This window comes from Stenotrophomonas thermophila (assembly GCF_001499715.1).
GTDB classification, from domain to species: Bacteria; Pseudomonadota; Gammaproteobacteria; order Xanthomonadales; family Xanthomonadaceae; genus Stenotrophomonas; species Stenotrophomonas hibiscicola.
Genome location: NZ_CVIW01000001.1, coordinates 56,358 through 169,887, shown reverse-complemented (window position 1 = coordinate 169,887; position 113,530 = coordinate 56,358). Strand labels below are relative to the sequence as shown.

99 protein-coding genes, 2 pseudogenes and 2 riboswitches (2 of these 103 only partly in view) are annotated in these 113,530 nt (G+C 67.2%); of the genes and pseudogenes, 55 read left to right on the top strand and 46 right to left on the bottom strand.

Features of this window, described 5'->3' with window-relative positions; genetic code table 11:
- Both BN1263_RS00750 and BN1263_RS00745 read right to left on the bottom strand, forming a co-directional pair.
- Positions 1–1,747, bottom strand: the 5' portion of a protein-coding gene (locus tag BN1263_RS00750) for an EAL domain-containing protein (protein ID WP_058978871.1). The gene continues 140 nt to the left of window position 1, outside the view; the window shows 1,747 of its 1,887 coding nt (coding positions 1–1,747); its start codon is at positions 1,745–1,747; its stop codon lies beyond the left edge, outside the window.
- 44 nt (positions 1,748–1,791) lie between these two features.
- Positions 1,792–2,409 carry a DUF4126 domain-containing protein gene (locus BN1263_RS00745; protein WP_058978870.1) on the bottom strand — a complete coding sequence of 206 codons (618 nt, stop codon included), beginning with the start codon at positions 2,407–2,409 and terminating at the stop codon, positions 1,792–1,794.
- A 179-nt stretch (positions 2,410–2,588) separates the two neighbouring features.
- On the opposite strand from BN1263_RS00745, the gene BN1263_RS00740 reads away from it, so the two are divergent.
- The 5 genes and pseudogenes from BN1263_RS00740 to ampE all read left to right on the top strand — a co-directional run bounded on the left by BN1263_RS00740 (position 2,589) and on the right by ampE (position 6,324).
- On the top strand, positions 2,589–3,332 hold the full coding sequence (locus tag BN1263_RS00740) for a DUF6776 family protein (RefSeq protein ID WP_058978868.1): 744 nt from the start codon (positions 2,589–2,591) through the stop codon (positions 3,330–3,332).
- A gap of 4 nt (positions 3,333–3,336) precedes the next feature.
- Entirely contained in the window at positions 3,337–3,801 is a 465-nt protein-coding gene (locus tag BN1263_RS00735) for a bactofilin family protein (protein WP_006398829.1), read from the top strand.
- A gap of 31 nt (positions 3,802–3,832) precedes the next feature.
- Positions 3,833–4,225 carry an iron-sulfur cluster insertion protein ErpA gene (erpA, locus tag BN1263_RS00730; protein ID WP_005419789.1) on the top strand — a complete coding sequence of 131 codons (393 nt, stop codon included), beginning with the start codon at positions 3,833–3,835 and terminating at the stop codon, positions 4,223–4,225.
- A 160-nt stretch (positions 4,226–4,385) separates the two neighbouring features.
- Positions 4,386–5,290 (top strand): annotated as a pseudogene (gene nudC / locus BN1263_RS00725) (NAD(+) diphosphatase).
- Positions 5,291–5,436: 146 nt separating this feature from the next.
- Positions 5,437–6,324: a regulatory signaling modulator protein AmpE gene (gene ampE, locus BN1263_RS00720; protein ID WP_058978866.1), complete on the top strand. Its 888-nt coding sequence runs from the start codon at positions 5,437–5,439 to the stop codon at positions 6,322–6,324.
- A 692-nt stretch (positions 6,325–7,016) separates the two neighbouring features.
- Here the strand turns inward: ampE and BN1263_RS00715 are convergent.
- From BN1263_RS00715 to BN1263_RS00670, 10 genes are all read right to left on the bottom strand, one after another.
- Positions 7,017–7,442 carry a DUF2752 domain-containing protein gene (locus BN1263_RS00715; protein ID WP_049468614.1) on the bottom strand — a complete coding sequence of 142 codons (426 nt, stop codon included), beginning with the start codon at positions 7,440–7,442 and terminating at the stop codon, positions 7,017–7,019.
- A 43-nt stretch (positions 7,443–7,485) separates the two neighbouring features.
- The gene (locus BN1263_RS00710; RefSeq protein ID WP_005419785.1) at positions 7,486–7,764 is read right to left on the bottom strand and encodes a CD225/dispanin family protein; all 279 of its coding nucleotides are present in this window, start codon (positions 7,762–7,764) and stop codon (positions 7,486–7,488) included.
- Between the two features lie 34 nt (positions 7,765–7,798).
- Positions 7,799–8,086, bottom strand: coding sequence for a CD225/dispanin family protein (locus tag BN1263_RS00705; RefSeq protein WP_005411297.1), 288 nt, complete (start codon positions 8,084–8,086; stop codon positions 7,799–7,801).
- A gap of 182 nt (positions 8,087–8,268) precedes the next feature.
- Positions 8,269–10,158, bottom strand: coding sequence for an MFS transporter (locus BN1263_RS00700; RefSeq protein ID WP_058978864.1), 1,890 nt, complete (start codon positions 10,156–10,158; stop codon positions 8,269–8,271).
- A 98-nt stretch (positions 10,159–10,256) separates the two neighbouring features.
- The gene (locus BN1263_RS00695) at positions 10,257–11,051 is read right to left on the bottom strand and encodes an SDR family NAD(P)-dependent oxidoreductase (protein ID WP_058978863.1); all 795 of its coding nucleotides are present in this window, start codon (positions 11,049–11,051) and stop codon (positions 10,257–10,259) included.
- Positions 11,052–11,192: 141 nt separating this feature from the next.
- Positions 11,193–13,370, bottom strand: a complete 2,178-nt coding sequence (gene yccS, locus BN1263_RS00690) for a YccS family putative transporter (protein ID WP_058978861.1) — start codon at positions 13,368–13,370, stop codon at positions 11,193–11,195.
- A gap of 183 nt (positions 13,371–13,553) precedes the next feature.
- Positions 13,554–15,611 carry a TonB-dependent siderophore receptor gene (locus tag BN1263_RS00685; protein ID WP_058978859.1) on the bottom strand — a complete coding sequence of 686 codons (2,058 nt, stop codon included), beginning with the start codon at positions 15,609–15,611 and terminating at the stop codon, positions 13,554–13,556.
- A 299-nt stretch (positions 15,612–15,910) separates the two neighbouring features.
- Positions 15,911–19,033 carry an efflux RND transporter permease subunit gene (locus BN1263_RS00680; RefSeq protein WP_058978856.1) on the bottom strand — a complete coding sequence of 1,041 codons (3,123 nt, stop codon included), beginning with the start codon at positions 19,031–19,033 and terminating at the stop codon, positions 15,911–15,913.
- A gap of 31 nt (positions 19,034–19,064) precedes the next feature.
- Positions 19,065–22,298 (bottom strand): efflux RND transporter permease subunit, encoded by a 3,234-nt coding sequence (locus BN1263_RS00675; protein WP_058978855.1) that lies wholly within the window; start codon positions 22,296–22,298, stop codon positions 19,065–19,067.
- 74 nt (positions 22,299–22,372) lie between these two features.
- Positions 22,373–23,617, bottom strand: coding sequence for an efflux RND transporter periplasmic adaptor subunit (locus BN1263_RS00670; protein WP_019661485.1), 1,245 nt, complete (start codon positions 23,615–23,617; stop codon positions 22,373–22,375).
- A 186-nt stretch (positions 23,618–23,803) separates the two neighbouring features.
- Here BN1263_RS00670 and BN1263_RS00665 point away from each other — a divergent pair, with 186 nt between their 5' ends.
- The 8 genes and pseudogenes from BN1263_RS00665 to BN1263_RS00630 all read left to right on the top strand — a co-directional run bounded on the left by BN1263_RS00665 (position 23,804) and on the right by BN1263_RS00630 (position 33,916).
- The gene (locus BN1263_RS00665; protein WP_005414678.1) at positions 23,804–25,123 is read left to right on the top strand and encodes a M20 family metallopeptidase; all 1,320 of its coding nucleotides are present in this window, start codon (positions 23,804–23,806) and stop codon (positions 25,121–25,123) included.
- A gap of 551 nt (positions 25,124–25,674) precedes the next feature.
- Positions 25,675–26,493: an NADPH-dependent 7-cyano-7-deazaguanine reductase QueF gene (queF, locus tag BN1263_RS00660; RefSeq protein ID WP_058978852.1), complete on the top strand. Its 819-nt coding sequence runs from the start codon at positions 25,675–25,677 to the stop codon at positions 26,491–26,493.
- Positions 26,494–26,707: 214 nt separating this feature from the next.
- Positions 26,708–27,001, top strand: coding sequence for a LysM peptidoglycan-binding domain-containing protein (locus tag BN1263_RS00655; protein WP_005419771.1), 294 nt, complete (start codon positions 26,708–26,710; stop codon positions 26,999–27,001).
- A 43-nt stretch (positions 27,002–27,044) separates the two neighbouring features.
- Positions 27,045–27,557 (top strand): hypothetical protein, encoded by a 513-nt coding sequence (locus tag BN1263_RS00650; RefSeq protein ID WP_019660848.1) that lies wholly within the window; start codon positions 27,045–27,047, stop codon positions 27,555–27,557.
- Positions 27,558–28,473: 916 nt separating this feature from the next.
- Complete coding sequence (locus tag BN1263_RS00645; protein WP_058978850.1) at positions 28,474–30,696, top strand: NADP-dependent isocitrate dehydrogenase; 2,223 nt, start codon at positions 28,474–28,476, stop codon at positions 30,694–30,696.
- A 152-nt stretch (positions 30,697–30,848) separates the two neighbouring features.
- Positions 30,849–31,076, top strand: a pseudogene (locus BN1263_RS00640) (hypothetical protein); the annotation flags it as partial.
- Positions 31,077–31,233: 157 nt separating this feature from the next.
- The gene (gene aceK, locus BN1263_RS00635) at positions 31,234–32,964 is read left to right on the top strand and encodes a bifunctional isocitrate dehydrogenase kinase/phosphatase (protein ID WP_058978848.1); all 1,731 of its coding nucleotides are present in this window, start codon (positions 31,234–31,236) and stop codon (positions 32,962–32,964) included.
- A 61-nt stretch (positions 32,965–33,025) separates the two neighbouring features.
- Positions 33,026–33,916, top strand: a complete 891-nt coding sequence (locus BN1263_RS00630) for an energy transducer TonB (RefSeq protein ID WP_058978846.1) — start codon at positions 33,026–33,028, stop codon at positions 33,914–33,916.
- A gap of 33 nt (positions 33,917–33,949) precedes the next feature.
- On the opposite strand, the gene BN1263_RS00625 is transcribed toward BN1263_RS00630, so the two are convergent.
- The 3 genes from BN1263_RS00625 to trxA form a co-directional block, all read right to left on the bottom strand.
- Positions 33,950–35,524, bottom strand: a complete 1,575-nt coding sequence (locus BN1263_RS00625) for a sensor domain-containing diguanylate cyclase (RefSeq protein WP_058978843.1) — start codon at positions 35,522–35,524, stop codon at positions 33,950–33,952.
- A gap of 206 nt (positions 35,525–35,730) precedes the next feature.
- Positions 35,731–37,494 carry a transcription termination factor Rho gene (gene rho / locus BN1263_RS00620; protein WP_058978841.1) on the bottom strand — a complete coding sequence of 588 codons (1,764 nt, stop codon included), beginning with the start codon at positions 37,492–37,494 and terminating at the stop codon, positions 35,731–35,733.
- Positions 37,495–37,722: 228 nt separating this feature from the next.
- Entirely contained in the window at positions 37,723–38,052 is a 330-nt protein-coding gene (gene trxA / locus BN1263_RS00615; RefSeq protein ID WP_005411275.1) for a thioredoxin, read from the bottom strand.
- Between the two features lie 509 nt (positions 38,053–38,561).
- On the opposite strand from trxA, the gene rhlB reads away from it, so the two are divergent.
- From rhlB to BN1263_RS00580, 8 genes are all read left to right on the top strand, one after another.
- Positions 38,562–40,286 (top strand): ATP-dependent RNA helicase RhlB, encoded by a 1,725-nt coding sequence (rhlB, locus tag BN1263_RS00610; protein ID WP_058978839.1) that lies wholly within the window; start codon positions 38,562–38,564, stop codon positions 40,284–40,286.
- Between the two features lie 145 nt (positions 40,287–40,431).
- Positions 40,432–41,118 carry a cell division ATP-binding protein FtsE gene (gene ftsE / locus BN1263_RS00605; protein WP_058978837.1) on the top strand — a complete coding sequence of 229 codons (687 nt, stop codon included), beginning with the start codon at positions 40,432–40,434 and terminating at the stop codon, positions 41,116–41,118.
- 2 nt (positions 41,119–41,120) lie between these two features.
- A complete protein-coding gene (ftsX, locus tag BN1263_RS00600; RefSeq protein ID WP_005414664.1) occupies positions 41,121–42,068 on the top strand; it encodes a permease-like cell division protein FtsX in 948 nt (315 codons plus the stop codon).
- A gap of 7 nt (positions 42,069–42,075) precedes the next feature.
- On the top strand, positions 42,076–42,918 hold the full coding sequence (locus BN1263_RS00595; RefSeq protein ID WP_043034539.1) for a response regulator: 843 nt from the start codon (positions 42,076–42,078) through the stop codon (positions 42,916–42,918).
- Between the two features lie 9 nt (positions 42,919–42,927).
- The gene (gene ung / locus BN1263_RS00590) at positions 42,928–43,641 is read left to right on the top strand and encodes a uracil-DNA glycosylase (protein ID WP_058978835.1); all 714 of its coding nucleotides are present in this window, start codon (positions 42,928–42,930) and stop codon (positions 43,639–43,641) included.
- Positions 43,642–43,918: 277 nt separating this feature from the next.
- Positions 43,919–44,794, top strand: a complete 876-nt coding sequence (gene rpoH, locus BN1263_RS00585; protein ID WP_005411269.1) for an RNA polymerase sigma factor RpoH — start codon at positions 43,919–43,921, stop codon at positions 44,792–44,794.
- A gap of 253 nt (positions 44,795–45,047) precedes the next feature.
- Positions 45,048–46,115 (top strand): RHS repeat domain-containing protein, encoded by a 1,068-nt coding sequence (locus BN1263_RS20810; protein WP_251101979.1) that lies wholly within the window; start codon positions 45,048–45,050, stop codon positions 46,113–46,115.
- Between the two features lie 8 nt (positions 46,116–46,123).
- Entirely contained in the window at positions 46,124–46,606 is a 483-nt protein-coding gene (locus BN1263_RS00580; RefSeq protein WP_053090762.1) for a DUF2247 family protein, read from the top strand.
- Between the two features lie 149 nt (positions 46,607–46,755).
- Here BN1263_RS00580 and purD read toward each other — a convergent pair whose 3' ends face one another.
- Both purD and purH read right to left on the bottom strand, forming a co-directional pair.
- The gene (gene purD, locus BN1263_RS00575) at positions 46,756–48,039 is read right to left on the bottom strand and encodes a phosphoribosylamine--glycine ligase (RefSeq protein ID WP_058978833.1); all 1,284 of its coding nucleotides are present in this window, start codon (positions 48,037–48,039) and stop codon (positions 46,756–46,758) included.
- Positions 48,040–48,100: 61 nt separating this feature from the next.
- A complete protein-coding gene (gene purH / locus BN1263_RS00570) occupies positions 48,101–49,684 on the bottom strand; it encodes a bifunctional phosphoribosylaminoimidazolecarboxamide formyltransferase/IMP cyclohydrolase (protein WP_058978831.1) in 1,584 nt (527 codons plus the stop codon).
- A 224-nt stretch (positions 49,685–49,908) separates the two neighbouring features.
- Here purH and BN1263_RS00565 point away from each other — a divergent pair, with 224 nt between their 5' ends.
- The 6 genes from BN1263_RS00565 to BN1263_RS00540 are packed head-to-tail and all read left to right on the top strand — an operon-like array spanning position 49,909 to position 55,709.
- The gene (locus tag BN1263_RS00565) at positions 49,909–50,526 is read left to right on the top strand and encodes a CDP-alcohol phosphatidyltransferase family protein (RefSeq protein WP_058978828.1); all 618 of its coding nucleotides are present in this window, start codon (positions 49,909–49,911) and stop codon (positions 50,524–50,526) included.
- Positions 50,527–50,560: 34 nt separating this feature from the next.
- Entirely contained in the window at positions 50,561–52,312 is a 1,752-nt protein-coding gene (locus BN1263_RS00560; protein ID WP_058978826.1) for a bifunctional alpha/beta hydrolase/class I SAM-dependent methyltransferase, read from the top strand.
- Positions 52,312–53,640 (top strand): phosphatase PAP2/dual specificity phosphatase family protein, encoded by a 1,329-nt coding sequence (locus BN1263_RS00555; protein WP_058978824.1) that lies wholly within the window; start codon positions 52,312–52,314, stop codon positions 53,638–53,640. Before BN1263_RS00560 ends, BN1263_RS00555 begins: the two co-directional genes overlap by 1 nt.
- A complete protein-coding gene (locus BN1263_RS00550; protein WP_058978822.1) occupies positions 53,637–54,074 on the top strand; it encodes a hypothetical protein in 438 nt (145 codons plus the stop codon). Before BN1263_RS00555 ends, BN1263_RS00550 begins: the two co-directional genes overlap by 4 nt.
- A 13-nt stretch (positions 54,075–54,087) precedes the next feature.
- The gene (locus BN1263_RS00545) at positions 54,088–54,717 is read left to right on the top strand and encodes a lysophospholipid acyltransferase family protein (RefSeq protein WP_021203255.1); all 630 of its coding nucleotides are present in this window, start codon (positions 54,088–54,090) and stop codon (positions 54,715–54,717) included.
- Positions 54,714–55,709 carry a phosphatidate cytidylyltransferase gene (locus BN1263_RS00540; RefSeq protein WP_010481069.1) on the top strand — a complete coding sequence of 332 codons (996 nt, stop codon included), beginning with the start codon at positions 54,714–54,716 and terminating at the stop codon, positions 55,707–55,709. Before BN1263_RS00545 ends, BN1263_RS00540 begins: the two co-directional genes overlap by 4 nt.
- Positions 55,710–55,839: 130 nt before the next feature.
- On the opposite strand, the gene fis is transcribed toward BN1263_RS00540, so the two are convergent.
- From fis to prmA, 3 genes are all read right to left on the bottom strand, one after another.
- The gene (fis, locus tag BN1263_RS00535; RefSeq protein ID WP_005419706.1) at positions 55,840–56,115 is read right to left on the bottom strand and encodes a DNA-binding transcriptional regulator Fis; all 276 of its coding nucleotides are present in this window, start codon (positions 56,113–56,115) and stop codon (positions 55,840–55,842) included.
- 114 nt (positions 56,116–56,229) lie between these two features.
- The gene (locus tag BN1263_RS00530; protein ID WP_058978820.1) at positions 56,230–57,000 is read right to left on the bottom strand and encodes a DUF3426 domain-containing protein; all 771 of its coding nucleotides are present in this window, start codon (positions 56,998–57,000) and stop codon (positions 56,230–56,232) included.
- A 42-nt stretch (positions 57,001–57,042) separates the two neighbouring features.
- Entirely contained in the window at positions 57,043–57,963 is a 921-nt protein-coding gene (gene prmA, locus BN1263_RS00525) for a 50S ribosomal protein L11 methyltransferase (RefSeq protein ID WP_058979295.1), read from the bottom strand.
- 163 nt (positions 57,964–58,126) lie between these two features.
- On the opposite strand from prmA, the gene BN1263_RS00520 reads away from it, so the two are divergent.
- Positions 58,127–59,092, top strand: coding sequence for a hypothetical protein (locus tag BN1263_RS00520; protein ID WP_058978818.1), 966 nt, complete (start codon positions 58,127–58,129; stop codon positions 59,090–59,092).
- Positions 59,089–59,463 carry a hypothetical protein gene (locus BN1263_RS00515; RefSeq protein ID WP_010481078.1) on the top strand — a complete coding sequence of 125 codons (375 nt, stop codon included), beginning with the start codon at positions 59,089–59,091 and terminating at the stop codon, positions 59,461–59,463. The genes BN1263_RS00520 and BN1263_RS00515 overlap by 4 nt, the downstream gene beginning before the upstream one ends.
- A 96-nt stretch (positions 59,464–59,559) precedes the next feature.
- Here BN1263_RS00515 and accC read toward each other — a convergent pair whose 3' ends face one another.
- The 4 genes from accC to BN1263_RS00495 form a co-directional block, all read right to left on the bottom strand.
- The gene (gene accC, locus BN1263_RS00510; RefSeq protein ID WP_019660825.1) at positions 59,560–60,927 is read right to left on the bottom strand and encodes an acetyl-CoA carboxylase biotin carboxylase subunit; all 1,368 of its coding nucleotides are present in this window, start codon (positions 60,925–60,927) and stop codon (positions 59,560–59,562) included.
- Between the two features lie 10 nt (positions 60,928–60,937).
- Positions 60,938–61,417 carry an acetyl-CoA carboxylase biotin carboxyl carrier protein gene (accB, locus tag BN1263_RS00505; protein ID WP_019660824.1) on the bottom strand — a complete coding sequence of 160 codons (480 nt, stop codon included), beginning with the start codon at positions 61,415–61,417 and terminating at the stop codon, positions 60,938–60,940.
- Between the two features lie 59 nt (positions 61,418–61,476).
- On the bottom strand, positions 61,477–61,920 hold the full coding sequence (gene aroQ, locus BN1263_RS00500; RefSeq protein ID WP_005411251.1) for a type II 3-dehydroquinate dehydratase: 444 nt from the start codon (positions 61,918–61,920) through the stop codon (positions 61,477–61,479).
- 360 nt (positions 61,921–62,280) lie between these two features.
- Positions 62,281–63,009 carry a DOPA 4,5-dioxygenase family protein gene (locus tag BN1263_RS00495; RefSeq protein WP_033834056.1) on the bottom strand — a complete coding sequence of 243 codons (729 nt, stop codon included), beginning with the start codon at positions 63,007–63,009 and terminating at the stop codon, positions 62,281–62,283.
- Between the two features lie 166 nt (positions 63,010–63,175).
- On the opposite strand from BN1263_RS00495, the gene BN1263_RS00490 reads away from it, so the two are divergent.
- Positions 63,176–64,003 (top strand): isocitrate lyase/PEP mutase family protein, encoded by an 828-nt coding sequence (locus tag BN1263_RS00490; protein WP_058978812.1) that lies wholly within the window; start codon positions 63,176–63,178, stop codon positions 64,001–64,003.
- Positions 64,004–64,036: 33 nt separating this feature from the next.
- Here the strand turns inward: BN1263_RS00490 and BN1263_RS00485 are convergent, their stop codons facing one another.
- Positions 64,037–64,585: a hypothetical protein gene (locus tag BN1263_RS00485; RefSeq protein ID WP_058978810.1), complete on the bottom strand. Its 549-nt coding sequence runs from the start codon at positions 64,583–64,585 to the stop codon at positions 64,037–64,039.
- Between the two features lie 125 nt (positions 64,586–64,710).
- Between BN1263_RS00485 and BN1263_RS00480 the strand changes: the two genes are divergently transcribed.
- Together BN1263_RS00480 and BN1263_RS00475 are read left to right on the top strand one after the other, a co-directional pair.
- Positions 64,711–65,307, top strand: a complete 597-nt coding sequence (locus BN1263_RS00480) for an NAD(P)H-dependent oxidoreductase (protein ID WP_058978808.1) — start codon at positions 64,711–64,713, stop codon at positions 65,305–65,307.
- Between the two features lie 16 nt (positions 65,308–65,323).
- Positions 65,324–65,917, top strand: coding sequence for a TetR/AcrR family transcriptional regulator (locus tag BN1263_RS00475; protein ID WP_049448495.1), 594 nt, complete (start codon positions 65,324–65,326; stop codon positions 65,915–65,917).
- 13 nt (positions 65,918–65,930) lie between these two features.
- On the opposite strand, the gene BN1263_RS00470 is transcribed toward BN1263_RS00475, so the two are convergent.
- Positions 65,931–66,725: a D-alanyl-D-alanine carboxypeptidase family protein gene (locus tag BN1263_RS00470; RefSeq protein ID WP_058978807.1), complete on the bottom strand. Its 795-nt coding sequence runs from the start codon at positions 66,723–66,725 to the stop codon at positions 65,931–65,933.
- Positions 66,726–66,846: 121 nt separating this feature from the next.
- Between BN1263_RS00470 and BN1263_RS00465 the strand changes: the two genes are divergently transcribed.
- Both BN1263_RS00465 and BN1263_RS00460 read left to right on the top strand, forming a co-directional pair.
- A complete protein-coding gene (locus BN1263_RS00465) occupies positions 66,847–68,400 on the top strand; it encodes an alkaline phosphatase (RefSeq protein ID WP_058979293.1) in 1,554 nt (517 codons plus the stop codon).
- Between the two features lie 42 nt (positions 68,401–68,442).
- Positions 68,443–69,009 (top strand): GIY-YIG nuclease family protein, encoded by a 567-nt coding sequence (locus BN1263_RS00460; RefSeq protein ID WP_058978805.1) that lies wholly within the window; start codon positions 68,443–68,445, stop codon positions 69,007–69,009.
- A gap of 7 nt (positions 69,010–69,016) precedes the next feature.
- On the opposite strand, the gene BN1263_RS20645 is transcribed toward BN1263_RS00460, so the two are convergent.
- Positions 69,017–69,160, bottom strand: a complete 144-nt coding sequence (locus BN1263_RS20645; RefSeq protein WP_172958424.1) for a hypothetical protein — start codon at positions 69,158–69,160, stop codon at positions 69,017–69,019.
- 98 nt (positions 69,161–69,258) lie between these two features.
- Between BN1263_RS20645 and BN1263_RS00455 the strand changes: the two genes are divergently transcribed.
- Positions 69,259–70,158, top strand: coding sequence for a LysR substrate-binding domain-containing protein (locus BN1263_RS00455; protein WP_058978803.1), 900 nt, complete (start codon positions 69,259–69,261; stop codon positions 70,156–70,158).
- Positions 70,159–70,189: 31 nt separating this feature from the next.
- Here the strand turns inward: BN1263_RS00455 and BN1263_RS00450 are convergent, their stop codons facing one another.
- The 3 genes from BN1263_RS00450 to BN1263_RS00440 all read right to left on the bottom strand — a co-directional run bounded on the left by BN1263_RS00450 (position 70,190) and on the right by BN1263_RS00440 (position 72,941).
- On the bottom strand, positions 70,190–70,906 hold the full coding sequence (locus BN1263_RS00450; protein ID WP_058978801.1) for an ABC transporter substrate-binding protein: 717 nt from the start codon (positions 70,904–70,906) through the stop codon (positions 70,190–70,192).
- Between the two features lie 62 nt (positions 70,907–70,968).
- Positions 70,969–72,492, bottom strand: coding sequence for a carotenoid oxygenase family protein (locus BN1263_RS00445; protein ID WP_058978798.1), 1,524 nt, complete (start codon positions 72,490–72,492; stop codon positions 70,969–70,971).
- Positions 72,493–72,518: 26 nt separating this feature from the next.
- The gene (locus tag BN1263_RS00440) at positions 72,519–72,941 is read right to left on the bottom strand and encodes a DUF2141 domain-containing protein (RefSeq protein WP_058979291.1); all 423 of its coding nucleotides are present in this window, start codon (positions 72,939–72,941) and stop codon (positions 72,519–72,521) included.
- A 156-nt stretch (positions 72,942–73,097) separates the two neighbouring features.
- Between BN1263_RS00440 and BN1263_RS00435 the strand changes: the two genes are divergently transcribed.
- From BN1263_RS00435 to BN1263_RS00425, 3 genes are read left to right on the top strand one after another with little or no spacing between them, the layout of a single operon-like run.
- Positions 73,098–74,198, top strand: a complete 1,101-nt coding sequence (locus BN1263_RS00435; RefSeq protein WP_058978797.1) for a sensor histidine kinase — start codon at positions 73,098–73,100, stop codon at positions 74,196–74,198.
- The gene (locus tag BN1263_RS00430; RefSeq protein ID WP_058978796.1) at positions 74,195–74,833 is read left to right on the top strand and encodes a response regulator transcription factor; all 639 of its coding nucleotides are present in this window, start codon (positions 74,195–74,197) and stop codon (positions 74,831–74,833) included. Before BN1263_RS00435 ends, BN1263_RS00430 begins: the two co-directional genes overlap by 4 nt.
- Before the next feature lie 22 nt (positions 74,834–74,855).
- The gene (locus BN1263_RS00425; RefSeq protein ID WP_058978795.1) at positions 74,856–75,227 is read left to right on the top strand and encodes a VOC family protein; all 372 of its coding nucleotides are present in this window, start codon (positions 74,856–74,858) and stop codon (positions 75,225–75,227) included.
- Between the two features lie 65 nt (positions 75,228–75,292).
- On the opposite strand, the gene BN1263_RS00420 is transcribed toward BN1263_RS00425, so the two are convergent.
- Positions 75,293–76,132 (bottom strand): arylamine N-acetyltransferase family protein, encoded by an 840-nt coding sequence (locus BN1263_RS00420; protein ID WP_058978793.1) that lies wholly within the window; start codon positions 76,130–76,132, stop codon positions 75,293–75,295.
- Between the two features lie 203 nt (positions 76,133–76,335).
- Between BN1263_RS00420 and BN1263_RS00415 the strand changes: the two genes are divergently transcribed.
- Positions 76,336–78,873 (top strand): methyl-accepting chemotaxis protein, encoded by a 2,538-nt coding sequence (locus tag BN1263_RS00415; RefSeq protein WP_058978792.1) that lies wholly within the window; start codon positions 76,336–76,338, stop codon positions 78,871–78,873.
- Positions 78,874–78,949: 76 nt separating this feature from the next.
- On the opposite strand, the gene BN1263_RS00410 is transcribed toward BN1263_RS00415, so the two are convergent.
- The 5 genes from BN1263_RS00410 to BN1263_RS00390 all read right to left on the bottom strand — a co-directional run bounded on the left by BN1263_RS00410 (position 78,950) and on the right by BN1263_RS00390 (position 87,317).
- Positions 78,950–81,472, bottom strand: coding sequence for a PepSY domain-containing protein (locus tag BN1263_RS00410; RefSeq protein ID WP_058978790.1), 2,523 nt, complete (start codon positions 81,470–81,472; stop codon positions 78,950–78,952).
- Positions 81,473–82,178: 706 nt separating this feature from the next.
- Entirely contained in the window at positions 82,179–82,742 is a 564-nt protein-coding gene (locus BN1263_RS00405; RefSeq protein ID WP_058978788.1) for a TlpA family protein disulfide reductase, read from the bottom strand.
- Entirely contained in the window at positions 82,739–85,123 is a 2,385-nt protein-coding gene (locus BN1263_RS00400) for a protein-disulfide reductase DsbD family protein (RefSeq protein WP_058978786.1), read from the bottom strand. Before BN1263_RS00400 ends, BN1263_RS00405 begins: the two co-directional genes overlap by 4 nt.
- Positions 85,120–85,458, bottom strand: coding sequence for a divalent-cation tolerance protein CutA (gene cutA, locus BN1263_RS00395; RefSeq protein ID WP_058978783.1), 339 nt, complete (start codon positions 85,456–85,458; stop codon positions 85,120–85,122). Before cutA ends, BN1263_RS00400 begins: the two co-directional genes overlap by 4 nt.
- Positions 85,459–85,526: 68 nt before the next feature.
- Positions 85,527–87,317, bottom strand: a complete 1,791-nt coding sequence (locus BN1263_RS00390) for an endonuclease (protein ID WP_058978780.1) — start codon at positions 87,315–87,317, stop codon at positions 85,527–85,529.
- A gap of 311 nt (positions 87,318–87,628) precedes the next feature.
- Here BN1263_RS00390 and BN1263_RS00385 point away from each other — a divergent pair, with 311 nt between their 5' ends.
- From BN1263_RS00385 to BN1263_RS00355, 7 genes are all read left to right on the top strand, one after another.
- Positions 87,629–87,916: a co-chaperone GroES gene (locus tag BN1263_RS00385; RefSeq protein ID WP_005411227.1), complete on the top strand. Its 288-nt coding sequence runs from the start codon at positions 87,629–87,631 to the stop codon at positions 87,914–87,916.
- Between the two features lie 84 nt (positions 87,917–88,000).
- Entirely contained in the window at positions 88,001–89,650 is a 1,650-nt protein-coding gene (groL, locus tag BN1263_RS00380) for a chaperonin GroEL (RefSeq protein WP_005411226.1), read from the top strand.
- Positions 89,651–89,849: 199 nt separating this feature from the next.
- Entirely contained in the window at positions 89,850–90,350 is a 501-nt protein-coding gene (locus BN1263_RS00375; protein ID WP_058979289.1) for a MarR family winged helix-turn-helix transcriptional regulator, read from the top strand.
- A complete protein-coding gene (locus tag BN1263_RS00370) occupies positions 90,347–91,087 on the top strand; it encodes a DNA alkylation repair protein (RefSeq protein ID WP_058978778.1) in 741 nt (246 codons plus the stop codon). The genes BN1263_RS00375 and BN1263_RS00370 overlap by 4 nt, the downstream gene beginning before the upstream one ends.
- Positions 91,088–91,134: 47 nt before the next feature.
- Positions 91,135–91,473, top strand: coding sequence for a DUF6616 family protein (locus tag BN1263_RS00365; RefSeq protein ID WP_058978777.1), 339 nt, complete (start codon positions 91,135–91,137; stop codon positions 91,471–91,473).
- Positions 91,474–91,578: 105 nt separating this feature from the next.
- The gene (locus tag BN1263_RS00360; protein ID WP_058978775.1) at positions 91,579–91,839 is read left to right on the top strand and encodes a hypothetical protein; all 261 of its coding nucleotides are present in this window, start codon (positions 91,579–91,581) and stop codon (positions 91,837–91,839) included.
- A 258-nt stretch (positions 91,840–92,097) separates the two neighbouring features.
- Positions 92,098–93,171, top strand: coding sequence for a 3-deoxy-7-phosphoheptulonate synthase (locus BN1263_RS00355; protein WP_058978773.1), 1,074 nt, complete (start codon positions 92,098–92,100; stop codon positions 93,169–93,171).
- A 182-nt stretch (positions 93,172–93,353) separates the two neighbouring features.
- On the opposite strand, the gene BN1263_RS00350 is transcribed toward BN1263_RS00355, so the two are convergent.
- Positions 93,354–93,971, bottom strand: coding sequence for a trimeric intracellular cation channel family protein (locus tag BN1263_RS00350; protein WP_058978771.1), 618 nt, complete (start codon positions 93,969–93,971; stop codon positions 93,354–93,356).
- Between the two features lie 84 nt (positions 93,972–94,055).
- Positions 94,056–94,159: riboswitch (glycine riboswitch) on the bottom strand.
- A 13-nt stretch (positions 94,160–94,172) separates the two neighbouring features.
- Positions 94,173–94,262, bottom strand: a riboswitch (glycine riboswitch).
- Between the two features lie 40 nt (positions 94,263–94,302).
- Between BN1263_RS00350 and BN1263_RS00345 the strand changes: the two genes are divergently transcribed.
- Both BN1263_RS00345 and BN1263_RS00340 read left to right on the top strand, forming a co-directional pair.
- Entirely contained in the window at positions 94,303–94,578 is a 276-nt protein-coding gene (locus tag BN1263_RS00345; protein ID WP_019660799.1) for a GIY-YIG nuclease family protein, read from the top strand.
- Positions 94,579–94,759: 181 nt separating this feature from the next.
- On the top strand, positions 94,760–95,215 hold the full coding sequence (locus BN1263_RS00340; protein WP_058978769.1) for a hypothetical protein: 456 nt from the start codon (positions 94,760–94,762) through the stop codon (positions 95,213–95,215).
- Between the two features lie 100 nt (positions 95,216–95,315).
- Here the strand turns inward: BN1263_RS00340 and BN1263_RS00335 are convergent, their stop codons facing one another.
- Positions 95,316–96,596 (bottom strand): NAD(P)/FAD-dependent oxidoreductase, encoded by a 1,281-nt coding sequence (locus tag BN1263_RS00335; protein WP_058978767.1) that lies wholly within the window; start codon positions 96,594–96,596, stop codon positions 95,316–95,318.
- A 123-nt stretch (positions 96,597–96,719) separates the two neighbouring features.
- Between BN1263_RS00335 and BN1263_RS00330 the strand changes: the two genes are divergently transcribed.
- Together BN1263_RS00330 and BN1263_RS00325 are read left to right on the top strand one after the other, a co-directional pair.
- Positions 96,720–97,499, top strand: a complete 780-nt coding sequence (locus BN1263_RS00330; RefSeq protein ID WP_010481148.1) for an NYN domain-containing protein — start codon at positions 96,720–96,722, stop codon at positions 97,497–97,499.
- Positions 97,500–97,611: 112 nt separating this feature from the next.
- Entirely contained in the window at positions 97,612–98,232 is a 621-nt protein-coding gene (locus tag BN1263_RS00325) for a glutathione S-transferase family protein (RefSeq protein ID WP_058978763.1), read from the top strand.
- 82 nt (positions 98,233–98,314) lie between these two features.
- Here the strand turns inward: BN1263_RS00325 and BN1263_RS00320 are convergent, their stop codons facing one another.
- Complete coding sequence (locus BN1263_RS00320; RefSeq protein ID WP_058978761.1) at positions 98,315–100,492, bottom strand: primosomal protein N'; 2,178 nt, start codon at positions 100,490–100,492, stop codon at positions 98,315–98,317.
- A gap of 412 nt (positions 100,493–100,904) precedes the next feature.
- Between BN1263_RS00320 and BN1263_RS00315 the strand changes: the two genes are divergently transcribed.
- The 4 genes from BN1263_RS00315 (at position 100,905) to sppA (ending at position 106,086) form a co-directional block, all read left to right on the top strand.
- A complete protein-coding gene (locus tag BN1263_RS00315) occupies positions 100,905–101,909 on the top strand; it encodes a hypothetical protein (protein ID WP_058978758.1) in 1,005 nt (334 codons plus the stop codon).
- On the top strand, positions 101,902–102,477 hold the full coding sequence (locus tag BN1263_RS00310; RefSeq protein ID WP_058978756.1) for a DUF3106 domain-containing protein: 576 nt from the start codon (positions 101,902–101,904) through the stop codon (positions 102,475–102,477). The genes BN1263_RS00315 and BN1263_RS00310 overlap by 8 nt, the downstream gene beginning before the upstream one ends.
- Before the next feature lie 206 nt (positions 102,478–102,683).
- Positions 102,684–104,048: an MATE family efflux transporter gene (locus BN1263_RS00305; protein ID WP_058978754.1), complete on the top strand. Its 1,365-nt coding sequence runs from the start codon at positions 102,684–102,686 to the stop codon at positions 104,046–104,048.
- Between the two features lie 115 nt (positions 104,049–104,163).
- Positions 104,164–106,086, top strand: coding sequence for a signal peptide peptidase SppA (sppA, locus tag BN1263_RS00300; RefSeq protein ID WP_058978752.1), 1,923 nt, complete (start codon positions 104,164–104,166; stop codon positions 106,084–106,086).
- 112 nt (positions 106,087–106,198) lie between these two features.
- Here sppA and BN1263_RS00295 read toward each other — a convergent pair whose 3' ends face one another.
- The gene (locus BN1263_RS00295; RefSeq protein WP_058978748.1) at positions 106,199–106,411 is read right to left on the bottom strand and encodes a hypothetical protein; all 213 of its coding nucleotides are present in this window, start codon (positions 106,409–106,411) and stop codon (positions 106,199–106,201) included.
- A gap of 111 nt (positions 106,412–106,522) precedes the next feature.
- Here BN1263_RS00295 and BN1263_RS00290 point away from each other — a divergent pair, with 111 nt between their 5' ends.
- The gene (locus tag BN1263_RS00290; protein WP_021203230.1) at positions 106,523–107,299 is read left to right on the top strand and encodes an SDR family oxidoreductase; all 777 of its coding nucleotides are present in this window, start codon (positions 106,523–106,525) and stop codon (positions 107,297–107,299) included.
- A 94-nt stretch (positions 107,300–107,393) separates the two neighbouring features.
- Here the strand turns inward: BN1263_RS00290 and BN1263_RS00285 are convergent, their stop codons facing one another.
- The 6 genes from BN1263_RS00285 to BN1263_RS20980 all read right to left on the bottom strand — a co-directional run.
- On the bottom strand, positions 107,394–108,140 hold the full coding sequence (locus BN1263_RS00285) for a hypothetical protein (RefSeq protein ID WP_058978746.1): 747 nt from the start codon (positions 108,138–108,140) through the stop codon (positions 107,394–107,396).
- Positions 108,141–108,175: 35 nt separating this feature from the next.
- A complete protein-coding gene (locus BN1263_RS00280; RefSeq protein WP_021203232.1) occupies positions 108,176–108,853 on the bottom strand; it encodes a DUF4124 domain-containing protein in 678 nt (225 codons plus the stop codon).
- Positions 108,854–108,896: 43 nt separating this feature from the next.
- Positions 108,897–109,487, bottom strand: a complete 591-nt coding sequence (gene tsaC, locus BN1263_RS00275; protein WP_080398748.1) for an L-threonylcarbamoyladenylate synthase type 1 TsaC — start codon at positions 109,485–109,487, stop codon at positions 108,897–108,899.
- A 97-nt stretch (positions 109,488–109,584) separates the two neighbouring features.
- Positions 109,585–112,068 carry a DNA topoisomerase I gene (locus BN1263_RS00270; RefSeq protein WP_058978744.1) on the bottom strand — a complete coding sequence of 828 codons (2,484 nt, stop codon included), beginning with the start codon at positions 112,066–112,068 and terminating at the stop codon, positions 109,585–109,587.
- Between the two features lie 192 nt (positions 112,069–112,260).
- Positions 112,261–113,193, bottom strand: a complete 933-nt coding sequence (locus BN1263_RS00265; RefSeq protein WP_019660784.1) for an RDD family protein — start codon at positions 113,191–113,193, stop codon at positions 112,261–112,263.
- Between the two features lie 49 nt (positions 113,194–113,242).
- Positions 113,243–113,530, bottom strand: the end of a protein-coding gene (locus BN1263_RS20980; RefSeq protein ID WP_021203235.1) for a pilin. The gene runs 465 nt beyond the window's last position; only the last 288 of its 753 coding nucleotides appear in the window; its start codon lies beyond the right edge, outside the window; the stop codon is at positions 113,243–113,245.

Below are 113,530 nucleotides of genomic sequence, written 5' to 3'. Positions count from 1 at the left end.
GCCCGGCCGCATGTGCCTGTTCGATCGCCTTGCGCAGTTCCTCGCGCGTGGCCGGGTTGGCATGGCTGCTTGAGAAGCGCGCGGCCATGCGCACGAACGACAGCGGCAGCTGGGTCAGCAGGGCGTCGGCTTCGCCGCTGGGCTCGAACTGGCTCAGGCAGAAGCGCACCCCGGCGCCGGCCATGCGCTGGCAGAACTGTTGCAGCGGCACGGTGTGGATCAGTGCGTCGGGCAGGCGCACGTCGATCACCAGCGCACTGCCCGGCAGGTCACGCTGCTGCAGCGATTCCAGCAGCCAGTCGGCGAAGGCGTCGCGCTGCAGGGTGCGCAGCGACTGCGAGACGAACAGGTTCAGCGGCGGCGTGGCGTGCCGGTAGAGATCCAGCAGGCCCAGCGCGTGGTCCATCACCTGCTGGTCGAGGTCGGCGATACGGCCTGCCGCTTCGGCGGCCGGAATAACCTGGCCGGCCGCCAGCACCGTGCCATCGGCCTGGCGCAGGCGCAGCAGCAGCTGGTACTGCGCGGTGTTGCCACCGGCGACGGCGACGATCGGCTGATAGGCCAGCTCCAGCTGGCCTTCCAGCAGTGCCAGGTGCTCCTGTTCGGTGACGGCCTGGCGGTGCACATGGCCCGCCACACCGGCGCTGAGCAGGCGTGCCTGCAGGGTGGTGCGCTCGATCGCTTCCAGTGCAGCGTTGGCATCGTCGAAGCCCGGCGACAGCGGCGCATAACCCACCACGCCGCGCAGGTGCACCGATTCGTCGTCGCGGATCACGAAGGCACGCGCCGACAGCTGCTCGCGCAGGGAAGCGGCGATGCCTTCCAGGGCATCTTCGTCGGCGTTGCGGGCCAGCAGCAGGAAACTGTTGTCGTTCAGGCGTGCCAGCAGGTGTGGATGGCCGGCCTCGGCCAGGCGCTGCCCGGCCTGTACCATCAGGCGCTCGAAGGCGGCATAACCATAGCGTTCGCGCAGCCCCAGCGCGCTGGCCACTTCGATGAAGAACACACCGCCCCGGTCGTGGTGGGCGAGTGCGGTGTTGAGCTGCTGCAGCACGTGATGGCGCGTCGGCAGGCCGGTTTCCGGATTGCTGGTGGCCGGTACGCCGCTGGCACCGGGCAGGGTCGCGGCCTGCGCACGTGCGCGGCGGATGCGGTTGGCCACGGCGGCGATCAGGTGGCGCGGCCGGATCGGCTTGCTCAGGTAATCGTCGGCGCCGCTGTCGAGCACTTCGAACTGGCGCTCTGGATCCGGATCGCCGCTGAGGAACACGATCGGCAGCAGCTGCAGGCCGGGCTGCTGGCGGATCAGTGCGGTCAGCCGCATGCCATCCAGTCCGGGCAGGTGCAGATCCATCAGGATCAGGTCGGGACGGTGTTCCTTGATCGCCTGCAGCGCGCCATCGGCGTCGCTGTGCACGATTGCCTGCATGCCGGCGCCGTGCAGCACGCTCTGCGCGAACAGGGCCTGGGCGCGGTCGTCCTCGACGATCAGCACGCGGTAGGGCGAATCGGAGGCCAACGGCGCCTGGTCGTTGTTGCCAGCCTCGGCCAGGAAGGCCGGGCCCGGCAGAGGCGGTGGCGCGCTGCCGATCGATGCGGGCATGTCGGAGCTGGCCAGCGGCGGAACCACTGCGGGTACTGCGGCGACCGCGCTCGCCGGCTCCGCGGCCCAGCGTTGCCAATGATCGGCCGGAGGGGATTCAGCGCGTCCCGGGCGGGCGCCCGCGGGGGATTCGTTTGCGGCCATCGGTGCTCCTGGTGTTCGCGTCCATTATGCGACAAGCCCGTGGTTCAACCGGTACCTGGCTGGCGCGGACCGTCCGGCGACGCACTGCGTGCCAGCCAGCGCACGCCCTTCCACAAGGCGCGCCAGACCAGCCACACCAGCAGCGCGCCCGCCAGGCTGCAGGCCAGCACCACGATCAGCGCGATCCACGGGTGTGCCAGGGCCAGGGCCAGGCCCCCGACCACCACGGTGTCCTCGGCGGTGGAGGCCACCCAGTTGCTGGCGGGCTCGGGCGAGGTATTGAGCAGGGCACGGGTGCCGGCTTTCAGGCCATGGCTGGCCAGCGCGACTCCGGCACCGGCAGCAAGTGCGCCGGTACCCAGCTGCCCATCCGGCGACAGCGTGGCTGCGGCAAGGAAGGCACCTGCGGGTACACGTGCCAGGGTCTGCACCAGGTCCCACGCCGAGTCCACGCCGGGAATCTTGTCGGCGAAGAATTCGGTCACCGCCAGCGCCGCCGAAGTGCCCAGCACCCACCACGATTCAGTAGCCTGCAGGGCCGGTGGCAGGTCGACCCAGCCGAGCAGGCCGGCCAGGCCGACACCGAACACGGTGAGGTAGACGCGGATGCCGGCCAGCCAGGCCAGCAGGATGCCGATCACGAACAGGTGGGCTTCGGTCATGGCGATGCTCCGGCGACGGAACTGTGCAAGGGACCACACTATCGACGATGGCATGCCTGAACGCCACAGACCGTGGCTCGCTACTGCGCAGGAAACCCACCCGTCCTGTCATACACTAGCCCGTCGTTTGCCACAGGGGCCGTACCGGTGTCGCCCTTGCGATACCCCGGAAACCACCCATGACCAACCGTCCTCCCATGCGCGTGCAGGTCCGCCTGCCCGGCGCGCCGCAACCGCCTGCCGACCGTGGCCGCCTGCTGGTGATCGGCGGCATCTGGCTGCTCAGCCTGGTGCTGGCGGTGCTCGGCGGCTGCTGGATGGCCACCCCGCGCGATGCCCAGGGCCAGCGCCTGCAGGCCGCCGAGAAGCGTGCCGAGACGCTGCAGGCGCAGCTGACCGAACTGCGCCAGAAGCAGGCCACGCTGGAAGCCTCCGACCGCATCAGCCGCGCCGCCAACACCGAGGTGCAGTCCTCGCTGGCCGAGCGCGATGAGGAAATCGCCGGCCTGCGTGCCGACGTTGCCTTCTATGAGCGCCTGGTGGGTTCGACCAGCCAGCGCAAGGGCCTGAACACCCATTCGATCGAGTTCAGCCCGGAAGCGGCCGGCACGTGGCAATACACCGCCGTGCTGACCCAGAACCTCAACCGCGGCGCCATCAGCCAGGGGCAGATGCGCTTCACCGTGGAAGGCGTCAGGAACGGCAAGCTGGCCACGATCAGCTGGGATGATCTGCACCAGCGCAGCAAGGTACCGGGACAGGATTACTCGTTCCGGTACTTCCAGCAGCTCACCGGCAGCGTGATGCTGCCGGCTGACTTTACCCCGCAACGCGTGCGGGTGACATTGGGGAGTGGTACGGGGGGTACCACCCAGGTATTCGACTGGAAACAGGCCGGTGCGCCGGCCGCCAAAGGGGAGTAGGCAGATGTTCGGAAGCAGCAAATCCAACCGTGAAGGCCAGCTGGTGGTGGATGCCCTGATCGGCAACCAGGTGGTGATCCGCGGTGATGTGGAATTCAGTGGTGGCCTGTACGTGGAAGGCCGCATCCATGGCAAGGTGATCGCCGCCGAAGGCGCCAGTGGCGCGACCCTGACGGTCGCCGAGCACGGCGTGATCGAGGGCGAAATCCGGGCCCAGGTGGTGGTCATCAGCGGTCGCCTGGACGGCGATGTACACGCCACCGAGAAGGTCGAGTTGACCCCGAGCGCACGGGTCAATGGCAACGTCCATTACCAGGTGGTGGAGATGAATGCGGGCGCCCAGCTGAACGGCCGCCTGATCCATGCCAGCGCCCCGATGGCGGCCCTGCCGGCGCCGGAAGGCGATGAGGCCAATGGCGGCAAGGGCGACACTGCTGCACGCCGCAAGCTGGCCGAGGCGATGGCTTGAAAGCCATCCCCGGCACCCCCATGCTGGCATCATGAGCACGCTAGTCTCCCTGCCCGGCGCCACTCCGGTTGCCGCGCCCGATTACCAATCGCTGGAGCGCCCGCTGAACTTCACCGAGTCGGCGGCCGCCAAGGTCAAATCCCTGATCCAGGAAGAGGGCAACCCCGACCTGGCCCTGCGTGTGTACATCGAGGGCGGCGGCTGTTCGGGCTTCCAGTACGGGTTCGAGTTCGACGAGAACCGTGCCGAGGATGACTTGGCGGTACAGACCAGCGGGGTGACCCTGCTGGTCGATCCGCTGAGCCTGCAGTACCTGATGGGCGCCGAGGTGGACTACACCGAGAGCCTGACCGGTGCCCAGTTCGTGATCCGCAACCCGAACGCAAAGACCACCTGCGGCTGCGGCAGCAGCTTCAGCATGTAAGAGCCCTGTGGCCAGGATGTGCCAACCACGGTTGGCACCCACCAGAGCGGATCAGTAGATCCACGCCGTGCGTGGATGCTCTGTGCCTCCATGCACACAACAGCAGATTGCGCACAGCGCCGACCTTGCCACCCGCATCGATTGGCGGCACGCTTGCCGGATGCCCAATACTTCTTCGCCGCTTTCCGGTTTCGCCTTCGTTGGCGAACCGCTGGAGCGCGCCGATGCCCTGCGCGACGATGCCGATGCACTGGCGCGCCTGTGGCCGGGCGCGCGCATTCTCGTGCTCGATCAGGACGGCAGCGCCTTTACCGGCGATGACGGCCAGCCGCTGGCGCTGACCGGCGCCGACATCGGGGGGGGCCCGGCTCCGCGATCTTCCTCGGCCTGCGCGGGGAACAAGCATGGTTCTCGGTTGAAGCCGCCAGCGTCACCGTCACCGCACCACGTCGCCTCGACCTGCGCCAGGCCGCGCTGCTGTGGTCGATGGCCGATGCGACCGCCTTCAGCTATGCCCGCGGCATGTCTTACTGGCACTCGCGCACCCGCTTCTGCGGTGTGTGCGGCGGCGCCGTGGCGTTTGCCCGAGGCGGCTTCGTCGGCCGTTGCGCGCAGTGTTCCACCGAGCACTACCCGCGTGTCGATCCCGCCGTGATCGTCGCCGTGGAGAACCAGGGCCGGCTGCTGCTGGGCCGGCAGTCGAACTGGGCCCCGCGTCGTTACTCGGTGCTGGCCGGCTTCGTCGAACCCGGCGAGACGTTCGAGCAGACCGTGGTGCGTGAAGTGCACGAGGAGAGCAAGGTGCGGGTGACCGCCTGTCAGTACCTCGGTTCGCAGCCGTGGCCGTTCCCCGGCGCGCTGATGATCGGTTTCCGTGCACAGGCGCAGGATGACCTGCCGACTGTGGATGGCGAACTGGAAGACGCGCGCTGGTTCACTGCCGATGAGGTTGGCGCAGCATTGGCACGCGATGTGGACGACGATGGCCAGGGCATCCGCCTGTCGCCGCCGATCTCGATTTCGCGCGGCCTGATCGAACACTGGTACCGCGAGCAGCAGGGCTGAACCGGGCTGCGGCCGGGCCGGTTGTGGCCGCTGTATTGCCGCCACCTGAACACGGCCCGGGTTACAGTCCGGTTCACCGCTGAGGGGCGCCGCTGCGACAGGTAAGGTAACGGCGCCGAGCGTTCCGTTTCGTAGGGAGACCTGCCATGTTCACCACTCTGGCCGCCGTGCTGGTGGCACTGGCCCTGGGCCATGTTGCCCCGGCCGCTGCCGCCTCGCTGCGCCGTTTCGACGGCTTCCGGCGCTGGCTGGGCTGGCTGGACGCGCATGGCGGAAAGGCGTGGCAGGGACCGGCCGGTGTTGCACTGGCACTGCTGCCGCCGCTGCTGCTGATGGCGCTGCTGGCATGGCTGCTGCGCGGGGTGCTGTTCGGGCTGCCGTCGCTGATGCTGGGCGTGGCGGTGCTGGCCTGGTGCTGGGGGCCGCGTGATCTGGATCGTGATATCGAAGCGATCATCGATGCGGACGACGCCGCAACGCGTCAGGCCGCCGTGCGCAGCCTGCAGGCGGCCGGTGGCAGCCTGCGCGAAGACGTGCCGTCGCTGGTCGAGGCCACCGTGCTCAACGCGCTGCGGCGCTGGTTCGCGGTGCTGTTCTGGTTCCTGCTGCTGGGCCCGGCCGGTGCGCTGGGGTACCGGCTGCTGGCGCTGATGGCGGAAAGCCCGATGCGTGCCCGCGTGCCGGTGGAGCCGCTGGCGCTGGCGCAGCGCCTGCTGGGCTGGATCGAGTGGCCGGTGGCGCAGCTGATGGCGTTTTCGATGGCGCTGGTGGGCAACTTCGATACGGCGTGGAAGGCGTGGCGCCAGGCGCATGGCGAGCGGCTGGGCGGCACCATCGGGTTCCTGGGCGCGGGGGCGCGGGCCAGCGTCAACGCCGAGCTGCGCGAAGATGCGCACGATTACACCGAGGCCGGGCTGTTGCCGGTGTGGCAGCGGCTGCCGGACCTGCGTGATGCGATGAGCCTGGTGTGGCGGATGCTGCTGCTGTGGCTGGCGATCCTGGCGTTGCTGGTGATAGCAGGCTGGGTGACGTAGGTGTTCTGGCAGGGCTTGCAGCCCTGCACCTGCAGAGGCAAACGCCAAAGCCAAAGCCAAAGCCAAAGCCAAAGCCAAAGCGGCTCTGGGTTGCTGAGGGTTGGGCGGGGCGGTGTGGGGCTGCAGGACACGCCGTAAACCCCCAGGCCGGCCCAGCCGCTGGCGGCTGGGCGTTCGGGCGCTTGCGACGCAGTGCCTCGCAAGCAAAGCGCCCTCACCCCTGGGGGCTCGATGGCGCCATCCATGGCGCCAACGGTCCTGCAGCCCCACACCGCCCCACCCCCGACAGTTCCCGGTGACGGTGGGTCAACTGCGACTGCCGGTGGGTGTCGACCTTGGTCGACACGGTAGATCCACGCCATGCGTGGATGCGGAGCGAAGCGATCCGCTTTCGCTTCTGATCTTCTTCTTCTTTTCCGTGGTGGACGCGCACGGAAAATGTCCGTGGCCGGGCGGGATGGGTTTGAGGGGGTGTCCGCGGCATGGGTCCGAGGCATGCCTCGGGCGGGTTGGGCAGGACGCCCAACCCTGGTCTTGCCGTGCGCGCAGGACAGCGCACACGAGCAAGCCGCGGCCACGCCTCCACGGACGGATTCACGGCGTCCCCCGCAAACCCGTCCCGCCCGGCCAACCCCAAGGCTTCTGCCTTCAAACGCCGCCCACCACGAGGGGCTGCGCCGTTGGCTGGAATCCTAGACCGGTGCCAGTGCGGTGAACGGTGCCCACGGCAGGTTGCGCAGCAGCGCATACCCGGGCAGCAGCCAGAGCCAGAACGTGGGATTGGCCAGTACCCGCATCAACGGGTCGAGCACGCGCGGGCGGATGCCGGCGGTATTCAGCAGCATCAGCAACAGGAACGGCAGGCTGATGACCAGCAGCGGGTTCATCGCCATCGCGCCGGGAAGGTCGAAGTGGACCAGCGAATACAGGCAGCGCGTGCTGCCACATCCCGGGCAGTACAGGCCCGTCAGCGCGTACAGCGGGCAGCTCGGCAACGGATTGCCGGCGACATAGGGATTGACGTTGCGCAGCACCAGCGCGGCACCGGCGGCCAGTCCGGTGGCGGCCAGCAGCGGTGCCCAGCGGGCCAGTCGGGATCGGGAGGGCAGTGCGGACATGCAGCAACGGATCCGGCGCAGGCGCCGGATCCGTCCACGCGGATCAGTAGCCGCTGTTGCTCATCGCACCCATGCCGCCGAGAGCGACGATCAGGATGCCGTACAGCACGCCGACCACGACGGCGGCGATGGCCGACCAGATGGCCCACTTCTTGGCCTTGGCCGAGGATTCCTGAGCACCGGCGATATCGCCAGCGGCCAGCTTGCCGTTGACCTGGGCGGCGTAGACGATCGAGACGATGCCGGCCGGCAGGCAGCAGAACAGGGTGCTCAGGATGGCCCAGACCAGGTTGTTCGGGACCTGCGGAGTGGCGGTATTCATGGGTTCAAGCTCCTTGATGGGTGGTGGTGGTAGATCATTGGTCGGAAAGAGCGCCCAGTACGGCCAAGCCGCCGAACAGCCCGAGCCACAACAGCAACAGGACCGGCAGGGCCACGGCCGAAGCCACTGCCCACCAGCCCGCCTTGCGCGACGCGCTGTAGGCCCCCGGCAGATCGCCAGCCGCGCGGCGGCCATCGACCTGGGAGGCATAGACGATCGACACCACGCCCAACGGCAGGCAGCAGAACAGCGTCGTCAGGATCGCCCAGACCAGATGGTTGGGGATGTAGACCGGACGGCTGAGCGGTGGTGGTTGATTCAAAGCGAGACTCCATTCCTTGGTGGCCGGCCTTGGTGAATCGGCCGAACCTCCCCCCTGTGGGTGCGTAATCTACCGCAACCGGCGTTGCATGTATGCGTTTACACGCACGGCATGTCGTGTTCGCCACTGGACGGTGGCGTATGCGGGGGAGGTTGCCGGGCCTGCCTGTCAGTCCGATTCTGTCAGGCGTGATCGCCGCGCAGGCCCCGCACCTGGGCTTCCAGCGCCTGGGCGTTGGTGGTGTGGCCGTCCATGGACGGTGCCGCCACTACCTCGACGGTGGCTCGGAAACGGCGCGGCACCCGCATGCGGCCGAGGCGGCTGTCGCGCCGGCTCCACATGCTCGACCACATGCCGCGCAGGGCCATCGGCACCACCGGCACCGGCCGCCGTTCGAGGATCTTCTCGACGCCGGACTTGAACGGGGCGATTGCACCATCCTTGGTCAGTGCGCCTTCCGGGAAGATGCAGACCAGCTCGCCTTCGGCCAACGCGGCGTCGATGTCATCGAACGCGCGTTGCATCAGCGCCGGGTCTTCGCGCGCACCGGCGATCGGGATCGCCTTGGCGGTACGGAAGATCCAGCGCATCACCGGGATGTTGAAGATCCTGTAGTACATGACGAAGCGCACCGGACGCGGAATCGTCGCCGACAGGATCAGTGCGTCCATGTAGCTGACATGGTTGCAGACCAGCAGCGCGGCACCTTCGTCGGGCACGTTGGCTTCGATGCCGTGCGGGCGCAGCCGGTACAGGGTGCGCACCATCAGCCAGCTGAGGAAGCGCATCAGGAATTCGGGGACGATGGTGAAGATGTAGATCGCTACCAGCGCGTTGGCGATGGCCAGCGCCAGGAACTGCTGCGGGATGCTCCAGTGCAGCAGCGTGTGCGCGGCCAGCGACAACAGGGCTGCGCCGACGATGAAGCCGGAATTCTGGATGTTCAGTGCGGCGAACACGCGCGACATCTGCGCCTTCGGCGTGCGGCTCTGGATCAGCGCGAACAATGGCACCACGAAGATACCGGTGAACAGGCCGATGCCGATCAGGTCGATGACGATGCGGATGCTACCGGGCTGCTGCAGGAAGGTGCCGATGGTCAACCCGTGCGCCGTGGCCTCGCCGCTGCGCGCGAAGTACAGGTCGAGCAGGAACGCGGTCATGCCGAACGCGCCCAACGGCACCAGGCCGATTTCCACCGTGCGTGCCGACAGCTTTTCGCACAGCAGCGAGCCGACGCCGGTGCCGACCGAGAACAGGGCCAGCGCAAAGATGTACAGGGTTGGTTCGCCGCCGAGGTTGGTCACCGCATAGGCCGGCAGCTGCGAGGTCAGCACGGTGCCGACGAACCAGAACCAGGACACGCCCAGGATTGAATTGCGCACCGCCTTCTGCTGGCGCGCCATGCGCAGCACCGCCAGCGATTCCGGCAGCGGGTTCCAGTTGATCTTCAGGTCCGGGTCGCCGGCATCGACCTTGGGAATCAGGCGGGCGGCGATGTTGCCGCAGATCGCCAGCGCGATGATCGCGCACGCGGCCACCACCGTGCCATGGCTGCCGGCCACGGTGAACACCAGGCCGCCGACGATCATGCCGGACAGGATCGACATCGAGGTGCCCATCTCGACCAGGCCGTTGCCGCCGGTCAGCTCTTCGGGCTTGAGCACCGAGGGCAGCACCGAGTACTTCACCGGGCCGAACAGGGTTGACTGCATGCCGGTGCAGAACAAGGCGACCAGCAGCACCGGCAGGCTCTGGGTGAGGAAGCCGATGGCCGCCAGCGACATGATCACGATCTCCATGGTCGTGGTGATCACGATCAGTCGCGATTTCTCCAGTTTGTCGGCGATCTGCCCGGCCAGTGCCGAGAACAGGAAGTACGGCAGGATGAAGATGGCCGGTGCCAGCGTGGCGTACAGCCCCAGTTCTTCCTCCGGCACGGCCATGAACAGCAACATGCTGATGATCGCCTGCCGGTACACGTTGTCGTTGAACGCACCGAGCGCCTGGACGACGAAGAACGGCAGGAAACGGCGCTGGCGCAGCAGGGCGAACTGGTTGTGACCGGACATGGAACCTCCTTGACCGGCGCAGCCTAGCATTCCTGCCTATCCGCTGTGGGTGCGGACCTGTGGGTGAGGACCGTTGGTCCGCACACCTGTCGATGGTCTCAGACGATATCGTCGACCACGCCGCCATCCACGCGCAGTGCTGCACCGGAGGTGGCCGAAGCCTGCGGCGAGGCCAGGTACACCACCATGTTGGCTACTTCCTCGACCGTGGCGGTGCGCTGGATCACCGAAGACGGCCGGTGTGCCATCACGAACTCGCGGCCGATCTGCTCCAGCGGCTTGCCGCTGCGCTGGCGTTCATCTTCGAACATCGCCGCGAAACCGTCGGACAGGGTCGGGCCGGGCAGCACCGCGTTGACGGTGACGCCACTGCCGGCCACGCGCTTGGCCAGGCCGCGCGACAGCGACAGCTGCGCGGTCTTGCTGACCCCGTAGTGGATCATGTCGGCGGGAATGTTGCGTGCCGATTCGGAGGAGATGAACAGCACGCGACCCCAGCCGGCATCGACCATCGCCGGCAGCAGTGCCCGCGACAGGCGCACACCGGACATCACGTTGGTCTGCCAGTAGCGCTCCCAGGTGGCATCTTCGGTCTCGAAGAAGTCCTCGGGGCCGAAGACGCCGGCGTTGTTGACCAGGATGTCGACCTTGGGCAGGCCGGCCAGCAGCACATCGACGCCGGCCGCATCGGAGAGATCGGCGGCCACGCCGATCACCTCGGCACCCGGAACGGTGGCGAGCAGGCGCTGGCGGGCGCGTTCGACACTGTCGGTGCTGCGGCCGTTGAGAATGACCCGCGCACCCGCCGCGGCAAGACCCTGGGCGATCGCCAGGCCGATGCCGGCGGTGGAGGCGGTGACCAGCGCGGTGCGGCCGGCGAGTTCGATCTTCATGGGGGATTCCAGTACCAGGGGATCACCCAGTATCCGCGCGGGAACGTGATCGGGACGCATCGCAAGGCGCAACACACGGTTGCACACGGTGCAGTAGATCCACGCCACGCGCGGATGGGATGCCCGACCAGCGACAAGGAATCAGGTCAGGTTGGTCACTGCCTCATTGGCCGCTGCACGCACCTTCGGCAGCATCCGCAGCACCAGCGCCATCTGGGTACGGATCAGCTGCAGTTTCGGCGGCATCGCCTCGTCGATCTGCTCCAGCTCGGCGGCCACCGCGCGGTCTGAGTCGTTGTCATCTTCCGCAACGGGTTGCCGCGCGGTCAGCGCCGTCGCCAGCTGCTGAAGTGCCTTGCGCACGCGATCGCCCGCGGCCAGCGCCAGTGGATCGCCAGCATAGCTGTCCACCTGGTCGCGGTGCGCACCCAGCGCCGACAGATGCCCCAGCAGCGTGTTGGACAGCGCCAGGAAGCGGAAGCCGGCATCCAGATTGCGGCGCACATGGCCGGGTTCGCGCAGCATGTTCGACAATGCGGTGGAGAGCGCGGCGTCGGCGTTGTGCATGTCGCGGCGGGCGATGCGGTAGGCCAGGTCATCGCGCATGCCGCTGCGGTACTGGCCCAGGACCGAATCGAGGTAGCGCGCAGCGGTATCCAGAACCCGCGCCAGCACGAGGTGCAGCTGGCGGCCCTGCCAGTCGGGCAGGATCAGGAATGCGGCGACGGCGGCGATCGCGCAGCCCAGCAGCGTATCGACCATGCGCGGCACGATCAGCACGAAGCCGTCGCCGATAAGGTTGAAGCAGGTCAGCGCCATCACCGTGATCGCCGCCGATGCCACCAGGTAGCGATCGGTACGGGTGAAGAAGAACAGCAGCGCCGACAGCAGTGCGATCAGCAGCTGCACGTGCAGCTGTGGGAACAGCTGCAACAGCGCCCAGGTCAGTACCAGGCCGGCCACGGTGCCGACGATGCGTTGCGCCAGGCGCTGGCGGGGGGCACCGAAGTTGGGCCGGCACACGAACACGATGGTCAGCAGCACCCACGAGCCGTTCTGTGCATTGAACAGGCGTATCGCGGCAAAGCCGGCGATCAGCGCCAGCGCCATGCGCAGGCCATGGCGGAACAGGACCGAGCCGGGCGTGAGCTGCTGGCGCAGGCGCACGCCCATCTCGCGCAGGGTGTGCGGGTTGCTGTCGCGCAGGCGGGTGTCGACGTTGTCCAGACTGGCCTCGGATCGCTCCGCGTCCAGCAGGCGGCGCTCGATGCTGCGCAGGTTGTGCACCAGCAGGTCCAGAGAACCAAGCAGGCGCTGCCACTGTGGGCGCTGCTGGTCACGCAGGTAGGCCAGCGCATCGGCCAGGTCGCGCCCGGCCTGCTGGTTGCTTTCGCCGTACACGAACGGACGGCGCAGGCGGATCGCTTCGCCCAGGCGCGCGCAGGCCTGGCCCTGCAGGTCGAGCAGGCGCTGGCAGCGGTACAGCACATCGCTGTGGAAGAAGGCGTCGACCAGCGCGCCATAGGGGTAGTGCGAGGAACTGGCGCGCTCGTGGAAATCCTGTGCCATGTAATAGAGACGCAGGTACAGACCGGAGTTCACGCCCGGCCGCCCGGAACGGCCGAAGCGGGCCAGGATCGCGGTCTTGGCCTCGTTCAACGCGCCGACCACGCGCCGGTTCTGCTCGGCCAGGTCGAGTTGGCGACGTTGCAGGTCTGCTTCCCTCACCGGCTCGAACAGCGCGGCCTTCAGCTGCAGGTAGCGGCCCAGTTCCTGATACAGCCGCGCCACGCGTTCGCGCACCGGACGGTTGGCGAACAGCGCGGTCCACAGGATCGACAGCAGGCCATACCAGACCGCACCGGCCAGCAGGTGGCTGACCGCGTCCAGCGCGCTGTGCAGGTCGCCGGCGCCATGCTGCTCCAGGCCGATCATGGTGTAGATCGCCAGCGTCACCGTCGCTTGGGCGATCGACGCATAGCGCTCGCCGAGCGCACCGAGCAGGGTCAGGCCGAAGGTGGACAGCGCCAGCGCGCCAATGAAGATCCACGGCCACGGGAACAGCCAGATCACCGATGCTGCGGCAAGGCAGAAACACAGCAGCGACAGCAGTACCGCCTTGGTGCGGCCCCACCAGTTGTCGTCGGTCTCGGCGATGGCGCTTGCGATGATGCCGAGAAACACGCCGGGCAGGGCGGTGAGCGCATCCAGCTGCCAGCACACGGCAAGCGCTGCGGCCAGGGCGATGAACACGCGCAGGCCGTAACTGGCCTTTTCGTGGGCCCACAGGCGGCTGAGGCGGGATTGGCGGGCGGACATGCAGGCTCGGTGGAAGGGTCTTCCACCATTATTGCGGGCCACGCGTGAAATGGTAGATCCACGCCACGCGTGGATGATTTTCCGCTCGATACGCGGTAGTGCCGGCCGTTGCCCGGCTCTTCATGTGCGCGGACGAAGGTGCGAGGAGCCGGCCGGCGGCCGGCACTACGGGGTTGCCGGGGGTTACATGTCGAACCGAACGCTCACCGCGAACGTACGCGGCAGGCCGGCGCCAGCGTTGGACCAGTACTTCCGGTTGGCCAGGTTCTCGACGCTGGCACGCAGGGTCACCAGGTGGCCCGAGGCAAGCAGCCGGTAGCCGACGCCGGCATTCACCAGCGTGTAGTCGGGCAGCTTCAGGGTGTTGTCGGCGTCGTACCAGACATCGCCGTAGTAGCGCACGGCCGCATACGTTTCCAGGCCGTCCACCCACGGCAGCTGGTAGGTGGCATGCATGACGCCGCTCCAGCGCGCGGCACCGGCGGTACGGTTGCCTTCCTGTGCGGCGCTGGCCGGCGACAGCCTGTCGTAGGTCGGGTCCAGCCAGGTGACGCCACCGCCGACCGTCAGGGCATCGTTGAGGTGCAGGTCGGCACTGGCTTCGATGCCTTCGTACAGCGTGATGCCGTCCTGCACCAGGCGCTTGCCGGCAGGCGTGAGCTCATCGATGTTGGCGCCACGCTCCAGCCGGAACGCCGCGAGGTTCGCATTCCAGCGTGCCCCCTCGACCTTCGCGCCGATCTCGTACTGCTTGCTGATGGTCGGGTCGAGCACGTCGCCGGCGTTGACGTAGCTGTTGCCTACGCGGCTACCGGCTTCCAGCGATTCGATGTAGCTGGCATACAGCGTTACCGCCTCGCGGGGCTTGAACATCACCGCGTAGGTCGGTGTGACCGGGTAGGTGTGGTAGCGGCCCCTGGCCTCGTAGTCGTTGTAACGCCAGCCTGCCAATACCGACCAGCCACTGCCGAGATCGACGGTATCGCTTGCGAACACGGCCTGCTGCACGGTCTCGTCGCCGCGGGTCATCACCCGTGAACCGACGGCGTCATGACGGAGGGCGGGGCGCTGGTACAGGTTGCCGCGGCCGATCAGGTTCCATTCGTAGGGGCGGTCCCATCCCAGCCCGGTCTGGTGGCTGATGCCCGCAACCACCTGATGCTGCAGCGGGCCGGTGCGGAAGCTGCCCTGCAGCATCGCCTGGGCCAGCTTCCACTCGCTCTTTCCGCCCAGTTCGTAGACGTTGACGTCATAGTCGCCGTTGGGATTGTCGATGTAGGCGAAGATCTTGTTGACGTCGTTCCACGAGGTGGTGACGCCGTAACTCAGGCTGGCTTTCCAGTCGCTGTTGATCTGCCAGTTCAAGCCGGTCGACAGCAGGCTGGATCGGGTGTCGTAGTAGGTGCCGGGCACGCTGTTGTCGGTACCCCCGGCAATCGGTCGCGGCAGCGATGTCAGGCCACGGAAGTAGTACTGCGGCGATTCTTCGCGCAGATCGCGTGACTGGAATACGCCGTCGAGGGTCCAGGTCAGTACATCGCTCAGGCGGGCATCCAGCGAGAGTGCGCCAACCTTGCGATCGACGTGCCCACCATTGAAGGTCTCGCCCTTTTCCTGGAAGGCGTTGAAACGGTAGCCGAACATCTGCTCGTTGCCGAAACGTCCGCCAACGTCGATGCCGCCGCTGACGATGCCCTGTTCACGCCAACCCAGCTGGGCGGAGAAGGTCGGCGTGTCCGTCGGCTTCTTGGTGATGTAGTTGACGATGCCGCCGGGTGCACCGAACCCGTACAGGAAGCCGCCCGGGCCTTTCAGCAGATCGACCTGTTCCATCACTTCCAGCGGCCATTCGGTACCCCAGGAAGAGACCTGCAGGCCATTGACGCGATAGCTGTCAAAATTCAGTTCGATACCGCGATTGCGGATGGGTGAGCTCCAGCCGCTAGCGTAGGCGCTGACCTGGGTGGTGACCGAAGGGTCGAGCAGGAAGGCTTCGCCCAGCGAGACCACCTGGCGCTGCTCGATCTGCTCGCGGCCCACCGCGGTGATTGCAAACGGAGTGTCGCGCAGGGCGCGGTCGCCCAGTGCGCCGGCGTCGGTATGGGTGCGTTCGGCGGTGACATTCACCGCATCCAGATCGGTGGCGTTGCGGCTGACGGCCGGCGCTTCGGCATGGGCAGCGCCGGCGGCGGACAGGGCGGAGGCCAGCAGGGCCAGGCGGGGGAGACGGGAAGGCAGCATCGATGGTGGTCCTCGACGGACGGCCACAGGCCATCCGCCCACGGGTGGGGGAAGGGGCAGTGGCTGGGATCACGCAGGCTGGCCGGGGAAGGCAGCGGGGCGCCGCAACGGGGCGCAGGACCGTAGCTGGATGAGAATTGTTCTCTTTTCGTTACGGCACGTCAAACCTGGAGGCGTGCGGACCAACGGTCCGCACCCACGGTCCGTACCCACCATTCGCATCCACGGTAGTGCCGGCCGCTGGCCGGCAGATTCGCAGTACCGAGAAGTAGATCCACGCCATGCGTGGATGGGCTCTACTACGCCCGCTGCGCGCGCTTGAGCAGCTTCGCTTCGCGCCTGCGCGCGCGACGTGCGCGCCAGCGTTCGGCCAGGCACGAGAAGATCACGTACAGCGCCGGCGTGCTGAGCAGGGTCAGGCTCTGCGAGAACAGCAGGCCGCCGATCATCGCGATGCCCAGCGGACGACGCAGCTCGGACCCTTCGCCCAGGCCGATCGCCAGCGGAACCGCCGCAAGGATCGCCACCATCGTGGTCATCATGATCGGGCGGAAGCGCACGATGCTGGCCTCGCGTGCCGCATCGCGCGGCGCCAGCCCATGCTCGCGCTGCGCCACCAGCGCGAAGTCGATCATCATGATCGCGTTCTTCTTGACGATGCCGATCAGCAGCACCAGCGCGATCATCGAGATCACCGACAGCTCGGTGTTGGTGCCGAACAACGCCAGCAGCGCACCCACGCCCGCCGCCGGCAGCGTGGACAGGATGGTGACCGGGTGGATCAGGCTCTCATAGAGCATGCCCAGTACCAGATATACGGTCAGGATCGCGGCGAACACCAGGATCAGCATGTCGCTGGGATCGGAGTTGAAGCCGAAGCCCGCGTCGTCGGCCAGGCGGATGTCACCGGGCATGCGCATGCCGGCTACGGTGGCGTCGATGATCGCCTTGGCTTCGCCCATGCTCACGTTCGGAGCAAGGTTGTAGCTGAGGTCCATCGTCGTGTACTGGTTTTCATGGGTGATCTGCGACGGTGCCAGGCCGGGCACCTGGGTGGCCACCGCGGTGATCGGTACCATGTCGCCGTTGCCCGCACGCACGTAAACCTCATCCAGCGCCGCCGGCGTGGCGGTCTGCGAGGGCAGGGCGTTGACCACCACGCTGTACTGGTTGATGTCGGAGTAGATGGTGGAGATCTGGCGTTGGCCGAAGGCGCCGTACAGCGCGCCGTCGATGGCGCCGACCGTGATGCCCAGGCGCGCAGCCTTGGCCCGGTCGATCTGGATGTTCTGGCGCAGGCCGGCGTTGTCCACATCGGTGCCGACGTCGCGCAGCTTCGGGTTCTTCTTCAGCTCCGCCTGCAGCTTGGGCAGCCACTCCTGCAGTGATGCCAGGTCGTTGCCCTGCAGCGAGATGCGGTACTGCGCGCCCTGGCTTGAGCCGCCGCCGTCATTGCTGGGCAGATCCTGGATAGCGCGCAGGCGCAGTTGCAGGTCGGGGTAGCGGTCGGCCTTGGCGCTCAGCCGCGCCAGGGCGTGCGCGGTGGTTTCGCGACGGCCTTCCCTGCGCGATTTCAGCTCGATGTTGAACTGCGCACTTGACCCCTGGCGGCCGCTGCCCAGGCGAACGCCCACGGTCTTCACTGCCGGGTCGGCCATCAGCATGTCGGTGATGCGACGCTGGCGGCTGACCATGTCCTCGAAGGAAACAGTGGCGCTGGAATTGGCCCGGCCCCAGATCAGGCCGGTGTCCTGCGGCGGGAACGCACCCTTCTTCACTGCACCGAACAGGAAGATGGTGGCGGCGATCAGCAGCAACGGCGTCAACGACAGCAGCAGCGCGTGGCGCAGCGAGAAGTCGAGGAACACGGTGTAGATGCGCAGCATCCGCTCGTGGCCGGCATCCAGCCAGCGGCCGAAACGCGACGGCGGCGCGCTGTGGTCGTGCGCACTGAGGAAGCGGCTGCACAGCGCCGGGGTCAGCGTCAGCGAGACGATCATCGAGACCACGATCGCCGCCACCAGGGTGACGGTGAATTCGCGGAAGAACGCACCCATCATGCCGCTGGCGAACAGGAGCGGGATGAACACCGCCACCAGCGAGGCGGTGATCGAGACGATGGTAAAGCCGATCTCGCGCGCGCCGGTGAGCGCCGCCTGCATCCGCGGCATGCCTTCGTCGAGGTGGCGCATGATGTTCTCGATCACCACGATCGCATCGTCGACCACGAAGCCGATCGCGATCACCAGCGCCAGCAGGCTCAGGTTGTTCAGGGTGAAGCCCATCACGTACATCACCAGTGCGGCACCGGCCAGCGACAGCGGCACGGTCACCGCCGCGATCAGGGTGGGGGCCAGCCGGCGCAGGAACAGCGCCATGGTCAGCACCACCATCGCCAGGCTGATCAGCAGGGTGATCTGCACTTCATGCAGCGACGAACGGATGGTCGGCGTACGGTCGAAGTACGGCGTCATCGTGGTGCCGGGCTGCAGGTAGTCGCGCAGGGTGGGGATCTGCGCCTTGACCCGGTCCACGGTCTCCACGATGTTGGCGCCGGCACGGGTGAACACGTACATCACCACCGCCGGTTTGTGGTCGAACCACGCGGCCTGGTAGGCATCCTGCTGGCCGTCGTAGACGTTGGCGATGTCCTTCAGGCGGATCACCCGGCCATCGCCCTGGGTCTTCACCACCAGGTCGGCGAAGTCGGCTGCACGCGCGACCGAATCGTTGGCGATGATCGCGGTGGTGGTATTTCCATCGCTGAGGAAGCCGGTGGGCGAGGTGACATTGGCTGCGCGTACGGCGTTGCGCAGATCATCGGCAGTCAGGCCCAGCGCGTTCATCAGGCGCAGGTTGACGTCCACGCGCACGGCCGGCGTCGAGGCACCGGCGATGTCCACCGAGGCCACGCCGCTGATCTGGCGGATGCGCTGTGCCAGCAGCGAATCGGCGACGTTGTAGAGCTCGTCGGCCGACTGCGTCTGCGAGGTCAGCGCAATGGCGATGACCGGGTCGTCGTTCGGGTTTGCCTTCTGGTACATCGGCGAGCCCATGCCCGAGGGCAGGTCGGCCTGCGCCGAGTTGATCGCGGTCTGCACGTCCAGCGCGGCCGAATCGATGTCGTGGCCGCTCTGGAAGATCATGAACACCAGCGAGCTGCCGTCCGAGCTCGACGAGCGCATGCGGTCGATGCCCGGCAGCTGGCCGAGGTGGCGTTCCAGCGGTGCGGTGACCGTGGACGCCATGGTTGCCGCATCGGCGCCGGACTGGCTGGCGTGCACGAAGATCACGGGGATCTCGATGTTCGGCAGCGCCGACACGCCCAGGCGCAGGTAGCAGATCAGGCCGACCATGAACAAGCCGATGGCCAGCAGCGCGGTGCCGATCGGGCGGCGGATGAAAGGGCCGGACAGGTTCATCGTGCGGCCTCCCGCAGCAGCGGGGCGTGGATCATGCCTGCGGCTCCTGCAGCGAACCATTGCGCAGCGCGCGCTGTTCGCGGCGGCGCGCCAGCCACTCGGAGAAGCGCTCCATGTACAGGTAGATCACCGGCGTGGTGTACAGCGTGACCAGCTGCGACAGCAGCAGGCCGCCGACGATGGCGATACCCAGCGGGCGGCGCAGCTCCGAACCGATGCCGGTGCCCAGCGCCAGCGGCAGTGCGCCGAGCATGGCTGCGGCAGTGGTCATCATGATCGGGCGGAAGCGCAGCAGGCAGGCGCGACGGATCGCGTCATGCGCGTTGGCACCGGCGCGGCGCGCCTCGATCGCGAAGTCGACCATCATGATGCCGTTCTTCTTGACGATGCCGATCAGCAGCACGATGCCGACGATGCCATCCACCGACAGGCTCAGCCCGCACAGCATCAGCGCCAGCAGCGCGCCGACACCGGCCGGCGGCAGGGTGGAGATGATCGTTATCGGGTGGATGTAGCTCTCGTAGAGCACGCCCAGCACGATGTAGATCACCACCAGCGAGGCCAGCAGCAGCCACACCACATCGGTCTGGCTGCCGGTGAACTCGGCTGCCTTGCCGATGAATTCGGCATGCAGATGTGCCGGCATGTCCAGGCTGTCCTTGGTCTCCTGGATCGCTCGCACCGCTTCGGACAGCGAATAGCCCGGCGCCACGTTGAACGACACCGTCACCGCCGGCAGCTGCTGCTGGTGGCTGACCACCAGCGGTGCGCTGCTCACCTTGCCTTCGGCCAGCGCCGACAGCGGAATGATGTTGCCGGCGCCGACCGTGATGCCGGTGTTCTGCGCGCCGATGCCGGTGGCGGTGGACGAGTTGGAGGAGGTGACCTGGCCGAAGCTGGTGGCATTGGTGCCGGTCAATGCGCCGGCGCCGTTGGAGGCGACCGCCAGCTGTTCCATCAGCGCGGTGCTGGTGCGGAACTCCGGTGCCACTTCCAGCACCACGCGATACTGGTTGAGCTCGGTGAAGATGGTCGAGATCTGGCGCTGGCCGAACGCATCGTAGAGCGTGTCGTCGATGGTCTGCATCGGCACGCCCAGCACGCTGGCCTTGTCGCGGTCGATGTTCAGCTCCAGGGCGCGGCCCTGGTTGGACAGGTTGTTGTCGACGTCGGCCAGTTCCGGGCGCTTGCGCAGCGCTTCGGTCAGGCGCGTGGCCTGGGTCGCCACCGTCGCCGAATCCACGTCCGACAGCGAGTACTGGTACTCGGTGGCGGCCACACGGGTATCCAGGGTTACGTCCTGCACCGGCTTCAGGTACAGCGCCACCCCCGGAATGCCGGCCACTGCCTTCTGCAGGCGCGGCAGGATCTCCTCCAGGCCATCGCGCTCGCCGCGTTCCTTCAGCACGATCGACAGCTGGCCCTGGTTGAGCGTGGGGTTCATGCTGCCGGCGCCGATGAAGGCCGACACGCCGGTCACGTCCGGATCCTGGCGCAGCGCTTCGGCCACCTGCCTGGTGCGCTGCTCCATCTGCGGGAAGGCGATGTTCTGGTCGGCCTGCACCACGCCGGTGATCAGGCCGGTGTCCTGCTCGGGCAGCAGCCCCTTGGGAATCAGCACGTACAGCAGCACGGTCAGTACCAGCGCGCCACCGGCCACAGCCAGGGTCAGGCGCTGGTGGCCCAGCACCCAGTCCAGGCTGTGCTCGTACAGGCCGACGGTGCGCGTCCACAGGTTCTGCTTGCCGGCCGCTGCCGCGCGCTCATGCGCGTCCTCGCCCTCGGGCAGGGCATCGGGCTTGAGCAGGTAGGCACACATCATCGGGGTGAGCGTCAGCGAGATCAGCATCGACAGCACCACCGCGATGCTCAGCACCCAGGCGAACTCATGGAACAGGCGGCCGGTCACACCGGGCATCAGCAGCAGCGGCAGGAACACCGCCACCAGCGAGATGGTCAGCGACAGCACGGTGAAGCCGATCTGGCGTGCACCGATCTCGGCCGCTTCCTTGCCGCTCTTGCCCTGTTCGATATACCGCACGATGTTCTCGATCATCACGATCGCATCGTCGACCACGAAACCGGTGGCCACCACCAGCGCCATCAGCGAGAGGTTGTCCAGCGACATGCCGGCAAAGGCCATCACCGCGAAAGTGCCGGCCAGCGAGAGCGGTACCGCCACCGAGGGAATGATCGTGGCCCACAACCGGCGCAGGAACACGAAGATCACCGCCACCACCAGGCCGATGGTGAGGATCAGGGTGAACTGCACTTCGTGCACCGAGGCGCGGATGGTCTCGGTACGGTCGTTGAAGATCTCCAGGTGCACGTCGGCTGGCAGCACGCCCTGCAGCTGCGGCAGGATCGCGCGGATGCGCTCGACCGTCTGCACGATGTTGGCACCGGGCTGGCGCCGCACTTCCAACAGCACCGCCGGCTTGCCATCGGCCCAGGCGGCGAGCTGGTCGTTCTCCACGCCATCGACCACCTCGGCCACGTCCGACAGCCGCACCGGGCGGCCGTTCTTGTAGCTGATGATGGTGTCGCGGTACTCGGCGGCGCTGGCCAGCTGGTCGTTGGTGCCGATGCTGTAGGACTGGGTCTTGCCGTTCAACGAGCCCTTGGGCGCATTGACGTTGGCCTGGGTGAGCGCGCTGCGCAGCTGTTCCAGGGTCAGGCCCATGTTCGACAGCTGCGCCGGATTGACCTGGATGCGCACGGCCGGGCGCACGTTGCCGGCAATCGAGACCAGGCCGACGCCCTGCACCTGTGACAGGCGCTGGGCCAGGATGGAGTCGGCGTAGTTGTTGACATCGCGCAGCGGACGCGTGTCAGACGTCAGTTTCAAGGTAACGATGGCCGCGTCAGCCGGGTTCACCCGGTTGTAGACCGGCTGGTAGGGCAGCGACGAGGGCAGGGTGGCCTGGCGTATCGCCGCCTGTACGTCCTGCGCGGCGATGTCGATGTTCCGGTCCATCGAGAACTGCAGGATGATCGTGGACAACCCGGCAGACGAGTCGGAGGTCATCAGCTCCAGCCCGGAGATCTGCCCGAACTGGCGCTCCAGCGGCGTGGTGACCAGCGAGGCCATGGTGGTGGCGTTGGCGCCGGGGTACTGGGTGGTGACCACCAGGCTGGGCGCATCGATTTCCGGCAGCGCCGACACCGGCAGCTTGCGGTAGCCGAGGATGCCCAGCAGTAACAGGCCCGCCATCAACAGCGAGGTGGCGATCGGGCGGCGGATGAAGATCGTCGAAAAGCCCACGGACTGATCCTTGCTGGCACTTCAATGTCGGCGCCGACGAGCATGCCGGCGCGAGGGAGAACAGTCGCCTGCGCTCAGCGCGGGCCACCACCGCGACGGCCACCGCCGCCACCGTTCTTCTGCTCGGCCGCCTTCAGCTCGGCCTCGGTCGGTGCGGCCGGGGTCTGGCCCGGCTTCAGTGCGGTGACCTTGCTGCCCGGCTTCAGGCGGAACTGACCTTCACTGACCACCCGCTCGCCGCCCTTCAGGCCTTCGGCAATCTGCACCTGGCTGTCGCCCACTTCCACGCCGCTGCGCACGGTCTGCATCTTCACCGTGTTGTCGCCCTGCACGACATAGACGTATTCGCCATCCGGCCCACGCAGGACGGCCTGGGTCGGGATGACCACGCCACCGGCAATCGTGCGCAGCTGCATGCGCACGTTGACGAACTGGCCTGGCCACAGGCCATTGTCGGTGTTGTCGAAGACCGCACGTGCCTTGAACGTGCCGCTGTCCGCACTGATCAGGTTGTCGACCACGTCGAGCTTGCCGTCGCCGGACAGAACATGCGAGTCGGCGCGGTCCAGCGCGGCCACCGGCACCGTGCCGGCGGCCTGTGCCTGGCGCACATCACCCAGCTGGCGCTCGGGCAGGTTGAACAGCACGTGGATCGGATGGATCTGGGTCAGCGTGACCAGCGCGGTGCCGGCGTTGACCACGTTGCCCGCATCGACCGCGCGGATGCCGGCGATGCCGGAGATCGGCGCAGTGACCCGGGTGTACTGCAGCTGCACCTGCGCCGAGCGCATGCTGGCCTCGTTCGCAGCGACTGCGCTTTCGTACTGTGCCACTTGGTTTCGCTGTGTATCCAGATCGGTCTTGGCGACGTACTGGCGGTATTCCGGCGCGTTGGAGCGCTGGTAGTTGGAGCGCGCGGTGGCCAGCAGGGCTTCGTTCTGGCGCTTGGCTGCCGCGGCTTGGTCATAGCTGGCCTGGGCAGTGCGCGGATCGATCACCGCCAGCACATCACCCTGCTTCACTTCCTGGCCTTCGCGGAAATTCAGGCTCATCAGCTGGCCGCCGACCTGCGGGCTGACCGTAACGGTATTCATTGCGGTCACCGTGCCCAGCGCGCTGGCGTACACCGGTACGTCCTGGCGGGTGGCATCGACCACGGTCACCGGCACCGGGCCCGCATCCGGGTCTTCGCCGCCCTGGCGCGCGCCCGCAGCGGGTTTTCCAGCCTCGTCCTTGCCGCCGCCGATGACCCGCAGGCCGACCACGGCCAGCACCAGCACTGCCACGACCAGCAGCACGATCTTCCAAACACGTGACATTACGAGGACTCCAAAAGGGCTGGACCGGGCGCGACCCGGGGGCAATGCGCAAAGCATACCTGTGCCACATCACGTTTCCTGCATGACGGATGGGACGGGCGCTAAGACCGGATCCGGCCGCGGAGGTTCCCGTGGCGGCGGTGTTGCCCTACATTCAGCTGGACCCCTCTTGCTGTGGAGATTGCGATGCGCCGTTCGCTGCTGCTGTCCGCCCTGCTGCTGGCCCTGCCGGCCGTTGCCCACGCCCAGGACGGGCAACGCCCCGAAGTGACCGCCGCTGCCCAGCGCCTGCAGGCCAAGGTGGTTGAATGGCGCCGCGACTTCCATCAGCACCCGGAACTGTCCAACCGCGAGGTGCGCACCTCGGCCGAGGTCGCCAAGCGCCTGCGTGCGATGGGCTTGAAGCCGAAGACCGGCATCGCCCACCACGGCGTGGTGGCGATCATCGAAGGCGGCAAGCCCGGCCCGAAGATCGCGCTGCGTGCGGACATGGACGCGCTGCCGGTGACCGAGCAGACCGGGCTGCCGTTCGCCTCCAAGGCCACCGACCAGTACCGCGGCCAGACCGTGGGCGTGATGCATGCCTGCGGCCATGACGCGCACACCGCCACCCTGCTGGGCGTGGCCGAAGCGCTGGTGTCGATGAAGAAGGACCTGCCGGGCCAGGTGATGCTGATCTTCCAGCCGGCCGAGGAAGGCGCACCGCCGCCGGAAGAGGGCGGTGCCGCGCTGATGCTGAAGGAAGGCCTGTTCGCCGACTTCAAGCCGGAGGCGGTGTTTGGCCTGCATGTGTTCTCCAGCGTGCAGGCCGGTCAGATCGCCGTGCGCGGTGGCCCATTGATGGCCGCCTCGGATCGTTTCGGGATCAAGGTGATCGGTCGCCAGACGCATGGCTCCGCGCCGTGGAACGGTGTCGACCCGATCGTTGCCACCGCTGATCTGGTCGGTACCGCGCAGACCATCGTCAGCCGCCGCGCGAATCTGTCCAAGCAGCCGGCGGTGCTGACCTTCGGTGCGATCAACGGTGGCATCCGCTACAACATCATTCCCGATGAAGTGGAGATGGTCGGCACCATCCGCACCTTCGACGAGGGCATGCGCCAGCAGATCTTCGCCGACCTGCGCAACGTCGCCGAGCACACTGCGGCCGCGCACGGGGCAAAGGCGGTCACCGACATCTACGAATCAGAAGGCAACCCGGCCACGGTGAACGACCCGGCGCTGACCGCGAAGATGCTGCCGAGCCTGCAGGCGGTGGTGGGCAAGGACAACGTCTACGAGCCACCGCTGCAGATGGGCGCGGAGGATTTCTCGCTGTACGCGAAGGAAGTGCCGGGGATGTTCTTCTTCGTTGGTTCCACCAGCGTGGGCATCGACCCGGCGACGGCGCCGGCGAACCACTCCCCGAAGTTCCTGCTGGATGAGAAGGCGCTGGATGTCGGACTGCGCGCGTTGCTGCAGGTGAGCCTGGATTACCTCCACGGTGCCGGCACGCCTGCTGGCTGAGGGTTTCCGGCAGGGCTTGCAGCCCTGCACCCGCTTGGATCAACGGCAACGTCAACGTCAAAAGCGGGCATTCCGTGGGATGGCGGGGTGGGTCCGGTTGAGGGGGACGCCGTAAACCCGTCCCTGGGGGCTTGGCCGCGGCATCCATGCCGCGGACACCCCCTCAACCGGACCCACCCCGCCTTCGACAGTTTCCCGCGGCTGTTGGTGCCCGCTGCTGTTGGTGGGTGCCGACCGTTGGTCGGCACGGCGGACGTCATGAACGTCTGAAGGATCGGATTCTGATTTTGATTTTCCTGATCTTTCCCGTGGTGGATCGGCGACAGAAATGTGTCGGAGGGCCGGGCGGGTGGGATGGGCGGGGTATCCGCGCCATGGATGGCGCGGCTAAGCCCCCCAGGGATGGGTTCACGGCGTCCCCGCCCATCCCGCCCGCCTGGCCCACACCCCGGAACCCAGGCTTTCGACGACCCACCAACCCCACCACGGAGGGGCTCCGCCGTTGGCCAGCCCGGCCGAAGGCCCGCCGTCCGCGCGATACAATGAGCTCCATGAACACCCCACAGGATTCCAGCCTCGGTCGCGAGGTCAGTTACCCGTCGCAGTACGATCCCGGCCTGCTGTTTCCCATCCCGCGCAGCGGTGCCCGCGCCGAGATCGGCCTCGATGACGCCGCGCTGCCGTTCGTCGGCCACGACCGCTGGCACGCCTTCGAGCTGAGCTGGCTCGACCCGCGTGGCAAGCCGCAGGTGGCCGTCGCCACCGTGCAGGTGCCGTGCACCTCGCCTCGGTTGATCGAATCGAAGTCGTTCAAGCTGTACCTCAACTCCCTCAACAGCACCCGCATCGACAGCGCCGAGGCGCTGCGCGCGCGCATCGTGGCGGATCTGTCGGCCTGCGCCGGTGCGCCGGTCCAGGTGGAGTTCGGCCTGCCGGAGCTGCGCGAGACGCCGTTCGGCGAATCCATCGACGGGCTGGACGTGGAGATCGACTGCTACGGTCCGCCGCAGGCGGACTTCCTCGCCGCCGATGCGGGTGAGGTGGTGGAGGAGACCCTGGTCTCGGCGCTGCTGAAGTCCAACTGCCCGGTCACCGGCCAGCCGGACTGGGCCACGGTCAGCCTGCGTTACCGCGGGCCGAGGATCGACCGCACGGGCCTGCTGCGCTATCTGGTCAGCTACCGCGAGCATGCCGAGTTCCACGAGCAGTGCGTCGAGCGGATCTTCAGCGAGGTGTCCGCGCGCTGCCAGCCGCACTGGCTGGAGGTTGAGGCCCGCTACACCCGCCGTGGTGGCCTGGACATCAACCCCTGGCGTGCCAGCCCGGGCATCGTCGCCCCGGCCGCGACCTACCGCGAGCTGCGGCAGTAATTGCCGCAGGCGGTTACCGGTAGTGCCGGCCGCTGGCCGGCAATCGGCCAAGGCCGGATCCCGTGGCACAGCCGGCCAGCGGCCGGCACTACCGGGTGTCCATTCCCCCGATTGTTCAGCCGCCCCCGGGGGCGGCTTCACATCTGCACCATCCCCATTTAACAACCGCCATGGCACCGTGCCAATCACGTAGTCATGCAGACGGGAGTTGTGGATGAGTACCGAGAAGAAAGCCGATTTCTCCGGCGTCAGTGGCAGTGTCGACAGTACCGCCGAGCAGGTGCCGAAGGCGGACTTCTCCGGCGTCAGCGCTTCGGTGGACAGCACCGCAGACGTTGTCAGCGGCGGCACCTATACCGTGCAGAAGGGTGACTCGCTGTCGAAGATCGCCAAGCAGCATCTGGGCGACGCCAATGCCTGGAAGAAGATCTTCGAAGCCAACCGCGATGTGCTTGATGACCCGGACAAGATCTTCCCGGGCCAGACCCTGAAACTGCCGCCGAAGTAAGCCGGCCAGAACGCCGTCCGACAATCCCTGGGAGGAACCCCGAATGATCAAGACCACCCCGCTCCAGACCGCCCTGATCGCCGCCCTGCTGGGCAGCGTCGCCCTGGTCGGTTGCAAGAAGAAAGAAGAGTCGACCGACAACAATGCCGCTCCGGCAGCGACCGCTCCGGCCGAACCGGCAGCACCGGCCCCGATGACCGGCGCGCCGCCGCCGATGGCCGAAGCCGCTGCCGTCAGTGTCTCGTCGGTCACGGTCGGAAAGACCGCCGCCGCCGACAAGTCGGTTGCGACGACGGCTCTGTTCGCACCGAAGGACGACATCATCGTCTCGGTCAAGACCGACGGTGCGGCAAACAATGTCAACGTTGGCGCGAAGCTGACCTATCAGGACGGCCAGGTGGCCGGCGAACAGACCGCCACCCTGAACACCAGTGGTGCGGAAACCACCAACGTCACGTTCAAGAATGCAAAGGGCTGGCCGGCCGGCAAGTACCGCGCCGAGGTCACCGTCGATGGCAAGGCGGCCGGAACGCCGCAGGAGTTCGAGGTCAAGTAAGTCCTGCCGACTCTCTCCCGGCAGGGCTCACGATGGACGCAGCCGCGAGGCTGCGTCCTTTTTTGTTGGGCGATGTCCGCTTTGGGGCCTAGCGGGATACGCTGAACGGACCACGGACAGATCGGGGGACAGGATGCTCAGCTGGATTGCGCTCACACTCGCAATGGGACCTGCGAATCTCTGGAGCTACAGTTGCGACCACTTCCTATACGGCGCCCGTGTGCGGGTGCCGACAGGAATGTCTGTGACCTACGAAGCACCTGTTGACTTTGGTCTGCACCGCATCAGGCGTGATGGTAGGGACGTCGCCTTGATCTACGAGGGCGATGCCCCCGAAAAGCCCGTGCCAGGAAGCACGCCGGATCTGCGTTTCACGGACGGCGGGATATGCCGTGTCGGGATACGTAAGGTCGGAAGAACATTCCACCCGGTACGACGTCTACGTTCGGCCCGGATCGTCTGGCGCCGGTTCGCTGCACATCCGAGGTTCTGCAGCGACGGCGGATGAACTCGCCAGCCTGGCCGCCGTCGTCGGGGGATTCCGTGTCTGCAACTTCCAGCAAAGCAAGCGCGCACAGACGTTGACCTGTCCGAGGCGTGCCGAGTGGGGGCAGCGATTGTCGGAGTGGGTCATGCGTGCCTCCACGAGCGGGAAGTCGAACTAGCCATCAAGCCCCAGCTTCCAGACCGGAAGCGAGCCAACGACGAAACACAGCGGTCCAGTACCGCCGCGTATGGCGCGGCTTTGCCCCGCGCGGCTGAAAACGCGACAATGCAGGGGTTTCCCCTGCCGCGCGCCCACCCTGACGGCGACGGGGGAAAGCGTGGGGCCCGGCCCCGCGCGCGACACGGTTGCACGTGGCCCGGCGCTGGCGCCGGCCTTCCCCTGAGCACTGCTACAGAGTCCAAGTCCCCCATGTCCAAGATTCTCTACACGCTGACCGACGAAGCCCCGTTCCTGGCCACCCAGTCGCTGCTGCCGATCGTTGACGCCTACACCGGTACGGCCGGCATCGTGGTGGAAACCCGTGACATCTCGCTGTCCGGCCGCATCCTGTCGCAGTTCCCGGAACTGCTCAGTGACGCGCAGAAGGTCAGCGACGACCTGGCCGAGCTGGGCCAGCTGGCGACCACCCCGGACGCCAACATCATCAAGCTGCCGAACATTTCCGCCTCGGTGCCGCAGCTGAAGGCGGCCATCAAGGAACTGCAGGACCAGGGCTATCCGCTGCCGGATTACCCGGAAACCCCGGCCGACGACCAGCAGCGCGACTACAAGGCGCGCTACGACAAGGTCAAGGGCAGCGCGGTGAACCCGGTGCTGCGCGAAGGCAACTCCGACCGCCGCGCGCCGCTGTCGGTGAAGAACTACGCGCGCAAGCACCCGCACCGCATGGGCGCCTGGGCGTCGGATTCGAAGTCGCACGTCGCGCACATGGCCGCCGGCGATTTCTACGGCAGCGAAAAGTCGGCCACCCTGGCCAACGCCGGTTCGCTGAAGATCACCTTCCACGGCAAGGACGGCAGCGCCGTCGTGCTGAAGGAAAAGACCGCGGTCAAGGCCGGCGAGATCGTCGATGCCGCGGTGATGAGCCGCAAGGCACTGGCCGCGTTCATCGGCGAGCAGATTGCCGATGCCAAGGCCCAGGGCGTGCTGTTCTCGCTGCACCTGAAGGCGACCATGATGAAGGTCTCCGACCCGATCATGTTCGGTGTGGCGGTCAACGAGTTCTACAAGGACGTGCTGGCCAAGCACGCCGACGTGCTGAAGCAGGCCGGTTTCGATGCCAACAACGGCATCGGTGACCTGGCTGCGCGCCTGCCGTCGCTGCCGGAAGCCACCCGTGCTGCGATCGAAGCCGACCTGGCTGCCGAGTACGCACAGCGCCCGGGCGTGGCCATGGTCAACTCGGACAAGGGCATCACCAACCTGCACGTGCCGAGCGACGTGATCGTCGACGCCTCGATGCCGGCGATGATCCGTGACTCCGGCAAGATGTGGAATGCCGAAGGCAAGCTGCAGGACACCAAGGCCGTCATTCCGGACCGCTGCTACGCCGGCGTGTACCAGGCCGTCATCGACGACTGCAAGGCGCACGGCGCCTTCGACCCGGCCACCATGGGCTCGGTGCCGAACGTCGGCCTGATGGCGCAGAAGGCCGAAGAATACGGTTCGCACGACAAGACCTTCCAGATGGCCGCCGACGGCGTGGTCAAGGTCACCGACGATGCCGGCAACGTGGTGTTCGAACACGCCGTGGAAGCCGGTGACATCTGGCGCATGTGCCAGACCAAGGACGCGCCGATCCAGGACTGGGTCAAGCTCGCCGTCGAGCGCGCCCGCCTGAGTAGCACCCCGGCCGTATTCTGGCTCGATGCCGCCCGCGCCCACGACGCGCAGGTCATCGCCAAGGTCGAGCAGTACCTGAAGAACCACGACACCGCCGGCCTGGACATCCGCATCCTGCCGCCGGTGGAAGCCACCGCGTTCTCGCTGGACCGCATCCGCAAGGGCGAGGACACCATCTCGGTGACCGGCAACGTGCTGCGTGACTACCTGACCGACCTGTTCCCGATCATGGAGCTGGGCACCAGCGCCAAGATGCTGTCGATCGTGCCGCTGATGGCCGGTGGCGGCCTGTTCGAGACCGGCGCCGGTGGTTCGGCTCCGAAGCACGTGCAGCAGTTCGTCGAGGAAGACTACCTGCGCTGGGATTCGCTGGGTGAATTCCTGGCCCTGGCCGCGTCGCTGGAACACCTGGGCAACCGCTACGACAACGCCGCTGCCCGTGTGCTGGCCAAGGCGCTGGACGAAGCCAACGGCCAGTTCCTGGACAACGACAAGTCGCCGTCGCGCAAGCTGGGTGGCATCGACAACCGTGGCAGCCACTTCTACATCGCGCTGTACTGGGCCCAGGCCCTGGCCGCGCAGGACGAAGACGCCGCCCTGAAGGCGCGCTTCGCCCCGCTGGCCAAGGCGCTGACCGACAACGAGCAGAAGATCGTCGAAGAGCTGATCGCGGTGCAGGGCAAGGCCGTGGACATCGGCGGCTACTACCGTCCGGACGTGGCCAAGGCCAGCAAGGCGATGCGCCCGAGCGCGACCTTCAATGCCGCGCTGGAGCAGCTGCGCGGCTGATCCATCGCCGTTCGGTGGTGACACTGGAACCCGCGCTTCGGCGCGGGTTTCTTTTTTGGGCTTTTGGGGGTCAGATCCCTTTGCCCTGCAAAGAGATCTGATCCCGCGCGATAAAACCGTGACATCCGTCGGTCGTCGCGTTGAACGCACTGATGGGTATCGACGGCGCGCAGGCCGTGGTGCTGGTCGACTACGAAAGCGGCATGCTGCTGGGCGAGGCCGGTGCCGGCATGGACATGGAAGTGGCGGCCGCTGGCAACACCGAAGTGATCCGCGCCAAGATGAAGACCGCCGCGTCGCTGAACCTCAACGACGGCATCGAGGACATCCTGATCTCGCTGGGCAAGGCGTACCACATCATGCGCCCGGTGGCGAAGAAGTGCGATCTGAGACGGTAGTGCCGGCCGCTGGCCGGCATCCGCATGGATCGACCGTCGGTCCAGGTGCTGCCGGCCAGCGGCCGGCACTACCTTCGCGCTCGACGGCATCGCACACGCCAGCGTATGGTGAAGCCGGTCCTCCCCGGGTTAGCTACGCATGTCCAAGCCTGACATCGCTGCCGAGCTGGCACCGCGTATCGCAGGTGCCATCCGCGACGGTTTCGAGCAGTACCATGCCCGTTTCGCGGCGATCACCGCGCGGGCACGGCAGCGCTTCGAGCAGCGCGACTGGGCCGGTGCGCGGCAGGATGCGGTCGAGCGCATCGCCTTGTACGACCTGTGCATCGCCGAGCAGATGGATGCGTTGCGTCGGCTCGCCGGTGACGCGATCGGCGAGCGTGCGCTGTGGCTGCAGGTACACGCGCGGTACAGCGCGCTGCTGCAGGGCCTGATTGACGCCGAGCTGTACAAGACGTTCTACAACACATTGGCGCGGCGCCTGTTCGCTACCCGCGGCGTGGACCCGGCGCTGGAATTCATCGCTTTCGACGTCGAGCCGTCCGATGCGATCACCCATCCCGTCGCGCGGCATACCTACGCGGTCTCGCCGACGCGGCCGGTGGAGGCCCTGCAACGCGTGCTGGCCGACTACCGCTTCGACATTCCCTACGCGCACCAGTTGCGTTGCGCGGCGGCCATCGCCGTGCGCCTGCAGGACGACCTCGCCCATTGGGGGGACACGCCGGTGCGCAGCATTGAACTGCTCGACACGGTGTTCTACCGCGAGCGCCGCGCCTACCTGGTTGGCCGCGTGTTCGGCGAGCACCGCTTCTCACCCTGCGTGATCGCGCTGGTCAACGATGAGCGCGGGCTGCGAGCCGATGCGGTGCTCACCCGGCGTCGTGATGTCGCCCATCTGTTTGGCGTGTCGCGCAGCTACTTCCAGGCCGACCTGGGCACGGTGGGCGATGCCGTGGTGTTCCTGCGCAGCCTGCTGCCGGGCAAGCCCATCGATGAGATCTACACGGTGCTGGGACGCGCCAAGCAGGGCAAGACCGAGCGCTACCGCACCTTCTTCCGCCACTTCAGCGAGCACCCGCAGGAGCGGCTGGTCCCCGCCGAAGGCACGCCGGGCATGGTCATGGCGGTGTTTACCCTGCCCAGTTACCCGCTGGTGTTCAAGCTGATCCGCGACCGCTTCGCCTGGCCCAAGGCGATGTCGCGACAGCAGGTGGAAGAGAAGTACGCGCTGGTGTTCAACCTCGATCGTGTCGGCCGCCTGCTCGATGCACAGCCGTATCGTCATCTGCGCTTCCCGCGCGAGCGCTTCGCGCCGGCCCTGCTGGATGAACTGCTGCAGCAGTGCGCGCAGAGCGTACGCATCGATGGCGATGAGGTCGAAGTCGCACTGTGCTATGTGCAGCGTCGTTTTCGTCCCTTGAATCTGTACCTGCGCGAGCAGGGCGCGGAGGCGGTGCGGGCGGCGGTGCTCGACTATGCGCAGGCGATCACCGACATGGCGCGCAACAACATCTTCCCCGGTGACATGCTGCCGAAGAATTTCGGCGTATCACGGCATGGGCGGGCCGTATTCTACGACTACGACGAGCTGTGCCTGGTCAGCGACTGCGTGTTCCGCGCCTGGCCGCAGCCGCGTACGCCGGAGGAAGCGATGTCCGACGAGCCGTGGTTCCATGTTGGTCCGCGCGATGTGTTTCCCGAGCGCTTCGGTCCGTTCATGGGCCTGCCCGCTGCAGAGCTGGCAGCCGTGCGCGAGCACTACCGGCATCTGTTCGACCCGGGCTGGTGGCAGGGCCTGCAGGAACGCTTCGGCCGAGGTGACTATCCGGACACGCCGCCCTATTCGGGCGCGCACCGGCTGGCCTGAGCCGGCTGTCCTGGGCGCTTGGGCTGAGGTACGCTCGACGATCATCACCAAGGATCCGGCAATGATGCGTTCTCCACTGTTTCTCGCCCTCGTGCTGGCCGTCGGTGCCGGCGCCCCCCTGCTTGCAGGTGACGCCACTGCGCAGACCGCACGCGCTGTACGTGCGACTGCGGAAATGAGCATGGTGCTGTCCGGTCACATCGAGGTCACGCCGGAGGGCGCGGTCAGTTCGCTGGTGCTGGACCAGAAAGCCATGGTCGCCCCGGGCATCGCCTCCTTCGTCGAAGGCACCATCGGTGGCTGGCGCTTCGAGCCCACGCTGCGCGATGGCCAGGCGGTGGCCACGAGGGCCCCTTTGCGCGTTCGCCTGCGTGGCAAGTCCACAGGCAAGGGCGACTACGAAGTCAGCATGACCAGCGTGGATTTCAGCGAGTACGATCCGAAGGCCACCGATTCGGTGACAGCGGATCGCCTGGCGCCGCCGCGGTATCCGGACGAGGCAATGAGGATCGGTGGTCAGGGCGATGTGATCCTGATGATCAAGGTCGCCCGTGATGGCACGGTGGCCGACGTCATTGCCGAGCAGGTCAACATGACCGTGGCAGGGCCCGAGCGGACCATGGCCAAGCTGCGCGATGTGCTGGCCAAGGCCAGCATCAACACCGCCCGCAAGTGGACCTTCATTCCTCCAAGCAGCGGTGAGGACGTCGCACGGGAATTCTGGTCGGTACGCGTGCCGGTCAACTATGCGTTCTCGGATGATCGCAATGCCGCTGCCGAGCGCTATGGCCGCTGGCGCGCTTTCATTCCGGGGCCGCGGCAGAGCGTGCCGTGGCACGAGGCCGACCCGGTCGAGCAGGCCGGCAGCGATCTGCTGCCGGAAGGCGGCGTCTACATGGTGGACGGCGCCAAGCGCGGCCTGCGCCTGCTGACCCCGCTGCAACAGAGCTGAGGTCCTTGCGGAGCTGGCCGGTCCGGCTCCGCGTCAGTCGGCGTAAGGGTAAATCACCACCCGGTTGCGGCCTTGTTCCTTGGCCATGTACAGCGCCTTGTCGGCCAGCCGCAATGCCTGCTCGGCGTCGACATGGAAGCTGGGGAAGTGAGCCACGCCCAGCGACACTGTGATGGTGCCGACCGGTTCGAATGGATGATCGGCGACGTGCTGGCGCAGGCGTTCACCGGCCTGGCGGGCCGAGTCGGTACTGATGCCCGGCAGCAGCAGCAGGAATTCCTCGCCGCCGGCGCGGCAGAGGATGTCGCTGTCGCGCGAATAGCGGCGCATCTGGTCGGCGATGTGGACGATGGCGGCGTCGCCGACGTCGTGGCCATGGCTGTCGTTGATCGACTTGAAGCGGTCGATGTCCAGCGCCAGGATCGCGAACGGGATGCCCTGCACCTGCAGCGCGTCCAGCGCCTGCTGCAGGCCGCGGCGGTTGAGCAGGCCGGTCAGCGGGTCGGTACGGCTGGCACGGTTGAGCGTACCGATACGGTCCTGCAGGGCATTGAAGCTGTGCAGCACTGCCTGCTTGAGTTGGGCGACCTCGAAGTACCACGCGCGGATGCCGCTGACGTGGCTGATCGCATTGCCGGTGTCTTCGCCGCCCTGCACGTTGCGTGCGAGCTGCCACAGTGGCAGCGAGATGCGGCGGGCGAACCACCAGGTGACCAGCAGTGACAGCAGGCCGAGCGGGATCGCGTTCCAGATCACCGCGGTCATCAACCGCGACAATGGCTGCAGCGTGGCCTCGGTCGGCCGCTGGGCGACGATGCCCCAGCCGGTGGCCGGTACCGGCGCATAGCCGGCCAGCATCGACACGCCCAGGTTGTTGCGGACCTGCTGCGCACCGCGTTCACCGCGCACGACTGCCTTCACCGCCGGGTTGCCGACCACGTAGTCGCCCACCCGCTTGCCATCGGCGTGGTACAGCAGGCGGCCATGGCGGTCCACCACGTACAGATACGAGCCGTCGCGGTAGTAGTGCTTGCCCAGCAGCGTGTGCAGCGCACTGCGCTGGCGCAGGTAGAGGGTGCCGCTGACGTAGCCGCGATAGCGGCCCTGACGGTCGAAGATCGGGTGCGACAGCGAGACCAGCAGCTTGCCGGTGGCCGACTGGTACGGGTCACTGATCATCGGCTGGCGCGCGGCCAGTGCCGCGTTGTTGCCGACGCTGTGCAGGATCTCGCCCTGCAACTGCAGGGTCTGTGGCGAGGTGGCGATCACCAGGCCATCGGCATCGACCACCAGCGAGGAATTGAAGCTGTTGGTCTGCAACTGCAGGCGGCTGGCTTCGTCCTGCGCCTGTGCCGGATCGAGATTGCTCTGGCCCAGCCGGGTGGCCGCATACGCCAACTCCTGCTGCGCGGCCAGCAGGAAGTTCTGGGTGGTCTCGGCCAGCTTGGTGGCATAGACGCGGTTGGCTTCCAGGGTATTGCCGACCAGCTGGTCGCGCTGCACCCGGTAGCTGGCCAGCAGGGTATTGGCCAGGGCGATGATGGCGCTGAGCAGGGCCAGGGCGAGGATCAGCTTGCCCAGGTTGAGGCGGGGAGACAGCGTTCGCATGCGTCGACGGATCCGGCAGGAGGCTGGACCCGACCGGTTCTCCGGAAGGGGCGACAGCGGGAATCGGTGGCCACGCCCTTGGGGCCGGGCAGGGTATAGGGCGAATTATCGCCAAAAGTCGGCGGCGGCAAAGTGAAACAGGTCGCCCTGCAGGCAAAAAAAACCTGCCGCAGCGAGCGGCAGGCTTCTTCCGATGCAACGCCGGATCAGCGCTTCATCGAACCGAAGAACTCGTCGTTGGACTTGGTGTTCTTCATCTTGTCGAGCAGGAATTCCATCGCGGCCATTTCGTCCATCGGATGCAGCAGCTTGCGCAGGATCCAGATCTTCTGCAGCAGTTCCGGCTCGATCAGCAGGTCTTCGCGGCGGGTGCCGGAACGGTTGATGTCGATGGCCGGGAACACGCGCTTTTCAGCAATACGACGGCTCAGGTGCACTTCGCTGTTGCCGGTGCCCTTGAACTCTTCGTAGATCACCTCGTCCATCTTCGAACCGGTGTCCACCAGCGCGGTGGCGATGATGGTCAGGCTGCCGCCTTCTTCCACGTTGCGCGCGGCACCGAAGAAGCGCTTCGGGCGGTGCAGGGCGTTGGCGTCCACACCACCGGTCAGCACCTTGCCCGAGCTCGGCACCACGTTGTTGTAGGCGCGGGCAAGGCGGGTGATCGAGTCGAGCAGGATCACCACGTCCTTCTTGTGCTCGACCAGGCGCTTGGCGCGCTCGATGACCATTTCGGCCACCTGCACGTGGCGCGCGGCCGGCTCGTCGAAGGTCGAGCTGATGACCTCGCCGCGCACGGTGCGCTGCATTTCGGTCACTTCTTCCGGGCGCTCGTCGATCAGCAGCACGATCAGGTGCACGTCCGGGTGGTTGGTGGTGATGGCGGTGGCGACCTGCTGCATCATCATCGTCTTGCCGGCCTTCGGCTGCGACACGATGAGCGAGCGCTGGCCCTTGCCCTGCGGCGCCATCAGGTCGAGGATGCGGCCGGTGATGTCTTCCGACGAACCGTTGCCACGCTCCAGGGTGAAGCGGCGGCGCGGGAACAGCGCGGTCAGGTTCTCGAACAGCACCTTGTTCTTCGACGCTTCGATCGGCTCGCCGTTGATGGTGTCGACGATGTTCAGCGCGAAGTAGCGCTCGCCGTCCTTCGGGAAGCGGATGCGGCCGGAGATGTGGTCGCCGGTGCGCAGGTTGAAGCGGCGGATCTGGCTGGGCGAGATGTAGGTGTCGTCCGGGCCGGCCAGGTAGCTGGCTTCGGCCGCGCGCAGGAAGCCAAAGCCATCCGGCAGGATTTCCAGCACACCGTCGGCGGCAACGCCATCGCCGTGGCGGGTCAGCACCTTCAGCAGGGCGAAGATCACATCCTGCTTGCGGGCGCGGGCCACGCCTTCGGAGATCTGCAGCTGCTCGGCGATTTCCAGCAGCTTCTGTGCCGGCATGCGCTTGAGGTCGCTCAGCGAATAGACCGGGAAGCCCTCGGGCACGTTGGCGTGCGGGCGCGGCACGAACGGCTGCTGCTCGCCACCGTCGTTGGGCATGCCCTCGTCGCGGAAGCGGTTGTTGCGGTCACGGTCACGGTCGCGGCGGTTGCGGAAGCGGTCGCGGCGGTTGCCCTGCCCCTGGCCCTGCTGGCCATTCTGGTTGTATGGGTTCTGGCCCTGGTTCTGGCCGCCCCCCTGATGGTTGTGCTGCTGGCGCGGCTGGCCGGATTCGCGGCCTTCGCTGCCTTCGCCACCGCCACTGCTGGCAGGGGCCTCGGCGGCGGGCGCGCTCGGTGCAGGTGCTGCGGCCGGCGCCGGCGCCGGCGCGGGAGCTTCGGGCGCGGAGGCCAACGGCAGCGTCGGCTGCGCCGGAGCGGCGCTGGTTTCGGCGGCTGCCGGGGCGGCGGCCTTGCTCACGCGGGGCTTGCGCACACGCTTTTCGGCGGGCGCATCGGCGCTGCCGGTTTCGGAAGTGTTATCGGACAAGAGCGTTATTCCTCGCTTGAAGGTGCGAGCGCCCGGCTGGGGCGGCGAACGTTGGGAATGGGTCTGGAAGAAACTGCGTCCAGAGGGTGCGGCACGCGAACGCGGCCGGATATGCCGACACTATCATCGGCCTGCGGCGCCATGCAAGGGTCGCCGGGAACAGCATTCATCATGGGCGCAGGGGCGCCGCCGGCAGCCGCGTTCGGCGGCTGCCGGAGAACCGCAGGATCAGGCCAGGGCCTTGTCCAGCAGGCCGGCCAGCTGGGCCTTGCCCACCGCACCGATCTGCTCGCCGACCTTCTCGCCGTCCTTGAACACGACCAGGTACGGAATCGAACGCACGTGGTACTTGGCGGCCAGCGCACGGTTGTGGTCAACGTTGACCTTGGCGATCTTGGCGCGGCCCTGGTAGGCATCGGCCAGTTCGTCCAGCGCCGGGGCGATCATCTTGCACGGGCCACACCACTCGGCCCAGAAATCGACCAGCACCGGTTCCTTGGAATTCAGCACTGCGCTATCAAAGTCGGCATCGCCGACATGTACAACCTTGTCGCTCATCTTGGTTTCTCGTCTTGGATTGCACCCGGCCATGCCGGAGGTGGGTGAACTGGGCCATGCCCGGTGGCGCGACCCTCGTCGTTGCCTCGCGGCGCACTGCCACGGTGCGTTCGGCGGGATGCCTGGACGCTCACGGCCGGCAGTGTACCCCTATCGCAGGGCAGGGACAGGCGCCGGTTGGAACCCAGCGTATCGTGATCGCTTCGATGGCCGGTATGTGTCGGATTTCACTGTCTTCCTGTACATGGGGCTGGCAGTGGGCGACACCAGCGAACCCGGGCAGGCCGTTCAAGTCCGGTGTGGCTGGGTGAAGGCAGCGTCTCTGGATGCCATGAGATGCCGCATTCCGGTTTGCCTGCCCGAGTGCGGTAAACTGGGGCATTGTGCGGCGCGCGGACCGGGTGGTCCCAGCCTGCCAACCCGCCGCAGGGGCCGCAGTTTGCGACGGTGCCCCCAGACGCTGAAGTGCCAGCCGCCCCACGGGCCGGCGGCCATACCAAGACGGACTCATGAGCGACAAACCGCTGACCGATTTGACCTTCTCCTCCTTCGAGCTGCATCCGGCCCTGCAGGCCGGTCTTGAAGGAGCCGGATTCACCCGCTGCACCCCGATCCAGGCGCTGACCCTGCCGGTCGCGCTGCCCGGTGGTGACGTTGCCGGCCAGGCCCAGACCGGCACCGGCAAGACCCTGGCCTTCCTGGTCGCTGTCGTGAACCGCCTGCTGACGCGTCCGGCGCTGGCCGATCGCAAGCCGGAAGATCCGCGCGCGCTGATCCTCGCCCCGACCCGCGAGCTGGCCATCCAGATCCACAAGGATGCGGTGAAGTTCGGTTCCGACCTGGGCCTGCGCTTCGCCCTGGTCTACGGCGGCGTGGATTACGACAAGCAGCGCGAGCTGCTGCAGCAGGGCGTGGACGTGATCATCGCCACCCCGGGCCGCCTGATCGACTACGTCAAGCAGCACAAGGTGGTGTCGCTGCACGCCTGCGAGATCTGCGTGCTGGACGAAGCCGACCGCATGTTCGACCTGGGCTTCATCAAGGACATCCGCTTCCTGCTGCGCCGCATGCCCGAGCGCACCACCCGCCAGACCCTGCTGTTCAGTGCCACCCTCAGCCACCGCGTGCTGGAGCTGGCCTACGAGCACATGAACGAACCGCAGAAGCTGGTGGTCGAAGCCGAGACCATCACCGCCGCGCGCGTGCGCCAGCGCATCTACTTCCCGGCCGACGACGAGAAGATCCCGCTGCTGCTGGGCCTGCTGTCGCGCAGCGAAGGCGCGCGCACCATGGTCTTCGTCAACACCAAGGTGTTCGTCGAGCGCGTGGCGCGTTCGCTGGAAAAGGCCGGCTACCGTGTCGGCGTGCTGTCCGGTGATGTGCCGCAGAAGAAGCGCGAGAGCCTGCTCAACCGCTTCCAGAAGGGCCAGCTGGAAATCCTGGTGGCCACCGACGTGGCTGCGCGCGGCCTGCACATCGACGGCATCAAGTACGTCTACAACTACGACCTGCCGTTCGACGCCGAAGACTACGTGCATCGCATCGGCCGCACCGCGCGCCTGGGTGAAGAGGGCGACGCGATCAGCTTCGCCTGCGAGCGCTACGCCATGGGCCTGCCGGACATCGAGGCCTATATCGAGCAGAAGATTCCGTCCGAGCCGGTTACCAAGGAACTGCTGACCCCGCTGCCGCGCCCGGAACGCCCGGCCCCGGCTGCAGGCGAGGAAGGCGAGGACAACGAAAGCGTCGGCCAGATCTTCCGTGAAGCGCGCGAAGCCCGCGCCGCCGAGGAAGAGCGTCGGGGCGGTGGCCGCAGCGGCGGCCGCTCCGGCAGTGGTGGTGGCCGCAGTAGTCGCGACGGTGAACGCAGCGGCGAACGCCGTGCGCGTGGCCCGCGCAAGCCGCGCGTGGAAGGCGAGCAGGGCGCTGCCGCCGCGGTTGCCGGTGCCGAAGGCGCCGCCGCCCAGGCCCCGCGTCCGCCGCGCCCGCCGCGTGCCGAAGGCGCACCGGCAGCCACGGTGGACGGTGAGCACAAGCCGCGCAAGCGCCGTCGTCGTCGCCACGGCCGTCCGGTCGAAGGTACCGAGGGTGTACAGGCCAACGCCGGCAACGGCGCCAGCCCGGTGACCCCGGTGCAGGTGGTGGCCAAGCCGGTGCGTACCGCCGCCGATACCGGTGACTCGTTCCTGACCCGCATCGGCCGCAAGATCCGCCGGATGCTGTCGGGCAGCTGATCGGCGCTGCCGATCAGCGGGTAGCACCCGACCGTTGGTCGGGTGGCTTTGAAAGGTGTGCCGACCAACGGTCGGCACCCACCAGGCCGGGCCGGTCGGCACCCACCGTCTCCACGACGTCGCGCCGGTCCTGCATAATCGGGGCATGAGTGTCCTGCGCTTCGACAATGTCAGCAAACAGTACGCCGGTGGCCACGAGGCGCTGACCGATGTCAGCTTCGAGGTCGCGCCGGGCGAGATGCTGTTCGTCACCGGCCATTCCGGTGCGGGCAAAAGCACCCTGCTCAAGTTGATCCACCTGGACGAGCGGCCCAGCCGTGGCGCGGTGGTGTTCGACGAGCGCAACCTGCTGAAGGTGCGTGGCGGCGATGTGCCCCGCCACCGTCGCGCGGTGGGTGCGGTCTACCAGGACCACCGCCTGCTGATGGACCGCTCGATCGCCGAGAACGTGGCGCTGCCGCTGATCCTGCGCGGCACCCGCCGTGGCGACATCAGCAAGCGCGTGCGCTCGGTGCTGGAACGGATGGGCCTGGGCCACCGCGAGAAGGCGCTGCCCTCGCAGCTGTCGGCCGGTGAGCAGCAGCGCGTCGGCATCGCCCGCGCCATCGTCGGTGAGCCCAAGCTGCTGGTGGCCGATGAGCCGACCGGCAACCTCGACCCGACCCTGGCGGCCGAGATCATGGCCCTGTTCGCCGAGCTGCCCGCGCGCGGCACCAGCGTGCTGGTGGTCAGCCACGACCTGCCGCTGCTGCGCCGCATGCGCAAGCGCGTGCTGATCCTCGACCACGGCCGGCTGGTGGATGACATCTCGCCGCACGACCTGGCGGAGTAACCATGGCGAAGAACGAAAACAGCGAAGCCGCCGCCCCCTCGCGCGTGGGCGTCTGGTTCCAGCACCACGCGCACAGCGTGGTGTTCAGCCTCGGCCGTGCCTGCCGCAAACCGTGGGCGACCCTGCTGACGGTGATGGTCATGGCGCTGGCGCTGGCCCTGCCGCTGGGCCTGTCGATCGCGCTGGACAACCTCAAGCAGTTCGCCGGCAGCGTACAGCAGTCGCGCGACATCAATGTGTTCCTGAAGGGCAACGTCGATGGCCCCGGCGCGCTGCGCCTGGCCGGCCAGCTGCGCGACCGCGACGACGTGGCCGAAGTGAACGTGCGCACGCCCGAGCAGGGCCTGCAGGAACTGCGCGACGCCGGCCTCGGCGAGGCGATCGACGCACTCAATGACAACCCGCTGCCCTCGCTGCTGGTGATCACCCCCGGCCAGGGCAAGGACGACGCGCGCCTGGCACGCGCGCTGGAGAGCCTGCCCGAGGCCGACCTGGTGCAGCACGATGCACTGTGGCGCCAGCGCCTGGATGCCTGGCTGGCGTTCGGCGCGCGGCTGGTGCAGGTGCTGTCGGTCCTGCTCGGCGTCGGTGCCGCGCTGGTGGTCGGCAACACCGTGCGCCTGGACATCCAGGCCCGCCGCGAAGAGATCGGCGTGCTGCAGCTGCTCGGCGCCAGTGATGGCTTCATCCGCCGCCCGTTCCTGTACCTGGGTGCGTGGTATGGCCTGGGCGCCGGCGCGGTTGCGCTGGCCCTGATCGGCGCCGCCGGTGCCGCGCTGCGCGTGCCGCTGGCCGAACTCTCGCGCAGCTACGGCAGCCCGTTCGTGCTGCACGGCCTGGACCTGCTGCACGGTGGCCTGGTCCTGCTCGGCACGCTGCTGCTGGGCTGGCTGGGTGCGTGGCTGGTCACCGGCCACTTCCTGCGCCAGACCCGACCGACCGACACCTGAGACCGGCATGCAACCGCAAGCGCTGAAGCACCTTGAAGGGCCCGCGACGCGGGTGATGGTGGTCGATGGCTCGAAGCTGGTCCGCAAGCTGATCGCCGACGTCCTGCAGCGCGACCTGCCGGGCGTGGAGGTGATCGGCTGCGACAGCATCGAGGATGCGCAGCAGGCGCTGGCGCAGGGCCCGGTGGACCTGGTGACCACCTCGCTGACCCTGCGTGATGGCGACGGCCTGGCGCTGGCGCGGATGATCCGCGAAGCGGCCGGCCAGGCCTACGTGCCGGTGATCGTGGTGTCCGGCGATGCCCAGCAGCATCTGGAGCAGCGTCGCTTCACCGAGTACGTCACCGACTATTTCGACAAGGCGCTGGGCCACGAGGCGCTGGCGACCTTCATCCGCGGCTATGTGCAGCCGCAGACCATTCCCGGCGCGACCATCCTCTACATCGAGGACAGCCGCGTGGTGGCCGAGGCCACCAAGCGCATGCTCGAACGCCAGCAGTTGAACGTGCTGCACGTGGTCAGCGCCGAAGAGGCGTTCACCCTGCTCACCGCCGAGTCGCTGGGCCGCAGCCGCCATCGCATCGACCTGGTGCTGACCGACGTCACCCTGAAGGGCGAACTGAGCGGCCGCGACGTGGTGCAGCGCGTGCGCGTGGACTTCGGTTACGGCAAGCGCCGCCTGCCGGTGCTGGTGATGACTGGCGACGGCAACCCGCACAACCAGACCGGGCTGCTGCAGTCCGGCGCCAACGACCTGGTACTCAAGCCGATCGAAGAACGGCTGCTGGTCACCAAGGTGCTGTTCCAGCTTCGCCTGGCCCGGTTGAACGATGGACCCCTGATTCGATGAAGTGGTGCAATGATTGATGAAGTAGCGGACACCCCGACGATCCAGCTGGAACCGAGCTGGAAGCAGCATGTCGGCGATTACCTCCTGCAGCCGCAGATGCGCGAGCTGTCCAGCTTCCTGCGCCAGCGCAAGGCCAGTGGCGCGGCGGTATTCCCGCCCGGCCCGCAGATCTTCGCCGCGTTCGACGCCACGCCATTCGAGCAGGTGAAGGTGGTGATCCTCGGCCAGGACCCGTACCACGGCCGTGGCCAGGCGCATGGCCTGAGTTTCTCGGTGCCGCCGGGCGTGCCGGTGCCGCCGTCGCTGCTGAACATCTACAAGGAGATCGAGAGCGATCTCGGTATCCCGCGCCCGGACCACGGCTGCCTGATCCCGTGGGCGCAACGCGGCGTGCTGCTGCTCAATGCCGTGCTGACGGTGGAGGAGGGCAAGGCCGGCGCACACCAGGGCCGTGGCTGGGAAGGCTTCACCGATCACGTGGTGGACGTGCTCAACCGCGAACGCGAAGGCTTGGTGTTCATGCTCTGGGGTGCCTACGCGCAGCAGAAGGGCAAGGTCATTGATACCCGTCGCCATCGCGTTCTGAAGGCCCCGCATCCGTCGCCGCTGTCGGCCCATCGTGGCTTCCTCGGCTGCCGCCATTTCTCGATGGCCAACGAGTACCTGCAGCGTCGCGGCCAGGCCCAGATCGACTGGTCGCTGCCGCCGCGCTCGGTGCTCTGAGCGCCGGCTGGCGGCCGGACCTGAACGCCGGACAACGTTCCCGGCCTGAATGGGCCTCCAGAACGGCCCGTTCAGCTCCGCTTGACCGGAATCGGCCGGTTTCCGGCAGGTAATTGCTTGAATTCCAAGGGATTGTGAATCCCGAAAAGCGCGCTCGCCACTGTCATCAAATCGCGCTACGGTAGGGCTCTGTTTGGGACCAGTGTTGCATCAATAGGATGCTGGAACTTTTTCCTCCTTTAGCAGTCCAAATCCCGGACTGCTAAGATGGGTGCATATGAGCCAGAACACCTCTACTGCCCTTGTGGCAAACAATCTCCCGATTCCCAGTGCGCTCGGTTCGCTGGACGCCTACATCGGTGCCGTGCACCAGATCCCGGTGCTGTCGGTCGATGACGAACAGGACCTGGCCCGTCGCTTCCGCGACGGCAACGATCTGGACGCCGCCCGCGAGCTGGTGCATTCGCACCTGCGCTTCGTGGTGCACGTGGCCCGCGGCTACAACGGCTACGGCCTTGCCCTGGGCGATCTGATCCAGGAAGGCAACATCGGCCTGATGAAGGCGGTCAAGCGCTTCGACCCGGACATGGGCGTGCGCCTGGTCTCCTTCGCCGTGCACTGGATCCGTGCAGAGATGCACGAGTTCATCCTGAAGAACTGGCGCATCGTGAAGGTCGCCACCACCAAGGCGCAGCGCAAGCTGTTCTTCAACCTGCGCAAGTCGAAGACGCGCCTGGGCTGGATGAACGCGGCGGAAGTGAGCGCGGTGGCCAAGGACCTGAACGTGTCCGAGCGCGAAGTCATGGAAATGGAGTCGCGCCTGTCCGGCCGCGATATCGGTTTCGACGCGCCGACCGACGAGGACAACGAACACGCACCGCCGTCGCCGGCTGCGTTCCTGGTTGCCGATGACGAAGACCCGTCGATGGCCTACGAGCGCGAGGACAGCGAAGACAACCAGATGCAGCTGCTGCGCGAAGGCCTGGCCGAACTGGATGCTCGCTCGCGCGACATCATCCGCCGTCGCTGGCTGGACGCCGACAGCAAGGTGACGCTGCAGGAGCTGGCCGACGAGTACGGCGTGTCGGCCGAGCGCATCCGCCAGGTTGAGGCGAACGCGCTGAAGAAGATGAAGGCGCTGTTCACCGCGTAAGGCATAGATCTTAGGTTCGGTTCCTATTTCCGGAACCCGTTCTGATGAAAAGCCCCGGCGTTGGTCGGGGCTTTTCGTTTGGCCGGCATGGCAGTTGGTAATGCCAGCCGCTGATCGGCGGATTCAGTAGTACCGGCCCATGGCTGGCAGTCATGCGCTTCCGGTGGCCGTTCAATCCCTCGCGAGGTTTATAGCCCAGGGCCTGTCCAATTCAGAATGGTCATTTTGGCCTCAGTCCTGGAGTTGGACTCCGATGACTGCCTTCCTGTGCTATGAATGCCAAGCCTTGCTTCAAGGCTCTTTCATGGATTGGAATGATGCGCAGGTTCGGGGGAACTGCAGGCGGTGTGTCGACCCGCTTCGGGGGGCATTTGAAGATCGAACTCGCAAGCTTGGTGCTATAGGCGCCTGGCTGTGCTGCTTGCTGCTGATGGGCCTTGGCCTGTCACCATCCGCAATCGCCCAGACAACGATCACATACATTCACACTGATGCCCTCGGCTCGGTTGTGGCCGAAAGCGATGCCAACGGCAACGTCATCAAACGATATGACTACGAGCCCTACGGGGCCGTGGTAGGCGGTCAGGTCACGGATGGACCTGGGTACGCCGGACATGTGAGCGACTCGGCCACAGGGCTGAGCTACATGCAACAGCGCTACATGGATCCACAACTGGGTGTGTTTTTGTCAGTGGACCCAGTCACCGCTCACCAAAAGCCAGTTGAGCAGTTCAATAGGTATCGGTACGCGAACGGGAATCCCTACAGGTTCGTCGATGCGGATGGAAGGCAGGCCGCAGAGCGATTCGTTGAGCGGCATCGGAGGGATATTGCTGCCGGAAATGGCGCCGTATACGAGCCGATGAGACCGGCCGCAATCGCTGTTACAGCGGCAATGGCTGCCCCAGTGCTGATCGAAGCTGGCATGGTTGCGATGGCCAATCCAAGTGTCGTATCAGCAGCTACCAGTATCGCTGCTGATATCGCAGGAGTTACAGGTGCCGGTGGAGCAGGTGTGGCGGCATCCAAAGCTCTGAGTGTTGAAGGTCGGGCACTTTTGAATTCCCGACCTGTGGGAAGTGCACTCAAAGCCGACGCTGGGCACAATTCGGCGACCTTTATGCGAGAGACCGCTGCAGAAGCGGTTGTTCATACTCCATTGACAGGGGGTGACGGCGTGGTCCGCACTCTGACTCAGCTGCCAGGTGAACTCAATGGAAAGGCCGGTCGATTTGAATACATAGTCGACAAGGCTGGCGACTTGACCCATCAAAGATTTGTGGAAGGTGGCAGCATGAACGGAATACCAAACAAGAAGTGAGTGTCTACATGAGAACGTATGACTGTATTCAGCCCTATGGACCCTGGAGTCAGACCGAGGTGGCGTGGGCACTGGGGCGCCATCTGATTGACTTTGAGGTTGTGAAGCACTGCGCGTCGGAGCAGAAGGAACTGGAAGAGAAGTTCAATCTGAACGCCTTGATTGAAAGACTTGAAGGGGCTTTTCCCGATGAGCGTAATAGCGTAGCTGCGCAGTTGGCGGCATTCGATAAGAACTCAAACGAGGATGAGATTCTCAGAAGATGGCTTGTTGCATTTCTCGCGGACGCTTACGCCAAGCGCGATGAGATTGCTGATCCGCTCGGAGAGGTTGAGAGGATCTACGCTGATTTTGATTACCCGGAGTCTCTGGAGAGCTTTGTCAGGTACATGCCAGCTTCTGATGGGTATGATCCGACTGCGCACTCACATGAGCAGAATGTTGCGCGTCTCTTCGAGAACTGGAAACGTTATCTTGACTCGGCGAAATAGCGGATTCACTCAGCGTAATTTCCTTCGCTTGATGTGCGTCGCCTCTTTCCGAAGCGCACCGTCCCGGCTTCCATGCCGAGGACGGTGAAAACTCCCAGAATCCGTGATCTGGTTCCATGCAGGAGGCTGCGTGGTGGATCTACCAGGCCTCACCCCTCGCGTGCGATCGCGCGCCAACCAATGTCGTTGCGGTGGAACTCGTTGGCCCAGGTCACCTTGGCCACGCCGGCATAGGCATTCGCCTGCGCGTCGCGCACGCTGTCGCCCAGTGCGGCCACGCACAGCACGCGACCGCCGGCACTGACCACGTGGCCCTGCGCGTCCAATGCAGTCCCCGCATGGAACACCTTGGCACTGGCCGGCACGTCGTCCAGGCCGGAAATCACGTCACCGGTGATCGGCGCTTCCGGGTACGGCCTGGCCGCCAGCACCACGCCCAGCGACGGGCGCGCATCCCACTGCGCTTCGACCTGGTCCAGGCGGCCATCGATGGCGGCTTCCACCAGCTCGACCAGGTCCGACTGCAGGCGCAGCATCACTGGCTGCGTTTCCGGGTCGCCAAAGCGCACGTTGAATTCGATCACCTTCGGCGCGCCGCTGGCATCGATCATCAGGCCGGCGTAGAGGAAGCCGGTGAACGGGATGCCGTCGGCGATCATGCCCTGCACGGTGGGGTTCACCACCTCGCGCATCACCCGTGCATGCACCTCCGGCGTCACCACCGGGGCCGGCGAATAGGCGCCCATGCCGCCGGTGTTGGGGCCGGTATCGCCGTCGCCGACGCGCTTGTGGTCCTGCGAGGTGGCCATCGGCAGCGCATGCACGCCGTCCACCATCGAAATGAAGCTGGCTTCCTCGCCGTCGAGGAACTCCTCGATGACCACGCGCGCACCGGCATCGCCGAACGCGTTGCCCGAGAGCATGTCACGTACCGCGTCCTCGGCTTCGGCCAGGGTCATCGCCACGATCACGCCCTTGCCGGCGGCCAGGCCATCGGCCTTGACCACGATCGGCGCGCCCTTCTCGCGGATGTAGGCCAGCGCGGCGTCCACGTCGGTGTGCACGGCGTAGAACGCGGTGGGGATGTTGTGGCGGGCCAGGAAGTCCTTGGCGTAGGCCTTGCTGCCTTCCAGCTGCGCGGCGGCGGCGGTCGGCCCGAAGATGCGCAGGCCGGCGGCGCGGAAGCGGTCGACCACGCCGGCCACCAGCGGCACTTCCGGGCCGACCACGGACAGTGCCACGCCTTCAGCCTGGGCAAGCGCCAGCAGATCGTCGATATCGGTGACTTTCACCGCCACGTTGTGGCACTTGTCTTCGCTGGCGGTGCCGGCGTTGCCGGGTGCCACGATCACTTCGGTGACACGGGAGGACTGGGCCAGCTTCCATGCCAGGGCGTGTTCGCGGCCGCCAGAGCCGATGACGAGGATCTTCATGGGACAGGGTTCTCGGGTACGGAAGAGAAAAGCCGGGCAGGGCCCGGCTTCGTGATGCGGATCAGTGGCGGAAGTGGCGCACGCCGGTGAACACCATCGCCAGGCCATGTTCGTCGGCGGCGGCGATCACTTCGGCATCGCGCATCGAGCCGCCCGGCTGGATCACCGCCTTGATGCCGGCGGCGGCAGCGGCATCGATGCCATCCCGGAACGGGAAGAACGCATCGGAGGCCATCACCGAACCCTCGACCACCAGGTTCGCATCGGCGGCCTTGATGCCGGCGATGCGGGCCGAGTAGACGCGGCTCATCTGGCCGGCACCGACGCCGATGGTGCGGTTGTCCTTGGCATAGACGATCGCGTTGGACTTGACGAACTTGGCCACCTTCCAGGCGAACAGCAGGTCGGTGAACTGCTTGTCGGTCGGCGCCAGCCTGCTGACCACCTTCAGCTCGTCGCGGGTCATGCCGCGGTTGTCCGAGGACTGCAGCAGCAGGCCCGAGCCGACGCGCTTGCTGTCGAAGTTGTTCAGGCCATCACCATGCGGGATGCGCAGCACGCGCACGTTGGCCTTCTTCTGCGCGTATTCCAGCGCGGCCGGCTCGTAGTCCGGGGCAATCAGCACTTCCACGAACTGGCGGTCCAGGATCACCTTGGCAGTGGCGGCGTCCAGCGGCTTGTTGAAGGCGATGATGCCGCCGAAGGCGCTGGTCGGGTCGGTGGCGTAGGCCAGCTCGTAGGCATCGCCGTTGCCGGCACCGACGGCCACGCCACACGGGTTGGCGTGCTTGACGATGACGCAGGCCGGTGCATCGAACTGGCGCACGCATTCCCACGCCGCATCGGCGTCGGCCAGGTTGTTGTAGCTCAGTTCCTTGCCCTGCAGCTGCTGGAACGTGGCCAGGGTGCCCGGCACCGGGTACAGGTCGCGGTAGAACGCGCCGCTCTGGTGCGGGTTTTCGCCGTAGCGCAGGTCCATCACCTTCACGAAGGTGGAATTCATCTGCGCCGGGTACTCGGCACGCGCCGGCACGGCGGCGTCGGTGGCGGTGACCGCCGACAGGTAGTTGCTGATCGCCGCGTCGTACTGGGCGACGCGGTTGAACGCAGCCACCGAGAAGGCGAAGCGGGTGCTGGCCGACAGCTGGCCGTCGTTGGCGTCCAGCGAGGCCAGCAGCTCGGCGTACTGCGAGGGGTCGGTGGCCACTGCCACGCGGGCGAAGTTCTTGGCCGCCGAACGCAGCATGGCCGGGCCGCCGATGTCGATGTTCTCGACCGCGTCGGCCAGGGTGCAGTCGGCCTTGGCGGTGACCGATTCGAACGGGTACAGGTTCAGCACCAGCAGGTCGATGGCACCGATGCCGTGCTCAGCCATCACCGCATCATCCAGGCCGGAACGGCCCAGCAGGCCGCCGTGCACCATCGGGTGCAGGGTCTTGACCCGGCCGTCCATCATTTCCGGGAAACCGGTGACGTCGGCCACGTCCTTCACGGCCAGGCCCGCATCGCGGATCGCCTTGGCGGTGCCGCCGGTGGACAGCAGCTCCACGCCGCGTGCCGCCAGCGCAGTGGCCAGCTCGACCAGACCGGTCTTGTCGGAAACGGAGAGGAGGGCCCGGCGGACGGGCAACAGATCAGCAGTCATGGGACAGAATCGGCAGCGGAGCGGGGCCGATATTGTAGGCGGTGGGGGCCGGTGGCGGGCGCTGGAAGGGGTAATTTGCCGTGGCGATCGACGCAAGGCCGGGTCGGGCACATCGATCCGGCCCGATCCGGGGGCTGGGCTGCGGACCGGAGCAGGGTTGTTGGAATCTGCCAACGATGGGGTAGGCTGTGCCCCGCACTGCCAAGGATCAGCGGGTACGGATCATGTCGATCTACGCATTGAAAGGACCTTTCCAGGACCTGTTGCGTCCAGCCGTACGCGGTCTGTTCCGCATGGGGATCACTGCCAATACGGTGACCGTGGCCGCTGCCGTGGTCTCGCTGCTGGTGGCCGCCGCCGTCTGGTGCTGCGCGCCGGCCCAGCCCCTGCTGTACCTGCTGCTGCCACTGTGGATGCTGCTGCGCATGGCGCTCAACGCGGTGGATGGCATGCTGGCCCGCGAATTTGGCCAGCAATCGCGGCTGGGCGCCTATCTGAACGAATTGTGCGATGTGATCGCCGATGCGGCGCTGTACCTGAGCCTGCTCAGCGTACCCGGCGTGCGCCCGGAGGCGCTGTGGCTGCTGGCCTGGACCGCGGCCCTGAGCGAGTACGCCGGGGTGCTGGGGCTGATGGTCGGTGCCAGCCGCCGCTATGACGGCCCGATGGGCAAGAGCGATCGCGCGTTCGTGATCGGTGCGCTGGGCCTGCTGCTGGCGTTTGAGTGGGTTGGCGCGATGACGGTCACTGGCGTGGCCGCGGTCATGGCGGTGCTGTGCGTGCTGACGATGGTCAACCGCGTCCGTCGGGGACTGCGGGAAGCAGCGGTTTCGCCGAATTAACCAAGCAGATACAAGAAGACAATCAGGAGATTGCATGCGTCAGGCGCAGGAACGGGAATTCCACAGCTTCGACCAGGTACCGCTGTTCTACCGGTACTGGGCGGGCACCACCGCAACCCCGGCCACCAAGGCCATCGTGCTGCTGCACCGCGGTCACGAGCACTCCGGCCGGGTCACCCACCTGGTCGATGAGCTGGACCTGCCCGACACCGCCTTCTTCGCCTGGGATGCGCGCGGCAATGGCCGTTCGCCGGGCGCACGTGGCGATGCACCGGGCTTCCCAGCGCTGGTGCGCGACCTCGATAGCTTCATTGCCCACATCGGTGCCGAGCACGGGATCGCGGTGGAAGACATCGTGGTGATCGCGCAGAGCGTGGGTGCCGTGGTCGCCGCCACCTGGGTGCACGACTACGCGCCACGCCTGCGCGCGCTGGTGATGGCCTCGCCGGCGTTCAAGGTGAAGCTGTACGTGCCGTTCGCACGCCCGGGCCTGGCCTTGATGCAGAAGCTGCGCGGCAACTTCTTCGTCAACAGCTACGTCAAGCCGCAGTGGCTGACCCACGATCCGGCGCGGGTGGAAAGCTACCGTACCGATCCGCTGATCACCCGGCCGATCTCGGTGCGCGTGCTGCTGGGCCTGTACGAAGCGGCTGACCGCATCGTCGCCGATGCGCAGGCCATCAGCGTGCCGGTGCAGCTGCTGGTGTCCGGTTCGGACTTCGTGGTGCATCGCGGCCCGCAGGACCGCTTCTACGAGCGCCTGTCCAGCCCGATCAAGGAGCGCGTGCACCTGCCGGGCTTCTTCCACGACACGCTGGGCGAGCGCGATCGTGCACCAGCACTGGCGCGCATCCGCAGCTTCATCCAGGCGCGTTTTGCCGAGCCGCTGCGCGAGCTGTCACGGCGCGACGCGCACCGTCATGGACCGACCTTCGAGGAATCGGAGATCCTGGCCTGGCCACCGGAGCGCAACAGCCTGGCCGGCCTGCGCTGGCGTGTGGTGCGCGGCGGCCTGCGCTTCGCTGGCACGCTGTCCGAAGGCATTGCGCTGGGCCTGCAGACCGGTTTCGATTCCGGCAGCACGCTTGACTACATCTATCGCAACGAAGCGCGCGGCAAGGGCCCGCTGGGCCGCATGGTCGACCGCAATTACCTGGACGCAATCGGCTGGCGCGGCATCCGCATCCGTGGCCAGCACCTGCAGGAACTGCTGCGCGATGCTGCCCAGCGCCTGCGCGGGCAGGGCACGCCGGTGCGCGTGCTGGACGTGGCCGCCGGCCATGGCCGCTATGTGCTGGAAGCGCTGGGCCAGGACGAACAGCGCGCCGACCGCATCGTGTTGCGTGATTTCAGCGACTTGAACGTGACCCAGGGCCAGGCGTTGATCGAGCGCCTCGGTGCGGCCGACATTGCGCGCTTCGAGCAGGGCGATGCGTTCGACCCGGCACAGCTGGCCACGGTGGACCCGGCGCCGACGCTGGCGGTGGTGTCCGGCCTGTACGAGCTGTTCCCCGACAACGATGCGGTGCTGCGATCGCTGCAGGGCATCGCTGCGGCAGTGCCAGTGGGCGGCTATCTGGCCTACACCGGCCAGCCCTGGCACCCGCAGCTGGAATTCATCGCGCGGGCCTTGACCAGCCACCGTGGCGGCGCGGCGTGGGTGATGCGTCGCCGTACCCAGCAGGAGATGGATGAGCTGGTACGCCTGGCCGGGTTCGAGAAGGTGGCGCAGCGTATCGACGACTTCGGCATCTTCACCGTGTCGCTGGCACGCCGGACCGCGTGATGGCGACACTCGCTGCAACCCCGCTGGCCGCGGAAGGGCGCCCCTGGCGGCGCGCCCTGCTGTGGCTGGCCCTGCTGGGCCCGTTCTTCTTCGCCAGCTATGGCTTCGCCAACTGGATGGCCGGTCGCCACTCTGCGTTGCCGGTGATGGCGTTCGCGTGGGAGACACGCATCCCGTTCGTGCCGTGGACGATTGTGCCGTACTGGTCGATCGACCTGTTCTATGCGGTCTCGTTCTTCCTGTGCCGTCAGCGCCTCGAACTGGACCGGCACGCGCTGCGGCTGCTCAGTGCACAGCTGATCGCGGTGACCTGTTTCCTGCTGTGGCCACTGCGCTTCAGCTTCGAGCGGCCGGAGATCGGCGGCGTGTTCGGTTGGCTGTTCGATGTGCTGCTGGGTTTCGACAAGCCGTTCAACCAGGCGCCGTCGCTGCACATCGTGCTGCTGATCGTGCTGTGGGTGAAGTTCGCGCAGTATCTGCACGGCGTGTGGCGCTGGGTGTTGCATGTGTGGGCGCTGCTGATCGGCGTCTCGGTGCTGACCACGTTCCAGCATCATTTCATCGATATCCCGACCGGCCTGCTGGCCGGCTGGCTGTGCGTCTGGCTGTGGCCCGAGCAGGGCACGCCGCCACTGCGGGCCTGGCGCACGGCGCGTGATCCAAAGCGCTGGCGTCTGGCCTCGTTCTATCTGCTGGGCGCGGGGGTGCTGCTGGTGCCGGTGGTGGTGCTGGGGGGCACGGCGCTTTGGCTGCTGTGGCCGGTGGTGTCGCTGCTGCTGGTGGCGCTGGCCTATGCCGGGCTGGGTACGGCGGTGTTCCAGAAACGCGCCGATGGTCGCCTGACCGTGGCCGCGCGCTGGCTGCTGGCGCCGTACCTGGGTGCAGCCTGGATCAATTCGCGGCTATGGACGCGGCGTGTGCCGCGGCCGGTGCCGGTGATGGACGGCGTGTGGCTGGGGCGCATTCCCGACGGCGCGTTGCCGCCGCCACTGTCGGGCGTGGTGGATGCCTGTGCCGAGCTGTCCTGCCGCGCGCCAGGCGCGGCGTACGCCAGTGTGCCGATGCTGGACCTGGTAGTGCCCACGCCGGAGCAGCTGCGCGAGGCAGTCGAGGCCATCGAGCGGCTCCATGCGCACGGGCCGTTGCTGGTGTGCTGTGCGCTGGGCTATTCGCGCAGTGCGGCCAGCGTGGCCACCTGGCTGCTGCGCAGCGGTCGTGCGGCCGATGCTGACGCTGCGGTCGCGATCGTGCGTGTGGCACGCCCCGGCATCGTGCTGGGCGCGGCGCATCTGCATGCCATCACCGCTGCAGCAGGAGCGCGCGCATGAGCACTGTTCCCGATCTGGCGACCATGCAGCTGCTGCTGCGGCAGGGGCGTTGGCCGGCATGCCTATCGCTGGGCCTGTTGCTGGTGGCGTTGCTGCTGCTCGGCATCGAGACGGGGCTGGCGATGATCGCTGCCGGGCTGTTGCTGCTCAGTGTTGCCGCGGGCATCGCACAGGCCTACCACGCGTGGCGTGTGGGGCTGGATGCCAACCTGCTGCAGCTGCTGCGTGATGAGGGCCTGCACGACGAAGCCGCCGCGCGCCGCACCGATCAGCTGCTGCACGACAGTGGCCTGCGCCGTGCCTCGCCCGCTGCACAACTGCGCGGCTGGGATGCGCGTTGGGCCGGCATGCGCCGCCTGCTGCTGCGCCAGTACCTGCTGACCGCAGTGCAGTTCGTACTGCTGGTGGTGGCCGTGTTGTGGCCGCAGACGTGAACGGGAGGGACCGATGCTTGCCGAACTGATTGCCCGCGCCTGCAGTGGCGCGATCCATGTGGTGACCGGCGCCCGCGCGCTGTGGATCGGCTGTGCGCCGTCCAGCGAGCGTCGCGTGTACTACGGCAACCATGCCAGCCATGGTGACTTCGTGCTGATCTGGTCGTCGATGCCACCGGCATTGCGACGGCAGGTGCGCCCGGTGGCCGCGGCCGAATATTGGCAGCGCGACGGCCTGCGTCGCTACCTGATCGACGCGGTGTTCAACGGTGTGCTGGTCGAGCGCGAGGCCGGGCATCGTCAGCAGGATCCGCTGCAGGTACTGCGCGAGGCCGTGGACGAAGACTGCTCGCTGATCCTGTTTCCGGAAGGCACGCGCAACGTGGGCGATGAGCCGCTGCTGCCGTTCAAGAGCGGCATCTACCACCTGGCACGGCAACGACCGGAACTGGAGTTCGTGCCGGTGTGGATCGACAACCTGAAGCGGGTGATGCCCAAGGGCCGGTTCCTGCCGCTGCCGCTGCTGTGCACGGCCACCTTCGGTACGCCGCTGCGGCTGCAGGCTGACGAGGACAAGGCCGCCTTCCTGGCCCGCAGCCGACAGGCGCTGCTGGACCTGGCGCCGAATGGAGGTCGTGCATGAGTTTCGTGCTGGATGTATCTGGCGATCTGGCAACGCAGAGTGTCGGCCAGCAGACCGGCCTGCTGTTTGCCGGTGTGGGGGCGGTGCTGGTGCTGGCCACGCTGGTGGCCGAGACCCTGCGCTGGCGCCAGCGCGGCCAGCCCAGTGCAGTCATCGCCAACCTGGTGTCACGCATCCGCGCCTGGTGGGTGATGGCGATCGTGGTCGGGCTGGCGCTGTTCTTCGGACGTGCCGGGGTGATCGTGCTGTTCGCGATCATCTCGCTGTTCGCGTTGCGCGAGTTCATCACGCTGGCGCCGACCCGCTCGGGCGACTACTACGCGCTGCTGGCCGCGTTCTACATCGTCCTGCCGTGGCAGTACTACCTGGTGTGGATCGACTGGTACGGCATGTACACGCTGCTGATTCCGGTCTATGCGTTTCTGTTCCTGCCGATCCTGTCGACCATCGGCGGTGATACCACGCACTACCTGGAGCGGACCGCGAAGGTGCAGTGGGGCCTGATGATCTGCGTGTTCTGCATCTCGCATGTGCCGCTGCTGCTGAACCTGCACGTGCCCGGCCATGATCCGTCGCGCAACGTCTTGCTGTTCGCCTTCCTGGTGATCGTGGTGCAGTCCTCGGACGTGCTGCAGTACATCTGGGGCAAGTTGTTGGGCAAGCACCTGATCGCGCCCAAGTTGTCGCCATCGAAGACGGTGGAGGGCTTCGTCGGTGGCGTGCTGAGTGCCAGCGCGCTGGGCGCAGCGCTGTGGTGGATCACCCCGTTCACGCCGCTGCAGGCGTTCGGCCTGTCGCTGCTGATCAACCTGATGGGGTTCTGGGGCGGCCTGGTGATGTCGGCGATCAAGCGTGATCGTGGTATCAAGGACTGGGGCCACATGATCGAGGGCCATGGTGGCATGCTCGACCGGCTGGATTCGGTGTGCTTTGCCGCGCCGGTGTTCTTCCACGTGGTGCGGTATTACTGGAAGGCGGGCGGCGGCGGTTGATTCTGCCGGCTTCCATCCACGCATGGCGTGGATCTACCGGTAGTGCCGGCCGCTGGCCGGCAACTGCAACATCGTGCCATCGTGCATCATTGGGTTGCCCGCCAGCGGCTGGCGCCACCCACGCGCGCGCTTACGCGCTGATGCCGTATTCCTTCAGCTTCTTGCGCAGGGTGGCACGGTGGATGCCCAGCATCGCCGCGGCGCGGCTCTGGTTGCCTTCGCAGTGGTTGAGCACTTCCACGAACAGCGGGATCTCCATCTCGCGCAGCACGATCTCGTAGACATCGTCCGCATCGCAGCCATCAAGGTCACGCAGGTAGCGGCGCACGGACTGGGCGACGTGTTCACGCAGCGGTGGCCGGGGAGCGCCACGACTGTTGTCAGGACGAGAAAGGACAGCGTTCAAGGGGGTTCCCGATTCGGTTGGCCCGTGCGCGCGGAGCGCGCGGCCGGACGAGGTGGTGGCGGCCAGTCTAGCGCGAGCGTGCCCGGCCTGCCACGGCTGGTCGCCTGCCCCCGGTCAGAGAAAGTCGAAGGTGAATGCGACGGTGGACGCAGCGGGCTCCTGTACCCGGAACGCGACGCGCGCGCTCTGGCCCGGTTCCAGCAGGGCTGCGCCGGGGCTCTCACCCAGGTATTGCGCGGGCGTGAACACGCCGCTGCCGATCACCCGGCCATCGGCATCGGACAATGACAGCCGCAGGTCCGGCCACGCCTGTGCCCAGCGCGCATCATTGCGGATGCTGGCCTGCACCTGCAGCACGCCGGCCTGGCCTGGCAAGGGGCGGATCTCGCGGCTGGTCATGGTGAACGCAGCGGGCTCGTGCCAGGCGGGCAGGCTGCATCGCAGCACGCCACACAGTGCATCCAGCCATACGCGGTTGCCGGCGTCGGCAGCCAGCCGCGCACGGTCGGCCAGCACACTCTGCAGGACCAGCAACAATGCCAGCCCCGCGACCAGCAGCCAGTGCCAGCGGGGGGCTGGCAGCGTGCGCTGGCGTGCGCTGCCGAGGAAGCTGGGGGCATCGCTGGCGACCGCCGTTGCCTGCACCGCGGCCGGCGCCGGTTCGATGGCTGCAGCTTCAGCAACGATGACAGCGTCATCGTCGTGTCGCATTTGTGTGGCCGGTGGTTGCGCCAGATTGCTGGGCTCGGCCTGCACCTGCTCCACAGGCGTTGTCTGCCCGGTTTGATCCTGCATGCGCGGATCGGACGCAGGCGCAACCTCACCTTCCGGGGTCTTGCGCAGGAAGGTGGCCAGGGGGCGGCGGGGTGGGTTCGGCTCGGACATGCTCAGGGCGCGGGCTCGGATCCAGCGGTCATTCAACCACGATCAGGCGCGGCGCACGCCAGTGATGCGCATCCAGTCGCCGTCCTGGGTGGCCTGCAGATCATCGAACCAGGCCGCGTAGCGCTGCAGCAGTTCGCCTTCCTGGCCATGCAGGATGCCGGACAGGGCGATGCGGCCGCCGGCGGCGACGCGTGCGGCCAGCAGTTCGGCCAGCGCATCCAGCGCCGAGGCGAGGATGTTGGCGACCACGATCGGATAGGTCGCGGCCGGTTCGTCCTGCGGCAGGTACACGTGCATGCGGGCCTGTTCGCCGTTGCGCTCGGCATTGTCGGCGGTGGCGACCAGCGCCTGCGGATCGTTGTCCACGCCGATGGCTTCAGCGGCGCCCAGCTTCAGCGCGGCCAGTGCAAGGATGCCCGAGCCGCAACCGAAGTCGAGCACGCGCTGGCCCTGCAGCAGGCCATCCACGGCCAACTGGTCCAGCCAGCGCAGGCACAGTGCGGTGGTCGGGTGGGTACCCGAACCGAACGCCAGGCCCGGGTCCAGCCGTACCACGGCGGCGTCGGCGGCCTGTGCGGCGTCGGGCAGTTCGTGATTCCACGGCACGATCCAGGTACGGCTGCCGAAATCCATCGGCTGGAACTGGTCCAGCCAGGCGCGTTCCCAGTCTTCATCCTCGACCGCGCGGAAGCTGCCGCTGCTCCAGTCCAGTTCTGGATCGAAGGCTTCCAGTGCGGCCAGCAGCAACAGCGCGTTGCTGTCGGCGGGGAACAGCGCGCTCAGCACCAGGGTGTCCCACAGCGGGGTCTCGCCCACGCCTGGTTCGAGAATGGCCTGTTCGTTGCTGGTATCGGCCTCGGCATCGAGCAGGGTCACGGCCAGTGCACCCACGTCCTCCAGCGCATTTTCATAGCGGGGCTGGGTGGCTTCGGTGCAGCGCAGGGTCAGTTCCAGGAACGGCATGGTGGTGGGGGCAATCGCGGGAAAGGGGGCCATGCTAGACCATCGGAGCGTCTCCGTATTGCCTGAGATGCTGTGCCCGGATGAACGAAGCCCGTTCAGACAGGCCCGTCGGGCCTTGCTAAACTTCGTGCTTTCCTGTGTGCCGTATCGCCCGCCGCCGCCGATGGCCTTCGCTCCTACCCTGAAAACCTGGTTGCTCGTGCTGCCGGCCGTGGCCGTGCTGGGCGTGGCCGGTTATCGGGCCAGCGGCCATGCTCCGGCTTCTTCGGTAGCCTCGGCGGATCTGGCGGTTGGGGGGGCGGCCACTGACAGTGCGGCACCGCTGCCGGTGATGCCGGAGGCGCTCGCGCGCCGGCTGGCACCCTTCGAGCGTGGCGGTGCATTGCCGTCCGGGCTGCCCCTGGATATCCGCGCTGATCTCGAAGAGGCCACCGACCTCTACGCCTATGCGCAGCGTTTGCGTGCGCAGGCGGACGAAGGCAATCACGAGGCGCGCTGGATGCTCAGCCGTGTCTACGACTATTGCGCGCAGTATGCGTTCGATCCGGGTGGCTACCGCCTGGACAACAACGTGCTGGCCGGATTGGGCCTGACTGCCGCACCGGCGATGGTGCAGGCGCGCGAACGCGTCGCGCAGCGTTGCGGCGGGTTCGTGCCGGGCGACAAGCTGGGCACGGCCCTGGTGCTGTCCGAACGGCGCAAGGCGGCTGCACAGGGCAACCTGGCTGCCGAGGCTGCGCTGTTCGCCGAGGGCGAACCGCTGCAGGACAGCCCCGAGTACCGCCGTGACCTGGTTGAACGGGTGCGCACCTCGCGCGACCCGGAGGCCTTCATGGCCATCGCTCCGGGGATGGGCGTGCGTGCCTCGGGTGACCGCGCGCTCAGCGGGCTGGTGGCGGGCGAGCAGCTGAGTGAACTCGCATGGCGGCTCGCGGCCTGCGAACTCGGTCTACCGTGTGGGGCAGACAGTGTGCTGGTCAACAGTTTTTGTGCGAACGGAGGGATCTGTTCGCAGGATGGTACGCAGGATTTCCGGGATTTCGTGTATGACGCTGCGGTATCGCGGCAGGGCGCTGGGAAGATGAAGGAATGGATCAAGCGATTGGTTGGAAAGAGGAACGAGCAATGAACTACCGCCGATTCCTGCACGGGGCCAAGTTCTGGTTCTGGGTGGCCCTGTTCGTGGCCTACTCGGCCGGCGCCGTTGGCCTGTTGATGATCGATACCTATGAAGATCGCTACCGGCATCTGTCGAAGGTGGAACTGACTACTGTGAAGGCGCAGGAAGACGTGCGCCGTGCCGGTGCCAGCCAGGTGGCCGCGGTCTATCGGGCGCAGAGCGGCATGCCGTTTGCGTCGCTGCCGGCGGGCAGCACCTTCCAGGTGGTGTGGCCGGATGGTTCGACCGAGACCATGGTGATCGTCGACCCGACCTCGCCCAACGGCGTGCGTCCGCTGGCGAACTCGCAGATCCCGGCCGAAGCTGCCGACAAGCGCTGATGCGCCTGCTGTAGCACCGGGCATGGGCTCGGCGCTGCAGCAACGGAAAAGGGCGGGGATATCCCCGCCCTTTTCATGTCCAGCACGCGGCGCCGATCAGGTCAGTGCGATCGGCTTGTTCTTGCGTTCGGCCAGGCGCTTTTCCAGGTAGTGGATGTTCTGGCCACCGGCCTGGAAGCCCTTGTCGCGCATGATCCGCTGCTGCAGCGCGACGTTGGTCTTGATGCCATCGACCACCATTTCGCTCAGTGCCACGCGCATGCGGGCAATGGCGGTTTCGCGGTCCGGGCCGTGCACGATCAGCTTGCCGATCATCGAGTCGTAGTTCGACGGCACGCGGTAGCCACTGTAGATGTGGGTGTCCACGCGCACGCCGGGACCGCCCGGCGGATGGAAGCCGGTGATGGTGCCCGGGCTCGGCACGAAGGTTTCTGCATCCTCGGCGTTGATACGGCATTCGATGGCATGGCCGGTCAGCACCACGTCACTCTGCTTGATCGACAGCTTCTGGCCGGCGGCGATCTTCAGCTGCTCGGCCACCAGGTCGATGCCGGTGACCATTTCGGTGACCGGATGCTCCACCTGGATGCGGGTGTTCATCTCGATGAAGTAGAAGCGGCCGTCCTCGTACAGGAACTCGAAGGTGCCGGCGCCGCGGTAGCCGATGCGGATGCAGGCTTCCACGCACACCTTGCCGATCTGCTCGCGCTGCTCGGCGGTGATGCCCGGTGCCGGCGCTTCTTCCACCACCTTCTGGTGGCGGCGCTGCATCGAGCAGTCACGCTCGCCCAGGTGGATGGCGTTGCCCTGGCCGTCGGCCAGCACCTGGATTTCCACGTGGCGCGGATTCTCCAGGAACTTCTCCATGTAAACCTCGCCATTGCCGAACGCGGCCTTGGCTTCGCTCTTGGTGGTTTCGATCGAGGTCTTCAGCGAGGCTTCGGCGTGCACCACGCGCATGCCGCGACCACCGCCACCGCCGGCCGCCTTGATGATGACCGGGTAACCGATCTCGCGGGCGATCTTGGTGTTGGCGACGATGTCCTCACCCAGCGGGCCGCCCGAGCCGGGAACGCACGGCACGCCGGCGGCCTTCATCGCGCGGATGGCCTCGACCTTGTCACCCATCATGCGGATGGTGTCGGCCTTGGGGCCGATGAAGATGAAGCCGGACTCCTCCACGCGTTCGGCGAAGTCGGCGTTCTCCGACAGGAAGCCGTAGCCCGGGTGAATGGCCTGGGCGTCGGTGACTTCCGCCGCGGCGATCAGGGCCGGGATGTTGAGGTAGCTCTGCGGCGACGGCGCCGGACCGATGCAGACCGACTCGTCGGCCATGGCCACGTGCTTGAGGTTGCGGTCGACCGTGGAGTGCACGGCCACCGTGCGAATGCCGAGGGTGTGGCACGCGCGCAGGATGCGCAGCGCGATCTCCCCTCGGTTGGCGATGACGACTTTGTCGAGCATGGCGTGCCCCTCAGCCGATCACGAACAGCGGCTGGTCGAATTCGACCGGCTGGCCGTTCTCGCCGAGGATGGCGACGATGGTGCCGGACGTGTCGGCTTCGATCGGGTTGAACATCTTCATCGCTTCGATGATGGCCAGGGTCTCGCCTTCCTTGACCTGCTGGCCAACGGTGACGAAGGCCGGCTTGTCCGGGGCGGACGAGGCGTAGAAGGTGCCGACCATCGGCGAGCGCAGCACGTGGCCTTCCGGCAGTGCCGGGCCCGGCTTGGCGGTGCCGCCGGTGGAGGCTTCGGTCGGCGACTGCATCGGCATCGCTTGCGCCGCCGGAGCGGCCGGAGCGGCATACACCGGGGCGGCGACCGGGGCGGCATAGCCGGCCACCGGGGCACGCGACAGGCGCACCGACTCTTCGCCTTCCTTGATTTCGATTTCAGCCAGGTTCGACTCTTCCAGCAGGTCGATCAGCTTCTTGATTTTGCGCAGATCCATGAGGGCCTCTTTGGTTTCTATCTAGGTGAGGAGAGCGCCGTGGGCGCCCGGGTCGACAATCAGGTGGCGGATACCCGCAGCAGCGCCGCGTCCATCGCGTAGCGGTAGCTGTCGGCACCGAAGCCGCACACCACGCCCACCGCCTTGTCACTGAAGTAGCTGTGCTGGCGGAACGGTTCGCGGGTATGCGGGTTGGACAGGTGGATCTCGATGAACGGCACCGCCACCGCCGCCAGCGCATCGCGCAGGGCAACCGAGGTGTGGGTGAAGGCGGCGGGGTTGATCAGGATGAAAGCGGTTCCGTCGTCGCGTGCGGCCTGCACGCGGTCCACCAGCACGTGCTCGGCATTGGACTGCAGGCTCTCCACCGCGTGTCCGGCGGCCGATGCCTGGCTGGCCAGGGCCTGGTCGATGTCGGCCAGCGTGGTGTGGCCGTAGACCTCCGGCTCGCGTGTGCCGAGCAGGTTGAGGTTGGGGCCGTGCAGGACCAGCAGCTTCGCCATGGGATCCGGAAGACGGGAAAGGGCGGCAGTCTGGCGGAACCGGCGGATGCTGTCCAGTTCGGCGAAGTTTGCAGCGTTTCAATCGACCGTTTGAAATCTGCGGAAGCGCTTGCGGCCCTATGCGGGGCGGCGGATCAAGGCGCGCTGAATGCCTTGCGGGCGGGGGATGGATGCACGTAGGCCGACGATGGCGGCAAGGGCCACGCCGGGGGATCCGCGCCAAGCGCGGGCGACGGGGCCGCCGGTCAGTAGATCCACGCCATGCGTGGATGAAGGAAGTTCCATATGCAGCAAGCTACGTACGCACCGAAGGGCAGGCCCAGGTTGCGCAGCAAGCTACGCACCCACCGGAAAGGCGGGTCAGGTCTCCAGCGGCACCGTCGGCACCACGTTCGGGAACACCTCTTCCAGCGGTTCCCGTTCTCCAGGCTTCGGTGCCGGCCAGTTGTAGGCATTCACCGGCTGCGCGCGGTTTACCCACAACGCGTAATACAGGTGGTCGGCGCGGCCATCACCGGTATTGGGGTGGATCAGGATGGTCAGGCCCAGGCTGTTGAGCTGCAGCCAGGGCACCAGCACCGGCAGCAGGTCGTTGGTGAAGCCGAAGTAGAACGACGGGGTGACGTGCGGCCCGCGTGGTTCCAGGTTCCAGTTGCCCAGCTCCACCGGGAAGCGCTCGGCCGCCCAGCGCCGCAGCAGCGCAGCCTTCTCGAAGCTGTCCTCGTCGAAGTAGATGTGCGCGTGATAGCTCTTGATGTCGGTGTAGGCGCGTGGGGTCACGGGCAGGGTGGCCTCGCCGGGACGCACGCTGGCCGGGCGCGGGGTCGGTTCGCTGGCCGTGGCCTGGCCCCAGGGGCTGCGCCCTTCCGGTGCTGGCGGCACGATGGCACGGAAGCCGGGGCGGCCAGGCTCGGTGGTGTTCACCGCGTCGTTGCCGCGCGGTGCTGCGGCGGCGGTCGAGGCACTGGCCAGGCCGCCAGCGGCCAGACCCGCCGAAGCGATCAGGCGGCGCCGTGCCGGCGAAAGCAGGTCGGCCCAGTGGGCGTCATCATCGCCGGCGTCGGTGAGGGTCTGCGGGTCCGGGTGCATGAAGGGCTCCGTGGCGGCATCGTGTGGGCAGGCAAGCACGCTCGGGCACCCGCATCCACAGCGTCCAATAAGCAGGGGGCATCACCTCATGCAGGTGCGCCCCGTTGTCGTTGAGCGTGGCCGCTGGGCGGGCTAGGGTGCAGGTCTGCCGCCCCGGAGCCCTTCCATGATCTCGCCCGATGCCGACACACAGCAAAAGCGCGCGTTTTTCCGCCAGCTGCACGCGCAGGGTTGCTTCGTGCTGCCCAATCCGTGGGACGTGGGCAGCGCCCGCTACCTGCAGCGGCAGGGCTTCCAGGCACTGGCCACGACCAGTGCCGGCTGCGCCTGGAGTGAAGGGCGGCCGGATGGGGCGGTTTCGCTGCAGGCCACACTGGAACATCTGCGGCTGATGGCGGCAGCGACCCCATTGCCGTTGAATGCCGACTTCGGTGATGGCTTCGGCGCCACGCCGCAGGCGGTGCAGGAGGCGGTGGCCGCGGCGATCGACACCGGCATTGCGGCATTGTCGATCGAGGATGCCAGCGGCGTGGCAGATGCACCGCTGCGTCCGATCGACCAGGCGGTCGAGCGCCTGCGCGCTGCCCGTGCAGCCATCGACCGCGCGGGTGGCGACGTGCTGCTGGTCGGCCGCGCCGAGAACTTCTTCGTTGGCGTGCCGGATCTGCAGGACACCCTGCAGCGCCTGCGTGCCTACGCAGAGGCCGGTGCCGACGTGCTGTATGCACCTGGCATCAGCACGCGCGAGCAGATCAGCGCGGTGGTCGCCGCTGCCGGGTCGAAGCCGGTGAACCTGCTGGTCGGTGGACCGACATCGCTGCGCCTGCAGGACATTGCCGCGCTCGGCATTCGCCGGGTGAGTCTGGGCGGCGCACTCGCCCGTGCCGCGTGGGGCGGGCTGATGCAGGCGACCCAGCCGATCGTGCAGGACGGACGCTTCGATGGGCTGCAGCAGGCGGCCTCCGGGGCTGCCTTGAACGCGCTGTTCCGCTAGATCCACGCCGTGCAAGGCGGGAGGGGCCGGCGACTACAGCGCCTCGATCTCCCGCTTGGGTAAGGTCACGTCGGGTTCCAGCGCTGGCAGCAGTTGGCGAAGCAGGTTTGGATTGCCCTGCAGCCCGGTGCCATCCAGATACGTCCAGCCGGAACCACCAACGCGGCGCACGGCCACCATGAACGTGGTGCTGCGCATTGGGGTTTCACGCACCCGTATCAGGGATTGGCGTGGCACGAAGCAGACTTCTTCCTCTCCGGCAGCATAGGTCCGGGTCGGCACACCTACATCTTCGCTGATGATCACTACACCGTCGTTGTGCTGCTTCTTCAACGCATCACGGGTGATCGCCTGGAAGGCGTCATCGCCGCCGGCCAGTCGCTTGAGGCTGGGATGGGTGCGTTCGATGAGGAAGTCCGCATCGCCGCGGGCGTATGCAGCCATCATGGCGCGCACATCTTCGCGCAGAGCCTTCGCATCACTGGGACTGAGTTCACCTGCGAAGGCGGATGGCAGCAACAGCAACAGCGACAGCAGCATCAGCATCAGCATCAGCATCGTCAAGGGCAGGCGTCGATCCATGTTCGGGTGTCTCACGGGGCACCGCCGCACTATACGGTGGATGCGAAAACAGCGTCCCATCGATGGCGCTGGTATCCTGGAAATCACTACTTACTATTGGTAGGTATTGATTCCTGGAGACCCCCATGCACAGCCTCATTGTCATCGCCCACCCTGAACCCGGTTCGCTGACCCATGCGATGGCGCATCGCATCGGCGATGCCATCACTGCGGCCGACGCCGGCAACACTGTGGCCTACGCCGATCTGATGGCCGAAGGCTTCGATCCACGCTTCAACGCTCAGGACCAGGCTTTGTTCCGCAGCACTGGCGCCGTACCGGCCGACATCGCCGCCGAGCACGCACGGCTGGAGGCGACCGATACGCTGGTGCTGGTGTTCCCGTTGTACTGGTGGTCGTTCCCGGCACTGCTGAAGGGCTGGATCGACCGGGTCTTCACCAACGAATGGGCCTACGCACAGGATGCGCAGGGCAAGCTGGTGAAGAAGCTGCAGCGCCTGAACGTGCATCTGGTGGGGCTGGGCGGCGCCGATGCAGCGATGGTTGAACGTCGTGGCTACGATGCGGCGATGAAGACGCAGATCGACATGGGCATCTTCGACTACTGCGGCGCGCGCGTGCTGACGTCCGACCTGCTGCTGGATGCCGATACCGGTGCGGCCGGAACGCATCTGCAGACCGCGCTGGCGATCGGTCGTAAAATAGGCACCCCGATGCGCTGATCGCCGTGTTCCGCCGATGCCTGCCAACGCCGCTCCCACGCGCCGCCGATTGACCCGCGAGCAACGCGCCCGGCAGTTGCTGGACGTGGCCTGGGCGCTGGTTGGCGAAGAAGGCACCGACGCGTTGACGCTGGGTCGGCTGGCCGAGGCGGCGGGCGTGACCAAGCCGGTGGCCTACGATCACTTCGTGACCCGCAACGGCCTGCTGGCCGCGCTCTACGATGACTATGACGGGCGCCAGACGGTGGTATTCCACGAGCGTATCGGCCGCGCCCGCGCGCAGCTGGCCGACCGTGCGGCGGCCATCGCCTCCGGCTACATCGACTGCATCCTCAGCCAGGGCAGTGAAGTGCAGGGCATCCTCGCCGCGCTGGTGGGAGCGCCGGAACTGCACGAGGTGCGGCGGCGTTACCAGCAGGACTTCATCGACAACTGCGACGTATGGCTGGGTCCGTTTGCCGCCGGTGGCACGGTGCCACTTGCTGGGCGCTGGGCGATTCTCGGTGCGGCTGAAGCCCTGTCTGAAGCCGTGGCGGCAGGCGCGCTGGACAAGACCAACGCCGAGGCCGAGCTGCAGCGGCTGATCGTGGCGACGGTCAAGCGGCGCTGAGCGGCTTCGGGCGTCAGGCCCCGGCAGTGCTGCTGGCCAGCGTGGCGAATCCTGCCGCCAGCTGATCGCGCACTAGGGCATCGCGCGCGTCGCGGCTTTCAGAAACCAGCACCACGGTGATCAGGCGTACCGGCTGATCCCGCCCGGGCACTGCCCGGCATGCGGTGGCGGCCAGGCAGAAGCCTGCTGCCTGGGTGTAGCCGGTCTTCAATCCATCCACGCCGTCATCGCCAAGCAGCGCATTCTGGTTGTTGCGGCTGAAGCTGCCATGCACGAACGCGCGCTGCGCGGTGATTGCCAGTATCTGCGGATGGTCATTCAGCAGGCAGGCGGCCAGCACTGCCATGTCGCGCGCGCTGGATGCATGGCGCGGCGTGGTGATGCCGGAGACGCTGGCGAACCAGCTGCTGCGCAGGTCGAGCTGGCGTGCGTGCCGGTTCATGCGCTCCAGGAACGCAGGCTGCGATCCGTCCAGGTGGCGCGCGATGGCCAGCGCCGCGTCATTGCCGGAGACGATCATCAACCCTTCCAGCAGGCGCGCGAGCGTGACCGTTTCGCCGGGCACCAGGCCCATGCGCGTTTCATCGTCGGCGACCGCATGCACGTCGTCGGCGGCGATGGTGACTTCGTCGCCCCACGAGCGCCCGCGCTCCTCGACACATTCGTAAGCCGCGTAGGCGGTCATCAGCTTGGTCAGCGAGGCCGGCTGCCTGGCGATATCCGCGTTGTGCTGGTGAATCACCGCGAAAGTTGCCGCATCGAGGGTGATGGACGACAGCGGTGCACGCGCAGGAGCAGGAGACGGCATGGAAGCAACGATGGCAGTGGGAACCCAGGAGGATAGTGTGCGGCGACTGCACGAAGCTGAAATATTGAAACGATATAACGTATCGTCATTGTGGGCCGCCGATGGCCCGACGGGACATCCGATGACTGCACGCATTCCACGCCGCTGGCTTCATTCTTCGTTGCTGCTCGCGCTGGCCGCACTTGGCGGTTGCCAGCCCAACGTGCGCGCCGAGGCTGTTTCCAGCACCGAAGCCGGTCCGCTCAACGTGATCGTGATGATCAACGACGGTGCCGGCTGGGGTACCTGGGACGCCGCCGCCTACTGGCAGTACGGCAGCCGTGAAGGCGCACCCTATGCGGATTTCCCACTGCGCCTGGCGGTGACCACCTTTCCGTTGAACGCGAGCAGCCAGCCGACCGGTGACAACGCGCAGACGCTTGGCTACGACCCGGGCAAGGCCTGGGATGACGCGCCGGTTCCTGCGCAGGACCTGCCCTTTGCGGGCTACCAGTACCTGGCCGCGGTGGCTACCGACAGTGCGGCGGCGGGCACTGCGCTGTCCTCGGGGATCAAGACCTACAACAACGCCATCAACTTCAACAACGATGGCCAGCCGGTCGAGTTCAATACGCTGCGCGCCAAGCGCCTGGGCATGGCCACCGGCGTGGTCACCTCGGTGCCGTTCGCGCATGCCACGCCGGCCGCGTTCGCGGCGCAGAACGAATCGCGCAGCAACTATCACGCCATCGCACATCAGATGCTGGCGCAGGGCCACATGGACCTGGTGATGGGCACGGGCGGCCCGGGCTACAGCGTCGACGGCCGCGCCTGCCATGAAGGTACGGACGCGGCGAAGGCGGAGGGCTGTGCGAATCCATGGGAGTGGGTGTCGCAGCAGGATTGGCAGCAGCTGGAAGCGGGCAGCACCATCGGCGGCAATCCGGCGGGACCGTGGCGCCTGATCCGCAGCAAGGAAGCGTTCGCCGCACTGGCGCAGGGACGGTTGCCGGCCGACCGGCCGCTGATCGGTGTACCGCGCGTGGCCAACACACTGCAGCAGGCGCGCCAGCTGCAGGTGCTGGGCAAGGATGCAGGCACGCCTTCGGGAGTGAGGAAGATCGACAGCGTGCCCGATCTGGCGACCATGACGCGTGGCGCACTGCAGTTCCTGCAGCAGCGCTCGTCCAAGGGGCTGTTCCTGATGGTGGAAGGCGGCGCCACCGACTGGGCCGCACATACCAGTGCGTGCGGCACCGAATGGCATTACGGCCAGTGCAGCGATCAGCCGCAGCATGGCCGGCTGATCGAAGAGACCGTGGAGTTCAATGACGCGGTGGAGGCGGTGGTCGACTGGATCGAGCGCAACGGTGGCTGGGAGCGCAACCTGTTGATCGTCACCACCGACCACGACAACAGCATGCCGATGGGCCCGGATGCACAGGACGTCGCTTTCGCGCCGGTACGCAACAACGGTCGCGGCCGCATGCCCGGAATCAGCTTCCGCCCCACCGGCAACCACTCCAACGCGCTGGTGCCGCTGTGGGCCAGGGGCGCCGGCGCGGAGCTGCTGGGCAAGCGCGTGCGGGGCGTCGATGCCGGCTACCGTCAGCACGTGCGCTGGAACGACGGCAGCTACATCGACAATACCGACGTGGCTGCCGCAGTGCAGGAAGCGCTGCAGCGTCCACGGTAACGCCCGGTTGCACGCGGGCTGTTGTCGAGGCAGCCTGCGTACATGCAGTCGGATATCCGCATCGACGGTCGTGTCTTCGCCTACGTCTTCCCCTGTGCGTGGGAAGACTACGCGAAGATTGGTTTCTCACGTGATCCGCTTGGGCGCATCAGCGCATTGCACCGGCGTTGGTTCGAGTTCTTCGATCTCGACGCCGGTGCGCTGGTGGAAGCGGAAAGCGAGCGCGATGCGCGGGATCTGGAGCTGCAGCTGCGTTCGCCGTTCAAGGCGCACCGCGCGCCGGCGCCGATGACGGTCCAGGACAAGGCCGGAGGCCGCACCGAATGGGTACGTGGTGCCAACCACGCTTTGTCGCTTGCGGTTGCCGGCCTGGGCGAACAGGGCTATCGCTGCTATCCACTGAAGGGGTGGCTGCGAGCCGCGCTTCGCCTGCGCATGGACCGGTTGCACGACTGGGCGGCGGTGCTGCTTCCCGAAGAGGAAGGCCTGCGGATCCCCGGTGGCCCCGGCGAGGGCGCGCTGCGTGACACCCTCGACGGTTGTCGGGCATTGGACATCGATCCGATCCCGTGGCTGCCTGAACACGTCCAACGCTGGTATGCAGGTTGAGGAGCCTTCAACGGGTTCGCGGCGGCTGAACCGGCGCGGCCGGTTGCCGCGCGCACTGCGGGGCAGGTGTGGACGGGCTGGCCAGCTGGCGTGCCAGCTCGGCGCTGGCCACGTGGCCCTGCAGGAACAACAAGCCGCCGAAGATGTTCATGAGCGTGCCTCCACTTGAGTGGATCGCACGATACGGGCAGCATGGACGGGCAAAAAGCGACATTTCCGCAAGCATGACTTGAGAGAATTTCAAGCCTTATGTCCCGCCCTCCGCTCCATGCCCTCCAGGGCTTCGTGGCTGCCGCCCGGCTGGGCAACCTGTCACGCGCAGCGGCGTCGATGAACCTGACCGTCAGCGCGCTCAGCCATCAGATGCGCCAGCTGGAAGAGCGGCTGGGGCAGCCACTGCTGGTCCGCCAGCCACGCGGCGTCACCCTCACCCTGGAAGGGCAGTGCCTGCTCGACCAGGTGGGTCCGCATCTGGATGCGATCAACGAAGCCTTCCAGCCCTATGCCGCGCGTGCCGAGCACGTGCTGACGATCAGTGCGGTGCCATCGATGGCATCGGCCTGGCTGGTGCCGCACCTGGGTCACTTCGTGGCTGAGCATCCGCAGATCGAGATCAACCTGCAGTCGAGTGAGCGCCTGATTGATTTCGATCGGCAGCGCCAGTTCGACGCCGCGCTGCGGCTGGGCAGCGGGCAATGGCCGGGCCTGGTGGTGGAACCGCTGTTCGACGAGTGGCTGGTGCCGATGGCGAGCCCCGCGCTGATCGAGCGCATGGGGGGCATCGACCGTGTACCGCTGACCCAGTGGCCGCTGCTCGGTGATCCCGACGGCGCGTGGGGCGCCTGGTTCGCGTTGAGCGGGCAGAGCCCGCCATCGCGCTTCGTGGCGGTGCTGGATGATTCGGAGGCGCACCATCGCGCCGCACTGGATGGCGTAGGCGTGGCCCTTGGCCGGGTGACCCGGGCACGCCTGCTGCTGGAATCCGGCCAGCTGGTCGCGCTGTCCAGCCAGCGCCTGAAGACGGCGTGGCCGCATTGGCTGGTGTACCCGCAGCGCTCGGCCAGCCATCGCGGCTTCCTCGCGTTCCGCGACTGGCTGCATGCGCAGGCCGCCGAGCATGTGCAGCACATGGCGGACGCGCATCTGTAACGCCGCGCGGTGCTCGATCTCGACTCTACAGTCACTGCACCAGGGTGACCGCCTGCCCGGCACGCGCGAACGCTTCCTCCAGCAACGGGCCCGCCTTGATCGCTTCCACTTCCTCAAACAGCGCCCGCAGCGCATCGGCGGGGCGTGAGGCCGGTGCCGCCACTGCCTGCTGGATCGCGGTGAAGCGATCGGCCAGCACGCGATGGCCGGGATGTGCCTTCGCCCAGGCCGCCAGCGGCTGGCGTACACCGGCGGCGGCATCCAGGCGGTGCTGGTCGAACAGGGCGATGGCCGCTGCCGAGGTGTCCGCCCGCTCGATCGTGGCATGGCGCAGTTCCCGGCTCAGGAACAGGTCATAGGCCGCGCCACGCCCCACCGCGATGCGCAGTCCGTCGCGGTCGAGGTCGGCCACTTGCTGCGCCGGGCTGTCTTCGCGCACCAGGTAAGTGCCTTCGATCTCCACATACGGAGCGCTGAAGGCGATGCGGTCGGCACGCGCCGGATCGATCGCCAGGAAGGCCAGATCCCAGACGTCTTCGCCCGCTGCGGCGACCACCGAGGCTGCGGCATCGTGGCAGGTGAAGCGTGCCTGCACCCCCATCCGTTGCGCCAACGCGGTAGCCGGTTCCAGCGAGGGGCCGCGCGGTGAGCGCGCATCGCCCTGTGCCAGCACCGGGTTGCCCAGGTTGATCGCCACGCGCAGGAAACCGTGCGGTGCCAGCGTACGTCGGTGGCCGGCCAGGGACATGCAGGACTCCACGGGGCAGGGGAGACCCAGCATGCCAACAACGGTGTCCGCGTGGCGTGGACTCAGCCGCGCGCGGCGAAGGTGCCGTGGAAGCCCAGTGGCACCGCATACGGCAGCCACGCCTGGGCCAGCGGACCGTCATCCACATGGCGCGCATCCAGCACGGCCAGACCGCTGCGCTGGTTCACCGGATCGAGCAGGGTGCCGATCAGCCAGCCGTCATCGGCGTTGCGGCTGCCCGGGCGCGGTACGAACACATGCTCTTCGGCCATGATGTCCGCCCCGTAGTTCCAGAGCTGGCGGCGTCCGTGCTCGATCTCGAACGCGGCCACCGCGTTGAAGTACGGCGCAGTGGCCGTGCCGTCGATGGTCGGCGCATACAGCCGTGCGCCACGTGTGTTCGACGAGCGCGGGTCGAACAACGGGAACTCCACCGCGCTGATGCCCAACGTCTGCCAGCGGGCCTGTCCACGACGCAGGTCCAGATGCAGCTCGACCAGGCTGGCGCCACTGTTGGCCGCGTGTGCGCCATCACCGGCCATCGCTTCCTTCATCGGCGAGCGCGCCTCGTTGATGTCGTCGTGGCGCACTGCGCGCAGCACGATGCCGCCATCGCGGGTGAACGCGTCGCCGAAGTGGTAGATCGCCGCGAATGGGGCCTCGAACCACTGCGCCTTGTCCGGCGCATCCTTGGCGACCACCGCGATGCGCACCGGACGCTGCGGTGCGAACTGCATGCGCTCGAAGAAGCTGCCACCTGCGCCGGTGAAATCGAACGGCATCATCGCGAACACCAGGTGCTGGTCGGTCATCGCGAAGGCATGCAGGTAGCCATGCTCGGGTGTTTCGATCACATTGGCGCTGCGCAGCTGGCCGTCCGCACCGATGTGCCAGACCAGCAGGCCATGGCCCCCCATCAGGCTGATCGAGCCGAAGTTCCAGAGGCTGCCGTCGCGGTCGGTCAGCGGGTGCGCCGAGAACGGCAGCGCCGCCAGGTCCGGACGCCAGGTGACGGGGCCAAGCGTCTGCAGTGAATCCGGGTCCACTTCGAACGCCGAACCGGATTCGCACAGGGCGAACAGGCGGCCATTGATCATCGTCACCGAGGTGTTGGCCACGTTGGCATCATCGTTGTTGCGTACCGCCAGCGCACCGGGAATGCTGGTGCCGGCGGCCGGATACTGGAAGCGGCCGGCCTTCTGTTCACGGGTGAATTTCGGCGTGGCAACCATGCGCCCGTGATGGGTCAGGCTGCCATCACCATTGAAGCGCCAGCCATGCACCATGCCGTCGCCGTCGAACCAGTGGTCGTAGCGGAAGCCATCGCGCTCGGTCCACGCCGGACCGTTGCGGTACAGCGTGCCGGCCAGGCCTGACGGCAGCTTTCCCTGCAACTGCACGGTGGCCGGACCGAGGCTTTCGCTGCCGACGCTACGCCAGCCGAGCAGCCAAGGATGTTCCTGCATGCCCTGCGCGAACCGCGCCGGGTCGCCGGCGAAGGCGGGAGCGCTGCGCAGCGCGGTGGTGCCCAGGGCCAGACAGGCACTGCTGCTGAGCAGGGTACGAAGGAAGCGGCGACGGTCCATGGTGGCCTCGGGTCTGGATGCAGGAATCAGCGCAGGGTGATGTCGATGGCGGTGCCGGCGGCCGGTACGTCGACGCGCGCCTCGTCGAAGGTCGGCTTGCGCATCACCTGCGGATTGTTGCTGAAGCCGTAGCCCTCCACCGGCATGCCGACCAGGTTGGTGTCGAGCTTGCCGTTGTCGTTCTCGTCGTGGGTGAGCAGCACGGCATAGTTGCCGGCCGGAACGCCCTTGAACGTGAAGTGGGCGCTGTCGCCGCTGGGCGCCGCCTGCTGGGCCTGCACGGGCCTGGCCTTGCCGTCCCAGGCGGCGGCGCTGTCGACCAGCGCAACGCGCAGGGTGCCGGTCTGCACGCGGACGTCGTGCACGGTCACGGCCAGGTCGGCGGCGTGGGCACTGCCGGCTAGGGCCAGGGCAGTCAGGGCGATGCTGAGCAGGGCGGTGCGGATCATGGCAGTGGCTCCGGAAGTGTGTGTGGCGGTGTGGCGCCAGTCTGCGTGCGGCGCTGCACCGGGTTCAGGGCCAGTGGTCATCGATTCGACGTGCCAGAAGTCACTTTCTGCGCCGGACCCATTGCCGCCGGCGTGCGCGGCGGTCAGCATCTGGCCATGCCCAGCCTGTTCCGCCATCTGTTGCGTCCCCTCAGCCTCGCCGGCCTGGCCACCGTGCTGGTGGTGGGCCTGTCATTCGCGGTGCAGCGCAACGGTGCCGGGCTGAGCCTGCTGCTGCTTGCCGTGTTCCTGCTGCTGTTCGTGGTGCACGGCTGGTCGTCGGTGCCATCCCGCGTGCGCGCTGTCGCGGCGGTGTTGCAGGCGTTGCTGGCGGTCGTGCTGGTTGCGCTGCAGCCGCGTACCGGCACCGCACCGGTACTGCTGGTGGTGCTGGTGGCGCAGCTGGCCGAGCATTGGCCACCGCGCTTCGTGCTGGCTGTTGCACTGCTGGCCAACCTCGCCATGTATCTCGTGCTGCGCTACAGCGGCTTCAGCCAGCCGCTGCTGGTGGTGCTGCTCTATGGCGGCTTCCAGGCCTTTGCCGCACTGACCGCACACTATGCCCGCAGCACGGCGCTGGCCCGCGATGACCTGGCCCGCGTCAACGCCGACCTGCTGGCCACCCGCGCGCTGCTGGCCGACAGCGCACGCGATGCCGAGCGCCTGCGCCTGGCGCGCGAACTGCACGATGTGGCCGGGCACAAGCTCACCGCGATGCGCTTGAACCTGCGTGCCCTTGCGGCCGACCCTGTGTTGGCCAGGCGCGAAGGATTGGTGCTGGCCGAGCAGCTGTCCGGCGAGTTGCTGACCGACATCCGCCAGGTGGTGCAATCGATGCGCGATGATCGCGGCCTCGATCTGGCCACCGCATTGCACGCGCTGGCCGCGCCGTTCCCGCGCCCGAAGCTGCAGCTGCAGATCGGCGAGTGCGTGCGCGTGGTTGACCCGCTGATGGCCGAGACCGTGCTGCGCCTGGTACAGGAAGCGCTGACCAATGCCGCCCGGCATGGCAACGCAGACACCGTATGGCTGACGATCAACGAGGAGGATTCCCGGTTGCGTATCGACATCCGTGACGACGGCCAGCGCGCCGAACGTATCCGCGAGGGCAACGGCATCGCCGGCATGCGTGAGCGCCTGGCCGCAGTGCGTGGCCAGTTGGAACTGGCCCGCACCGCACAGGGCGGCATGCACCTGACCGCCTGGGTGCCGGCATGAACGGCAGCGCGATCCGTGTTGCCCTGGCCGACGACCAGGCGCTGGTCCGCGCCGGGCTGCGTGCGTTGTTGCAGGGGTTGGGCGTGGACGTGGCGCTGGAGGCCGCGGAGGGCCAGGCGTTGCTGGACGCGCTGTCCACCCAGCGCGTGGATGTTGTGCTCAGTGACATCCGCATGCCCGGGATGGACGGCATCGAGGCAGTGCGCCAGCTGCGCGCGCGCGGCGATGCCACGCCGTGGCTGCTGCTGACGACCTTTGATGAAAGTGACCTGCTGCTGCGCGCCAGCGAGGCCGGCGCACAGGGCTTCCTGCTCAAGGACGCCGCACCCGCAGACCTGCGCGAGGCGATCGAGCGCGTCGCCGCTGGCGAAACCCTGCTGCTGCCGGTCAGCACCGAGCCGGTACGCGCCCGCTACCGCTTCCACGATGAAGCACCGCCCACCGATACCTTCGGGGAACGCGAGGTGGCGATCCTGCGCTTGCTGGCCGGTGGCTACAGCAACAAGGAGATCGCGCGCAGCCTGTTCCTGGCCGAGGGCACGGTGAAGAACTACGTGTCCGCCATACTCGACAAGCTGGGCACCCGCGATCGCACCCGTGCGGTGCTGAAGGCGATTACCCTGCGCATCATCTGAGTGGACCGAGCAAGGAGTGCCAGTGAACCCGATCCTGCATGTGGAAATCCCGGCCAGTGACCTGGACCGTGCCATCACGTTCTACCAGCGGTGGCTGCAGGTCGCGGTGGACGAACCTGTCGTGCTGCACGGCTGCCGGATGGCCTACCTGCCGTTCTCCGATGAGGCCGCCGGTGCCAGCATCGCGCTGGTGCACGGCGCGGACTACCGGCCTTCCGAACAGGGGGCGCGCGTCTACATCGGCGTCGATGACCTGGATGCGAGCCTGGGGCGAGCACTGCAAGCGGGCGCCGAGCTGCGCTTCGGACCCGCCGATGCGGGCGACTGGCGTGTGGCCGAGATCCGCGACAGCGAAGGCAACCGCATTACGCTGCAGGCGCGCGCGGTTGCGTAGAGCCGAGCCCATGCTCGGCTGCTGTTGACCCAGCAGCCCAAGCTCAGCCGAGCATGGGCTCGGCGCTACAAGGTTGCGGCGCGTGAGCGCTGCAGCCAGTCATTGATGGCCGGGTCCAGTCGCGGGTCGTCCGGCAGCTGCATGCCGAAGCGCTGCTGCAGTACGTCGCGCACATCACCCACATCATGCAGCGGGCGCTTGTCCGGCGCCTGCCCGGGGCGGTGCTCGGTGTAGTTGCCGCTGCCGATGGTGCGGCGCCAGTCCGGTCCGGTCAGCGACACGCGTAGCTGGCCCGGGAAGCTGGAATCGGGGTGGGTGCATACGTACCAGTTGCCCACCACGTTGTCGATCGGTGCAGGCGCCTGCAGATCGAAGCGGTACATCGCCCGCCAGCCGTCGCTGGATTCGGCTGACAGCACGAAGTCGCCCTCGTCAGGCAGACGCTGCAGCAGATAGCGCTCATGCGGCGTGGCCTGCGGCTGCGCATCGTGCAGGCGCAGCGGTACGGTCGGGGTCAGGCTGCCGAATCCGGCATCCACCAGCCAGTCGTCCCCATCCACATGCACGCGCAGCAGCAGATGGGTACGCGCGGTCAGTTCGCCGTCATGCGCTGCCAGCAGCACGCGCGCACTCAGCGGCTGCGCATCAAAGCCCAGTGCCTGCAGCAGGGCCAGCAGGCCGCCATTGAGTTCGAAGCAGTAGCCGCCACGACGGTCGTCGAGCAGCTTGCGCTGCACGCTGTCCAGGTCGATCGGTACTGCATCGCGCAGCAGGCAGCTGAGGGTTTCGAACGGCAGCAGTGCGTTGTGGCGCTGCTGCAGCAGGGTCAGGCCCGCCAGCGTCAGCGGTGGCGGTGCATCCAGCTGCAGGCGTTGCAGGTAGCGGGGGACATCGAGCGTGGTCATGGAGGCACCGGACGGGGGAAGGGCGTCCACTGTGCTCCCCCAACCGGGGTTGAGGTCAAGGGTGGTGGTCGTGTCACGCCAGCGTCGCCTGCACCCGGTAGAAAGTCCGCGTCCGCCAGTCATCGCTGGGCTCGGACGACGAAAGGTCTAAAGTTGCCTTGAGTCCGGCCGATACAGGTGCGTCTTTCCGCCTGGAGCCCGTCATGTCGGCCGTCGTCCCCCACCTCCGGTCCCTGCGCACGCGCCTCGCTGCGATGCACTCGGCGTCCCCCGGCCTGCTGCGCTGGCTGCAGCCACATCGGCTCAGCGTGGCCAACAAGCTCAAGGCCACACTGTGGATCTGCGGCCTGGGCCTGGTGGCGATCGCTGCTGTCTACGCCTGGACTGGCCATGCCAACGCACTGGCTGCGCGCAGCCAGGCCAGCTACCAGCGCGGCAGCGATCTGGCTGCCAGCCTGTCCACGCGGGTGGCCGAAGCGCGTCGCCTGCAGGCCCAGTATGCACGCAGTTTCGATGATGCCGACCGCGCGCAGCTGTTGGCCACGCAGAAGGCGTTGCAGACCGATCTGCAGGCGCTGCGCGCGATGCCGATGGATGCTGGCCGGCGCAAGGCTCTGCAGGCGCTGACTGAAGCCGCCGACGCGTTCTCGCAGGGTGTGGCCGCCCTGTTCGAACGGGTCGACGAGATGGGCCGTGGTGATGCCGGCCTCGCTGCGCAGCTGCAGCAGGCCGCCGACACTCTGCAGGCGCAGGTGGATGTGCAGCAACGGCCCGCGCTGGCGCTGTCCCTGCAGAAGATGCGAAGGCAGGAGGCACTGCTGCTGCTCGACGGTGATTCCACCCACGCCGACCGCGCCAGCGAGGAGAAGCTGCCGTTCGACCTCGCACTGGCGGGCCTGCCTGCGGATGTGCAGGACACCCTGCGCACCGGGATGGAGGCGTATCAGGCCGCATTGCTGGGGTATACCGCTGCCCGCGTCGGCCTGGATGTTGAAGCGCAGTCGCTGCTGGATACCGCCGCGGGCGTAGCGCCGGCGTTGGCCGCATTCCAGCAGGCACAGGTGGCGGCACTGGCCGAGGCGCAGGCACGCCAGCAGGCCGGCGCGCGCACCATGAGCGTGCTGTTCGCACTGACCCTGCTGCTGGTGGCCGGCGTGCTGATCACCAGCCTGGTGCTGGTGCTGCGTGCGGTGCGCCGGCCGATCCAGGACACCCTGCGCTTCGCCAGCGACATCGCCGACGACCGCCTCGACACCACCCTGCGCGTCTACAACGCCAACGACGAGATCGGCCAGCTGGCCCAGCGCCTGGTCGACATGCAGCAGCGCCTGCGCGCACGCATCGAGACCGAGCGCGCGGTGGCGCGCGGCAACACCCGCGTGCGCCAGGCATTGGACAGCGCGCAGACCGGCCTGATGGTGATCGATGCGGAAGGGCAGGTCGCCTACGCCAACCCGGCATTGCTGCAGCTGCTTGAACTGACGAACGAAGCGCTGGTGGGCAGCGACGCGGTAAGCCTGCATCCGGCGTTGGCCAGCCTGGCCGGCGTACGCCAGCGCGAGGAGCGCGAGATCGGCCATGCCGGCGTGCGCTACCAGCTGATCGCCAATGCCATCATCGACGAAGCTCAGTTCCTTGGCGTGGCGGTGGAGTGGCGCAGCCGCGCGCTGGAAACGCTGCTGGAAACCGAAGTGGCAGCACTGGTCGACGCCGCCGCACAGGGCGAGCTGCACGGTCGCATCGCGCTGGAGGGAAAACAGGGCTTCGTGCGCACGTTGTCGACCAGCATCAACCGCCTGCTGGCGACCTTCGAGACCAACCTCGGCGATCTGCAGGCGCTTCTGGCGGCGCTGGCCCGTGGTGACCTCAGCGTGCGCATGGAAGGTGAGCTGCAGGGCGTGTTCGCACGCATGCGCGACGATGCCAACGCCACGGTCGCGCAACTGGGCCGCATCGTCACCCGCATCCAGCAGGCGACGTCCAGCCTCGACACCGGTGTGGGTGAGATCGTTGCCGGTCACCATGATCTTTCGCAGCGTACCGAACAGCAGGCGGCCAACCTGGAAGAGACGGCAGCGTCGATGCACGAGTTGACCGACACCGTTGGCCGCAATGCCGATGCCGCGGGCCGCGCCGATGCCCTGGTGCAGGGGGCGGCCGCGGTGGCCCAGCGCGGTGGCGAGGCCGTCGGCCAGGTGGTCGCAACCATGCATGGCATCAGCGAGGCCTCGCGGCGGATCGGCGACATCACCCAGCTGATCGATGGCATCGCTTTCCAGACCAACATCCTCGCGCTGAATGCCGCGGTGGAAGCTGCGCGCGCAGGTGAGCAGGGCCGCAGCTTCGCCGTGGTGGCTGCGGAAGTGCGCCTGCTGGCCCAGCGCAGTGCTGAAGCGGCCAAGCAGATCAAAGGACTGATCGAGGATTCGGTGGCGCGTGTTGGCCAGGGCAACCAGCAGGCCGAGCAGGCGGGCATCACGATGGGCGAGATCGTTGGCAGCGTGCAGCAGCTGGCCGAGCTGCTGGCCGGTATCCGCAGTGCATCGCAGGACCAGCATGCCGGCATCGCGCAGGTGAAGCAGACCATCGTGCAGATGGAAGCCAGCACCCAGCGCAACGCCAGCCTGGTGGAAGAGGCTGGTGCCTCCACCGCGCAGATGCAGGCGCAGGTACACGCGCTGGCCGAAGCGGTGGGCGCGTTCCAGTTGCAGTCGATGCCACAGGCGCGCGCTGCGGCCTGATCGTGCTCCGGTAGTGCCGGCCGCTGGCCGGCACGCCCTGATCATGCCGGCCGGCGGCCGGTACTACCCTTGTGGCTCAATACACGTCGCGACGGTAGCGCCCGGTCTCCAGCAGCGTTTCCACTTCTTCATCACCCAGTGCTTCGCGCAGCACCTGGTCCACACCTTCGGCCATGCCCAGCAGCGAACCGCAGACGTGGATGACCGCACCACGCTGCATCCAGTCGCGCAGGGCATCGGCTGCTGCACGCAGGCGATCCTGCACATAGCCGCCCTTACCATCGCGCGAGAACGCCAGGTCCACCCGCGCGAGATGGCCATCGCCCTGCCACCCTTCGATCTCATCGGCGAACAGGAAGTCGTGCGCGCGCTGGCGTTCGCCGAACAGCAGCCAGTGCCCGTGCTCACCTGCATGCGCGGCTTCGCGCAGCAGGCTGCGCAGGCCCGCGATGCCGGTGCCATTGCCGATCAGCACCATTGGCGCACCGCCAACGCGATGGAAACCGGGGTTGCGGTGCACGCGGGCCACGATGCTGGCACCGACAGGCGCATGCAGCGACAGCCAGCCCGAACCCAGGCCGGTGCGTCCGGTTTCGTCATGGACCAGCCGTACCACCAGTTCGACCGCACCGTCATCCGTACAGGATGCGATGGAGTACTCGCGCCCCGGCAGCAGTGGCAGCCCTGCCAGCCAGAGGCAGGCATCCTGCACCGCCAGCGCAGCATCGGCATCGGGCAGCTCGCGCTCGCTGGCCAGCGCCAACAGCGTGCGCGGCTGGCCGTCAATCAGCAGCGGCTGCTGGGGATCCAGCCCATGTGCCTTCAGCACCGCAACGGCGTGCCGCGCGTTGTGGCGGGGCGCGATGTGCAGGATGTCGCCCGCCTGCCACTGCACATCGGCCGGTGGCGCAAGACGGATGTGCCAGATGGCGCCGCCCACGCTGCCTGGATTGAGGCGGTCACGGCCGAGCAGGCGCCACTCGTGCATCTGCGTCGCGGTCGGCAACACGCTGTCATCGGTGGCGATGCCGGTCAGCGCGCCGAGATGTTGCTGCCACTGGCGCAGCGCCGGTATCGCAGCGGCATCGACATCGATGCGCTCGAACAGCGCACGTGCCCCGTTGCCCAGCAGCCAGCCATCGAATTGGCGGCCAAAGCCGCAGTAATGCGGGTACTGGCGGTCACCCAGGGCGAGCAGGCCGAACTGCAGGCCCGACAGATCCGGCGCTTGTGCCAGCAGCCGTCGCGCAGCGCCCCGCGCCGCATCCGGAGGTTCGCCATCACCAAAGGTGCTCAGCACGAACAATGCCTGTGCGGTGCGTGCCAGCCGCGCGGCATCGACGCGGGCCAGGGGCAGAACCTGCACTGCATGGCCGGATGCTTGCAGCTGCGCGGCAGCGCGCCATGCGAGTTGTTCGCCCAGTCCGCTCTGGCTGGCATGCACCACCAGCCACGGCGTGCCATCGCCATCTGCAGGTGTTGTTGGTAGCGACTTGCGCAGCCCGCGCGCAGCGCGCTGGCTGCGGCGCCGGTCCAGGTACAGCAGCCAGCCAGTGATGAAGAACAGGCTCATGCCCAGGCTGCTGAGCATCACCACCACCCGCCCGGGCATGCCGAAGTAACTGCCCGAGTGCAATGCGAACACGCTGGTGGCCAGCTGTCCTCTGGTGCCCTGGCGCGCGTAGGGGCGTGAATCGAGGATGGCCCCGCTGGCCGGATCCAGCTGCAGCAGATCGTGCGCGCGGTCATGCCGCCCACCGCGCTGCGACGGGTCACCGGCCATCACGCGCACATTCAGTACCTGCCCCGGTTTCTCCGGCAGGCGCAGGTCGATGTAGCCGGTGTGCACGCCGGGCAGGGCATACAGCGTGGCTTCGATGCGCTCCAGGTTCAGGGCGGCGCCGGTGGCGACCTTGTGCTTGGCGGCCGGTGCGACGCCCAGCAGCGTATTGGCGGCACTGCGATACCAGTCGAAGGACCACCACAGGCCGGTCAGCGCACTCATCAGGTAGATCAGCAGCATCCAGGTGCCGACCACCGAGTGCAGGCTCCACAGGAAGCCACGGCCGCTGCGTTTCCATTCCACCGCCAGCCAGCTGCGCCAGTGCCACCAGCGGCGCGGCCAGCGCAGGTAAAGACCGGACAGGGTGAAGAACAGCAGCGCGATCGCACAGCTGCCGGTGATCCACTTGCCGCGCTCGCCCGCGGCGAGGTGGCGGTGCAGGTCCTCGACGAAGTCGAAGAACGCCTGCCCACGCAAGGCACTGAAGCGCTCACCGCTGTAGGGGTCGAAGTACACCCAGTGTTCCTTGCCGCCAGCAAAGCGCGCCACCGACGGTCGCTGGCCGGTGGCATCCACGCGCAGGCGCTGCAGGGGGCGATCACCGCCGGCCTGCAGCAGCGGTGCCAGTTCGCTGAGTTCGAGCGGAAGCTGGCCATCAGCATGGTGTTCAGCGATCTCGGCGAAGCCGGGGTTGGCCGCTCGCAGCAGCTCATCCTCGAAGGACAGCACGGCGCCGCTGAGGCCCATCACGGCCAGTACGGCGCCGGCGGTGATGCCCAGCAGCCAGTGCAGTTGGAACAGGACGTTCTTGAACATCGAAGGAGGGGGCCCCGAAGGCTGCCGCCCGCATCCTGCGCAACAGCAAATGAGAATTAATCGCGGAATTCTCCGTGGCGGACGGGCTACGGTCAAGGAGGGTTTTGTTGCAGGGCTTTGCAGCCCTGCACCCGCTACAAGCCGGAGCAACGTCAACGTCAAAAGCTGGCTTTCCGTGGGTTGGCGGGGTGGGTCCGGTTGAGGGGGACGCTGCAAGTACGTCCATGTAAGCTCGGTCGCCGCTTGCTCGTGTGCGCTGTCCTGCGCACACGGCAAGACCAGGGTTGGGCGTCCTGCCCAACCCGCCCGAGGCATGCCTCGGGCCCATGCGGCTCACGCCCCCTCAACCGGACCCACCCCGCCTTCGACAGATTTCCGCGATCTGTCGGAAATACTCTTGGGGTCAGATCCGTTTTCCGTAGGAAAACGGATCTGACACCGGAATTTCATTCGATATCTGACAGATGTGTCGACCAAGGTCGACACCTACCAACAGCCGCGAAGATCTGTCAGAGGTGGGGCGGTGTCGGAGTGCGGGGTGTCAGCCGCATGGATGCGGCTGCCAAGCTTACAGGGACGTACTTGCAGCGTCCCCGCACTCCGACACCGCCCCGCCATCCCACGGAAAGCCCGCTTTGGCTTTGGCTCTGGCCGTTGCCGTTGCATTGAGCAGGGTGCAGGGCTGCAAGCCCTGCAAAAAACACTCTCACTTCACCCAGCTGTCGATCTCGCCGTGGGCGAACGGTCCCAGCTTTGCCTTCACCAGCCGCCCCTGTGCATCGAACAGCACGCTGTAGGGCAGCAGGCCCTGTGTATTGCCCAGCTGCACGCTGGCATCGCGCGGCCCCGGGGTCTCGATCACGATCGGGTAATCCACCGGTACCCGCTGCAGGAAACGGCGCACGTCCTCCGGCGTATCCAGCGCCAGTCCCAGCACCTGCACACCGTGCTCGCCCTGGACATGTGCGAAACGCGCCAGTTCGGGCATTTCTTCAACGCAGGGCGCGCACCAGCTGGCCCAGACATTGATCAACAGCGGGCGACCGCCAGCGTGCTGGCGCAGGTCCAGCGGCCGGCCTTCAAGATCCGGCAGCGACAGTGCGGGCAGGCTGTCGCCGACCTGCAGGGTGGGTGCGGCAGCCGCCACAGCAGGCGCTCCCGGCACGGCCTCAGGCGCCACCGGCGCCGGTGTCGATCGATGGCCGGCCCACAGGCCAAGGGCGGCGGCCAGCACCGCTGTCCACAGCAGCGCTGGCCGTTGCCACTTCATCGTGCGGTGCGCAGCAGCGCTTCCTCGACCACCGCCTGGGTCAACAGGGTCGGCAGCACGGTCGGCGGCGCACCCGGGCCGTACACCACGTACAGCGGCACGCCCACGGCCTTGTGCTCTTCAAGGAACGTGGTGATCTGCGGGTCGACATTGGTGTAGTCGCCGCGCATGTACACCGCGTTGGTGCGCTTGAGCAGTTCCTTGAATTCCGGCCGCGACAGCACGGCGCGCTCGTTGGCCTTGCAGCTTACGCACCAGTCGGCGGTCATGTTGACGAACACCACGCGGTTGTCGGCGCGCAGGCGGTCCAGCAACTGCGGTGAATACTCGACCACGTTGTCGCTGGCGGCCTGTGCGGCCCGCGCCGGCGGTGCGAGCTGGGTCACACCCCAGGCCGGCACCAGCGCGCCGATCGCCAGCAGTACGCCCAGCAGTGTCACCGCACGCGAGCCGGTCCAGCGGTTGCGCTCGAACAGCCACAGGCCGAACGCCAGCAGCAGCAGGCCACCCAGCACCAGCGCCATGCCATCCACGCCACGCTGCTTGCCCAACACCCACAGCAGCCACAGCGCGGTGGCATACATCGGGAAGGCCAGCACGTGCTTGAGCGTTTCCATCCACGGGCCCGGCTTGGGCAGGCGGCGTGCGAGCGCCGGCACGAAGCCGATCAGCAGGAACGGCAGCGCCAGGCCCAGGCCGAGGAACAGGAACACGGTCATCGCCTTCAGCGGCGGGGCAATGAACGCGTAGGCGATCGCGCCACCCATGAACGGGCCGACGCAGGCACTGCCGACCACGCAGGCCAGCGCACCGGTGAAGAAGTCACCGGCCGGGCCGCTGCGGCTGGCCAGCGACTGGCCCAGATTGCCGATGCCGCCGCCCAGGGTGAACACGCCGGACAGGCTCAGGCCTACCGCGAACATGATGTAGGCCAGCGCCGCCACCACACCCGGGTGCTGCAGCTGGAAGCCGATGCCGACGGCATTGCCGATCGCGCGCAGGCCGACCATCAACGCGCCGATCACGGCGAACGCGACCAGCACGCCCAGCGTGTACCAGAGCGCGTGGCTGCGTGCGCGCTGCGCGCTTTCGCCGCTCTGCGCCAGGCTCAGCACCTTCAGCGAGAGGATCGGCAGCACGCAGGGCATCAGGTTCAGTACCAGGCCACCGGCCAGCGCCAGCAGCAGGACCCAGACGAACGAACGATCAGGATTCGGCGTCGTCGCCGGCGGACGCGTGCGCAGCGCATTGTCGCCCTGTGCATCGGTGGCGAATTCACTGCTGGCGGTGGCGCCACCTGCGGCGGCCGGTGCCGCTGCATCCGTGTTGGGCACGGTTGGCAGCAGGCGCAGCGGGGCGCCGTTGGCGGCTTCGCGCGGTGCACCGTTGGCAGCAGGCAGCGGGTTGATCACGTCATTGCGCGCTGGCGCCTGGTTGGCGCTGGCGCTGACCTTGCCGGCCGGAATCGACAGCTTCACCCGGCGGGTCATCGGCGGGTAGCAGATGCCATCGGTCTGGCAGCCCTGGAAGGTCACCACCAGGGTGCTGTCGACGGCATCAGTGACAGTGCGGCGCAGCGGCAGCGGCACTTCCACCTGGTTGAAGTAGACCGAGACATCGCCGAAGTGCTCGTCGCGATGCGATTGCGCGGCTGGCCAGCGCGGCTTGCCGGCCAGCACGCCGGCGCTGCCTTCCAGCTTCAGCGAGGTGCGGTCGCGATAGAGGTAATAGCCGGGCGCTGGGCTGAAGCGCAGCAGCAGGGTGTTGCCGTCGCTGGCGATGGCATCGAAGCCGAACGCCTGTTCCGACGGCAGCGGCAGGGCCTGGCTGTTGTTGGCCGCGCCCGGCAGGCGCAGGCCACCGCTGTTGCCGGCACCGGCCAGCGGGTTGTTGAACGGGCTGGCCGCACCGGCACGCGCGGCAGGCACCGCCGCCGCCGCACCGGCGCCCGGCAGGGTGACCTGCACCACGCGCTTCTGCGGCGGGTAGCAGACACCGGCATCGGCGCAGCCCTGGTAACGCACTTCCAGACTGATGGTACCGGCGGCCTCGGTCGGCGTGCCGGGCAGGCTGGCCTGCAGGCGCTCGCGATAGGTTTCGACCTCGCCGAAGAAATCGTCGTGGTGCTTGTCGCCCTTGGGCATCTGCAGCGCGCCGGCATTGAAGGCCGGGTCGGCCTTGACGCTGGTGCGGTGGCGATACAGGTAATAGCCGGGCGCGATCTTGAACTGCAGTTGCACCTGGCCACGTTCGGGGGCGGTGGCGGTCAGCGCGAACGCCTGGTCCACCGGCAGCAGGTCTTTCTCATCCAGGGCGAACGCCGGCAGCGAAAGCCACAACAGGGCGCACAAGGCAGCGCCACGCGCAAACAGAGTCTTCAATCAGTGTCCTCCCGGGTCTGTGCCCGGATCCAATCCAGATACGCCGGCAGGCCGGCCCGGGTTTCGACCGCGATGCACTCCGGGAGTTCATACGGATGCAGTTCGACGATCCGGGCGATTGCGTCATCGACGCGGCTCGCGGTGGTTTTCACCAGCAGCTGCAGCTCCGCGTCGGTGGTCACCTCGCCCTGCCAGCGGTAGGTGGACTGCGCGCCATCAAGGCGGGTCACGCACGCGGCCAGGCGCTCGCCTACCAGCGAGTGCGCGATGCGCTCGGCACTGGTCCGGTCCGGGCAGGTGGTCAACAGCAGCAGGACGGGATCGACGGTCGACATGACCGTCGAGTATAGGGCCGCCGCCGGGTCAGGGCCCGGCGGCGGCAGTGGACCGCAGCGTTGCGCGGTCAGTTGGCCAGCTGGCAGGTGGCTGGCTTGGCCGAGGTGAACAGGGCCGGGGTCGCCCATTCGGGGTGGTCGATGAACGGGTTGCGATTGCCCTGGAAGCTGTAGACCACGTCATTGCGGGCACGCTCGGCATCATCCGGCGGATCGGACAGGTGCCAGTCGATCAGCGTCGACAGCAGGCCCATGTAGGCCGGCGAACTGCTGGTCTTGACGATCCTGCTGCGGTCGTCGGTCAGCTCCAGGTCCGGCTCGGACTGACCGGTGGCCGCATCCTTGCCACCCTCATAGCGGATCGCCATGTACATCACCGCGCGCGCCATGTCGCCCTTGCGCTTGCCCCACACCTCGAACGTGCCGGTGTTGCCGTCCGGCGTGCGCACCCAGTTGGAGTTGCCCGGATAGCCACCACTGCCGCCGCCCTGCCCATTGTTGGCTTCGGTGGCACGCTCACCGCAGCTGGCATCGCACTTGCCGAACGGCTTGTTGCCGCGGTCGGCGTTCCACTGCGCGTCGGTCAGGTACAGCATGTGGGTATCGGTGTACGGCGCGTAGGGCAGGCCCTTGTCGCCGGTGGTGCTGGCAAAGCCCAGCGAGTTCGGCCAGGTGTGCTCGCGGTTGTAGGTCAGGCCGCTGCCGGTGCCCGCACGATCACTGACCTTGGCGTAGCTGCGGTTGCGGTAGGCATCGAGGATGCGGTTCGGGTTGTTCGGATCCTCGTCGGCGATTTCCAGGATGGTCCAGGTATTGGTGCCCGAGCCGCTGTACGGGTAGGCGGTATGGCCCTTGATGGTGGCGTGCAGCGAGCAGCGCAGCTGGCTGGGGCTGCTGGTGTTGACCCTGGAGTAGTAGCCGGCCGGCACGCCCGGGTTGCCCGGGTCCGGATTGCCGCCGGTGCTGGCCACGGTGAAGGCGATGCGGCTGTCGGCGGCCGGGTGCGCGCCCAGCAGGTCGGTGACGCGCGCGGCGCGGATGTCGAAGCGGCAGGCTTCACCGGCCACCAGCGCGGTGTTGGTGGACAGCTTCACGCTGCGGCCGCTGGCCGGGAAGGTCAGCGGCACGCTGCCGGAGGTGCCGCAGCTCAGCGCGAACGCGCCGCTGGCCAGGTTCACGGTTTCGCTGAACACCACTTCCAGATCGGCCGCAGCCGGGAAGGTGCTGCTGCCCTGCGCCGGGGTGGTGGTGGACACCGACGGCGGCGTGTTCGGGCCTGGCGTGCCACCGCCGCTGAAAGTCTGGCCGTTGTTGCAGCTGCCGAAGGTCTGGCCGGCCGATTCGGCCCAGGTGAAGTGGGTGTACTGGCTGCCGCTGCCGGTCAGCTGCAACGAGGTGCCCGGCGCGGTGCTGTTGGTCTCGGCCACCGGGATGTTCTGGCTGGTCATGCCGGCGGCAGGGCCACCGGAGGCGGTGATGGCGCCCTCATAGCTGAGGAACTGGACCACTTTGCCACTGGCATCGACCAGGGCGATGCCGTCGGTCGGGCCGTTCTGGATCCCGTTGGTCGGGTAACTGACCACGGCGATGGTGGCGCTGCCGCAGCCGGCGGCGGTGCCGGCCGGGACCGGGTTGTTGGCATAGACGGTGGCGGCGGACGGATTGCTGCCGTTGTAGAGGTACAGGCGGTAGCCGGACAGGTCCTCACCGGCAGTGGCTACGACCTCGATCGCTTCGCCGACGTCACCGGCGGCGGTGCTGTCGTCGTAGTGCAGTTCGTTGATGAAGACCTCGGCCTGGGCCGGCGCAGCGGCCAGCGCCAGCAGGTAGGCAGCGGCAAGCGGGGACAGCAATCGCATCGACTCCTCCTTGTGATTGGGAATGCCGGACCGAGCCTAAGGCCGATCCAGTGACACTTTGTCGTAAATGAACGTCAGATGTCTGACAGTGCGACGCTTGTCACCGAAATTGATCTGGACCGACGCCCTGGCCGAGGCGCGCGGGTGGAAAAATTTTTTCATTCGGCCCTTGAAAGGGGGCGGCGGGGCTCCATCTCTGCCCTGCTCCCGACGTTGTCGGGTTTCTTCACGTGCGGTTCTGGCACTCGCCCGGGGCGAGTGCTAACATCGCCGGACTTTTTTAGACCAATCAATCACTTAAGAGGTCTCCTATGAGCATCAAGCCGCTGCACGACCGCGTTGTGGTCAAGCCGATCGAAGCCGACGAAATCTCCGCCGGTGGCATCGTCATCCCCGACTCGGCCAAGGAAAAGTCCACCAAGGGTGAGGTCGTGGCCGTCGGCCCGGGCAAGCCGCTGGACAACGGCAACGTGCGCGCGCCGTCGCTGAAGGTCGGCGACAAGGTCATCTACGGCCAGTACGCCGGCAGCTCGTACAAGAGCGAAGGCGTCGAATACAAGGTCCTGCGCGAGGACGACGTGCTCGCCGTCATCGGCTGAGCCCCGGCGCGACCTGTTCCATCCCCTGATTCCAACACCCAGCCGCCGGGCATGGCCCGGCGCTACCAGATGAGGTAACTGCACATGGCTGCCAAGGATATCCGTTTCGGTGAAGATGCCCGTTCGCGCATGGTGCGCGGCGTCAACGTTCTCGCCAATGCCGTCAAGGCCACGCTCGGCCCGAAGGGCCGCAACGTCGTGCTGGAAAAGAGCTTCGGCGCTCCGACCATCACCAAGGACGGCGTCTCCGTCGCCAAGGAAATCGAACTGGCTGACAAGTTCGAGAACATGGGCGCGCAGATGGTGAAGGAAGTTGCTTCGCGCACCAACGACGACGCCGGCGACGGCACCACCACCGCCACCGTGCTGGCCCAGGCCCTGATCCGCGAAGGTGCCAAGGCCGTGGCCGCCGGCATGAACCCGATGGACCTCAAGCGCGGTATCGACAAGGCCGTTTCGGCCGCCGTCGCCGAGCTGAAGAACATCTCCAAGCCGACCGCCGACGACAAGGCGATTGCCCAGGTCGGTACCATCTCGGCCAACTCGGACGAGTCGATCGGCCAGATCATTGCTGACGCGATGAAGGAAGTCGGCAAGGAAGGCGTCATCACCGTTGAAGAAGGCTCGGGCCTGGACAACGAGCTGGACGTGGTCAAGGGCATGCAGTTCGACCGCGGCTACCTGTCCCCGTACTTCATCAACAACCAGCAGTCGCAGACCGCTGACCTGGATGACCCGTTCATCCTGCTGCACGACAAGAAGATCTCCAACGTCCGCGACCTGCTGCCGGTGCTGGAAGGCGTCGCCAAGGCCGGCAAGCCGCTGCTGATCGTGGCCGAGGAAGTCGAAGGCGAAGCGCTGGCGACCCTGGTGGTCAACACCATCCGTGGCATCGTCAAGGTCGTGGCCGTCAAGGCCCCGGGCTTCGGCGACCGTCGCAAGGCGATGCTGGAAGACATGGCCGTGCTGACCGGCGGCACCGTGATCTCCGAAGAAGTCGGCCTGTCGCTGGAGAAGGCCACCATCAAGGACCTGGGCCGCGCCAAGAAGGTGCAGGTTTCCAAGGAGAACACCACCATCATCGACGGCGTCGGCGACAAGGCCAACGTTGATGCCCGTGTGGCGCAGATCAAGACCCAGATCCAGGACACCTCCTCGGATTACGACCGCGAGAAGCTGCAGGAACGCGTGGCCAAGCTGGCCGGCGGTGTTGCCGTGATCAAGGTCGGCGCCTCGACCGAAATCGAAATGAAGGAAAAGAAGGACCGCGTCGACGACGCCCTGCACGCCACCCGTGCGGCCGTTGAAGAAGGCGTGGTTCCGGGCGGCGGTGTTGCCCTGGTCCGCGCGATCACCGCGCTGGCCGGTCTGAAGGGCGCCAACGAAGACCAGAACCACGGCATCCAGATTGCCCTGCGTGCGATGGAAGCCCCGCTGCGCGAGATCGTTGCCAACGCCGGTGACGAGCCGTCGGTCATCATCAACAAGGTCAAGGAAGGCACCGGCAGCTTCGGCTACAACGCGGCCACCGGCGAGTTCGGCGACATGCTGCAGTTCGGCATCCTGGACCCGACCAAGGTGACCCGTTCGGCGCTGCAGAACGCCGCCTCGATCGCTGGCCTGATGATCACCACCGAAGCCATGGTGGCCGAAGCTCCGAAGAAGGACGAGCCGGCCATGGGCGGCGCCGGTGGCATGGGCGGCATGGGTGGCATGGGCGGCATGGACTTCTAAGTCCTCGCCCCTGGCATTGGGATGCCGGCCCTGGGTCGGCATACCTTCCCGTTGTAGAGAAGAACCCCGCCGCAAGGCGGGGTTTTTCTTTTTGGGCGATGCGCGGGCTTGGCCGGACCCGGCCCCGCATGCTCCGCACAGCGTGGTTCCATGGGCGAAAATCGATTATGATTAGGCACCTAATCACATGGTGGCCGGCATGCTGGAAGCAAAACACACCGCTCTGCTCAAGGAAGCTGCGCGCCGCGGCGAGGTAAACCTGCCCCAGCTGCGCCTGTGCTTCCAACTGCTGTCACTGTCTGCCGCCATCGACCACGACTGCGCCGCACGGCTGGCACCGCATGGCCTCAGCGAAGGCCGCTTCATCGTGTTGTTCCTGCTGCACGGGGCCGGTGGCTCGCTGCCGCCGCATGAGCTGGCCGAGCGTGCCGGCGTGACCCGCGCCACCATCAGTGGCCTGCTCGACGGCCTGCAGCGCGAAGGCCTGCTGCAGCGCCACAGCGATGCCGAAGATGGCCGCCGCCTGCGGATCGTGTTGACCGCACAGGGGACACGCCTCGCCGAGGCGCTGTTCGAGCAGCACACGCAGTGGATCGGGGGCCTGTTCAACGGGTTGGAGGCCGACGAACAGCAGCAGCTTTCACGGTTGCTGCACAAGGTCTGGCAGCACACCGATGCCGGGCGGGAATCCGCTGCATGAGCGCGCCCATTGCGGCCGAACGCCTGCGTGCGCTCAGCACCGGTCGCGTCGCCGCCACCCACCTGGCCGAGTGCCTGGCGGTGGATTTCGCCGAACTGCTGCACGTCGTGGCACCTGTGCTCGAACCGGACGCACTGCAACGCATGCGCGACGCCGCAGGCAAGGGCATCACCCAGCGCATGGCATTGGCCGCCCGCCTGCTGCGCGACAGCGGACAGGGCGATCCCGCGCAGTGGCGGGGCCACGCCTCCGATACGGTGCGTGGCTGGGCCTGCTACCTGATCGGCAGTGACGCCGGCACGCCCCTGGCAGGGAAGCTGCAGGCGATACGAACGCTGGCCGATGACCCACACTTCGGCGTGCGCGAATGGGCCTGGCTGGCACTGCGCACGGACATCGTTGCTGCACCGCTGCAGGCGCTTGGGTACCTGCAACCGTGGACGCAGGAAGTATCGCCGTACCTGCGCCGTTTCGCCTGCGAGGCGCTGCGTCCCCGGGGCGTCTGGGCTACGCATATCGCGCTGTTCAAGCAGCAGCCTCAACACGCAGTGCCGTTGCTGGACGCGCTGGCCGACGACCCCGAGCGCTATGTGCAGGACTCCGTCGGCAATTGGCTCAACGATGCCGGCAAGACGCAGCCGCAATGGCTGCGTGGGCTGTGCGCACGTTGGCAACGCGAGCACCACAGCGATGCCAACGCCTACATCCGCAAACGCGCCATGCGATCACTGCGGTAATGGCGGCCGCTGGCCGGCAATCCCATGAACCTCAAGGAAGAACCGCAATGGCCCACACCTTTATCGAGCTCTACACCGCCACCCCCGCCTGGACGGCGCTCTCGCCCGGACAACGCACCGCCTTCTTCGCCCGCATCGGTGAGGGCATGCAGCGTTTCGACCCGGAATGCATCAGGCCGGTGGCCATGGGCCGCATCGCTACGGACGTGCCGTGTGGCACCGGCGAGCAGTTCTATGCGGTCTGGCACTGCGCCAGCCGCGAAGCGGCCGACACGCTGGTGGCCGGGATCGCCGCCACCGGCTGGCATGATTACTTCACCACCACCCATGCCATCGGTGAGGTGGACAGCATGGGCCAGCATCTGGCCGACCTGGCCGCGCTGTAGTGGTACGGCGGCGGCCTGCGATCCCCGGCATGGGCGGCACATGCGCCTGTCACCGATACACGGTAAACAGTGCGTTGCCCATGTCCATCCGCAGGGACGTTGATCATGCAGAGCAAGCTCGAGGTCACGCTGTTCGGTCCGCTTGGCGAGTGCCCGGCATTGCAGTTGCCGGGGCAGGAGAACCCGTCGGTGGCCATCCCGGAATCGGCCCTGCGTCGATTGGTCTCCGACCTCTACACCGCACGCTCCCTGCTCAACCCCGAGCAGCTGGACGAGGCCCGGCAGGAGCTGGATCGGGTGCTGGAGCGCTGGGCCGATATCCACGAAGGCCTGCTGCTGGACGTTGAAGTGCATGGCAGCCGATAGGCCGCCGCTGCGCTCGGGCAGCGTCCCAGTTGCGGATGAAACATTTTGCACTGCGCAAAAGCTGTGCTATCAATAGATCCCATGAACGCAGCCGCTACCCGTTTTTACTGGTATTACTTTCCGAAGCCACTGGCGGAGGAAGGACTGCGCTCACCCTGAAGAAAGCTTCAGACGCATTCCCGAAAGCCGCCAGCGAACCTGGCGGCTTTTTTCATGCCGCCACGCTGGGGACCCCCAACGTTCCGGAGATCTCCTGCAATGCCCCCGCACACCGACGACCTGCGTATCCGCACCATCGAACCGCTGACACCGCCTGCCCAGCTGCTGGCGATGCTGCCCTGTGACGATGAAGCCTCCGGCACCGTCAGCGCCTCGCGCGCAGCGCTGCACCAGATCCTGCACGGCCGCGATGACCGCCTGGCGGTGGTGGTGGGCCCGTGCTCGATCCACGACCCGAACGCCGCCATCGAGTACGCCCAGCGCCTGAAGCCACTGCGCGACGCGCTGGCAGGCGAGCTGGAAATCGTCATGCGCGTGTATTTCGAGAAGCCACGCACCACGGTGGGCTGGAAGGGCCTGATCAATGACCCGGACCTGGATGGCAGCTTCAGGATCGACAAGGGCCTGCGCATCGCCCGTGGCCTGCTGCGCGACATCAACAAGCTTGGCCTGCCGGCGGGTGTTGAATTCCTCGACGTGATCTCGCCGCAGTACATCGCCGACCTGGTGGCATGGGGCGCGATCGGCGCACGCACCACGGAAAGCCAGGTGCATCGCGAACTTGCGTCGGGGCTGTCGTGCCCGGTCGGCTTCAAGAACGGCACCGATGGCAACGTGAAGATTGCCGCTGACGCCGTAGGTGCTGCGTCCAATCCGCACCACTTCCTGTCGGTCACCAAGCAGGGCGGCACTGCCATCGTGTCGACCACCGGCAACCCCGATTGCCATGTGATCCTGCGTGGGGGCAAGCAGCCGAACTACGACGCAGCCAGTGTTGCCGACGCCTGCCAGGCGCTGGCCAAGGCCAAGCTGCCGGCGCGCCTGATGATCGATGCCAGCCATGCCAACAGCCTGAAGAACCCGGAGAACCAGCCGAAGGTGATCGAGGACATTGCTGTTCAGCTGGAAGACGGCGAACAGCGCATCGTGGGCGTGATGATCGAGAGCCATCTGGTCGGTGGCCGCCAGGAACTGGTGGAAGGCCAGCCGCTGGTCTACGGCCAGAGCATCACCGATGGGTGCATCGACTGGGACACCACCGTGACGGTGCTGGAGCGACTGGCTGCGGCCGTGCGTGCCCGTCGTGAAGTGAAGGTGTCCGAAGCAGCGTGAATGAAGCCGCCTGATGGCGGCACGTGTGTGGATGGTGGCCAGCGCCTGCGGGGGTGCGGCCGCGATCAGGGCCGGCCGGAGTTGGAGACCGGCCCATCTGCACCGGCGATGCGCCTGGCGCTGCGCGTGAGCGGCAGCGCCAGGTCCATCGCCGGGGTGGTGCGGATTGCGCCGCGCGAACCTCAATGCACTTCGTCGTGGTACACGAACTTCGGCATTTCCCAGCGGAAGTGGATCGCCAGCAGGCGCAGCGCGAAGCCGCCGCCGAGGCAGCACAGGATCGCGGTGGCGTCGGCCACGCCCCAGTGCAGCAGCAACAGGTAGGCCGCGCCGGTCAGCAGCGCGATGATCGCGTACAGCTCCTTCTGGAAGATCAGCGGCACCTCGTTGCAGAGGATGTCGCGCAGCACGCCGCCGAAGGCACCGGTCAGCATGCCGGCGATCAGCACGATCGGCATTGCATGGCCGGCCTCACGCGCGATCGAACAGCCGATCAGGGTGAAGGCGATCAGGCCCAGGCCATCGAGCACCAGGAAGGTGCGGCGGAAGTGGTGCATCCAGCGCGCAACCCAGGTGGCGATCAGCGCCGCGCACACGGTAAAACCCAGGTACTCGGGATGCTTCACCCAGCCCAGCGGGTAATGGCCAAGCAGGATGTCGCGCAGCGAACCGCCACCGAGAGCGGTGACGCAGGCGATCATGACCACGCCGAACAGGTCCATGCGGCGGCGGCCGGCGGCCAGTGCGCCGGTCATGGCTTCGGCGGAAATGGCAATCAGGTAGATGATGGACAGCAGCATGGGACAGGCTCCGGGCGCGGTGGGGCCGGCCATGCGCGACGACCGCCACTGCCTGCGCAATGACGGAATGACGATGACCGGTGCCGCTCCCGCTGTCCTTTTGCCTGAGAGTTCAGCGGCATGGGCCGCGTGCCCCTTCGGCGGATCGTCCCGGGCGTGCCCGGTGACCTCTCTCCAGCTCGGCGAGTCGAATGCATGGTTGGTGGGATTCCAGCCCACCGGCCTGAGCGATCATGGGAGCCTGCGCCTTCGGCGGGCGCCAGCGCGGCGCCTCTCTCCTGCATTCGGGCGCCAGTATATCCGCTGCAGTGCAGCACGGCATAATCCGGGCATGGCCCCGTCCCTCCGCCCGTGGTTCCTGTATCTGCTCGAATGCCGCGATGGCAGCTATTACGCCGGCATCAGCACCGATGTGGACGCGCGCTTCGCCGCCCACCAAGCCGGCAAGGGCGCGCGCTACACCCGGGCGCGGCCACCGCTGCGCGTGCTGGCCGTGCGCCAGTACCCGGACCGGGCCGCCGCGTCACGGGCCGAATGGCAGCTCAAGCAGCAGCCGCGCGAACGTAAGCTGGCCTGGCTGCAGGCCCCGGATCCTGCGCTTCTGTAGAGCCGAGCCCACGCTCGGCTCCGGGTTCTGTAGATTCACGCCATGCGTGGATGGGCTGCCGGGCCATGCGATGATCGCTCCGCGCCAAGCGCTGGAGACCCGGATGTCCACCTTTGCTTTTCAGCACGACCGTCGGTCATTGTCGTCGCTGTGGTACCCGAAACCGAAGGCGCCGTGAACGATGCGCGCCGCCGGCAAAGCATGGATCTCCGTCGTCGTGCTGGTCGCCGGCATCGCGCTGTTGCCTGGCCTGCTGTACCTGCTCGGGCTGGCATTGGCAGGGGGTCGGCCGAAGCCGGCCGACCGCGCGCCCAGTGGTATGGCTGCGTGCAGCAGTGAACCACGCGCGGGATACCAGCCGATGAATCCCTGGCGTTTCGCCGCGCAGTTCTTCGACAAGGACGTGATGAAGAAGAAGGTGCCGGAAGTGGAGCGGGAGGCCTTCTGGATTGCCCGACGCCACCTGTGGCGGCAACCACAGCGCGGCATGCTGCGCTGGCATCTCAGTAGTACCGCATTGACGATCTGGATCACCCGGCATTGGAGTACCGCGCAGATTGCCGACACCGCGAGGAAGGAGGACTTCTGCCGGACCGGGTCGAAACGGTGGGTGCCGGGCGCCCCGATGAGGAAGTAGAGCCACGCCGTGCGTGGCTGAGCTCCATGCGGCATGCACAGACAGTCATCCACGCATGGCGTGGATCTACCGCACCGGTCGGGGAGGCGCGAGTGCACTCCTACCGCCTCGGCCGACGGTCGTCCTGGTCATCACCGAAGATGATGCGCGCGCTGCGCTGGTAGCTCCAGTACGCCACGGCCCAGTTCAGCAGCACCACGATGCGGTTGCGGAAGCCGATCAGGAAGAACACGTGCGCGGCCAGCCAGAACCACCATGCCAGTACACCAGACAACTGCAGCCGGCCCAGGTGCACGATCGCGGCCATGCGGCCAATGGTGGCCAGGTTGCCGTAGTCGGCGTACTTGAACGGCCCCGGCGCCGCCTTGCCATGCAGGCGCGCGCGGACCACCTCGGCCACGTACTTGCCCATCTGCTTGGCCGCGGGCGCCACGCCGGGAACCGGCTTGCCGTCGGCCTGGTTCAGTGCGGCCAGGTCGCCGGCCACGAACAGCTCCGGGTGATCGGGCAGGGTCAGGTCCGGTTGCACCGGCACGCGGCCGGCGCGATCCAGTGGCACGTCCAGCGTGCGCGCCAGCGGTGAAGCGGCCACGCCGGCGGCCCAGACCACGGTGCGTGCCGGCACGAACTGATCACCGAGCGTGAAGCCCTGGCTGTCGATGTCGCTCACCGGGGTACCGGTCAGCACTTCCACGCCCAGCTTTTCCAGCTGGCGGCGTGCTTTCAGCGAAAGTACTTCCGGGAACGAGGACAGCACGCGCGGCCCGGCCTCGATCAGCCGCACCTTGGCGCTGGCTGGATCGATGTGGCGGAATTCGTTGCGCAACGTATGCCGCGCGATCTCGGCCAGGGTGCCGGCCAGTTCAACACCGGTGGGACCGCCACCGACCACCGCGAAGCTCAGCCATGCGGCCTTCTTCGCCGGGTCCGGTTCCGCCTCGGCGCGCTCGAACGCCAGCAGCAGCTTGCGGCGCAGCGCGATCGCATCGTCCAGCGTCTTCAGGCCGGGCGCATCATCGGCCCACTGGTCGTTGCCGAAGTAGGCGTGGGTGGCGCCGGTGGCCAGCAGCAGGCTGTCGTAGTCCAGCGTGCTGCCATCGGCCATGCGGATCTGCCGGGCCTGCTTGTCGATGGCGACCACTTCGCCGAGGCGGACTTCCACGTTGCGCTGGTGGCCGAGGATGTGGCGCAGCGGTGCGGCGATATCCGGCGCGGACAGGCCGGCGGTGGCCACCTGGTACAGCAGCGGCTGGAACAGATGATGGTTGCGGCGGTCGACCAGGGTGATGCGTATGCGCTCGCGGGCCAGGGCACGGGTGGCCCAGAGACCGGCAAAACCGCCGCCGACAACGACCAGGTGGGGAACGCGCTCGCGACTCATCGACTCACTCCAGTGGGGGCATCGGGGGAAGCGCCTGGCATCTTCGCACGGCGACTGCCTGTCACGTCAGCGCCCGCGTGGATCGGCGATACTCGGGTTCAGGCAACGGCCCGTGAGGAGCCCATGAGCGAACCGGAAAAGCGCATCGCCCTGTTGATCGACGCCGACAATGCGCCGGCCTCGAAGATCGACGAGGTCCTGGCCGAAGTCGCCCGCTACGGCGTGGCCAACGTGCGCCGCGCCTATGGCAACTGGAAGAGCCCGCGGTTGAAGGGCTGGGAAGCGGTGCTGCACGAATATGCGATCCGCCCGATCCAGCAGTTTGCCTACAGCAAGGGCAAGAATGCCTCGGACATGGCGATGGTGATCGATGCCATGGACCTGCTCTACGCACGCAACCTTGATGGCTTCGCCATCGTCTCCAGCGATGCCGATTTCACTCCGATGGTGATGCGCCTGCTGACCGATGGCGTGAAGGTGTACGGCTTCGGCGAGAAGAAAACGCCCGAGCCGTTCGTCAACGCGTGCTCGAAATTCACCTACCTGGAAGCACTGGGCCAGACCCACGCCAGCGTGCCGGATACCGAACAGGCGTCCAGCGAACAGGCCTCGAACGAGCCGGTGGCCAACGATGATGCGCGCCCGCGCAAGAGTGGCGCGGAGATGCGCAGCGACACCCGGCTGGTGAAGATGCTGCGCCGCGCGGTGTCCTCGGCCGAGGGCGAGGACGGCTGGTCGCATCTGGGGCCGGTTGGCAGCCAGATCGGCAACCAGGCCTCGTTCGATCCGCGCAACTATGGTTACGGGAAGTTGAGTGACCTGTTGGCGGCGATCGGCCTGTTCGAACTGAAGAAGGACGGCAAGTCGTCCTACGTGCGCGCGCTGCCAAAGAAGAACCGGTAGTGCCGGCCGCTGGCCGGCAACGCTGGATGCAAGATCCCGCATCCGGCACGCACACACCCCACCCGATCAGGCGTATCGTTGCCGCTCGCATTGCCAGCAAGGAAAAACCCGCATGTTGAAGATCTGGGGCCGCCGCAATTCCAGTAACGTCCGCAAGGTGCTGTGGTGCGCCGAGGAGATCGGCCTGCCGTATGAATCCATCGAAGTCGGTGGCAGCCACGGCGGCACGCAGACGCCGGAATACCAGGCGATGAATCCCAATGGCCTGGTACCGGTGATCGAAGACCATGGCCTGCCGCTGTGGGAATCGAACGCCATCGTGCGCTATCTGAGCGCACGCTACGCATTGGGCACGCTGTACGCCGAAGACCCGATGGAGCGTGCCCAGGCCGAGAAGTGGATGGACTGGAGCACCTCGCGGATGGCGCCGCTGTACAGCGACCTGATCTGGGGCATCATGCGCACCGCCCCGGCCGACCGGGACGAATCGCGGATCAATGCCGCGATCGTGCGCGCCGGCGATTACCTGGCGATGGCCGATGCCACGCTGGCCAAACAGCCGTGGCTGTCGGGCGAGAAGTTCGCGATGGGCGACATTCCGCTGGGCTCGCTGGTCTACGCCTGGTACGAGCTGCCGATCCAGCGGCCTGAACTGCCGCACCTAGCCGAGTGGTACGCCCGCCTGCGCGAGCGGCCGGCCTACCAGCGCGGCGTGATGTCGCCGCTGACGTAAGCACTGCCCGGTGCTGAAACGCAGCCGAGCATGGCTCGGCTCTACGGTAGTGCCGAGCCATGCTCGGCAGTGCTCTACGGGATCAATACAGGTCCGTTGGATCCACATCCAGCGACCAGCGCACCTTGCGTGCTTCCGGCAGCGCGTACAGCTGTGGCACCAGCTGCGAAAGCACGCCATGCAGTGGCGGCCGCTGCATGGCAGACAGCAGCAGCTGCGTACGCTGGTAGCCGGCGCGGCGTGGCATCGGTGCTGGCATCGGCCCGTAGGCCTCGACCACGTCCTGCTCGCCCAGCAACTGTCGTGCGGCCAGCAGGAACGCATTGGCATGCTCCACCTGCTGCGCTTCGGCGCGCATCAGCGCCAGGTGCGCGAATGGCGGGAATCCTGCGGCTTGCCGCTGGTTCAACTCCGCCTGTGCGAACGGGTGGTAACCACCGCTGACCAGGGTTTCCAGCAACGGATGCCCGGGGTGATGGGTCTGCAGCCAGACCTCGCCGGGGTCACGTGCGCGCCCGGCGCGACCGGCCACCTGGATCAGCTGTTGCGCGAGTTTCTCGCTGGCGCGGAAGTCAGCGGAGAACAGGCCTTCGTCGATGCCCACCACCACCACCAGGGTCAGCTTCGGCAGGTCGTGGCCCTTGGCCAGTATCTGCGTGCCGACCAGGATGCCGGGCTGGTCGCCCAGTCTCGCCAGCTGCTGTTCCAGTGCATCGCGACGTGACGTGGTGCCGCGGTCGATGCGCACCACAGGGACGTCGGCGAAGGCCGCGGTGAGATGCTCTTCCAGGCGTTCGGTGCCGATGCCCTGCGGTTGCAGCGCCAGGCTGCCGCAGGCCGGGCATGCCAGCGGTGCCGGTTGTCGCGCGCCGCAGTGATGGCACTGCAGGCGGCGGCCGCCGCCATGCACGGTCATCGGTGCATCGCAGCGGTTGCACGGTGCGGTCCAGCCGCAGTCGTGGCACAGCAGTACCGGCGCGTAGCCACGCCGGTTCTTGAACACCAGCACCTGCTGGCCGCGCTGCAGGTGCTCGTCGATGCCGGCCAGCACATCAGCCGAGAGGCCATCGTGCAGCGGCCGCTTGCGCACATCGAGGATGCGCACACGCGGTGGCCGCGCATCACCGGCACGCTGCTTCAGGCGCAGGTGGGTGTAGCGCCCGGCGTAGGCGTTATGCAGCGTTTCCAGCGAAGGGGTGGCACTGCCGAGCAGCACCGGAATGCCGAGCGCCTTGGCCCGGACCAGAGCGAAATCGCGCGCGTGATAGCGGATGCCGTCCTGCTGCTTGTAGCTGCCGTCGTGTTCCTCGTCGATGATCAGCAGCCCGGCCTGCGGCAATGGCGTGAACACCGCCGAGCGGGTGCCGACGATGACCCGTGCCTCGCCGCGCGAAGCCTTAGCCCAGACGCGCGCGCGCTCGTTGTCGTTCAACCCCGAATGCAATGCGTGCACGGCGATGCCAAGGCGGCCGCGGAAGCGTGCCAGGGTCTGCGGGGTCAGACCGATTTCCGGCACCAGCACCAGCGCCTGCCTGCCCTGCGCCAGGCAGTGGATGATGGCCTGCAGGTACACCTCGGTCTTGCCGCTGCCGGTCACGCCATCCAGCAGGAAGGGCTGGAAGCCTTCGGCGGCGTTGATGGCGGCCACCGCTTCGGCCTGGTCCGGGTTGAGGGTGGGGCCGGGCAGCGGCTGCGCATGCTGCGGTGCCACCGTCATCGCCACGCGCTCGGCCAGCGCACGCTTGGCCAGGCTGCCCGCGGCGGTGCGCCAGTCCTCCATGCGTTCGCCCAGTACATCCTCATCCACCACGGCCCCGGCCAGCAGTTCGGCCAACTGCCGCGGGCGGCTGCCGGCGCGCAGCTTCCCGCGCTGGGTATGGCCTTCGGGGGTCAACTGCCAGCCCCAGTGGTGGGTGTCGGGCAGGGCTTCGCCATGACGCAGCGGTCCTGGCAGGGCGGTGCTCAGTACCTCGCCCAGCGGTGCGTGGGTGTAACGCGCCAGCCATTGCAGGCTCTGCCACAGCTCCCCCTGCAGCAGCGGCTGCGGGTCGCACCAGGCCAACGCCTGGCGCAGTCCCTGGCCGTCGTCGGTCTGGCCGTGCCCCACCACCACCCCGACCAGCTCGCGGTTGCCGAACGGCACCTTCAGGCGGCAGCCGACCGCAACCGTGGGGCCATCGCCCTCCGGCGACAGGTAGTCGAACAGACGGGGCAGGGGGACGGGCAGGGCGACCTGCAGGGTCGGAATCGGTGAAAGCATCGGGCCAGTGTACCGGGCCATGCGCGCGCGAATGGCGGGGTGGGAGACGGCGGAGCGGCGCCCGTTGAATCATAAATGTCACCTAAATATCGGTGTCCATTGGAGATTCAGGCTTATCCACATGTTCTGTGGATAACGTTGTGCGTTACCGGTCGACGGGAACGCAGGAGGCCGATGGCGACGAGCTCACGCTTGGGTTGGTCAAAAAATAGCCACACTTAAAAACTATTCAAAATCAACAGTTTAAGTGTGAAACATTGCTGAAACAGAGTGAATTCAGCTGCTTGCCGCAGTTTCCCGCGCCGGGAGCGTGGTGCTGTGCACAACCTGCAGCACGAAGTATCCGTGGGCGCAAGTCCTACGGGCGTCGATTGCCTGCCGCTATCATTTCCCCAGACCTTTGGAGTGACCGATGACGGCTGTGCCCGCCCCTGTTTCCTCGACCGCGGCCGGCGCGCTGTCGGCGTTCCTGCGTGGCGTCGAGCGCCGCGCCCTGGTGGTGGCTGAGCTGCAGTGCGGCGATGCCGCGCGCGCCGAACAGACCCTGGTGGCAGTGATGCGCGCGTTCGCGGCCGTTGCCAGCGACCTGCCGATGGCGCAGTGGCCGACCCGCTTCTGGACCCTGCTGGGCCAGCGCCAGGCCCTGCGCGAGCCGGTGGGTGGCCAATGGGCGCCACCGTTGGCCGCGCTGGCTGCGATGTCGCCGCTGCCGCGCCTGGCGCTGCTGCTGCGGGTAGGCGGCAGCCTGGACGAGAGCATCGCCACGCGCGTGCTCGACCAGGACGAGGCCGGCTACCAGCACCTGCTGGCCGATGCCTGCCCGCGCGATGCCCAGGGCCAGCCCGATGCCGCGGCCTGGCGCCAGTTGGCCGAACAGGTACAGGCGCGTATCCGTGAACTGCCGGCCACGCGCCTGCAGCAGCTTCAGCAGCCGGCGGCACCCGCCGCCCACAATGAAGCGCCGACCTCCAGCTGGCGAGCACCGCAGCGGGACGAGCGCGCGGCCGCCCATGGCAAGCGCCGTCGTACGGACGCCAAGCCGCGCTGGCGTGGTCCGCTGATCCTGCTGGTAACCGTGGCGGTGCTGCTGGCCGCTGCGCTGGGTTGGCGCTACCTGCAGGGACGTTCCTTCGGCAACGATGCGCCGCTGCCGGAAGGCGTCGTGGGCGAAGCCGGTCCGGTGACGGTGGAAGCCCTGCCACCGAGCAAGGTCGACGCCACGCCGGATGCAACGCATGCCCAAGCCAATGACGACGCAGCGATGCTGGCCGATCGCGACTACCCGCTGGTTGCCGATGCTGACCTGTACGCATGGACCGCCGCGGGCGGTCCGCTGCCGGTGGACGAATCGCAAGCCAAGCCGAGCCGACCGGAGCCGGCCAGTGCCACGCTGGAAACCGCCGCCGCCGATGAATAAGTCCGTGTTCGCCAGCCTGTTGCTGGCCTTGCCGCTGTCCCTGTCTGCGGCGCCGCAATCGTTGAACGTGCCATTGCCGCCGCCATCGCCGGCCACCCCGGCCGCGCCGCCGGCTTCGACCGCGGCACCGGCTGGCTTTGCCCAGCTCGATCCGCAGCAGCAGCGCCAGCGCCGTGCCGACTACGCCGCCTGGCGCGCGTTGCCGGAAGGAGAGCGCGAGCGCATCCGCCAGGCCGCTGCGCGATTCAATGCGCTGCCTGCGGACCAGCAGCAGCGTCTGCGACAGCAGTTCGGCGATCAGGACCAGGCGTTCCGCGACGGGTGGCGGCTGGGCCCGCAACTGGGCCTGGAATTCCCAAAGCTGCATGGCTTGTTCGGCTTCGTGCCTCCGGAGCAGCGCGAGACCGCGCTGGCCGTGCTGCGTCAGCTCAGCCCGGCGCAGCTGGCCCAGCTGGCCCTGGTCGCGCAGCGTACGCCGCCGCAGGAGCGCGACGCCGTGCGCAGCGCCTTCCTTGCGGTGCCGGCCGCCGAACGCGACAGCTGGCTCAAGCGCCAAGCGGGCCAGTAAAAAAGGGGACGGAGGGGATTAAGTCGCATTCGGCACTGACTGGCCAGATACGACTTAATCCCCTCCGTCCCCTTTTTGCTTGGGGCAGCCGGAACCCAGCATTCACCCCATGTCATGGGAATGCGCGCGCCGGGCGCGTAAGATGACCGGCCGCAACCCGGTGCCTGTGCCCTTCGCGCGCAACCGTAGTTCGCGTCAAGCACCTTATGCCTACTGCAACCTCCACGCCGCGCTTCAGCAAGGAAGTCGGCGCTACCGGTCTGCTCGCCCTGCCGCTTGTGCTGGGCCATGTGTCCACCGGTCTGATCTCCTTCGTCGACAACGTGATTGCCGGCCACCACGCCACCGCGACGCTGGCTGCGGTGACCATCGGTACCGCCCTGCTGTGGCTGCCGATGCTGATCCCGATCGGCACCCTGATCTCGCTCACCGCCTCGGTGTCGCAGCTGCACGGCGCTGGCCGCGAGCGCGAGATCGGCCCGCTGTTCCGACAGGCGCTGTGGCTGGCGTTGGGCCTGGGCCTGATCATGTTCACCTTCCTTACGGTGGTGCCGCCGCTGCTGCCGGCCTTCGGCATCGCACCGGACATCGTGCCGGGGGCGACTGCGTTCCTGCATGCGGTGCGCTGGGGCGGCCCGGCGCTGACCCTGTACTTCTGCATGCGCTACCTCAGCGAAGGCATGCACTGGACACTGCCCACCATGCTGCTTGGCTTCGGTGGCCTGCTGGTGCTGGCGCCGCTGGGCTATGTGCTGGCCAATGGCAAGCTCGGTTTCCCGGAACTGGGCGCCGAAGGCCTGGGGATCGCCTCGGCGGTGATGATGTGGCTGCAGGCAACCGCATTCGCCCTGTATCTGTGGCGGACCAGGCGCTTTGCCCATCTGCAGCTGTTCTCGCACTTCGAAGGGCCGCGCTGGAAGGCGATCTGGGACCTGCTGCGCACCGGCCTGCCGATCGGCATCACCGTACTGATGGAAGGCGGCCTGTTCATCGTCACCGCGCTGCTGATCGGCCGCCTAGGTGCCAATGAAGCGGCTGCGCACCAGATCGCGATCAACGTCGCCCAGCTGTGCTTCATGATTCCGATGGGCGTGGCCGAGGCCACTACCGTGCGTGTCGGCCATGCGGTCGGCCGCGGCGATGGCTTCGGCGTGCGGCGCGCGGCCTGGGCCGGCTACGCGATCATCATGGGTACGCAGACATTGTCGGCGGCGGTACTGCTGTTCGGCCACGATGCCATCGTCGGTGTCTACACCAACGACCTGGCGGTGGCCGGCCTGGCCTCCACCCTGCTGTTGTATGCGGCCACCTTCCAGTTCCCGGATGGCATCCAGGTACTGTCGGCCGGCGCGCTGCGCGGCCTGAAGGACACCCGCGTGCCGATGTTCATCGCCATGTTCGCGTACTGGGGCCTGGGCATGCCGCTGGGCGCCGGGCTCGGCCTGGGGCTGGGCATGGGCCCGCAGGGTATGTGGATCGGCCTGATCGTGGGCCTCACCGCCGCTGCCATCCTGATGGGCTGGCGCCTGCGGCGCAGCAGCCTGCGCATCGGCCAGTCGATGCTGTCCTGAACTTCCGCCCCGCCCCGGCCACCCGTGGCGGGCGATCCCCTGACTTGTGTCCGATGCCGCATCACGCGGCACCGGCTATGCTGGCACCACGGCAAGAAGCCATCCGGAGCGTTCCATGAATCACCCCGTGCCCCCGCTGCCCCCGGCGCGTCGCAACCCCGTCGCCAGTTTCTTCATCGGGCTGTGGGACGTCATGAACTTCACCCGCCGGTTGATCCTCAACCTGGTGTTCTTCGGCCTGCTGTTCCTGCTGCTGGTGATGTTCGTCATCGCCGCAGGCATGGGCGCCGGTGCCAGCAAGTCGCTGCAGGACCGCACCACCCTGGTGATCGCGCCGGAAGGCCGGCTGGTCGAGCAGTTCAGCGCCGATCCGGTCAGCCGCGCACTGGCCAAGGCGGTGGGCGACAACGGTGCCGAAGAGATCCAGCTGCGCGACCTGCTGCGGGTGATCGAGTCGGCCAAGGAAGACAAGAAGATCGAGCGCGTGGTGCTGGAGCTGGACAAGCTGCAGCCCTCGGGCTTCGCCTCGCTGCGTGAAGTGGCTTCGGCACTGCAGGACCTGCGTGCCTCCGGCAAGCAGCTGGTGGCCTACAGCGAGAGCATGGGCCAGTCGCAGTACCTGCTGGCCGCACAGGCCGACGAGGTCTACCTGGACCCGATGGGTTCGGTGGTGCTTGAGGGCCTGGGCCGCTACCGCCAGTACTTCCGCACCGGCCTGCAGGACAAGCTGGGCGTGGACGTGCACCTGTTCAAGGTGGGTGAGTACAAGTCCGCAGCCGAGCCGTACGTGCTCGACGCGGCGTCGCCGGCCTCCAAGGAAGCCGACCTGTTCTGGATGAACGACGTATGGCAGCGCTACCTGGGCGACATCGCCAAGGCCCGTCGCCTGGATCCGGCACAGCTGGCTGCCGGCATCGATACGCTGCCGGAAGGCATCGCTGCTGCTGGTGGTGATCTGGCCAAGTTCGCCCTGCAGCAGAAGCTGGTGACCGCGCTGAAGACCCGCGAAGAGTTCGAGGACCTGATGATCGAGCGCGGCGTGGCCGACGAAGATGCCGACGGTGGCTTCCGCAACGTCGACTTCGGCACCTACCTGGGCCAGCTTGATGCGCGCCGCAACCCGGTCGACAACCGTCCGCAGGTGGCAGTGGTGGTGGCGTCCGGCGAGATCAGCGGCGGTGACCTGCCGGCCGGCCGCATCGGTGGCGAATCGACGTCGGCGCTGCTGCGTGCCGCGCGCGACGACGACGATGTCAAGGCGGTCGTGCTGCGCGTGGATTCGCCGGGCGGAGAAGTGTTCGCTTCCGAGCAGATCCGCCGTGAAGTGGTCGCCCTGCAGGCCGCCGGCAAGCCGGTGGTGGTATCGATGGGCGACCTGGCCGCCTCCGGTGGCTACTGGATCAGCATGAACGCCGATCGCATCTACGCCGATCCGTCGACGATCACCGGTTCGATCGGCATCTTCGGCATGGTGCCGAACTTCAGCCGCGCGCTGGACAAGATCGGCGTGCACACCGATGGCGTCGGCACCACCCGCTTCGCCGGTGCGTTCGATGTCACCCGGCCGATGGATCCGGCCGTGGGACAGGTCATCCAGTCGGTGATCAACAAAGGCTACGCCGACTTCACCGGTCGCGTCGCCGACGCGCGCAAGAAGCCGGTCGAGGCCGTGGACGAGGTGGCCCGCGGCCGCGTGTGGAGCGGTGCACAGGCCAAGGAACGCGGCCTGGTCGATGCCTTCGGTGGCCTGAAGGATGCGGTGGCCGATGCGGCCAGCCGCGCCAAGCTGGGCAAGTCCGATGCCTATCGCGTGCGCTACATCGAGAAGGCAGCCACGCCGTTCGCGCAGTTCGTCAGCGGTTTCGCTGGCAGTCGTGCCGGTGCCTGGATGCTGTCCGATTCGGGCATGGCGCGGATGCTGCTGGCGCGCACGATGCCGGAAGTGGATACGCAGCTGCGCTTTGTCGAGAACGCGGCCCGCGAAAAGGGCAATGGCGCACCGGTGAAGGCGCTGGCGTACTGCTTCTGCGGGTTCTGACCGGAGCACATCCACGCATGGCGTGGATCTACTGTAAACGCCCGGCTTCGGCCGGGCGTTCTCGTTGGTGGGGTCGGATCCCTTTGCCCGCAAAGGGTTCTGACCCCACAGGTCACTGCGTCGCGTCGGCCTCGGCCTTGCGCTCGCCCGCAGCGGCGTCATCGACGGATTTCTGCGCGCCCTTGGCACGGTCCAGCGGCTCCTGCATCGCGCGCGCCATCGCCTTGGGCACCGGTGGCTTCTCCGGGTTCGGCGTTGGCGGGCGCTGGCAGGCGGACAGCAGCACGGTGGCCAGCAGGGACGTGGACAGGACCAGGATGCGCATGGCGGCACTCCGTGATGGGCGTGCGGGCAGTGTCGCATCCTCGGCCGGGGGCGGCCGTGAGCGCGTATCCTTGTTGCATCGAAACACAGCGGGCGCGGCCCCGGAGGACTCATGACCCAGCAACGGTGGCGGCTGGACGGCCAGACTGCCCTGATCACCGGCGCCAGTGCCGGCATCGGCCTGGCCATCGCGCATGAACTGGCCGGGTTCGGTGCAGACCTGATGATCGTCGGCCGCGATATCGACATGCTGGAGACCGCGCGCGACGAGTTGCTGGATGTGTATCCGCAGATGCAGGTGCATGCGCTGGCCGCCGATGTTTCCGACGACGAGGACCGCCGCCAGATCCTGGACTGGGTGGAGGACCACAGCGATGGCCTGCATATCCTGGTCAACAACGCCGGCGGCAACGTCACCAAGGCGGCCACCGAGTACTCCGAAGACGAGTGGCGCAAGATCTTCGAGACCAACCTGTTCTCGGCGTTCGAGCTGTCGCGCTACGCACATCCGCTGCTGGCACGCCACGCGTCGTCGTCCATCGTCAACGTCGGCAGCGTGTCCGGCCTGACCCATGTGCGCAGTGGCGTGGTCTACGGCATGACCAAGGCGGCGATGCACCAGATGACCCGCAACCTGGCCGTCGAGTGGGCCGAAGATGGCATCCGCGTCAACGCAGTGGCACCGTGGTACATCCGTACCCGGCGCACGTCCGGCCCGTTGTCGGACCCGGATTACTACGAGGAAGTGATCGATCGCACGCCGATGCGCCGCATCGGGGAGCCGGAGGAGGTGGCTGCGGCCGTGGGCTTCCTGTGCCTGCCGGCAGCCAGCTACGTTACCGGCGAGTGCATCGCGGTGGACGGCGGCTTCCTGCGCTACGGGTTCTGATCTTCGGAAGGGTAGTGCCGGCCGCTGGCCGGCAACCACAGGATATTCAGTTGATTGCAGTTGCCGGCCAGCGGCCGGCACTACCGGATGGCGGTCACCCCGGCACCGGGCAGTTGCTGGCCTCCAGCACACCCTGCAACCGCTCGCGGTCCTTGCGCGCGCTGTCGCGGTTCTCGGGCGCGGCGAAGCGCTCCCGGCCGCGGGCATCGCGGAAGCGCTGCTGCCAGGCACCGCAGCGCTGCGCTTCGGGAAGCGCTTCGCACTGATCGCGCACCACTTCACAGCTGGCGGCATTCACCGGCGTCACTCCGCCAAGGCCCTGTACTGTCATCAGCTCGCAGCGACCTGGCGCAGCCTCGTACTCGTACAGGTAGCCGCCGCCCTGGCTGTCGGTGCACTGGAAGATAGGAGGAAGCGGCGGCTTCGGTGAACCGTCACTTCCAGCAGCACGGGCCTCGGCATCGCGACGCAGCGTCGCGCTGTCAAGGATCTGGTCGTCTCCTTCGTGTTCGACCATGCCTGCTTCCATGATCGTGCGTCCTTCGTCCGCGCGTCGTGCCTTCGCTGGGGCCGCAGGCGCAACACCCGGGTTGGCCGGCAGCGGCGCGGGTGTTTCCACCGGGGTGGGGGCAGGTTCAGCGACCACAGGGGCAGCGGCGGCCGGCTGCGCGTTGCCCTTGCCGGGTATGCGCAGCACCTGCTGCTTGCTGCCAGTGGGACACGGCGTGCGCTGCAGGGTAGGGATGTCACTGCTGCTGGAGGTACAGCGGTAGATCACGCCCTCTTCGGCCAATGCGCTTCCAGGCAGCAGCACCAGGAGCAGCCAGATCACTCGGTTCATGCGTACAGCGTACAGGCTGCGGCGGCTTGCTGCGGTCAGCGTTCGCAATCGCGCGACAGGCGCGCATCGATGCCGCGCTGTTCGTTGCTGATGGCGGTGCGTTCACTCTGCAGCGCACTGTTGTACCGGCGATCCAGTTCCCAGCGGCGATCACGCAGTCGCGCACAGACTTCCTGCGGCGGCAACGCATGGCAGCTGTCGCGGACCAGCACGCTGCCGGCCGGAACCTGCACGCCCATGCCGATCGAGGGGGGACGATAACCCGCGCCTTCGCCGATCGGCGTGCCGGTGGCCGGGCGCGGTCCGGGGTAGGCCGGGCCGTGATGGGCGTGTGGCAGCCAGACACTGGTCCACAACGGCACCCAGCGCGGATTGCCTTCGTTGTTGTCGCTGGTATAGCGTCGGCCATCATCGCTCACGCATTCGTACATCGGCTGCGGCGGCTGGATGTAGACGTGGCGGACTTCGCGCTCGCGGATGACCGGGGTTTCGCCGGGCGGCGCAGGCGGGGCATCACTGCGCACCACCCGTGGAGCGGGATCGCGCGGGCGCTGCAGGTCGCGAACCTGCTGGCGGCCGCTGTTGCAGGGCGTGTCCTGCAGGGCCACCGCCCCGTTGCTGGAAACGCAGCGGTACACCCGCACGTCTTCGGCTGCGGACGCCGTCCACGGCAGCAGCAGGCACAGGCTGAAGGTGGCGCGCAGCAGGCTCATGGCGGCAGCGTGCGTGATTGTCCGCGGCAGTGCAATCGGCGGCTCAGGAGCGCAGCACGTTGCCGCTGAGCGCGTCGCGTATGGGGGTGGGTTGGGCCAGGCCACCGGTCTGTCCGTCAAGGATGCCGTCGAGCAGGCGCAGCAGGCGCGGATCCAGCTCTTCGCGGCTGCGCGCCGGTGGTTCGCCGGCCAGATTGGCGCTGGTGGAGACCAGCGGGCCGCCCCAGGCGCGGCAGAGTTCGGCCACCAGCGGGTGCGCGCTGATGCGCACCGCAATGCCGCTGTGTTCGCCGGTGACCCAGGGCTGCGCGCGCGGGCCAGCGGGCAGGATCCAGGTGTTGGCGCCGGGCCAGCTGGCCAGTACCGCGCGCTGGCGGGCGTCGGGCAGCGCCTGCAGGCGCACCCAGCCTTCCAGCTGCGCCAGCTCGGCCGCGACCAGGATCATGCCTTTCTCGATCGGTCGCTGCTTCAGCCGCAGCACCATGTGCACTGCCGCTTCCTGCGAGGGATCACAGCCCAGGCCCCAGACCGCTTCGGTCGGGTAGGCGATCACGCCGCCGGCGCGGAGCGTGGCGACAGCAGAGTCCAGGGTGAGTTCTTTCATGGCGGCGACCGGCCCGGCGTGGACCTCCATTATCCCCCTGCTGCGTGCAGAAGGGGTGGTCGGCGCGGACGGTAGGTGCGGACCGTTGGTCCGCACACCTTGCCCCTCATCCACGCATGGCGTGGATCTACTTCTTCGCAGCGGCCTTCTTGACGGCTTTCTTCGCCGGGACCTTCTTTGCGGCGGCCTTCTTCACCGCCTTCTTTGCCGGCGCCTTCTTGGCAGCAGCCTTCTTCGGCACCGCTTCCTTCTTCACTGCCGCCTTCTTGGCCGGTGCCTTTTTCGCTGCCGCCTTCTTGGCGCCGAAGCCCTTGCGCACCGGCTTGCCGGTTTCTTCCATCAGCTGCTGCACTTCGGCCAGGGTCAGCGATGCCGGCTCGCGGTCCTTGGGGATCTTGCCGTTCATCTTGCCGTCGCTGATGTACGGGCCGAAGCGGCCGTTCAGCACCTGGATGTCGCTGCCCTCGAATTCCTTGATGATCCGGTTGCGCGCGATCTCTTCCTTCTCTTCGATCAGGAACACGGCACGGGCCAGGTCGATGGTGTACGGGTCGTCTTCCTTCTTCAGCGAGGCGTAGGTGCTGCCACGCTTGGCGAACGGCCCGAAGCGGCCAATCCCGACGCTGACCGGCTCGCCCTTGTCCTCACCCAGCGCGCGCGGCATCAGGAACAGCTCCAGCGCGTCTTCCAGGGAGATGGTGTGCATCGACTGGCCAGGGCGCAGCGAGGCGAACTTCGGCTTCTCCTCGGCGTCCTCGGCGGTGCTGCCGATGGCGGCATACGGCCCGAAGCGGCCCAGACGCACGCTGACCGGCTTGCCTGTCTTCGGATCGGTGCCAAGCTCGCGCGCGCCACTGGCCTCGGCGCGGTCGACCGATTCCTTCTTGTCTTCCACCAGTTCCTTGAACGGCTCCCAGAAGCGAGCCATCAGCGGAATCCACTCTTCTTCGCCACGCGAAACGGCATCAAGCTCGTCTTCGAGCTTGGCCGTGAAGTCGTAGTCCACGTACTGGGTGAAGTGGCTGGACAGGAACTTGGACACCGCGCGGCCGACGTCGGACGGGCGGAAGCTGCGGCCTTCCATTTCCACGTACTTGCGGAACAGCAGGGTCTGGATGATCGAGGCGTAGGTCGAGGGACGACCGATGCCGTACTCTTCCAGCGCCTTCACCAGCGCCGCTTCGGTGTAGCGCGGCGGCGGCTGGGTGAAATGCTGTTCGGCCTGGATGCGTTCCAGCGGCACGCGGTCGCCCGGCTTCATCGCCGGCAGCTTGCGGCCTTCGTCCTCGTCCTCGGCGCTCTTGCTGTCCTTGCCTTCCTCGTACACGGCCAGGAAGCCGGGCACCACCACCGTGGTGCCGCTGGCACGGAACACGTGCTCGCTGCCGGCGGATAGGTCGACGCTGACGGTATTGAGCGTGGCCGGGATCATCTGGCAGGCGACGGCGCGCTTCCAGATCAGTTCGTACAGGCGGCGCTCGTCGTCGGTGAGGAAGCGTGCGACCTGGGCCGGGGTGCGCAGGGCCGAGGTCGGGCGCACCGCTTCGTGCGCTTCCTGGGCGTTCTTCGACTTGGTCTGGTAGGTGTTGGGCTGGTCCGGCAGCGAGGCGATGCCGTAGTCGCGGGCGATCACGTCGCGGATTTCCGCCAGCGCGTCCTGCGACAGGTTCACCGAGTCGGTACGCATGTACGAAATCAGGCCGACGGTGCCTTCGTCGCCGATGGCCACGCCCTCATACAGCTTCTGCGCAACCTGCATGGTCTTGCGGGTGGTGAAGCCGAGCTTGCGCGAGGCTTCCTGCTGCAGGGTCGAGGTGGTGAACGGTGGCGCCGGACGGCGCTTGCGCTCCTTGCTGGCGACGTCGGTGACATGCAACGAGCCCTGCGCGGCCTGCTGGATACGCAGGCGGGCGGCTTCGGCGGTGTCACCGTCGGTGATGGTGAACTGCTCGAACTTCTGCCCGTCCAGCTTGACCAGCTTGGCGTTGAAGTGCTGCGACGGGTGCGCGCATTCGGCCGCGATCGACCAGTATTCGCGGGCGACGAAGGCTTCGATCTCTTCCTCGCGCTCGACGATCATGCGCAGCGCCGGGCTCTGCACGCGGCCTGCGGACAGGCCGCGCTGGACCTTGCGCCACAGCACCGGCGACAGGTTGAAGCCGACCAGGTAGTCCAGCGCGCGGCGCGCCTGCTGGGCATCGACCAGGTCGCTGGCGATCGCGCGCGGCTGGCTGATCGCTTCCTTGATGGCGCGCGGGGTGATCTCGGTGAACACCACGCGCTGCATCGGCTTGTCCTTGACCAGCCCGCGTTCCTTCAGGATCTCGGCGATGTGCCAGCTGATCGCTTCACCTTCGCGATCCGGGTCGGTTGCCAGCAGGATGTCGTCGGCACCCTTGGCGGCCTTGGCGATCGCATCGACATGCTTTTCGTTCTTGTCGATCACGTCGTAGTGCATGGCGAACCCGTTGTCCGGGTCGACCGCGCCTTCCTTCGGGATCAGGTCACGCACATGCCCATACGAGGCCAGGACGGTGTAGTCCTTGCCGAGGTATTTGTTGATCGTCTTGGCCTTGGCTGGCGATTCGACGATGAGCAGGTGCTTGGGCATGTCGGGAGAGGTCTGTGGGCGGACCGGGAGAAGGGGCCGCTAGGGTGGAGCAAACGGCCGCATTAGTGAAGCGGCCACGGGCAAATCCATAAACTGAACGCCCGGTAATGTGCCGGGCGTTCAGGTTTCACCTTATTAGAGGAATCACGCCCGGCCGGCCCGTGTCAAGCAGCCAGGCGTGAGGATGGCCGTTCACGAGGCCATCTTGGCGATGAAGCCTACCGCGAACACCAGCAGGGCCAGGCCGACCAGAGACAGCAGGCCGGTCAGCACGAGCACCAGTACGGTTACCGTGCCCAGCTCCCGGCGCTGCAGCTGCGGCTGGTCGGTGTAGGCCCAGCGGTCGACCACGAGGGTGTCGCAGACCATGTCGTGCAGGCCCTGCTTGCGTTCGGTGAAGGCGGCCATCAGGAAACCGATGCCGAGCGTGAAGCTGCTCAGCAGCATGGCCCAGTAGCGACCAAATGCGCGGGCCTTGGTCAGGCGTTCGCCGTTGCCGCGCACCACCTTGATACCGACTGCCATCTTGCCCAGCGTGGCGCCGCCCTGCGAGGCATGGAACCAGGTGTAGTAGGCCATGCCGATGCCGAGGTTGATCAGGGCGCTGGCCAGCTGGGCAACGATCTCGATGGCCGATTCGCCGCTGCCCACCGCGCCCATGCTGGCGCCGAGTATCGCACCAAGAATGGCACCGATGATGCTGCCGGGGACGACCAGCACGAAGTAATCGATCATGTAGGCCGCCACACGCTTCCAGAAGCCTGCGTAGACCACTTCACCGCCAACCACCGGCTGCGCGTGGCCACCGCTGCTGGTGGCCGCTGGAGCGCTGTAAGGCGAGCTGCTGAGCGCGCCGGTGCCGGGCAGCGGTGCGGTGCCGCTGTCGATGGCGGCGTAGTCGCTGCGCAGGTCGAACCCGCCGCTGCTGCTGGCAGTGCTGGCATCAGCCAGCGTCTGCAGGCCGAGCTCGTCGACCATCTGCCGCAGCGCAGCCCACTGGGCCATGCCCTCCCGCCAGACCAGGGTGTCCAGGTTGAGCTGGCCGCGCTGGAAGCGCTGGCGGATCTCCTGGACCGGCAGCGGGCCCTGGCGTTGCTGTCCTTCGGCGTAGTACCACTCAGTCATTGCATGTTCCCTGTTGAATCATCCTTGGAGGTGCTGGCGTGCGCGCGGTTCAGCCGCGGCACGACGGCGGCAGGTACTTGTCGTTGCTCTCGCCGCTGCATTCCCAGCGGCCGCTGTCGCGATCGTATTCCAGCCACAGCAGATCGCCATCGAGGCTCTTGCCGGGCAGCGCCAGGGTGGCTTCGATGCCGCAGTGGCCGTTGTTGAAGCGACCGATGTTCACCGCTGACAGCCCTGCATGGGCGAAATCACCCGGGGCCGGGAAGCCCGCGTCGTTGCCACCCGGGCAGCGGCCTTCGTCATCGGCGAAATGCTGCACCTGGTCCTTCAGCGGCTG

Excerpts from the sequence above, each read along its gene's own strand:
- accC (WP_019660825.1), bottom strand. The coding sequence starts at position 60,927 with ATGCTCGACAAAGTCGTCATCGCCAACCGAGGGGAGATCGCGCTGCGC.
- BN1263_RS00560 (WP_058978826.1), top strand. The coding sequence starts at position 50,561 with ATGCGTCAGGCGCAGGAACGGGAATTCCACAGCTTCGACCAGGTACCG.
- BN1263_RS00670 (WP_019661485.1), bottom strand. The coding sequence starts at position 23,617 with ATGTCACGTGTTTGGAAGATCGTGCTGCTGGTCGTGGCAGTGCTGGTG.
- BN1263_RS00685 (WP_058978859.1), bottom strand. The coding sequence starts at position 15,611 with ATGCTGCCTTCCCGTCTCCCCCGCCTGGCCCTGCTGGCCTCCGCCCTG.
- tsaC (WP_080398748.1), bottom strand. The coding sequence starts at position 109,487 with ATGGAGGTCCACGCCGGGCCGGTCGCCGCCATGAAAGAACTCACCCTG.
- ftsE (WP_058978837.1), top strand. The coding sequence starts at position 40,432 with ATGAGTGTCCTGCGCTTCGACAATGTCAGCAAACAGTACGCCGGTGGC.
- aroQ (WP_005411251.1), bottom strand. The coding sequence starts at position 61,920 with ATGGCGAAGCTGCTGGTCCTGCACGGCCCCAACCTCAACCTGCTCGGC.
- BN1263_RS00405 (WP_058978788.1), bottom strand. The coding sequence starts at position 82,742 with ATGAAGTGGCAACGGCCAGCGCTGCTGTGGACAGCGGTGCTGGCCGCC.
- BN1263_RS00370 (WP_058978778.1), top strand. The coding sequence starts at position 90,347 with ATGAGCGCGCCCATTGCGGCCGAACGCCTGCGTGCGCTCAGCACCGGT.
- BN1263_RS00655 (WP_005419771.1), top strand. The coding sequence starts at position 26,708 with ATGAGTACCGAGAAGAAAGCCGATTTCTCCGGCGTCAGTGGCAGTGTC.
- BN1263_RS00350 (WP_058978771.1), bottom strand. The coding sequence starts at position 93,971 with ATGCTGCTGTCCATCATCTACCTGATTGCCATTTCCGCCGAAGCCATG.
- BN1263_RS00665 (WP_005414678.1), top strand. The coding sequence starts at position 23,804 with ATGCGCCGTTCGCTGCTGCTGTCCGCCCTGCTGCTGGCCCTGCCGGCC.
- BN1263_RS00340 (WP_058978769.1), top strand. The coding sequence starts at position 94,760 with ATGCGCGCCGCCGGCAAAGCATGGATCTCCGTCGTCGTGCTGGTCGCC.
- BN1263_RS00540 (WP_010481069.1), top strand. The coding sequence starts at position 54,714 with ATGAGTTTCGTGCTGGATGTATCTGGCGATCTGGCAACGCAGAGTGTC.
- BN1263_RS00270 (WP_058978744.1), bottom strand. The coding sequence starts at position 112,068 with ATGCCCAAGCACCTGCTCATCGTCGAATCGCCAGCCAAGGCCAAGACG.
- BN1263_RS00420 (WP_058978793.1), bottom strand. The coding sequence starts at position 76,132 with ATGACCACGCTCGATGTCCCCCGCTACCTGCAACGCCTGCAGCTGGAT.
- BN1263_RS00330 (WP_010481148.1), top strand. The coding sequence starts at position 96,720 with ATGAGCGAACCGGAAAAGCGCATCGCCCTGTTGATCGACGCCGACAAT.
- BN1263_RS00565 (WP_058978828.1), top strand. The coding sequence starts at position 49,909 with ATGTCGATCTACGCATTGAAAGGACCTTTCCAGGACCTGTTGCGTCCA.
- queF (WP_058978852.1), top strand. The coding sequence starts at position 25,675 with ATGAACACCCCACAGGATTCCAGCCTCGGTCGCGAGGTCAGTTACCCG.
- ampE (WP_058978866.1), top strand. The coding sequence starts at position 5,437 with ATGTTCACCACTCTGGCCGCCGTGCTGGTGGCACTGGCCCTGGGCCAT.
- sppA (WP_058978752.1), top strand. The coding sequence starts at position 104,164 with ATGAATCACCCCGTGCCCCCGCTGCCCCCGGCGCGTCGCAACCCCGTC.
- rhlB (WP_058978839.1), top strand. The coding sequence starts at position 38,562 with ATGAGCGACAAACCGCTGACCGATTTGACCTTCTCCTCCTTCGAGCTG.
- BN1263_RS00545 (WP_021203255.1), top strand. The coding sequence starts at position 54,088 with ATGCTTGCCGAACTGATTGCCCGCGCCTGCAGTGGCGCGATCCATGTG.
- BN1263_RS00450 (WP_058978801.1), bottom strand. The coding sequence starts at position 70,906 with ATGTCCCTGGCCGGCCACCGACGTACGCTGGCACCGCACGGTTTCCTG.
- BN1263_RS00430 (WP_058978796.1), top strand. The coding sequence starts at position 74,195 with ATGAACGGCAGCGCGATCCGTGTTGCCCTGGCCGACGACCAGGCGCTG.
- BN1263_RS00365 (WP_058978777.1), top strand. The coding sequence starts at position 91,135 with ATGGCCCACACCTTTATCGAGCTCTACACCGCCACCCCCGCCTGGACG.
- BN1263_RS00470 (WP_058978807.1), bottom strand. The coding sequence starts at position 66,725 with ATGCCGTCTCCTGCTCCTGCGCGTGCACCGCTGTCGTCCATCACCCTC.
- rpoH (WP_005411269.1), top strand. The coding sequence starts at position 43,919 with ATGAGCCAGAACACCTCTACTGCCCTTGTGGCAAACAATCTCCCGATT.
- BN1263_RS00680 (WP_058978856.1), bottom strand. The coding sequence starts at position 19,033 with ATGAACCTGTCCGGCCCTTTCATCCGCCGCCCGATCGGCACCGCGCTG.
- cutA (WP_058978783.1), bottom strand. The coding sequence starts at position 85,458 with ATGTCGACCGTCGATCCCGTCCTGCTGCTGTTGACCACCTGCCCGGAC.
- BN1263_RS00650 (WP_019660848.1), top strand. The coding sequence starts at position 27,045 with ATGATCAAGACCACCCCGCTCCAGACCGCCCTGATCGCCGCCCTGCTG.
- BN1263_RS00465 (WP_058979293.1), top strand. The coding sequence starts at position 66,847 with ATGACTGCACGCATTCCACGCCGCTGGCTTCATTCTTCGTTGCTGCTC.
- BN1263_RS00520 (WP_058978818.1), top strand. The coding sequence starts at position 58,127 with ATGGCCTTCGCTCCTACCCTGAAAACCTGGTTGCTCGTGCTGCCGGCC.
- BN1263_RS00740 (WP_058978868.1), top strand. The coding sequence starts at position 2,589 with ATGACCAACCGTCCTCCCATGCGCGTGCAGGTCCGCCTGCCCGGCGCG.
- BN1263_RS20810 (WP_251101979.1), top strand. The coding sequence starts at position 45,048 with ATGACTGCCTTCCTGTGCTATGAATGCCAAGCCTTGCTTCAAGGCTCT.
- yccS (WP_058978861.1), bottom strand. The coding sequence starts at position 13,370 with ATGTCCGCCCGCCAATCCCGCCTCAGCCGCCTGTGGGCCCACGAAAAG.
- BN1263_RS00485 (WP_058978810.1), bottom strand. The coding sequence starts at position 64,585 with ATGGATCGACGCCTGCCCTTGACGATGCTGATGCTGATGCTGATGCTG.
- BN1263_RS00305 (WP_058978754.1), top strand. The coding sequence starts at position 102,684 with ATGCCTACTGCAACCTCCACGCCGCGCTTCAGCAAGGAAGTCGGCGCT.
- BN1263_RS00530 (WP_058978820.1), bottom strand. The coding sequence starts at position 57,000 with ATGTCCGAGCCGAACCCACCCCGCCGCCCCCTGGCCACCTTCCTGCGC.
- BN1263_RS00415 (WP_058978792.1), top strand. The coding sequence starts at position 76,336 with ATGTCGGCCGTCGTCCCCCACCTCCGGTCCCTGCGCACGCGCCTCGCT.
- BN1263_RS00735 (WP_006398829.1), top strand. The coding sequence starts at position 3,337 with ATGTTCGGAAGCAGCAAATCCAACCGTGAAGGCCAGCTGGTGGTGGAT.
- prmA (WP_058979295.1), bottom strand. The coding sequence starts at position 57,963 with ATGCCGTTCCTGGAACTGACCCTGCGCTGCACCGAAGCCACCCAGCCC.
- BN1263_RS00325 (WP_058978763.1), top strand. The coding sequence starts at position 97,612 with ATGTTGAAGATCTGGGGCCGCCGCAATTCCAGTAACGTCCGCAAGGTG.
- BN1263_RS00645 (WP_058978850.1), top strand. The coding sequence starts at position 28,474 with ATGTCCAAGATTCTCTACACGCTGACCGACGAAGCCCCGTTCCTGGCC.
- erpA (WP_005419789.1), top strand. The coding sequence starts at position 3,833 with ATGAGCACGCTAGTCTCCCTGCCCGGCGCCACTCCGGTTGCCGCGCCC.
- groL (WP_005411226.1), top strand. The coding sequence starts at position 88,001 with ATGGCTGCCAAGGATATCCGTTTCGGTGAAGATGCCCGTTCGCGCATG.
- BN1263_RS00280 (WP_021203232.1), bottom strand. The coding sequence starts at position 108,853 with ATGAGCCTGCTGCGCGCCACCTTCAGCCTGTGCCTGCTGCTGCCGTGG.
- BN1263_RS00515 (WP_010481078.1), top strand. The coding sequence starts at position 59,089 with ATGAACTACCGCCGATTCCTGCACGGGGCCAAGTTCTGGTTCTGGGTG.
- BN1263_RS00555 (WP_058978824.1), top strand. The coding sequence starts at position 52,312 with ATGGCGACACTCGCTGCAACCCCGCTGGCCGCGGAAGGGCGCCCCTGG.
- BN1263_RS20645 (WP_172958424.1), bottom strand. The coding sequence starts at position 69,160 with ATGAACATCTTCGGCGGCTTGTTGTTCCTGCAGGGCCACGTGGCCAGC.
- trxA (WP_005411275.1), bottom strand. The coding sequence starts at position 38,052 with ATGAGCGACAAGGTTGTACATGTCGGCGATGCCGACTTTGATAGCGCA.
- BN1263_RS00290 (WP_021203230.1), top strand. The coding sequence starts at position 106,523 with ATGACCCAGCAACGGTGGCGGCTGGACGGCCAGACTGCCCTGATCACC.
- BN1263_RS00625 (WP_058978843.1), bottom strand. The coding sequence starts at position 35,524 with ATGCGAACGCTGTCTCCCCGCCTCAACCTGGGCAAGCTGATCCTCGCC.
- aceK (WP_058978848.1), top strand. The coding sequence starts at position 31,234 with ATGTCCAAGCCTGACATCGCTGCCGAGCTGGCACCGCGTATCGCAGGT.
- BN1263_RS00475 (WP_049448495.1), top strand. The coding sequence starts at position 65,324 with ATGCCTGCCAACGCCGCTCCCACGCGCCGCCGATTGACCCGCGAGCAA.
- BN1263_RS00715 (WP_049468614.1), bottom strand. The coding sequence starts at position 7,442 with ATGTCCGCACTGCCCTCCCGATCCCGACTGGCCCGCTGGGCACCGCTG.
- BN1263_RS00320 (WP_058978761.1), bottom strand. The coding sequence starts at position 100,492 with ATGCTTTCACCGATTCCGACCCTGCAGGTCGCCCTGCCCGTCCCCCTG.
- BN1263_RS00460 (WP_058978805.1), top strand. The coding sequence starts at position 68,443 with ATGCAGTCGGATATCCGCATCGACGGTCGTGTCTTCGCCTACGTCTTC.
- BN1263_RS00550 (WP_058978822.1), top strand. The coding sequence starts at position 53,637 with ATGAGCACTGTTCCCGATCTGGCGACCATGCAGCTGCTGCTGCGGCAG.
- BN1263_RS00385 (WP_005411227.1), top strand. The coding sequence starts at position 87,629 with ATGAGCATCAAGCCGCTGCACGACCGCGTTGTGGTCAAGCCGATCGAA.
- BN1263_RS00375 (WP_058979289.1), top strand. The coding sequence starts at position 89,850 with ATGCTGGAAGCAAAACACACCGCTCTGCTCAAGGAAGCTGCGCGCCGC.
- ung (WP_058978835.1), top strand. The coding sequence starts at position 42,928 with ATGATTGATGAAGTAGCGGACACCCCGACGATCCAGCTGGAACCGAGC.
- BN1263_RS00745 (WP_058978870.1), bottom strand. The coding sequence starts at position 2,409 with ATGACCGAAGCCCACCTGTTCGTGATCGGCATCCTGCTGGCCTGGCTG.
- purH (WP_058978831.1), bottom strand. The coding sequence starts at position 49,684 with ATGACTGCTGATCTGTTGCCCGTCCGCCGGGCCCTCCTCTCCGTTTCC.
- BN1263_RS00295 (WP_058978748.1), bottom strand. The coding sequence starts at position 106,411 with ATGCGCATCCTGGTCCTGTCCACGTCCCTGCTGGCCACCGTGCTGCTG.
- purD (WP_058978833.1), bottom strand. The coding sequence starts at position 48,039 with ATGAAGATCCTCGTCATCGGCTCTGGCGGCCGCGAACACGCCCTGGCA.
- BN1263_RS00630 (WP_058978846.1), top strand. The coding sequence starts at position 33,026 with ATGATGCGTTCTCCACTGTTTCTCGCCCTCGTGCTGGCCGTCGGTGCC.
- BN1263_RS00490 (WP_058978812.1), top strand. The coding sequence starts at position 63,176 with ATGATCTCGCCCGATGCCGACACACAGCAAAAGCGCGCGTTTTTCCGC.
- accB (WP_019660824.1), bottom strand. The coding sequence starts at position 61,417 with ATGGATCTGCGCAAAATCAAGAAGCTGATCGACCTGCTGGAAGAGTCG.
- BN1263_RS00315 (WP_058978758.1), top strand. The coding sequence starts at position 100,905 with ATGACGGCTGTGCCCGCCCCTGTTTCCTCGACCGCGGCCGGCGCGCTG.
- BN1263_RS00310 (WP_058978756.1), top strand. The coding sequence starts at position 101,902 with ATGAATAAGTCCGTGTTCGCCAGCCTGTTGCTGGCCTTGCCGCTGTCC.
- BN1263_RS00355 (WP_058978773.1), top strand. The coding sequence starts at position 92,098 with ATGCCCCCGCACACCGACGACCTGCGTATCCGCACCATCGAACCGCTG.
- BN1263_RS00710 (WP_005419785.1), bottom strand. The coding sequence starts at position 7,764 with ATGAATACCGCCACTCCGCAGGTCCCGAACAACCTGGTCTGGGCCATC.
- BN1263_RS00495 (WP_033834056.1), bottom strand. The coding sequence starts at position 63,009 with ATGCACCCGGACCCGCAGACCCTCACCGACGCCGGCGATGATGACGCC.
- BN1263_RS00265 (WP_019660784.1), bottom strand. The coding sequence starts at position 113,193 with ATGACTGAGTGGTACTACGCCGAAGGACAGCAACGCCAGGGCCCGCTG.
- BN1263_RS00285 (WP_058978746.1), bottom strand. The coding sequence starts at position 108,140 with ATGAACCGAGTGATCTGGCTGCTCCTGGTGCTGCTGCCTGGAAGCGCA.
- BN1263_RS00695 (WP_058978863.1), bottom strand. The coding sequence starts at position 11,051 with ATGAAGATCGAACTCGCCGGCCGCACCGCGCTGGTCACCGCCTCCACC.
- ftsX (WP_005414664.1), top strand. The coding sequence starts at position 41,121 with ATGGCGAAGAACGAAAACAGCGAAGCCGCCGCCCCCTCGCGCGTGGGC.
- BN1263_RS00360 (WP_058978775.1), top strand. The coding sequence starts at position 91,579 with ATGCAGAGCAAGCTCGAGGTCACGCTGTTCGGTCCGCTTGGCGAGTGC.
- BN1263_RS00455 (WP_058978803.1), top strand. The coding sequence starts at position 69,259 with ATGTCCCGCCCTCCGCTCCATGCCCTCCAGGGCTTCGTGGCTGCCGCC.
- BN1263_RS00580 (WP_053090762.1), top strand. The coding sequence starts at position 46,124 with ATGAGAACGTATGACTGTATTCAGCCCTATGGACCCTGGAGTCAGACC.
- BN1263_RS00410 (WP_058978790.1), bottom strand. The coding sequence starts at position 81,472 with ATGTTCAAGAACGTCCTGTTCCAACTGCACTGGCTGCTGGGCATCACC.
- BN1263_RS00390 (WP_058978780.1), bottom strand. The coding sequence starts at position 87,317 with ATGCGATTGCTGTCCCCGCTTGCCGCTGCCTACCTGCTGGCGCTGGCC.
- BN1263_RS00700 (WP_058978864.1), bottom strand. The coding sequence starts at position 10,158 with ATGTCCGGTCACAACCAGTTCGCCCTGCTGCGCCAGCGCCGTTTCCTG.
- BN1263_RS00335 (WP_058978767.1), bottom strand. The coding sequence starts at position 96,596 with ATGAGTCGCGAGCGCGTTCCCCACCTGGTCGTTGTCGGCGGCGGTTTT.
- BN1263_RS00595 (WP_043034539.1), top strand. The coding sequence starts at position 42,076 with ATGCAACCGCAAGCGCTGAAGCACCTTGAAGGGCCCGCGACGCGGGTG.
- BN1263_RS00480 (WP_058978808.1), top strand. The coding sequence starts at position 64,711 with ATGCACAGCCTCATTGTCATCGCCCACCCTGAACCCGGTTCGCTGACC.
- BN1263_RS00440 (WP_058979291.1), bottom strand. The coding sequence starts at position 72,941 with ATGATCCGCACCGCCCTGCTCAGCATCGCCCTGACTGCCCTGGCCCTA.
- BN1263_RS00345 (WP_019660799.1), top strand. The coding sequence starts at position 94,303 with ATGGCCCCGTCCCTCCGCCCGTGGTTCCTGTATCTGCTCGAATGCCGC.
- BN1263_RS00445 (WP_058978798.1), bottom strand. The coding sequence starts at position 72,492 with ATGGACCGTCGCCGCTTCCTTCGTACCCTGCTCAGCAGCAGTGCCTGT.
- BN1263_RS00435 (WP_058978797.1), top strand. The coding sequence starts at position 73,098 with ATGCCCAGCCTGTTCCGCCATCTGTTGCGTCCCCTCAGCCTCGCCGGC.